This window comes from Mesorhizobium sp. WSM1293 (assembly GCF_000513875.1).
Classification (GTDB): Bacteria; Pseudomonadota; Alphaproteobacteria; order Rhizobiales; family Rhizobiaceae; genus Mesorhizobium; species Mesorhizobium ciceri.
Window position 1 is genome coordinate 219,093 of sequence record NZ_KI911319.1, and the last position, 115,343, is coordinate 334,435.

Genomic DNA, 115,343 nt, shown 5'->3' on the forward strand with positions numbered 1-115,343 from the left:
TGCTCGATCTCGGCGCCCGCGTCATCAAGATCGAGCGTCCGGATGGCGGCGACCTGTCGCGCCGGCTCTATCTCAGCGACACCGAGATCGGCGGCGATTCCACCATCTTCCATGCCATCAACCGGGCCAAGGAAAGTCTTGCCATCGACCTCAAGAACGAGGCCGATCTCGAGGCGTTGCGCGGCCTTCTGGCCAAGGCCGATGTGCTGATCCAGAATTTCCGGCCGGGCGTCATCGAGCGGCTCGGCTTGGACTATGAGGCGGTCCGCAAGATCAATCCGCGGCTGGTCTATGCCTCGATCAGCGGCTATGGCGAAGACGGACCATGGGTCAAGAGACCGGGCCAGGACCTGCTGGCGCAGGCGCGTTCCGGCGTGATGTGGCTGAATGGCGACGAGGACCAGGGGCCGGTACCGTTCGGTCTTGCCATCGGCGACATGCTGGCCGGTGCCGCCTGCGCGCAAGGCATACTGGCCGCACTGGTGCGTCGCGGCATCACCGGCCAGGGCAGCCATATCGAAACCAGCCTGCTGGAGGCACTGGTCGACTTCCAGTTCGAGGTGCTGACCACGCATCTCAATGACGGCCGCCGGCTGCCCAGGCGCTCCAGCTTCCGCAGTGCGCATGCCTATCTCTCAGCGCCTTATGGCGTCTATCCGGCGAAAGACGGCTACCTCGCCATCGCCATGACGCCTATCCCCAAGCTGGCCGACCTCTTGTCGCTTAGCGAATTGGCGCCTTACCGCGACAAGCCGGCATCGTGGTTCACCGCGCGCGACGACATCAAGGCGATCATCGCGCAGAGGATCGCCACCAAGACCATCGACGAGTGGCTGGCCATTCTGGAGCCAGCCGACATCTGGTGCGCCAGGGTGCTGACCTGGCCCGAGATGCTGGCGAGCGAGGGCTTCCAGTCGCTCGACATGCTGCAGAGGGTGACACGCGAGGACGACGTCTCGATCCTCACCACCAGTTCGCCGCTCCGGGTCGATGGCATCAGGGCCAAGGTCGATCGGGCAGCGCCCCGCATCGGCGAGCACAGTGCTGCAATCCGCGAGGAGTTCGGCCTGTGAGCGTGCCCAAACTCAAGGGCATGACCTGGAGCCATCCGCGCGGCTACGATCCGATGGTCGCCTGCTCGTCGCTATGGAACCTGAAGACCGGCATTGCCATCGAATGGGACAAGCGCTCGCTGCAGGATTTCGAATCCTTCCCGGTCGAGGAACTGGCGCGCGCCTACGATTTGATCGTCATCGACCACCCGCATGTCGGCCAGATTACGGCTGAGCGCTGCCTCGAGCCGCTGGATGTCGCCGGCCGCGAGGCAGATCGTGCAGCCCTTGCCTCGGGCAGCGTTGGCCAGTCCTATCCGAGCTACAACTGGCATGGGCGCCAATGGGCCTTCCCGATCGATGCGGCGGCCCAAGTCCAGGCATGGCGGCCGGACGCGATCGCGGCGCCGCCGGCACGCTGGAGCGAGGTGCTCGACCTTGCCCGGCAAGGCCGTGTGCTGCTGCCGTTGCGCCCGCCTCACGTGCTGATGGTGTTCTACACGCTTGCCGGCAATCTCGGGCATCCCTGCACCACCGATCCATCCCACGATCTCATCGATATCGACGCCGGTAGCAAAGTCTTCGAGGCGATGCGCGAGATTGCCGCGCTTGTCGATCCGGCGTGTTTCGAGATGGATCCTATTGCCGTCTCGGAGCGTATGACGGAGGCCGATTCCCGGATCGTCTGCGCGCCGTTGATCTACGGCTATGTCTCCTATGCGATAGCTGGGTTTCGAACGCACCGGCTGGCCTTTGCGGATATCCCCGTCATCGGCTCCAGTGGTCCGATCGGTTCGGCACTTGGCGGCACCGGCATAGCCGTATCAGCCTTTTCCAAGGCCAGGAATGCCGCTATCGATTTCGCCTACTGGATCGCAAGCGGCGATGTCCAGCGGGGTGCCTACGCCGCCGCCGGCGGACAGCCCGGCCATGCAGCGGCCTGGGAGGACCAGGCTGTCAATGAAGCGACCGGCGACTTCTATCGGGATACGCGCGCGACGCTGGAGGGTGCATGGGTGCGGCCGCGCCACGACGGCTACATGACTTTCCAGCAAGCAGCATCCGAACGCATCCTTTCCGGCATGACCTCCCGGCATCAAGCCCGACAGGTCGTTGCCGATCTCAATCGCCTGTTTCGGGAGAGTTCCCCGGTGCAGGTGTCCGGCGCTGCCGGTGGAGGAGCCTGAACCAAACCGAACGGAGGAGAACGAGATGACAGGAATGATCCGCGGCCTGCTGGCCGCAACCGCGCTTGCCTCGCTTGCAACGACCGCCTTTGCGCAGGATGTGCAAGGCGTCATCGGCGGGCTGCCGACCGAACTCAAGGCGCAATATGACGGCGCGCCGCAGAAGGTGCTGCCTTCGGCCTTGGACAATTTCACAGCGCCGCCGAAACCGTGGAAATGGTGCCACTCGGAATCCTACCAGGGCAATCCGTGGCGGGTCACGGTGACCAAGGAATTGAAGCGTCTCGTCGACGGGCTGATCGCCGACGGAACGGTGTCCAGCTTCGAGGTGTCTGATTCCAACAACGACGCCAGCCAGCAGATCAACCAGATCCGCGCCTTCATCGACAAGAAGTGCTCGATCATCACCTCGATCCCGGGCTCGGCGACGGCACTCGATGATGCGATCGACGCTGCCGCCAAAGCCGGCATTCCGTTCATCACCGCTGCCGGTTCGGTGACCAGCCCGAACGCCATCAATGTCGACTCCAACTATGCGCGCTGGGGCTACGACATGATGGCGGCGATCGGCAAGGCGCAGCCGGACGGCGCCAGCATCCTTCTGGTCGAAGGCATCGCCGGACACCCGATCGTGGTGCAGGAGCGCCAGGGCGCGGACAAGGCGCTGACTGAAATCCGAAGCTGAAGATCTCGCGCAATGTCAATGGCAACTGGACAGCCAACGTCACCAAGACCGTGGTGCTGCAGGCGATCGCCACCAACCCGGCGCCGATCGATGCAGTGTGGACGACAGGCAGCGAAAGCCGCGTCGTCGCCGAAGCCTTCGCAGAAGCCGGCCGGCCCGCACCATTGATCACCGGCTCGATCACCGGCGATGCGCTGGGCTACTGGAAGGCCAACCCCGACAAGTACCGCTTCGAAGGCCATGCGGTGCTGCCGCACTGGACCGCGCAGACGCTGTTCCGCGTCGGCGAGCGCATGCTCGACGGGCAGAAGCCGAAGCTGAACACGCTGCTGATCCCGATCCCGCCTGTCCACACCGCCGATCTCGGTGCCTGGTACAAGGACTGCATGACGACGGACGCCGTGTCTATCTTCCCGATCCCGCCGAAAGATCCGATGCCGGAGGAATGGCTCGACGCCTATTTCTCGAACCCGGCGCCAACCAAGGGCTGGGACTATTCGAAGGTGCCCGATGCCTGTGCAAAGTGACGCCTGCTAATCTCTCAACAGGCCGGCTCCTTTCGGGGAGCCGGCCTGCCAGCATCGAAATGCGACATGCTTGAAGTCAAAACCATATCCAAACGCTATGGCGAGACGATCGCGCTCGCGGACGCATCGATCGCGTTTCGGGCGGGAACCATCCACACCATCCTGGGCGAGAACGGTTCGGGCAAGAGCACGATGGTCAAGCTGTTGTCCGGCATCGTCCAGCCGGACAGCGGCGCGATCCTCCTGCACGGCAAGCCGTTCTCGGGCGCCAACCCCTCGGCCTTCCAGGCGCAAGGCTTCGCCACGGTGTTCCAGGAGGTGCTGATCGCGCCGGATCGCAGCGTGACCGACAACATCCTGCTCGGCCTCGACGGGCTGGTCCGGCGCGCTGTGCCCCGCAACGAGCGCCGTGACCGGGCGAAAGCTGCGCTTAAGCGCTTCGCGGTCACCGACGTCCCTCTCGACATGCCAGCCGGCCTGCTGCCGCTCGCCGCGCAGCAATTGGTCGTCCTTGCTCGCGCGATCGTGCGCAACCCAAAGATCCTGATCCTCGACGAGGTCACCGCCGCGCTCGACTTCGCCGATCGCGAATCCGTTTTTTCGTTGATGCGTGCGCTTGCCGGCGAGGGCTGCCTGATCCTGTTCATCACCCACCGCATGGACGAGGTGATGTCGCTTTCGGATCGCATCTCGATCCTGCGGGGCGGCAGCGTGGTGCGCACCGAAGAGCGCGGCGCTTCGACGCCGGCTGAGCTTCTCAAGACAATGGCGCCACGTACCGCCGCGGAGCTTGCGCATGGCTGATCGCACCGCTCTCGAATTTGGTGGTCTTGCCGTTCGCGAACTCGTCATCGCGCCCGGCGCCAGCCCGATCACGCAGGCAATCGCTCCGGGTGAGATCGTCGGGCTTGCCGGCCTCGATGGTCATGGCCAGGAGCTGTTTCTCAAGATGCTTGCTGGCCTGGAACCGCCGCATGGCGGCTCGATCGAACTCGGTGCATCGGATGCGTCCCGCAAGATCACCGGGTTTCGCAAGGCTGTCGCCAGCGGCATCGCCTATTTGCCGCGCGACCGACGCGCCAACGGCATTTTCCCGACGCAGTCGGTGCTCGACAACTTCGCCGTTTCGACTCTGTCGCGCGACACACGGCTCGGCCTGATCAGCCCGGCGGCGCGCAAGGCGCGCTACGACATCTACCGCGAAAAACTGTCAATCGCCGCACCCCGGCCCGATGCGCCGATCACCACTTTGTCGGGCGGCAACCAGCAGAAGGTGCTGCTGGCGCGGGCCTTGGCGCTGGAGCCCGCGATCCTGCTCCTCAACGATCCGACGCGTGGCGTCGACGTGGCGACGCGGCATGTTCTCTACGACGTGTTTCGCGGGCTGGCGGCCGACGGCATGGGGCTCGTCATCCTGTCCAGCGAAATCGAGGAGATTCTTCTCCTGTGCCAGCGCGTGCTGGTGTTCCGTGAGAATGAAGTCGCGGCCGAGATCGCCGGCAACGCGCTCACCACCGACGGCGTGATATCAGCCATGTTCGGACGTGCGGCATGAGCCCTGTTGCGCGCCTCCTGTCCCTTGGACGAAATTTCGGCTTCGCCGTCGTGCTGCTGGTCGTGCTGCTTGCGGTCAATCTCATCCTCAGCCCGGGACGGTTCCAGCCGGGTTCCTGGGGGGCGCTGGTCGGATTGGCGGCGCCCTTGATCGGTGCTGCCATCGCCTCAACGCCTGTCATCCTCGCCGGGCGTGGCGGAATCGACATCTCGGTCGGGCCATTGATGGGCTTTGTCAACGCTTTGACGATCCAGGTGCTGTTCCTCGGCACCGGCATCTCGTCGCCCTTGGTGCTCGTTCCGGCGGCGTTGCTCGTCGGCGCGCTGGTGGGCGCGGCGAACGGCTTCCTGGCGACAATCGTGCGCATTCAGCCGATCGTCGCCACGCTCGGCACCTATCTGATCCTGACCGGCGTGACGCTGACAATCCTGCCGGCGCCGATCGGCCCAGCGCCGGCCTGGCTCAAGGCGCTGTCCGGCCCGCTGTCGATGCTGCCGCTGGCACTGATGTTCATTGCCTGGTGGCTGGTGCGGCGCACACCATACTACGACCAGCTTATGGCGGTCGGCAGCGACGACCGCGCCGCCTACACCGCCGGTGTCGATGTCACGCGCGTGCGCTTCATCGCCTATGTCATGACCGGCATCCTCGGCGGATGCGCCGGGCTGATGCTGACCGCGCTGATCGGCTCCGCCGACCCCAACATAGGGCCGACCTACACGCTGATCGCCATCGCCGCCGTAGCGCTCGGCGGCGTCAGCCTGGCCGGCGGCCGTGGTGGCGTGGCGGGTGCCGCCATCGGCGCCATCGACATCTTCCTGCTGCAGAGCGTGCTGACGACGTTCAACGTCTCGACCTTCGTGCTGCAGATCGCCTACGGCGCGATCCTGGTGCTGGCGGTGATGCTGACAGCGCTGCAGGAACGTCTTGCCATGGGGAGACGCTGACATGGTTTTGCGCCAAAACCTCTTCGCGACAACCAACGCCCGTGTCGTCGGCGCCTTCTGCGTCGCCGCCCTTCTGCACCTTGCCGGCACAATTCTCATTCCCGGCTACTCGGCGCCGTTTGCGATACGGGCCATGCTGGTGCTCGCCTCGCTGCTCGCCGTGGCCTCGATTGGCCAGACGCTGGTCGTCGTCATGGGCGGCATTGACCTTTCGATCCCCTTCGTCATCGGCTTTGCCAATGTTGTGGCGGCGCAGCTTTATGGCGATGGCTGGAACTTTTTTCTCGTCTGCGGCCTGGTCGGCGCGCTGGCGCTCGTCATCGGCGGGCTGAACGGGCTGATCTCGCGCAGCCTCGACATCCAGCCGCTCATCGTCACGCTCGGAATCGGCATGGTCGTGCAAGGGCTGGTGCTGCTGTGGACAGCCGGCTTCCCGTCAGGCTCCGCGCCACAAGCGGTTTCCAGCTTCGTCTCGATCGGCGGATCGGCCGGCCCGCTGCCGGTGCCGTGGCTGGTGCCAAGCCTGGTCGTGCTGGCGGCGCTGGTCGTGCTGGTGCTGGAGCGGACGCCCTATGGCCGCCGGCTCTATGCGTTGGGCAGCAATCCGGGAGCGGCGCCGCTGGCGCTGATCGATCCGGTTCGCATGTGGGTCATCACCTATGCAGCAAGCGCCTTCTTCGCCGCTGTCGCGGGCGTGCTGCTGCTCGGCTTCACCGGCTCGGCCTATGGCGATGTCGGCCAGCCCTATCTGTTCCAGACCATCGCAGCGGTCGTTGTCGGCGGCGCAGCACTGGTCGGCGGTCGGGGCAGCTATCTCGGCACGATCGCCGGCGTGCTGGTGCTGACCGAGATCAACACGCTGCTCATCGGCCTCGGCTTCCAGCCCGCGGCGGTGCAGGCCGCGCTCGGCTTCGTCATCGTGCTGCTGGTTTCGCTCTATGGCCGCGAACGGCACGTCTCGGCAACCATCTGAAAGGACTTGTCAGTCGAGCCGCCACAGCTTGCGGGCATTGCCGGACAACAGCCTGTCGCGCTCGTCAATGCTGCAGCCTGACAGCAATGCATGGCTCGCCGCCACCCAGGTCGACAGGCCGCCGCCTAGCGTGCAGACCGGCCAGTCGCTGCCCCAGACGACGCGGTCCCAGCCGAATGAATTGATGGTGTGCTCGACGTACGGCCGCAACGTCTCGACCGTCCAGCTGCCGGCATCGGCATAGGCGACGACACCGGAAATCTTGGCCATGACATTCGGGCGCCGGGCGATCTCGCTCATATGCTCGCGCCATGGATGTTCCCTGTTGCCCTTGATGTCGGGCACGCCGCAATGGTCGAGGACGAACGTCACATCGGGTGCCAGGTCGGCAAGCACGATAGCCTTGGGAATCTGGTGCGGCAGCACGACGAGATCGAAGGTCAGGCCGGTGCCGCCAAGCCGCTTGATGCTGTCGCGGAACACCGCACCTTCCGAGAGCTCGTCGGGCGCGACATGAAGGACGCGGCGAAAGCCCCTTACGAACGGGTTTGCCCGCTGCCGTTCGAGATAGGCCGCGAAGTCTCCTTCCTCAGGACGGCAGGACGCGATCACCCCGGCCAGCATGCTGCCGGGCTGCCGTGACAGTCCTTCCACACGAGCCGTCTCGGCTTCGATGTCGGCCGGATCGACATCGACCTCCATATGCAGCACGCGCTCGACGCCGACACGCTGCGCCTCCGTCGCGTAGTCTTCATAAGAGAAATCGCGGTTGAGCGCCGGCACGTCGGCGAGCCAGGGATAGCGCAGGGCCGAGCGATCGATGAGGTGAAGATGGGTGTCGATGATCATGGCGAGGCTCCTCCCTCTGGCTTTTCAAATCATCTCACGAGAGAATTCTTCATTCAAATAAGAATTCACACCGATGAGCCGACTGCTGATCCAGCAAGGTGCGACAGCTTTTCACACGTTGCCAGCAACAGTTCGATTGTCCTGGTGATATCGGGTGCGGAAGGCGCGTTGACCACCGTGATGTAGGGAATCGACAGCGCGGCGATCGCCTTGCCGTCGGAACTGCGCACCGGGGCCGACAGGTTGAAGACGCCGGCTGTCTGCATCGAAGCCATCATCTCGTAGCCACGGTCGCGGATCTGGTCGAGACGGGTGAAGAACTCGCTCGATTGCGCCGTCTTGTCGGTGCTGCGGACGTGTTCGGAAATCATCATCTGGCGCTCTTCCGGTGAGCGGAAGGCGAGCAGCACATGTCCCGAGCCGGTATCGAATAGACTGATATGGGAGCCGACCCGGATCGATATGCCCCAGTAGTTCGGTGCTTCCTGCTGACCGATGACGACGGCAGAACCACGATCAAAAACAACGAGTTGGTTGGCCTGCTGCGATGTCTCGGCAAGCTCACGCATCAGCGGCGTCGCATAGGAGACCAGCCGCCGTACCGGCGCGTGCAGCTGTGCCAGGCCGAACAGCTTGAGCGTCAGCGAATAGCGGTCGCCGTCGAGGCGCGTGACGTAGCCACGCCGCACCAGCCGGTCCAGCATGCGATAGAATTCGTTGGGACTGCGGTCGAGTTTCTTGGCGATTTCGGCCTGGGTCAGGCCACCGTCGACGCCCGCCAGCAGTTCAAGGATATCGAGCCCCTTGTCGAGCGCCGGCGCGCGATAGCGCTCGTCTTCGCTGTCGTCCATGGGCTCATCCTCCAGTGAATTTCGCCCTTCATATACGCAGGAACGTGCGCGGCGGAAACAAATTTCGCCTTGACGTGTCTATGAATGTTTTGTTTGTATATGAATGTAGCACTTCTTGTCATCAGACGAGTTGCGGTCGCCGCGAAGGCGGCGCCAAGGGAGGATACCAATGAACAGACTGCTTTCCGGCGTGTGCGCCGGCGCATTGTTGCTCGCGTCAGGTGCAGGCGCTGCTCTTGCCGGCGACCTGCCCGGCAAGTTCGAAGGCGTGACCGTCGACGTGAAGCTGATCGGCGGCCAGCAATATGAAAAGCTCTACGAACGGATCCCGGAATGGGAGAAGGCGACTGGCGCCAAGGTCAACATCCTGACCAAGAAGAACGGCTTCGACATCGACAAGGAGCTCAAGTCGGACATCGCCTCGGGCAGCAACAACTGGTGCGTCGGCTGGAACCATTCCTCCTTCGCGCCGCAATATACCGGCCTCTACACCGACCTCAGCAAGTTGCTGCCGAAGGAAGAGATCGACGCCTTCGTGCCGTCGACGATCAAGGCGGCAACCATCGACGGCAAGCTGGAGATGCTGCCGCGTGCGCAGTTCGACGTTTCGGCGCTCTACTACCAGAAGAGCCTGTACGAGAACGCCGACAACAAGACCAAGTTCAAGGCGAAATACGGCTATGACCTGGTGCCGCCGGACACCTGGAAGGAAGTCACCGACCAGGCCGAGTTCTTCGCCAACCCGCCCAATTTCTACGGCACCCAGTTCGCCGGCAAGGAAGAGGCGATCAACGGCCGCTTCTACGAGATGGTCGTCGCCGAGGGCGGCGAATATCTCGATAAGGACGGCAAGCCGGTCTTCAACTCCGAGGCCGGCATCCGGGCGCTCGACTGGTTCGTCAACCTCTACAAGGCCAAGGCCGTGCCGGCCGGCACCACCAACTATCTCTGGGACGATCTCGGCCAGGGCTTTGCGTCCGGCACTGTCGCCATCAACCTGGATTGGCCGGGCTGGGCCGGCTTCTTCAACGATCCGAAGTCGTCGAAGGTCGCCGGCAATGTCGGCGTCAAAGTCGCGCCGAAGGGTTCGTCCGGCAAGCGCACCGGCTGGTCCGGCTTCCATGGCTTCTCGGTGACCGAGAACTGCCCGAACAAGGAGGCCGCGGCTTCCCTGGTTTGGTGGCTGACCAACGAGGACAGCCAGAAACTCGAGGCCGCCGCCGGCCCGCTGCCGACCCGCACCGCGGTCTGGGACTGGGATTTGAAGCAGGCCGAAAACGATCCTTACAAGAAGGAGGTTCTTACCGCTTTCCAGGAAGAGGCCAAGCACGCCTTCGCCGTGCCGCAGACGCCTGAATGGATCGAGATCTCGAACGCCGTCTATCCCGAGCTGCAGGCGGCGATCCTCGGCGACAAGACCTCGAAGCAGGCACTGGATGAAGCCGCCGCCAAGGCGACACAAATCCTCCAGGACGCCGGCAAGCTCTAGCAACGGCTCCCAGGGCTGCCTCCCCCATCAGCAATGGGGGAGGCGATCGCGTTGCGCGGGATGCCAGCGGTTTACGCTAACCCTTCGCGCCCAGCCAACGCACCGCCGTCCAAATACAAACACTCAAGGATTCTGATGAAGGGCTTCAAGCCATCCGCGCCATTCCTGCTGCTGCTTCCGGCCATGATCGTGCTGGCGGCGGTGGTGGTGGTGCCGCTGCTTCTGTCGCTCTATTCGAGCTTCACCCCGTTCCGCCTGACGCGGCCCGAAACGTTCTACGTCTTCATCGGCATCCGGAACTATCTTTCGATCCTGTCCAACACCGACTTCTGGTGGGCCTTCGGCCGCACGGTTCTGCTGCTGACCATCGCGCTCAATCTCGAAATGCTGCTCGGGCTCGGCCTCGCCATGCTCGTCGAGAAGGCGACGCGCGGCCAGCGCATCCTGCGCACGCTGATGATGTTTCCGATGATGTTCTCGCCGATCCTGGTCGGCTTCCAATTCAAGTTCATGTTCAACGACAATATCGGCCTGGTGAACAATGCGCTGCAGTCGCTCGGCATCACGCGAGACGCCATACCGTGGCTGATCGAGGGCCATCTCGCCTTCATCGCCATCTCGATCGCCGAGATCTGGTCGTCGACGGCGATCTTCGCCATCCTGATCCTCGCCGGTCTGCTCGCCATGCCCAAGGAGCCGATCGAGGCGGCGCGGGTCGACGGCTGCACGCCGTGGCAGACATTCCGCTATGTGACGTGGCCATTCGTCATGCCCTTCGCCTACATCGCCATGACCATCCGTTCGCTCGACGTGGCGCGCGCCTATGACATCGTCAAGATCATGACCGATGGCGGACCGGCGGGCCGCACCGAACTGCTATGGACCTTGGTGGCCCGCACCGCCTACAGCGACGGGCGCATGGGCATGGCCAACGCCATGGCCTATTTTTCGATCCTGCTGTCGATCGCCTTCACCGTCTACTTCTTCAACAAGCTCGCCGCGGCGCGCACGCAGATCGGTGCGGAGTGGTGAAGATGGACGAGAATTCTTCCGCCCGCCTGAAGCGCCGGCTGCTCGGCATCATCTATCGCATCGGCCTGTTCCTGGCGATGCTGACCATCTGCCTGCCGGGCCTGTGGATCGTGCTGTCGTCGCTGCGGCCGACGGTCGAGATCATGGCAAAGCCACCGGTGTGGATCCCACAGGAGATTTCGTTCGACGCCTATGTCGCGATGTTCTCAGGCATCGGCAAGGGCGGCATCCCGGTGATTGAATATTTCCGCAACTCGCTGATCATCTCGGTGACCTCGACGGTGATTGCGGTGGCCATCGGCATGGCAGGCGGCTATGCGTTCGCCCGCTATCGTTTTCGCGGTAAATCGAGCGTCTTCCTCGGCCTGATGCTGACGCGCACCGTGCCGGGCATCGCGCTCTCGCTGCCGCTGTTCTTCCTCTATGTGCGGCTCGGCATCATCGACACCCATTTCGGGCTGATCCTCGCCTATGTCGCGCTCAACGTGCCGTTCACCATCTGGCTGATCGACGGCTTCTTCCGCCAGGTGCCCAAGGACCTCGCGGAAGCAGCGCAGATCGATGGCTGCACCCGCTGGCAGGCGTTCTGGCAGGTCGAGTTTCCGCTCGCCGGACCGGGCATTGCGTCGGCCGCGATCTTCGCCTTCCTGACCTGCTGGAACGAGTTCGCGCTGGCCTCGCAGCTGACCCGCTCGGTGAGCGCCAAGACGCTGCCGGTCGGCCTGCTCGACTACACGGCCGAGTTCACCATCGATTGGCGCGGCATGTGCGCGCTGGCCGTGGTGATGATCATCCCGGCGCTCACCCTCACCTACATAGTCCAGAAACACCTTGTCGGCGGCCTGACCTCCGGCGCGGTGAAAGGCTGATCCCATGGCAACCGTTACCCTCACCAAGCTGACCAAGCGCTACGGCACTATTGGGATCGTGCACGGCATCGATCTCGACATTGCCGACCGCGAGTTCATTGCGCTGGTCGGCCCGTCCGGCTGCGGCAAGTCGACGACGCTGCGCATGATCGCCGGGCTGGAGGAAATCAGCGCCGGCTCGATCGAGATCGGCGGACGCATCGTCAACGATTTGCCGCCACGCTCGCGCAACATCTCGATGGTGTTCCAATCCTATGCGCTCTATCCGCACATGACGGTGCGCGAGAATCTCGGCTTCTCCCTGAAGATCGCCGGCGCCGCCAAAGAAGACATGGACCGCCGCGTCGCCGAGGCCTCGGCCATCCTCGGCCTCGACACGTTGCTCGACCGCCGCCCGTCGCAACTGTCCGGCGGTCAGCGCCAGCGCGTCGCGATGGGCCGCGCCATCGTGCGCGACCCCGATGTGTTTCTGTTCGACGAACCGCTTTCCAATCTCGACGCCAAATTGCGCACGCAGATGCGCACCGAGATCAAGAAGCTGCATGCCAAGGTGCAGTCGACAGTGATCTACGTCACCCACGACCAGGTCGAGGCGATGACGCTTGCCGATCGCATCGTCATCATGCGCGACGGTCATATCGAACAGGTCGGCACGCCCGACGAGGTGTTCCGGCGGCCGGCGACGCGCTTCGTCGCCGGCTTCATCGGCTCACCGCCGATGAATCTGCACGAGGCGACGATCGATGACGGCCAGATGGTTTTCGCCAGCGGCGAGAAGCTGCCGCTGCCCGGCCAGTTCAAGGCCAATGTCGCGACCGGCGACAAGGTCGTGTTCGGGCTGCGGCCGGACGACATCTACCCGACCGGCCATGGCATCAGTTCCGGTGGCGCGGCCGATGTCCACCAGATCGAGCTGCCGATCACGGTCACCGAACCGCTCGGCAACGAGACGCTGGTGTTCGTTGAATTCAACGGCACGGACTGGGTGTCGCGCATGCTGAACCCGAGGCCACTGCGGCCGGGCGAGCGGGTCGCCATGAGCCTCGACATGTCGCAGGCGCATCTGTTTGCCACTGAGACCGGAAAGACATTGCGGAGCTGATCGGCATGGCCAGAATCGAGAAAGTCGACCTTTGCATGGTGGACCTTGTGCCCAAGGTCAAGCGCACCGACGCGATCCAGAGCTTCGTCAGCCAGGAAACGCCGATCGTCACGATCACCGATTCCGACGGTGCGGTCGGCACCGGTTACAGCTACACGATCGGCACCGGCGGTTCGTCGGTGATGCGGCTGCTCTCGGACCATCTGGTGCCGCGCCTGATCGGCCGCGATCCCGACATGATCGAGGCGATCTGGCACGATCTCGAATTCGCCACCCATGCCACGACCATCGGTGCCATCACCGCCATCGCGATCGCCGCCATCGATACAGCACTCTGGGATCTGCGGGCCAAGAAGCAAAACCTGCCTTTGTGGAAACTGGCCGGCGGCGCCAAGGATCGTTGTCCGCTTTACACCACCGAAGGCGGTTGGCTGCACATCGAGACGCAGGCGCTGGTCGACGATGCGCTGGCCGCCAAGGCGAAGGGATTTCGCGGCTCGAAAGTCAAGATCGGCAGGCCGCACGGGTCGGAGGATCTTGCCCGCCTGTCGGCGGTGCGCAAGGCGGTCGGCGACGGCTACGAGATCATGACCGACGCCAATCAGGGGTTTTCGGTCGACGAAGCGATCCGGCGCGCTGCGAGGCTGCGTGAGCTCGACCTCGCCTGGATCGAGGAACCGCTGCCGGCAGACGACATCGACGGGCATGTGCGATTGTCGAACTCGACGCCGACGCCGATCGCCATCGGCGAGTCGCTCTACTCGATCCGCCATTTCCGCGAATACATGCAGAAAGGCGGCTGTTCGATCGTGCAGGTCGATGTCGGCCGCATCGGCGGCATCACGCCATGGCTCAAGATCGCGCACGCGGCAGAGGCCTTCGACATTCCGGTCTGCCCGCATTTCCTGATGGAACTGCATGTCAGCCTGACCTGCGCTGTTCAGAACGGTCGATATGTCGAGTACATTCCGCAGCTCGACCAGTTGACCGGCAAGCGCATGCGCATCGAAGATGGCCAGGCGCTGGCGCCCGACGAACCGGGCATCGGCATCGATTGGGACTGGGACGCGGTCAAGGCCATGAGCATCGCCGAATTCACCACGGCGATCACCAAATAGGGGAACTGATATGCAGCGGATGGGTATGGTTTTGGGGCTGAAGCCGGAAAAGGTCGATGAGTATGTTCGGCTCCATGCCGCCGTCTGGCCCGGCGTGCTGACCATGATCTCGGCCTGCAACATCAAGAACTATTCGATCTACCTGAAGCGGCCGGAGAACCTGCTGTTTTCCTATTTTGAATACCACGGCACCGACTATGCCGCCGACATGGCCAAGATGGCGGCCGACCCGAAGACGCAGGAATGGTGGGCCGTCTGCATGCCCTGCCAGGAGCCGCTGGCGACCCGCAAGGAGGGCGAGTGGTGGGCCGAGATGGATGAGGTCTTCCATCATGACTGAAGGCGGCTTCGACCCTGCCTTGCTCGTTCAATCCTGGCCAAAACCCTCAAGACCCCGGCCGATCGTCACCTTCGGCGCGGGATCGATCGTCGGCGACGCGCATTTCCCAGCCTACCGGAAGGCCGGCTTTCCGGTTGCCGGGCTTTATGATCCTGATCATGTCAGGGCTGAAAAGCTGGCCAGCCAATGGGGCGTGACGGCCTTTGGCTCGGTCGAAGAAGCGACTGCTGTCGAGGGCGCGATCTTCGACCTTGCCACCCCGCCGTCGCATCATGCCGATGTGCTGAAGTCCTTGCCTGACGGCGCGGTGGCGCTGATCCAGAAGCCGATGGGCAGCAATCTTGCCGAGGCGACCGCGATCCTCGAAATCTGCCGCGCCAGGAGGCTGCACGCGGCGGTGAATTTCCAATTGCGCTTCGCGCCAATGATGCTGGCGCTGAAGGATGCCATCGGCAAGGGCTGGCTCGGCGAGATCGTCGACTTCGACGCCTGGCTGGCGCTGGCGACACCATGGGAGCTTTGGGAATTCCTGCTCAAGGCACCGCGCGTCGAGATCGCCATGCATTCGATCCACTATCTCGACCTGATCCGGCAGTTGCTCGGCGACCCCAGAGGCGTGCACGCCAAGACGCTCGGCCATCCCAACCATAAGGTGGCGCAGACACGCACCAGCGCCATTCTCGACTATGGCGACACCGTGCGTTGCGCGCTGTCGATCAACCACGACCACAAATTCGGTCGCCGGCATCAGGCCTGCGAGTTCCGCATCTGCGGCACAGAGGGTGCCGCCTATCTCAAGCTGGGTCTCAACCTCGATTATCCCACAGGCGAACCGGATGTATTGGAGATCTATCCGAAGGGCGGAACGGACTGGATCGCCGTGCCTTTGGCCGGCGAGTGGTTTCCCGATGCCTTCGTCGGCCGCATGGCCAATGTCCAGCGCTTTGCGACCGGAGAAGATGATACGCTGATAAGCCCCGTCGAAGATGCCTGGAGCACTATGGCGCTGGTCGAGGCGGCGTATCAGTCGAGCGCGGCACCGGCGACGCCGATTGCGGAAAGACCCTGATGGAACAGATCCAGTATTTCGAGGATTACGAGATTGGCGCGTCGCGCCTAACAAGCGGCCGCACCATCACCGAGACCGACTTCATCGTCCATGCCGGCCACACCGGCGATTTCTTTCCGCACCACATGGACGCCGAGTACATGAAGACGACGCCATTCGGCCAGCGCATCGCGCATGGCACGCTGGTGTTCTCGGTCGGCATCGGGCTGACCGCGAGCGTCGTTAACCCTGTCGCCTTTTCCTACGGCTACGACCGGCTGCGCTTCATCAAGCCGGTGTTCATCGGCGACACAATCCGCACGCGCACCACCATCGCGGTCAAGGAAGACGATCCCAAGCGGCCGGGTTCAGGACGGGTGATCGAGCGGTGCGAGGTGATCAACCAGCGCGGCGACGTGGTGCTGGCGGCAGACCACATCTACATCGTCGAACGCAGGCCGGCGCAGGGCTGAGACTCGGGAAAGTCCTACGAGCCGGTAGCGCGCTTGGTAATGCGCTCCAGCCCGAGCAAGAGAACCAGCGTCGCCACGACCAGGATCATTGTCAGTGCCGCACCGGCAAAGATGTCGCCGCGATCGGTAAGGCTGAAGATCGAGACCGGCAGCGTCACCCAACCCGGCGGGTAGACCATGACGGTGGCGCCGAGTTCCCCCATCGACAGCGCGAAACTGAGACCGAAGGCGGCGACCAGATAGGGTGCGAGCAAGGGCAGTGTGACGTGCCAAAGCCGGTAGGCCGGGCGAGCGCCGAGGCTCGATGCCACCTGCTCGAAGTCGGGCGACAGCCGCGCCAGTCCAGCCGAGACATTGCCGAAGGTGAAAGCCGAGATCAGCACGAAATGCGCGATCATGACGATCGCGATCGTGCCGTTGAGCAGCAGCGGCGGATGGCTGAAGGCAACCAGCAGGCCAAGGCCGACAGACACCGAAGGGACCGCGCTTGGGATGAAGAACAAAAGGCCGAGCAGCCGCCGCAAGGCATGGCCCTGGAGGCGCAGCGACAGGGCCGCCCAGGTGCCGCTGACCAGCGCCAGCGCGCTGGCCAGGAAGCCGGTGACCAGGCTGGCCTTGACCGCTCTGCCGGCGGCACCGGAAATGACATCGGTGTAGTGCTCCGTCGTCAGGCCGTTGGGCAGCACGCCGTTCCACTGGTCGGCGAGGCTGGACAGGAGGATGACCGCGAGCGGCGCCAGGAACAGCACGCCGAAGATCAGTGCGAAGAGCACCCACAGGACAAGACGACCGGAGCGTGACCAGACCAGCATAGGCTAGGCTCCCAACCGGCCGGCGGCGAAACGGTAGAGGCCAAACAGGCCGAGTGACAGCGCGATGTTGACGACGGCGATGATACAGGCGACCTGATAGGCCGATTCCTGGATCGCCTTGCCGTAGATCAGCAGCGGCAGGGTGATGACGCCCTTGGCGCCGATGAACAGCACGATGCCGAATTCGTTGACAGTCAACAGCAGGCACAGGCTGCCGCCGGCGATGAGTGCCGGGATTGCCGCCGGCAGGATGACCTGGCGAACGATGCGAAACGGCCGCGCGCCGAGCACGCTCGCCGCTTCGATCTGGCCTCGGTCGACCAGCGAAAAGGCGGCGAGCAGCGGCCGCAGGATGAAGGGTGTGTAGACAGTGACCTCGGCCAGGATCACACCCCACGCGGAATAGAGGAAATCGACGGGCGGCAGCGGCAGCGAAAAGGTCTCCATCAGCCCGGCATTAAGCATGCCGGCGGAGCCGTAGAGGAAGGTGAAGGCAAGCGTCACCAGGAATGTCGGCAGCGCGATGAAGGTATCGATCAGCCGGGCGATGAAGCCGCTGCCGGGGACCGGCACGAAGGCCAGAATCAGCGCCAGCACGAGGCCGACGACCAGGCATCCGGCCGTCGCCGCGACCGAGATCGACACCGTGTTGATCAGCGCGTTGAGGAAGAAGCGCGAATGCAGCACGCGGATGACTTCGGCGACATTGGTGACGCCACTGTCGTCGAGGAAGGCCTGGCGGGCAATCAGTGCCAACGGATAGAAGAACAGCAGCGCCAGCAGGGCCGCCGGTGGCACTATCCACAATTTACCCGACGAGAGCTTCATCGCCGGCGCAGGGATGGCGACCGCCTCAGACACCGGCGTCTTCCGGGAGAAGCGAGGTGTCGGCGGGCGCGAAGAACAGCGGCACCTTGGCGCCGGGTTCGGGCAAGGCGATCGGCAGCCTGGTCGCCGAGACACGCACCGGCGTGCCGTCGACGTCGAGCACGAGATGGGTCAGTTCGCCCTGCCAGTGCACTTCCTGGAGCGTGCCCACGATGCGGTTGGTATGGTCGCTGTCGGCGGTCAGGCTGAGATGCTGCGGCCTGATACAGAGCAGGCTCTTGTCGCCGGCCTTCTCGTTGCGGCCGGCGCCGGTCAGCAGCGCGTCACCATGCCTTGCCGTGGCAAATCCCTTCGGCCCGACGACCTCGGCAACCGTTACCGGAAGAAGATTGGCGCGGCCGAGGAACTCGGCCGTAAAACGGTTTGGCGGGCGGCGGTAGAGTTCGGTCGTCGGTCCATGCGAACAGACCCTGCCGTCGCGCATGATGGCGATCTTGTCGGCAAGCGTCAGTGCCTCGGTCTGGTCGTGGGTGACATAGAGGATCGTCAGGCCGGGCAGGCTGCGGTGCAGCCGCGCAATCTCCTCGACCATGTTGCGGCGGATCTGGGCGTCGAGCGCCGAGAGCGGCTCGTCGAGCAGGAGCACGCGCGGCCGCACGGCCAAGGCACGCGCAATCGCCACGCGCTGCTGCTGGCCGCCCGAAAGCTCGCGCGGATAGCGCCGGGCATAGGCCGACATGCCGACAGTGCCGAGCGCATCCTTGATCCGCTCGCCGATCAGCGCCTTGTCGGCGCCCTGTGCTCTGAGGCCGAAGGCAACGTTGTCCTCGACCCGCATATGTGGAAACAGCGCGTAGTTCTGCACCACCATGCCGAGGCCGCGCTCGTAGGGCGGCAGATCGGTCACATCGGTGGCGCCGATGCGGATCCGCCCGCTGGCGGGTCGCACGAAGCCGGCCACGGCGCGCAAGGCCGTCGTCTTGCCGGAGCCGGATGGGCCGATCATCGCCAGGATCTCGCCAGGTGCGATATCCAGGGTCAGCGGATGCAGGACGACATGCGCGCCATAGGCAACGCTGACCTTGTCGAAATGGACATTGGAGCCGGCGCCGCGAACCTTCGCGGCGTCGATGTCCATGACACTGGTACCAGTAAAGGCTGCGGCCGACATGGCGTGGTCCTCCGGGTTTCCCTTGCGGATCAACTTCCGGTCGCTTCGTTCCAGCGCTTGACATAATCGGGCAGCTTGCTCAGCGCGTCGTCCCAGTTCGGCGACCAGATGGTCACGCCTTTCATCGCCTCCTGCGCCTTGGCGAAGTTGGCGTCATCCGGCTTGACGTCCTTGCGAGCCGGCATGCCGAGCGCAACGGAACTGATGCTCGACTGGGCTTCCTTGGAGAGCAGGAAGTCGATCAGTTTCTTGCCGTTGTCTGCGTTGGGTGCGCCGGTGACCAGCCCGATTTCATAGGGCAGCGCGAAGGTGGAGCGCACACCGTCAGGTCCAGCCGGCCAGAACACCTTGATATTGGGATTGTCGGCCATCTGCGACATGTTCATCTGCAGATCGCCATTGGCGACATGCAGCTCACCCTTGTTGACCAGCGCGGTCAGCTTGCCGGTCGAAGCGGAGGGGCCGACATTGTTGTCCTGCAGCTTCTTCATGAACTCGAAGCCGGCATCCTCGCTGCCGAAGGCGTGGATGATCTGCAGCATGACGGCGGTGCCGTCACCGGCCTGGCCGGGGGTAGAATACTGGATCTTGCCCTTGAACTTCGGGTCGAGCAGGTCGTTGTAGGCCTTTGGCGCTTCCGGAAGGACGGCACTGTTGTAGATGAAGTTCATATAGTTGTTGACCAGCGGCCGGTACTTGTCTGTGCCGCCATCGATCTGGTCGGCGGCTTCCGGCTTGTAGTCCTGCAGCAGGCCGTCAGCCGCGGCCCGCTGCACGAAGGGCGGCAAGGTCACCAGCACGTCGGCCTGCGGATTCGACTTTTCCTTGGCGACACGCTCGACGACGCCGCCGGAACCTGCCTCGATATACTGCACGGTGATGCCGGTGGCCTTGGTGAAGGCGGCGAATTCGGTCTCGAACCAGCTGCCATTGCCGTCATGCAGGCCGTCGGCGGAATAGATGGTGACGACGCCGTCGGCGAGTGCCGGTCCGACAAGAGCCGACGACGCCAACAGCGACGCGGCGAAGGCCATAGCTATGGTTGCCTTTTGCGATTTCATGCTCAGTTCCCCTGTGATTGATGGCACATTCTGCGATGCACTGTGACGATCTCGCCTGTAGGCCGGAGCCTTTATGCGGCACCGTTCGATCTCGTCGTTGTGCCGACTTTGGGGACTGACGATCGATAAGTAAAATCTATTTATTTTATGAGAGGCAAATTTTACCTGATAGTTGTCATGGAACTGTCGCAACGCTGGCCTGGCTTCGATTCCGGCCTCGCGGAAGGCCCGCGATTGGCTGCAGAGATGGTGATGGTCAGCCGAATGAAACCCCAGATGTCTGCGCCCGCAGCCGCGGGTCGAACGAACGAACGGTAACCGGCCGGCCTTCGAGAATTTCGAAGCAGCGCGCGAGCGTGTCGTCTTCGAGCCGGCGCATGGCCCCCTGCGTGAAGAAGGTGAGATGCGGAAACAGGATGACGTTGTCGCGGCCGAACAGCGCGCTCATCGGATGGCCCGATTTGGCCAGCGGCTCGACCGAATAGACGTCGAGCCCGGCGCCGCCGATGCGCCCCGAGATGATCGCCTCGACAAGGGCGGCCTCGTCGATCAGCGCGCCGCGCGAGACGTTGACGATGATAGCGGAAGGCTTCAGGCAAGCGAGCTCGGCTTCACCAATCAAGCCGCGCGTCCTGTCGTTCAGCACGCAGTGGAGGGAAACGAAATCGCAGGCGCGCAGCATGACGTGGAGGTCTTCTACCTTCTCGATGCCGGCGGTGCGCATGGTTGCGACATCGACACCGGGATCGAAGCCGAGAACGCGCGCGTGAAATCCTTGGCCTGCCATGCGCGCCATGCTGCGGCCGATCTTGCCGCAGCCGACGAGCCCAAGCGTGGCGCCGGACATGTCGCGCCCCAGCCAGCGTTGCTCGGGCCAGATCCAACCATCACGTGACACCGCCGCGGTGATGGAGGGCAGCCGCTTGGCCAGCGCGATCATCAGCGCGAAGGCGCCTTCGGCGACGGTTTCCTCAGCATAATCCGGCACGTTGACAACGGGAATGCCACGCCGCATCGCGGCGGGGATGTCGATGGCATCGACGCCGACGCCATATTTGACAATGCCGTTCAATCTGGGAGCCGCCTCGATCACCCGTGCGGTGATCGGCGTGTAGCACATCAGCAAAAGATCGGCGTCCGCAACGGCCTGCATGAGATCAGCTTCGGGGATGCCGTCCGGCAGCGTCACCAGTTCGACCCCCCTCGCCCGCAAGCCGGCGTCGATGCCGGGACATTCGAGTTCGCGGTCGGTGCGCACGGCCTTCACGGTCAGGCCGCCAGCACCGTGCGCTCGACGATGTCGAGCGCGCCGTCGAGGTCGGTTTTCGAAATGACCAGCGGCGGCGACAGCGTCAACACGTTGCCTTGGCTGATCTTGAAGCTCAGCCCCTGTTCAAGGCAAGCATAGAAGACGCGCTCGGCGAGATCGCGTGCCGGCTGGCGCGTATCGCGATCCTCGACGAGCTCGACGCCGACCATCAGTCCCCTGCCCCTGACGTCGCCGACATGGGGCGAGCGCGCCATCAGGTGCTGCATGCGCCCTAGCATGTGCCGACCGAGTTCGGCCGCGCGCTCGACCAGCCCTTCCTCCAGGATGATGTCGATCGTCGTCAATGCGGCGCGGGTCGTCACCGGGTTCTTCTCGTGGGTGTAGTGGCCGATCGCGAAGCCACCGGTGACGTCGAGATCGCGGCGCGCGATGATGGCGGCGATCGGCAGGACGCCGCCGCCGAGCGACTTGCCGAGGACGACGATGTCAGGCGTCACATCATCATGCTCGTGCGCGAAGAATTTGCCGGTCTTGCCAAGGCCGGTCGGGATCTCGTCGAAGATCAAGAGCGTGCCGTGCCGGTCGCAGGCCTCGCGCACCCGCTTCCAGAAGCCCGGCGGCGGCGGGTTTGGCGTCGCCCGCATCGGTTCGGCGACGACCGCCGCCACGTCCTGCTCGCGGCCAAGGACGTAGGCAATCATGTTGGCGCAGGCGAGGCCCGATGCTTCCAGGGAATCGTGGCCATAGGGGCAGCGATAGCCGTCCCAAGGCGCGACGTGCTCGGTGCCGGTCATCATCGGGCCTGATATGTGCGAGCGGAAGGTCGCCTCGCCACCAACGCTTGCTGCGCCGAAGCCGGCGCCATGGAACGCATCCCAGAACGACACCGTCTTGAAGCGGCCGGTCGCGGCGCGGGCGATCTTCAGCGCGACCTCGATGGCGTCCGAGCCGCCGGTGGTGAACAGCACTTTGCCGAGATTGCCGGGCGCCAATGCCGCCAGCTTCTCGGCCAGTTCGACGGCGGGCTCACAGGTGAAGCGGCGCGGCGCAAAGCAGAGCTCATCGAGCTGCTTCTTGATGGCGGCCACAAGCCTCGGGTGGCCATAGCCGAGGTGATGGACGCTGTTGCCGTGGAAATCCATGAAGCGGCGACCGGCGGTGTCCTCGATCCAGATGCCTTGCGCCTTGGCGATCGTCGACAAACAGGGGCTGGACAGGCTCTGGTGCATGAAGGCGGCCGCGTCGCGATCGAGCAGGCCGCGGATCCGCGGATCGCCCTGCCCGGCATCCCAGCGACCGCGAGCCGCTGTGGTGTTGGAATCGCCTTCGGTGTGCACAAGTTCAGATATCGCGGCCATCATGGTCTCCGAAATGCGAATGAGGGAGCGGCGAACGCTCCCTCGATTGTTCTATCCGTCTATGCCGTCCGGTCAGGACCAGGGCAGCGAAAATGTCTTCACATTGGTGTAGCTCTTCATCGCTTCGATGACGCCTTCCTTGTAGCCATTGCCCGAATCCTTGATGCCGCCGAAGGGCGACATCTCGATGCGATAGCCCGGCACTTCCCAGATGTTGACGGTGCCGACCTGAAGGCCGGCGATGTATTTCTGCATGCGCGGAAAAGAGTTGGTGCAGACGCCCGACGACAGGCCGAAGGCGGTCGAGTTGGAGAGCGCAATCAACGCCTCGTCATCGTCCGGCGCACGCACGATCGGGATGATCGGCCCGAAGGTTTCTTCCATGACCAGCTCGGATGTATGCGGCACGCGATCGACGACGATTGGCGGCAGCAACGCGCCCTGACGACCCGGATTGTAGAGGATGTCGGCGCCTTGCTCGGCAGCCATGTGGACGCGGGCTTCGAACAGCGCCGCCGCCTTCTCGTGCACGACGGTGCCAAGGTCGGTCGCGCGGTCCATCGGATCGCCGAAGCGGATCTTCTTCGCCCGCTCCAGCACCAGCGGCACGAAGCGGTCGGCGACACTTTCCTGGACGAGGATGCGCTTGACCGCGGTGCAGCGCTGGCCGGAGTTTTTTGTCGCTCCGGCCACTGCCAAGTCCGCCGCCTTTGCCAGATCCTCGTCCGATAGATCGTTGAGAATGATCAGCGGGTCGTTGCCGCCGAGCTCCAGCACCTGGCGCTTGTAGCCGGCGGTGCGGGCGATCATCTTGCCGACCGGCACGCCGCCGGTGAAGGTGATCAGGTCGATGTTGTCGTTGGTGATCATCTCGTTGCCGATATCGGCCGGCCAGCCGGTCACCACCGACAGCATTTCAGGCGGCAAACCGGCTTCATAGAGAATGTCGGCCAAGAGAAGCGCCGTCATCGGCGTCAGTTCGGTCGGCTTGACCACCACGCAATTGTTGGTGGCGATCGCCGGCGCCACCTTGTGCGAGACCATGTTGAGCGGATGATTGAACGGCGTGATCGCCGAGATCGCCTTCAACGGCTCGCGGGTGGTGAAGATCTTGCGCGCCTTGCCGTGCGGGGTGAGGTCGCAGGAGAAGATCTGGCCGTCATCCTGGATGCACATCTGTGCCGACAGCGTGAACACGTCATAGGCGCGGCCGACCTCATAGAGCGAGTCCGTCTTGGAGATGCCGAGCTCGAGCGTGATGAGATCGGAGATTTCTTCGCGGCGCGAGGCCAGCGCTTGCGCCGTGCGAAACAGGATCTGCTGGCGCTCGTAGCGGGTCAGCTTCGATTTGTAGCCGGCGGCGATCTCGAACGCCTGGCGGGCGTGATCGGCGCGGCCGGCCGGAACGGTGCCGATGACGGTGTCGTTCCAGGGGTAGCGCACCTCGACGACGCCGTCGGCATCGACTCGTCTGCCGGCGATGCGCATCGGCTCGTGGCGAACTTTGATGGCGGGGTCGAGCTTGGTCATGGGTTCTGCTCCAGCAGATTCTTGTTGCGCGGAGGATCGACCCCCACTCCGGCCCTTCGGGCCACCTCTCCCCCGATCGACGGGGGAGAGGAAATCAGGCGAGGTCAGTGCCTCAACGTTTCCAGGCTAAGCCGCGGCTAACCCTGGCGCCTTTCCTCTCCCCCGTCGATCGGGGGAGAGGTGCCGAGCGTAGCGAGGCGGAGTGGGGGTCGACATTGGCTCAGCCCGCCAGCGCCGCCGCCATCGTCGCGTAATAGAAGGCATCGAAATTGCGCAGCGTCGGCTCGTTCGGCAATTCCGGCAGCACGCGGTTGACGATGAACGGCACCTCCTGCTCGGTCAGCCCGCCATGCGACCGTAGCGGTTCGTTCAGAGCCGCCAGGTCATGGCGATGTTCCGAAGTGCCGATCGTCTTGTTCTCGGTCGAGATCAGCACGATGTCGCCGATGCGATCGGCCGGCAGTTCGAAGCGCTCGCAGGCGGTCGGGCTGTCGACGACCAGCATGATGCCGTCGATCTTGGCCAGCCTGGCCATGATATCGGCCTGGTCGGCGCCATCAGGCAGATAGGCGGTGGCGAAGGAACCCAGCGCGCCATGATGCACGACATAGGGGTCGGTGATCGGCAGGATGACGCGGGCGGCGTCCTTGCCCAGCCAGTCGTCGAGAATATCCTGGACATAGACCACGTCGGGCGAGCCGTCGGCCTTGTGCTTCGGTTTCATGCCATGGTCGGCGGTGACGACGATGGCAGCACCCAGCGCATCGAGGTCGGTCAGGTACTTGTCGAACATTTCGTAGAAGGCATTGGCCTGCGGCACGCCGGGCGCATATTTGTGCTGCACATAGTCGGTGGTCGTCAGATACATGATGTCGGGGCGGAATTCCTTCAGCAGCTGGACGCCGGCGGCGAAGACGAATTCCGACAGTTCGGCCGAATAGACCTCCGGCACCGGCAGCCCGAAATGCTTCGAGGCATTGTCGATGCCGTGCTCGGCCTTGCTGGTGGTGTCGGATTTTTCAGCCGAGAAGCACAGCGCGCGGCCTTCATCGAAGGCAAGGCCCTTGCCAAGCAAGGCACGCAGCTTGTCCTTGGCGGTGACCACGGCGACCTTGGCGCCGGCATCGTAGAAGGCCTGGAAGATGGTCGACGCGCGCAGGAAGCGCGGGTCGTTCATCATCACTTCCTTGCCGGTCTCGCGCTCATAGAGATAGTTGCCGCAGATGCCATGCACCGACGGCGGCCGGCCGGTGGCGATCGACAGATTGTTGGGGTTGGTGAAGCTCGGAATGACAGAGTGCGCAAAGCGCACCGTGCCCTTCTGCTTGATCCTGACCAGAGCCGGCATCAGCCCGGCCTTTATCGCTTCGTCGAGATAGGCCGGCTCGCAGCCGTCAAGGCAGATGGCGATCGCCGGCACGCGCGGCCAGGCATAGGTGCGGCCGTTGACCGACACGGTGACAGGAGACATCTGGTTCATCTGATATCCTCGAAGTCGGCCGCTTCAGGCGGCGAGTTTGGCGCGTTCGGCAAGTGCCGCGGCGGGTGGGGCGGCGGTGTCGACGCCCATTTCATGAAGCGAGAACGCTGCCGCCTCGACGACGCGGCGCATGACATGTTCGTCCATCTGGCCGATGCAGCCGACGCGGAACGAATCCACGGCGGTCAGCTTGCCCGGATAGATGATGAAGCCCTTGTCCTTCATCAGGTCGTAGAAACGGTCGAACGCGAAACTGGCATGAGCCGGGTTGAAGAAGGTGACGATGATCGGCGACAGCCAGCGATCCCGGAGCAGTGTCTCGAAACCGAGGTCGCGCATGCCGGCCACCATGACGTCGCGGTTCCTCGTATAGCGGGCGCCACGGCCGGCGACGCCGCCTTCGGCCTCATGCTGGCGCAGTGCTTCGAGGAAGGCGGCCACGACATGCGTCGGCGGCGTGTAGCGCCACTGGCCGGTCTTGTTCAGGTGCGCCCACTGAGCGTGGACATCGAGCGACAGCGAATGGCTCCTGCCTTTGGCGGCGTCCAGTTCGCTCTTGCGGGCGATGATGAAGCCAAAACCCGGAACGCCCTCGATGCACTTGTTGGCGGACGAGACCATCGCCTCATAGCGGATTTCGTTGACGTCGAGCGCCACGGCGCCGAACGCACTCATGGAATCGACCAGCAGCTTGCGACCCTTGGCATGGACGGCTTCGGCAATTTCAGCGACCGGGTTGAGGATGCCGGAACTGGTCTCGCAATGGATGGCGATGACATGGGTGATATCAGGGTCGGCCGCGAGGGCCGCTGCCACCTCGTCGCCGCGCGGGGGCAGATAGTCGCCCTTGTCGATCAGCGTATAGGCGCGGCCGAGATACTGCATGGTCTGCGCGGCGCGCAGGCCGTAGGCGCCGTTGGCCAGCACAAGAACCTTGCCGTCCCTGGGCACGAACGACCCCAGCATCGCTTCGACGCAGAAAGAACCGCTGCCTTGCATCGGCACGCAGTCGAACTCATCGTTCCTGTCCCCGGTCAGCGCCAGCAGCCGGCGACGCATATCCGATGTCATGGCGCGGAAGTCGCCGTCCCACGATCCCCAGTCGCGCAACATCGCCTGCTTGACCGAATAGGCCGTGGTGAGCGGCCCCGGGGTCAGAAGATACGGCTCGCCCAGCGCCGGGCTGGCCAGCGGCTCCGCGGCAAATTTCGTCTCGGCGAGCATGTTGTCCTCCGCTCGATCTGCGTTCGATGTGGCCTTATTCTTGGCCTGAATGATCTATTTGTAAAATCGTTATTTTGTATCGATGTATCGATTTTAGTAATGACCTGCCGGGCGGGAATCCGTCCTCAGGCCAGTGCAGGAGCCCTCACTTCCGCAGCCCCTCTCGCCAGCCGGCTTTCCAGCAGATCACCGCTCTGCGTCAGCAAGGGATAAGCGACCGAGGCCATCAGCGAGTTGATCTCCTTCAGCGCCCGCACGGCCTCCAGGTGGATGTCGCTGGTGTCGATGCTCTGCGGCATTCCCGATTGCAGGCGCTTGAGGTGACGGTCGTGGCTCGTGCGTTCCAGTCTGCGCATCCGCTCCTTCTCGACGACGAGTTGCCGCGCCGAATCGAGATCGCTCGACACCAGCACATTGAGTGCAAGCTGCATGTTGGCCATGACACGGTTGTGAAGCCCGGCCAGTTCGCTCCAGCCGTCGCGTGAGAAGCGCAGGTTCTTGTCACGCAGCTCCTGGGTGAGCACGAGCAGGTTCTTGGCGACGATGTCGCCGGCGCGTTCGAGATTGATGGCGAAGTCGGTGAGCTCGATGCCGCGCTGCGCTTCGGCCACGCTCATGCTGCCGCGATTGACTTCGGCAATGTAGAGCTTGATTTCGGTATGGGCGCGGTTGACCTCCTCATCGAGTTTTTGAGCCTGGCGTATCTGGTCGCCGGTGCCGGCGTCGAAGAAATCCATCACTGGGCGCAGCATCACCTCGACGACTTCGCCCATGCGCAGCAGCTCGCGGGTGGCACTGGCTAGCGCAAGACCGGGTGTGCGCATGACGGTGCGGTCGAGCGCGCTGGTGCGGCGCGACATCAGGTCTCCACCCTCTCCGGCCTTTGCCACCGGCCTGTCTGCGATCAACAAGGCGACCAGCCGCTCCATCATGCCGGTGAACGGCAAGCAGCAGATGACCAGCACCAGATTGAAGGCAAGGTGCAGGTTGACCAGCTGGCGGCCTTCGGTTGCGCCGAACAGATGCGCCGGGAAGGTCACGGCCTGAAGCGCGAACAAAGCCGCCAGCGCCGCCGTGCCGCGAAAGATCAGATTGCCGAGCGGGATACGGCGCGCCTCGACGGCTTCGCCGCGCGTCAGCCAAACCGCGATCAGCGCGCCGCCGCAATTGGCGCCGAGGATGAAGAACAGACCGACCTCGACCGGCAAGACGCCTTGCGCGGCAAGCGTGACGAACAGCAGGATCGCCGCGACGCTGGAGTGGATCAGCCATGTGAACAGGGCAGCGGCGGCAAAGGCGGTGAAATAGTCCGCGCGCAGATAGGAGATCACCAGTGGCAGCAAGGTGCTCTGCCGCATCGGTGCGGTCGCCTCGCCGATCATATGCAGCGACAACAGGACGAAGGCGACCCCCATCAGGATTCGCCCGCTATGCCTGATGCCAGCCACTTCGAACTTCAGGGCCATCGCGCCGCCGACCAGGATCAGCGCCGGCACAAGCCAGCTGAGGTCGAACGACAGCACCTGCACGACCAGGGCGGAACCGAGATCGGCGCCCAGCAGGATCGCCAGCCCGGCCGACACCGAAACCATGCCGCTGGCGGCAAACCCGGCCGCCAGGATAGCGACGGCGGTCGAGCTCTGCAGCAGCACGGCAAGCACGGTGCCGACGCCGGCCGATTTGATCCGCTCACCCCGGGCTTGCCTCAGGGCATCACGCAAAGCGGGCCCGCAGGCCCGCTCGACACCCGTGCGCACCATATGCACGGCCCAGAGCAGCAGCATGACCGCACCCGCCAGATGCAGCAGGATGATGGAAAATTGCATGGCGACGCCTCCGGTGCCAACGGCCGGCAGGGATGTCGACCCATGCTCAGGCTGAGGGTCGGCAAAACATAAGTCAAATCGTTCCTTTCGATCTTTTCCTAAGCGGTCCTTATGATAAGATGTGGTGATTTCAGAAGTGTCGGAGGCACGGGAAATGCGCTACGTCCAGTTGCGAGCCTTTCACCAGGTGGCCATCTGCGGTGGCTTTTCTCGCGCCGCCGAGGCGCTCTTCCTGACCCAGCCGGCGATCTCGGACCAGGTGCGCAAGCTCGAGGAAGAGTACGATGTGCTGCTGTTCAACCGGAACAAGAAGCAGGTCACGCTGACCCATTCGGGCCAGAAATTGCTCGAAATAACCCACCGCATGTTCGATACCGAGCAACAGGCGCTCGAACTCCTGACGGAGTCCCGCGCCCTGCGTTCCGGCACGCTGCGCATCGTCGCCGATGCCGCACATCATCTGCTTCATATTCTCGGCAGCTTCCGGGCCCGCTACCCCGGCGTGCAGGTTTCGGTGCGCGCCGGCAACACCGAGACGGTGATCAGCAGCCTCTACAGCTACGATGCCGATATCGGCGTGCTGGGCGAGGTGCCGACGGGGCGCGATTTCGAGGTGCTGAAACTCAACTCGACGCCGATCATCGCGTTTGCATCCGTCGACCACCCGCTGGCCGCGAAAAAGTCGCTCACCCTCAAGCAGCTCGCGCAGGAATCACTGGTCATGCGCGAGCGTGGATCGAAGACGCGTCAGAAACTCGAAGATCTCGCAGCCGCCTCGAAAATCGAATTGAGGCCGGCGATCGAAGCCGAGGGCCGCGAAGCCGTCCGCGAGATCGTCGCCTCGGGCGCCGGCATCGGCTTTGTCTCGGCGGCCGAATTCGGCCAGGATTCGCGGCTGGTGCCGATCACCATCGATGCTCCCGAGACCCTGATGGACGAGGCGTTGATCTGCCTGCGTGAACGCAGCGGCGGCAAACTGGTGCGGGCTTTCCTGGATATGGCGCGCTCGATGTCAGCGGATTAAGCGGCGGCCCTGATCTCCACCGCATCAGCCTTCACCCGCTCCGACTTCGGATCGTAGGGGCTGCGCAGATGTGCTGTCGCGGCATGGCGAACGCCGGCAAGGTCGATCTCGAAACGACCACCGGTGAGAAATGCAGCGTCGACGCCCGCCTCGTTCTCGATCAGGCCGAGCGCCACCGAGCGGCCAAGCGTGTGGCCGTAGGCGGCCGAGCGGACTTCGCCGACCGGCTTGCCGTCGCGCAGGATCAGTTCGCCGCCCCACAACATCGGCTCGGCATCATCGAGCGTGAACAGCACGACGCGTCTTGCCGGTGCTGCCGATGGCTTCGTCTCAACCAGCGCGTCGCGGCCGATAAAGTCACCTGGCTTGTCCATCGCCACGGCGAAGCCAAGCCCGGCCTGCCAGGGGTCGATATCAGGCGTCAACTCCCTGCCCCAGGCGCGAAAACCCTTTTCGATGCGCAAGGCATCGAGTGCGTAATAGCCGGCGTCCAGCAGACCGAATTCACGGCCCGCCTCATGCAACGCCTCATAGACGCCGACGGCGAATTCTGTCGGCACGATCAGTTCCCAGCCCAGTTCGCCGACATAGGTCATACGGTTGGCATAGGCGGTGGCATAGCCGATATCGATCTCGCGGATGGTGGCGAAGGGAAAGCCGGCGTTGGAAAGATCGGCCGAGGAGAGTTTGCCCAGCAGATCGCGTGATCGCGGTCCCATCAACGCCAGCACCGCGTAGGACGAGGTGACGTCGGTCACGATTGCATGCGCGTCGGACGGAATGTTTTTGACGATCCAGTCGGCATCGTGGACAGCTTGTGCGGACCCGGTGACGATGAGGAATTTCTCCGCGCCGAGCCGCATAACGGTGAGATCGCTCTCATAGCCACCGCGTGCATTGAGCACGCCCGTGTAAACAGACGTACCGTCCGGTACGTCGATATTTCCGGCGCAGATCCAGTTGAGCACGGCGCAGGCATCGCGGCCCTGCACGAGGAGCTTGGCGAAAGAGGTCTGGTCGAAGACGGCGACGGCTTCGCGTGTCGCCTTCATCTCGCGCTTGACCGCCTCGTGCCAGTTCTGGCGGCCGAAGGCATAGTCGTTCTCGGTCTTCTCTCCTGGTGCCGCGAACCAGTTGGCCCGCTCCCAGCCCATCTTGGAACCGAAGCAGGCACCTTTGGCGGTGAGCCGGTCGTAGAGCGGCGAGCGGCGGAACGGCCGCGCCGTGTCCAGTTCACGGTTCGGCCACGGCATGGCGTAATGCAAGCCGAGCGTTTCCTTGACACGGTCATGCAGCCAGCGCGGATTGTTGTTGAAGGAGGCGAAACGCCTGATGTCGACCGGCCACAAATCCATGGTCGGCGCGCTGTTGACGATCCATTCCGCCAGCGCCCTGCCCGCGCCGCCGGCGCTGGCGATGCCCATGGAGTTGAAGCCGGCGCCGACATAGAAATTCTTCAGTTCCGGCGCCTCGCCGAGGAGAAAATTGTTGTCCGGCGTGAAGCTTTCGGGACCGTTGTAGAATTTCTTGACCTCGGCCTCGGCCAATTGCGGCACGCGGACCAGCGCGTTTTCCATCAAAATCTCGAACTGATCCCAATCGTCCGGCAACAGCGCGAACTCGAAATTTTCGGGAATGCCATTCATGCCCCACGGCTTGGCGTGCGGCTCAAAGCCACCCATGACCAGGCCGCCGACCTCTTCCTTGAAATAGATGAACCCGTCGGGGTCGCGCATGACCGGCAGGTCCGGATGCACGCCCTCGATCCTGCCGGTAACGATGTACATGTGCTCGGCCGAATGCAGCGGCACCGAGACGCCGCACATCAGCCCGACCTTGCGCGCCCACTGGCCGGCGCAATTGACGACGATCTCGGCGGCAATGTTGCCGCGGTCCGTCTCGACACCGCAGGCGACGCCGTTCTTCATGCTGATGCCGGTGACCTTGACCCGCTCGAAAATTTTCGCGCCGCGATTGCGCGCACCCTTGGCCAGCGATTGCGTGAGATCGGTCGGATTGGCCTTGCCGTCGCCCGGCAGCCAGACGGCGCCGACCAGATCGTCGGTCGCCATGACCGGCCATAGATCGGCCGCCTCCTTCGGCGAAATCACGTCGATCTCGACGCCTTGGGCGCGAGCCGATGCGGCCGTGCGCTTCAGCACCGTCATGCGGTCGGCGGTCCGCGCCACCGATAGCGAGCCGCAATTCTTCCAACCGGTGGCGAGCCCGGTCTCGGCCTCCAGCTCGCCATAGAGCTGCGTGGAGTATTTGATCAGGCTGGTCATGTTGGAATGACTGCGCAACTGGCCGACAAGCCCTGCGGCGTGCCAGGTGGTGCCACCGCTGAGTTGCCCCTGTTCGAGCAGCACGACATCGGTCCAACCGAGCTTCGTCAGATGATAGGCGACCGAGCAGCCAATGATACCGCCGCCGACGATGACGACGCGCGCTTGCGTAGGGAATTCGTTTGCCATGGGACATCCTGCCGTTTTGACACCGGTTGGATCATAGCAGCCGAATTCCAAATATCAACACAAAATACCACAAAATATCACATCAAAGAGGCAATCATCAGCTCAGGCCCTTTGCGCGCAAGCGCTTCAGCGATGTCAGCCTGCGGTTTCGCGTCGACGATCACGCCGGCGGCGCGTTGAAAATTCGGAATCCTGAGCGGCGTCAGCTTTGCGAACTTGCTGCTGTCGAGAACGAAGTAGGTTTTGGCGGCAAGCGCGATCATGCGGCTGCGCTGTTCGGCGCCGGCGCGGGTGAAATCGGTCACCTCGCCGTCGGGCGACAGCGCGCCACCACCGAGGAACGCGATGTCGACGCGAAAGCGCGACATGGCTTCGAGCATGTCGATGCCGGAGGCTGCTTCCTCGCCGGGATCGACTTCGCCACCCAGCACATGCACGCGCATGCCTGAGACGTGGCACAGCAGAAGCGCGATCTTCAGGCTCGCCGTGCAGATGGTGAGATCGCGCAGGTCGGCCATGGCTTGTGCGACGGCCAATGTGGTGGTGCCGGAATCGAGGAACACCACCATGCCGTCCTTTACAAGACCGGCGGCCAGCCTGCCGATCGCGGCCTTGCCTCCGGCATTTTCGTGGCTGCGCAAGCTCATTGCCGGTTCGCTCGGCTCGAAGCGGGCGGCGCCGCCATGGACGATGCCGAGCCGTCCCTTATCCGACAGCAGCTTCAAATCACGGCGGATGGTTTCGCGCGAGACATCGAAGAACCCGGCCAGTTCGGCGACACTGACAGACCCCTGGGCGCCCAGCCGCCGCAGGATCTCTTCGTGGCGACGTGGAGCAAGGGCGCGCGCCGGCAGGCTGCTGTCGGGGGACATGATGATCCTCGGATCGAGTAGCGATGTTGCAATATGTGGCAGTGATCGTGCGCAGAGGCAACTCAAGCCATGTCGTCAGGATTTTCGCGACAGGCCATCTTCCCTGATCGCGCTGACCAGCGTCTCGCTTCCCTCGCGAAGATGCTGCCTCAGAATGCCTATGGCCCTGTCGCCGTCGCGCCACCGGCAGGCGGCCAGCAGATCGCGGTGCTCCGTCTGCGAGCGGCTGCGATAGTCCAGGTTCGACAGCAGGATGCGGACGTAGCGATCGGCGGCATTGTGGTGCGCCTCGATTAAGGCCAGCAATCGATTGTTGCCGCAGGCATCGTAGAGAGCCAGATGAAAGGCACGGTTCAGCGCGCCCCATCGGCCGACATTGCGCTCCGCGTCGATCTGATCGAGAACCTGTTCCGCCTCGTCGAGCCTGTCACCGGCGAGATTGGGAAGCGAAAGCCGCAACGCCTCGCATTCGAGCAATTCGCGCAGTGCATAGATTTCACTGATCTCGGCGCTGTCCATCCGGGCGACCTGCGCGCCTTTTGTCGGATGGATGGAAACAATGCCTTCGGCTTCCAATTGGCGAAGGGCGTCACGAATGGGCATGCGGCTGAAGCCAAACTGCTCGGCCAATTCGTCCTGGCGCAGCGAAGTGCCCGCCTTGATGGTGCCACTGGCAATCGCTTCGCGCAGGACATTGGCGACCTGTTCGGCCACGGTTCGCGGCCCCTGCATCACGCTTTCCGCAAATCCTGGCAATCGATGCTCCCGTTTGACGCGGGGCGCTCAGCCTAACGGAAACCCCTCTGCATGGATATATGTATGCCTGTATATGCACACGTTCGGCATCAATTGCCAGACTTGCCCGAATTCCTGCGCCAAGGCCTGATCTGCGTATTTTACCGGCGCTTCGCTTGCCTGGCGTCAGCCGCCGAAGCGCGGTTCCGCAACGCCCCTAACGCCAAGGCCTGATATGGCGAACAGGCTGCCGCGCAAAACGCCGTCGCCGGGAAAACGCGGCAGCGGCGGCTTGGCCATCGAGGTGACGTAGAGGGTGTCGAGCTTCGGTCCGCCGAACATGACGCTGGTGATCTTCTTGACCGGCATGTCGATGATGCGATCGATGCTGCCATCGGGCGCGTAGCGCACCAGCCTTCCGTCATAGACCAGCGCATTCCAGAGATAGCCCTCGGCATCGACGGTCGAGCCGTCCGCCGCACCGCCTCGGCTGGTGTCGACGCGCACGAAGGTACGCCTGTTGGTGGCGGCACCGGTGGCGATATCGTAGTCGTAGGCCCATATCTCGCCGGTCCAGGTATCGGCGAAATAGAAGGTGCGGTCGTCGGGGCTCCAGCATGGACCGTTGGAGCAGATGATGCCGGAATCGATCCGGGTGACGGAAAAATCCGGATCGAGCCTGTAGAGACCGCCGGACGGCCCCTCTTCCATCGTATCCATGGAGCCGGCGAAGAAACGGCCGCGCCGGTCGACCTTGCCGTCGTTGAGCCGGTTCATCGGCTTGTCCGGCTCGGGATCGTGGATCAGCGTCACCTCGCCGGTGGCGAAATCGAGCAGATGGAAGCCGCGCTGCAGCGAGACGACAGCGCCGCCGCCGTCCTTGCGCAGCGCCATTGAGCCGATCTTCATCGGCACGTCCCATGACCGGATCTCGCGCCCGTCGGCGGTCGCCCGAAACACGCGCCCGTCGAAGCTGTCGATCCAGTAGAGTCGTTCCTGTTCGACGTCCCACAGCGGTCCTTCGCCCAGTGTGGTCTTCACGTCCACCACGACTTCGATCTTCATGCCGTCCTCCTCCGTTTTGCGTCTCGCGGCGATTGCTCGGGCCGCCTCAGAAAGCGACCTTGTCCCCGCCTTTCAATGACAGGATTTCGCGTGCCTCGTCGGGCGTCGCCACCTCCATGCCGAGCCCTTCGATGATCTTGCGGGCCAGCAAGACCTGCTCGGCGTTCGATTTGGCAAGCTTGCCCTTGCCCGCCCACAGACTGTCCTCCAGCCCGACGCGGATGTTGCCGCCAAGGGCCGCCGATTGCGCGGCGATGCGCAGTTGGCTGGCGCCGGCGCCCAGCACCGACCACCGGAACTGGTCGCCAAACAGCCGGTCGGCAGTGCGCTTCATATGGGCGACGTCTTCTGGATGCGTGCCGATGCCGCCGAGCAGCCCGAACACCGACTGCACGAAGAAAGGCGGCTTCACCAGCCCACGGTCGGCGAAGTGGGAAAGGTTGTACAGATGGGCGATGTCGTAGCACTCGAACTCGAAGCGCGTGCCGTTGTCGTAGCAGGTCGCCAGAATGTACTCGATGTCCTTGAATGAGTTGCGGAAGACGAGGTCGCGCGTCGCTTCCAGATGCGGCTTTTCCCAATCGAACTTGAAGGTCTCGTATTTGTCGGCCAGGTGATAGAGCCCGAAATTGATCGAGCCCATGTTGAGCGAGGCTACTTCCGGCTTGAACTGGGCGGCCGGGCGCACGCGCTCCTCGACCTTCATGTAGGGGCTGCCACCGGTGGTGATGTTGATGGCGGCGTTGGTGCCTTGCTTGACGCGCGGCAGGAAGCGGGCGAAGGCCTCCGGCGTCTGGTCGGGCTTGCCGGTTTCCGGATCGCGGGCATGCAGATGCAGGATCGCGGCACCGGCTTCCGCCGCCGCGATCGCCTCCGAAGCGATCTGGTCGGGCGTGATCGGCAGATAGGGCGACATGGTCGGCGTGTGGATGGCGCCCGTCACCGCGCAGGTGATGATGACCTTGCCCCTGGTCCGTGCAGGTCCCGGCTTGCGACTGGTTTGCGTCATTCTCCAAACTCCTGATCCGATTTTCTCTTGTGGGCGGCGAGCGCCATGAGCCGGCGGTCACGCCACACCTGCCGGTCGCCTAGGCTTTGCTGTGGCAGTCGCTTGCGGCGATCAGCCTCGACCGTGTCGATGACCTTGCCGGCCCAGTCGACGCGCCGCTGCGTCTGGGGAAAGATGTTGGAATAGATGCCCTGATAGCGCTCGACATAGTCGCGCACGCCGCCGGGTGCATTGAGATCGATGGTCTCGAACGGCCCCATGAACGACCAGCGCAGCGCCAGCCCGTCGCGGATGCCGATGTCGACATCCTCGACACTGGCGTAGCCATCGGCGACAAGCCGGAAAGCTTCCTCAAGCAATGCGCCTTGCAGGCGATTCATGATGAAGCCGTCAAGCTCGTGCTGCATGACCAGTGGCGCGTGGCCGGCGTCGACGAGGAAGGCGCGGGTTCTCTCGACCGTCTCGGCCGAGGTCCACGGCGCCGGCACGATTTCGGCCGCCGGAATGAGATAGGGCGGGTTGATCGGATGCACGACCAGGCAGCGCTGCCGCCCTTGCAGATGGTCGGTGAATTTCGACGGCAACAGCGCCGAGGTGGAACTGGCGATGACTGTTCGCGGATCGGCAAGCGTGTCGATCAAGGAGAACACCTTGCGCTTCACCTCGAGATTCTCGGGCGTGTTCTCCTGGATATGCACGGCACCTGCCAACGCCTCTTCAAGCTCGGCGACAACGGAGATACGGTCAAGAACCTCACCGGCTTGCTGTCCCCGCAGAAGATCGTTCGCGGCGAGATCGCCGAGCACGCCGGCAATGTAGTCGCGGGCTCCACCTGTGGCAGTGGGCGACTGGTCCCACATCCGCACGTCATGGCCGGCGCGGGCGAAGCTGATCGCCCAGGCCCGCCCGATGAACCCGCTTCCGACGATCGCGACATTGGCCATGGTTTGTTCCTCAAAGTGTTTCGACGTTGCCGTCGACGCCGAGCGACTGGCCGGAAATGTTGATCCCCGCATCGGAGAGCAGGAAGGCGACCATCGACGCGACATCATAGGGGCTGGTCATGCGACGCAGCGAGATGTTCTGGAGATAGCGTCCGGTCATCTCCTTGTGGCTGATACCGACCTGCTTGGCGCGCGCCGAGATAACACCTTCGATGCGGGGGCCCTCGATGATGCCGGGCAGGATGGCGTTGACCCTGATGGCGTGCGGCCCGAGCTCTTTGGCCAAGCTTTGCGTGAAACCGATGACACCGAACTTGGCCGCCGAATAGGGTGTGCGGAAGGCGTAGCCATGGCGGCCGGCGGCCGACGACATCGAGACGATCGAACCGCCGCCCGCCGCCTTGATCAGCGGCACCGCGCGCCGAGCGCACAGGAACTGGCCGGTCAGGCAGATGTCGATGCAGCGCCGCCAGTCCGCCGGATCGATCTCGTCGACACCGCCGGTCGGCCCGGCAATGCCGGCATTGTTGATCAGCGCATCGAGCCCGCCGAGTTTTTTCTCGACCGCCTCGAACAGACGGTCGACGTCCTCGTCGCGCGAGACGTCGGCCTTGACCGCCGCGACCAGGTCGATCTTGCTGGGAGCAGCGGCCAGCGCCTCGTCGGAAACGTCGCAGACGACGATGCGGGCGCCGAGGCGTGACAGCGTGTCGGCTATGGCAAACCCGATGCCGCCTGCGCCCGCCGTCACCAGCACGCGCTGGCCTTTCAGTCCGGTCAAAAATTCGTCTGCCGATGCCGGCGCCCTTGTGCTCATGGTCCTGTCCTTCTCATTGCAGCCGCCGTTCGCGCAGCGCCATGACGGCGCCCAGAACGACCAGTCCGTAAAGAATTGCCCTCGTGGCATAGGGAAGCGTGGTGCCGGCGAGCAGCATCTGCAGTGCCGTCAGCAACAACACGCCGCCGAGCATGCCGAGATAGTGGCCGCGCCCGCCGGTGATCAGCGCGCCGCCGACCACCACCACGGCGATCGACGGCAAGAGATAGTCGTCGCCCATGCCGAGGCTCGCCTGACCCGAAAAGCCGGTCAGCATGACGCCGACAACAGCCGCGCAGACGGCCGAAAGCATGTAGACCAGGATGAGCGTGCGCTCGACGCCGATGCCCGACAAGCGCGCCGCGCGCAGCCCGTTGCCGATGCCGTAGACGCGCCTTCCGAACGGGGTGCGGCCAAGCAGGAGTACCGCCGCGACGACAAAGACGACCATCAGCAGCACGATTGGAGTCAGCAGGCCGGCGAGCTTGGCCGTCATGACCCAGCGCAGCATCGGCGAGGAAAACCCGGCCGGCGTTCCCTGCGAATAGAGCAGCGCACAGCCTTGCAGAATGCCGTTGGTGGCGAGCGTCATGACGATCGGCGAGATGCCGAGATAGACGATGCCGAAACCATTGGCGAAGCCGATGGCGCAGGCCATCACCAGGACGACCGGCAAGGCGTAGACAAGGGCGGCGTCGGAGCCGTTGACCATGCCCGCCAGGATGATGCCGGAGATGCCGATCGTCCACGGCACGGAGAGATCGAGGCCTCCGGTCAGGATGACGGTCCCCTGCCCGAGCGCCAGGACGGCTAGGAAGGAGGATAGCACCAGCAGCGAATTCCAGTATCCCGGATTGAGGATGGCGCGGCCGAGCCAGATCTGGGTGACGAGCACGATGAGCAGCAGGCAGACATAGGCCGGCAGCGCATAGCGCAGCGTTTCCGCATTGCGCAGATGGAAGGCAGGGCGCGGCGATGCCGGACTGCGCTGGGCATGGGCTGGCTCGGCGATCTTGAGACGCCGGTCCACGCGCTCGAGCTGCGAGGGCAATATGCCGGCGCGCCAGGCGGCAAACCGGGCACGCGCGGCGCGCAATTGCACGGCAAGCACCGATGCATGCGAGATCGAGCCGGCAAGTGCCGCCAGCACCAGAATGGTGCCTTCGGCAATGGTCGCATAATAGGCCGATACGTTGAGCACCAGCAGGATGTTCACCACGATCATCAGGATAAAGGCGCCGAAGACAGAGCCCACCGGGCCGCCCTGCCCGCCACCGAGGCGCGTGCCGCCGACGACGACCGCCGCGAACATCGACAAGAGCAGCGGATTGCCGACCAGCGGATCGCCGCTGCCGGTCTGGCCGCTGATGAACACGCCGGCAAGGCCATAGCAGCCGCCGGCGATGACATAGACGGCAAAGCGCACCAGAACGACATTGATGCCGACGGAAGCGGCCGACTCCGGATCGCTGCCAAGCGCGTAGAGTGCTGTGCCGAAGCGGGTTCCCTTCAGCCAGAACCAGGCGAGCAGGACGACACCGATCACCACCAGCGGCATCGGCAGCCAGCCGGCGATCGCGTCGCCGAGATAGAAGGTGCCGAGATCGGGCGACACGAAGCCGCCGGGCTTGTCCATCACCAGCAGCGTGACGCCTTGCAGGATGAACATGGTGGACAGCGTCACCACGATCGGCTGCATGCGCAGCACCGCGATGAAGAAGCCGTTGAAGGCGCCCACCGCCATGCCGACGCCGATGCCGACGGCCGTCCACAGGAGGATGCTTGCGCCTGGCGCCATCGGATCCATGCTCGATGCCAGCACGGCATTGACCAGCGATATCACCGCGCCGGCGGACAGGTCGAAGCCGCCCGACAGGATCACGATCGTCTGGCCGACCGCCGCGAGCGCCGAGGTGGCGCCGCCGCTCGACAGGAACGACACATCGAAATAGGTCAGCGGCCCGGCGCTGATCCAGTCGACGACGAAGAGCAGGATCGCCAGGACGGCCGCGGCGATCAGCGCGCCGCGATTGCGCATCAGCGCACGGCGCAGTCCGAAGCCGCCGGGAACAAGGGATGAGGCTGCTGCGCTGCTCATGCGGCGGCTTCCCCGGCATGGCCGAGCGCCGGGCGCATGATGGCCGGTTCGGTGATGGCGTCGCCTTCGAGTTCGGCGGCGATGCGCCCGTCATAGAGGACCAGCACCCTGTCGCATTGGTGAACGAGTTCGGGGATCTCCGTCGAGTGCAGCAGGATCGAACCGCCCGAAGCCACGTAGTTTCGCATCATCACATAAAGCTCGTGCTTGGTGCCGACGTCGATGCCTCGGGTGGGATCGAACAACAGCAGGATGCGGCTCTGCGCCACCAGCCACTTGGCGATGGCGATCTTCTGCTGGTTGCCGCCGGAAAACGCACCGGCCCGCGTCCACAGCGCGCGGCGGTCGACCTCGACAGTGGCGAATGCCGCCTCGACGGAGCGGGTCTCGGCTTGCGCGTCGACAAGGCCTAGCCGTGTGAAGCGCGATATCACCGGCAGCGTGGCGTTCTGGCTGCCCGACAATTTCAGGAACAGGCCTTCGGATTTGCGGTCTTCCGGCACCAGGCCGATGGCCATGTTGGGGCGCAAGGCATCGGCCGGCGAACCGAGCCAGACCTTGCGGCCGTCGACGAGGATGTGGCCGCGCTCGATCTCGGCCATGCCAAAGCAGGCCAGGAACAGATCCTGCTGGCCCATGCCTTGCAACCCGGCGACGCCGAGGATTTCGCCCTTGCGCAGATCGAAGCCGGCGCCGTCGAGCTTGCGTCCCACCTTGAGGTCGCGCACGCCCAGAACCGACGGACCGAAGGCCTGGGCGCTGTCCGGCTTGGGCGGAAAGGTCTGCTCGATGCTGCGGCCGATGATCTTTTCGATGACGTCGGCATCCGAGACATCGGCGACCGGCGCGGTGACGATGTGGCGGCCGTTTCTCAGGATCGTCAGCGTGTCGCAAAAAGCGCGGACCTCGCGCATGCGGTGGGTGATGAAGACGATGGTTGTACCCGCGGTCTTCAGCCTGGCGATGATGTCGCCCAGCCAGTCGACGTCGCGTCCGGCGAGCGTCGAGGTCGGTTCGTCGAGCAAAAGGATGCGCGGCTTGCGGTAGACGGCGCGCGCGATCTCGATCTTCTGGCGCACCGAAAGCTCGAGCTCGCTCACCTCGGCATCGAGATCGACGGAAAAACCGAGATCTTCGATATGGCGGCGGACGGCCTTGCGGGCGGCACCGCGGCGGATCAGGCCGGAGATGCCGACGGGGGCGTAAGGCAGCAGCATGTTGTCGAGCACGGAGAGATCGCGCACCAGGGTCATCTCCTGGAATGCTGTCTGCATGCCGAGCGCATGTGCTGCGCGCGGTGCGCCGTAAGCGATCTCCTTGCCGAAGACACGAACATGGCCTTGGCTCGGCCGGACCAGCCCGGACAGCAGCTTCACCAGTGTCGACTTACCGGCTCCGTTTTCACCGAGCAGGGCATGGACGCTGCCGGGCGCAATCGCAAACGACACGCCGTCCAGCGCGACGGTCGGGCCGAACGCCTTGCTGATGCCGTCGATCTCGACGGCGGGGAGCTCGGAGTGTTCTGTCATTGTCCTCGATCGCCGGCTTGGCATGGATTGACGACGCACGGACAGTTGTCCGTGCATCGTCACACGGGCCTTGGGAGGCTTAGTTCTCCGGTTGTCCGACGAGGGCAGCATTAAGGCCGACCTCGGGTGTCTGGTCCGAGAAGATCGAGGCAAACCAGCCCGGATTGGAGACCAGCGACGGCTTGAAGGCGTTGCAGCCGGCCTTCATCTCCGCCCATGTGCCTTCGTCGCACAGCTTGATCGTCTCATTGGTAACGACCGGCAGCGGCAGGATGGTGGTCTTCGGCACGTCCTTGCCTTCGATCGCCTCGACGGCAAGCTTCAGCGCCAGCGCACCCGAATAAGGCGGCGAGGCATAGGAAATGCGTTGTGCGCCCGCCGGTGCATAAGGAGGAGCGGCACCTTCGACTTCGGTGCCCTCCGGCAGCATCTGGATGCGGCCGCCATTGGAACCTTCGCCGGCGCAAGGCAGGAGTTCGCTGGTCTTCTTGCCAGCCTCGAGCTGCATCGAGTTGGCGGTGAAGCAGCCGACCTGCATCCACAGTCCGTTGATGTCGTCCCAATTGCGGGTGGCCAGGATTTTCGAAAGTTCGGTGCGGGCGACCGCCTGGCTCCACATGCCGACAGCCTCGCCGACGATCTTGATATCAGGATACTTGGCGAAGACTTCCTTGGCGGCCTTTGTCCGCTGATCGTCAACGGATGTTCCCGGGACGCCCGTGATGGCGATGATGTTGCCCTTGCCGTTGAGCTTCTTGACCAGCCATTCGGCGGTCACCCTGCCCGCTTCCAGCTGGTCTATGTGGACGTTGTAGGCGCAAGGCTCGGTGATCTCGGCGTCGTACGCAAAGACCTTCACACCCTTGTCGCAGGCATTCTTGACGACCTGGTTGAGCGCGGTCGGCGAGATCGGATACACGACGATGGCTTCGGCGCCGCTTTGCACCATTGCGTTGATCTGCTGAATCTGGCGTTGCGCGTTGGGGCCAGCGACCTGGACCTGCAGGTCGACCTTGTCGGCCAGGCTCTTATGAGCGGCCATGGCCTTGACCATGTTGGCCGCCTCCGCCTGCCAATCATTGCCGATGTAGCTCATGCTGAGAAAGATCTTGTGCTTCTCGGCGGCCTGCGCGGCGGACAGGCCGAAGGCGCACGCAGCCATGCCGGCCAGCAGCGCGAGCCGCCGGACTTTCGATCCGATACCCATGTGGAACTCCTCCCAAACAGAACGACCGAATGCCTCCCAAGGGCACAAAACGTAAACCCTTGTCATTCGATGCCAGCGACCGTATCATGATTTGATCAAATATCAATGATGAAATCGTTTATATCAAAACGGGCTATGTCGGCCGCTTGACGTGGCACCACGAACCTTGCATTCCGGCACAAGCAATAGTGTCGCCCATGGGCGGGAAGGTTGACCGGAGATGGCTGGATCGGCGTTCAGGAAGCCTGGTGTCGAGATCATTCCACTGTCCAAGGAAACTCTGCAGGACCGGGTCTACAACCAGGTCACCGAGTTGATCCTCGACGGCAGCATCGTGCCGGGCGAGATGGTCACGGTTCAGAGCCTCGCCGACGCCTTTGGCGTCAGTCCGATGCCGGTCAGGGAAGCGCTGCGGCGCCTGACGGCAGCCAACGCGCTGACAGTAGTATCCGGGCGCTCCATCGGTATTCCGGCGCTCAGCCGCGAGCGGCTCACTGATTTGCGCAATGTACGTTTTGAGATAGAGGCCATCGCCGCCGGCTGGGCCTCACAGAACCGCAGTGATGCGGACCTTGCGATTTTCGCGCGCGATCTGGACTCACTGGAACGCGCGAATGGCGCGAACGACGTAAAGGCCTATCTCAGGGCGAATTATACCTTCCACTTCGCAATCTACCGAGCAGCGGGATCCGAAACCCTGCTCAAGATCATCAAGGATCTATGGCTGCAGATCAGCCCCTATTTCAATATGCTGCATGGATCCTACTCGACCGCGAACACATACCATCAACAGATGTTTGCGGCCCTGCGCGACCGGGACGAGCAGGCAGTTCAGGCGGCGGTTCGCGGCGATATCGATGCGGCTTTCGACATGCTGGTCGATCTTTTGAAGTAGCGCCCGGCCCGACCTCCGACCCTTATCACATGCCTCCTATTTCTGGGGATGGCAGAGCAGCGCTCATGCGCACTCAGCGGGCAAGCGCGGGCTTCTTCTGGTGATCTAGAGGTCATATCCCGAGCGCGCCATCCATTGTTCTCGTGCTGGAGCTTGCCGGCGGCAGCCGATGACGCGGCGAACGCATCGCATGGTCATTATCGGATTGCCAAAATCTGGTAGCGTGATTATACCAGTTGATCAGTTGACGACGGGCGATACCGTCCGCTGAGATCAGGAGTAGTGACCAAATGACAACGATTGCGCTGTTCGGTGCCGGTGGGAAAATGGGCTACCGCCTGTCGACCAATTTTCGCGGGTCGCCCTACACAATACGCCATGTCGAGGTCAGCGATGCCGGCAAGGAGCGCCTGAAGACCGGGCTGGGTTTCGATGCGGTCAGCGCCGACGAAGCGCTCAAGGGCGCCGATGTGGTGATCCTGGCCGTTCCCGACACGCATATCGGCAAGGTGGCGAGCAGCATCGAGAGCAAGCTGGCGCCGGGCACCATGGTGGTGGTGCTCGACGCGGCGGCACCCTTCGCCGGCCACCTGCCGAATCGACCGGACCTCACCTATTTCGTCACCCACCCCTGCCATCCGCCGATCTTCAACGACGAAACAGACATGGCGGCAAAGAAGGACTATTTCGGCGGCGTCAAGGCCAAGCAGCATATGGTCAGCGCCTTGATGCAGGGGCCGGAAGAGGATTACGCCAAGGGCGAGGCGATCGCGAAGATCATCTGGGCGCCGGTCATGCGTTCGCACCGCGTCAGCGTCGAACAGATGGCGCTGCTGGAACCCGGGCTTTCGGAGACGGTGTGCGCCTCGTTGCTGGTGGTCATGAAGGAAGCCGTCGACGAGGTCGTGGCACGCGGCGTCGACCAGCAGGCGGCGCTCGACTTCCTGCTCGGCCATATGAACGTGCTGGGCGCCGTCATTTTCGGCGAGACCAAGGGCGTTTTCTCGGATGCCTGCAACAAGGCGATCGAGTTCGGCAAGCCGGTGCTGATGCGGGACGACTGGAAGCGCGTGTTCGAGCCGGAAGAGATCGCCGCCAGCATTCAGCGTATCACCTGAAGAGGAGAGGCGCTGCCGCAGCGCCGCGACGTCGCCGTACCGTTGCGACGCTCGGCATCGTAGCTCATCAGGTACATATCACCTGAATTCGTGGTTAACTCATCATACCAGTTGGCTTAGCTGTTCATGGCTCGGATCGACAGGGTTTTCGCAGGAGTACGATGCCTGGGCGAGTGGAGGATGGCTGGGGAGCAACGATCCGTGGAGGGGAAGCCGGCAAACGGCTCTTTAGCCCGGAAGCAATCCGCCGCCCGCGCCGCCTGACGAATTCGGATGCCGACAGATGCTTTGGGTAACCAAGGCAATTTTTCAAACGGGAGGACTTCATGAAACTTACACGCAGAATGACGCTTGCGGCTTTCGCCGGCATGCTGGCGCTTGGCACGGCCGTGCCCGCCTACGCGGCGGATCTCATCGCCATCATCACGCCCTCGCACGACAATCCGTTCTTCAAGGCGGAAGCCGTCGGCGCCGAAGCCAAGGCCAAGGAACTCGGCTACGAGGCGCTGGTGCTGGTCCATGACGACGACGCCAACAAGCAGTCCGAGCTGATCGACACCGCGATCGGCCGCGGCGCCAAGGCGATCATCCTCGACAATGCCGGCGCCGACGCCACCGTCGCCGCGGTACAGAAAGCCAAGGACGCAGGCATTCCGTCCTTCCTGATCGACCGCGAGATCAACGCCACCGGCGTCGCCGTCGCGCAGATCGTCTCCAACAACTACCAGGGCGCCCAGCTCGGCGCGCAGGAATTCGTCAAGCTGATGGGCGAGAAGGGCAATTTCGTCGAGCTGGTCGGCAAGGAATCCGACACCAATGCCGGCATTCGTTCCAAGGGCTATCACGACGTCATCGACGACTATCCGGACCTGAAGATGGTCGCCCAGCAGTCGGCCAACTGGAGCCAGACGGAAGCTTATTCCAAGATGGAATCGATCCTGCAGGCCAACCCCGACATCAAGGGCGTGATCTCCGGCAACGATACGATGGCGATGGGCGCCTATGCGGCACTTGCCGCGGCGAACCGCAAGGATGTCATCGTCGTCGGCTTCGACGGATCGAACGATGTTCGCGACTCCATCACCTCGGGCGGCATCAAGGCAACGGTGCTGCAGCCCGCCTTCGCGCAGGCGCAGATGGCGGTCGAGCAGGCCAACGACTTCATCAAGAACAAGAAGTCGCCGGCCAAGGAAAAGCAATTGATGGACTGCGTTCTGGTCAATGGCGACAATGCCGCCAAGCTGGAGACCTTCGCGCTGACGAACTGAGCCAGCGTGATTTGAATAGCGAGGGGCGAACCCAGGATCGCCCCTCGCCGCCATTTTCCGTGGGCCGCCCACGATGCTGAACGACAGGCCGCCATGCTGAACACCAAGCCGAACTGGCCGATCCTTACCGTGATGGTCGGCATCAGCCTGACCGCCTGCAAGATCCTGCCGACGAAATCGGACGACGGCAACAACGCTGCCACCTTCAATCCAGACAAGATGGTCGAAGAGATATGGGCGGCAAAGGTCGTGCCCTATCTCCAGCAGAAAGCCGGACCGTTTGCGCAGGTTCACACACTGGCGACAACCGACCCAGCGGCTGCCGGCGCCAAATACGGCAATCCGAACAAGCAGGCGAATTCGCCTTGGACTTTCGCGGTTCGGCTGGAAGGCAAGATTATCGCGGCCAACACACAGTCGCGTGCGGCAACGGTCGACGTCGATGTCGACGGCGACGGCAAAGCCGATGCACGGGTGCAGATCGGACCGGCGGTGCGCGGTACCGCGCTGCGCGACAGCCTGGACTTCATCCAGTTCAACGACTTCACCAACCAGATCGACTTCGCCCAGTTCGGCAAGGCTTTCAACGCTTATGCCGACAAGACGGTGCTTTCCAAGCTGCCGCGCGAGGCGCTGGAAGGCCGCAGTGCCAAGGTGCTCGGCGCCTATACGCTGGGGAGCGGCCAGGACCTGCCGCTGGTGACGCCGGCGGAGGCAGAGATCGGGCCGAAGCCATGAGCGCGATCGCGGAGCGCGAAATCATTCTGAAGCTCGAGGACGTCTCCAAGGTCTATTCCGGCACCGTTGCGGTCAAGCGCGCCAATTTCGAGGTGCGCAAGGGCGCGGTCAACGTGCTGGTCGGCGAAAACGGCGCCGGCAAGTCGACGCTGATGAAGATCATCGCCGGTGTCGAACGGCCGACCGCCGGCCGCATCCTGCTGGAAGGCGAAGAGGTTTCCTTCTCGTCATCCGGTGACGCGGTGAACCGTGGCATCGGCATGGTGTTCCAGGAGCTGAACCTGTTCGGCAATATGAGCGTCGCCGAGAATATTTTCGCCACCCGGGAAATCACCAACCGCTTCGGCAAAATCGACCACGCGCAACAGGAAAACCGCGCTGCGGAATTTCTGGAACGCCTGCAGGCCGGCATCCGGCCCGACATGCTGGTCGAGGATCTGCGTATCGGCCAGCAGCAACTGGTCGAGATCGCCAAGGCGGTTTCGCTCGACGCGCGCATCCTGATCATGGACGAACCGACCTCGGCGCTGAGTGCTGCGGAAGTCGAGATCCTGTTTAAGGTGATCGCCGACCTCAAGGCGCGCGGCGTGGCGATCGTCTACATTTCGCACCGGCTCGAAGAGCTGATCCGCATCGGCGACTACATCACCGTGCTGCGTGACGGCCGCATCACCGGCCAGGAAGAGATGAAGAACGTCGACACGCAGTGGATCGTTCGCCAGATGATCGGCTCCGACGCCAAGGACTTCGCCAAGGCCGACGGCCATCTTCCGGGCGAAGAGATTTTTCGTGCCGAGGAGATCTGCCTGCCTCGTGCCACCGGCGGACTTGCCGTTGACCATGTCTCGTTGTCGCTGCGTGCCGGCGAGATCCTCGGCATATACGGCTTGATGGGCGCCGGGCGCAGCGAACTGTTCGACTGCATCATGGGCCGCCACGGCCATTCTACCGGCGACATCTTCATTGGCGGTAGAAAGGTCAAGGAGCGCGATACGACGCGGCGCATCCGGCGCGGGCTGGCGCTGATCCCCGAGGATCGCCAGCGCGAAGGGCTTGTCTCGATCCTTTCGGTCGCCAGCAATTTGACGCTGGCCAGCCTGTCGCGCTTTGCCCGCCTGTTCCACATCCGTGGCGCCGACGAAAGGCAGGCGGTGACGCAGGTGGTGCGGGAGTTGGCGATCAGGGTCGCCGACCCGGCGCAAGAGGTGTCGTCGCTGTCGGGCGGCAACCAGCAGAAGGTGGTGATCGGCAAGGCGCTGCTCACCGGGCCCAAGGTGCTGTTGATGGACGAACCCAGCCGAGGCATCGATGTCGGCGCCAAGGCCGACGTCTTCCGCACCATGCGCAAACTGTCGCGCGATGGATTGGGCATTCTCTTCGCCACCTCGGATCTCGATGAGGTGATGGCGCTGTCCGACCGCATTGCGGTGATGAGCAACGGAAAACTGACGGGCATGTTCGATCGCTCCGAGGCGACGGAGGCAGCCCTTGTCTCCGCCTCGGCACTTGGCCACGGGCCGACCCCGCACACGGAGAAAACCGCCCATGACTGACATCCCGGCCAAGGCGGCTGTCCCCTCCGTCTCGAGCGGCTCGCTGCTGCTGACGCTGATGAAGGCGAGAACCTTCATCGCGCTGATCGCCGTCTTGATCTTCTTTTCGATCGCGGCGCCTAATTTCCTGTCGACCGCCAATCTGATCCTGATGTCGAAGCACGTGGCGCTGAATGCGTTCCTGGCGATGGGCATGACCTTCGTCATTATCACCGGTGGCATCGACCTTTCGGTCGGTTCGATCGTCGGCCTGTGCGGTATGGTGGCCGGGTATCTCGTGCTCAACGGCATCGACCTGCAGATCGGCTACACCATCTATTTCAACGTCTTTGAGATCGCGCTGATCACGCTTGCCGTCGGCATATTGATCGGCGCCGTCAACGGCTTGCTGATCACCAGGCTAAACGTCGCGCCGTTCATCGCCACGCTCGGCGTGCTCTATGTCGCGCGCGGCCTGGCGCTGCTGTCGTCGGATGGCCGCACCTTTCCCAACCTCGTCGGCAAGCCGGAGCTTGGCACCACCGGCTTCGGCTTCCTCGGTGCAGGCCGGCTGCTCGGCTTGCCGGTGGCGATCTGGATCCTCATCGTCGTTGCACTGGGAGCCGCCTATCTCGCCAAGTACACGCCACTCGGTCGCCATATCTTCGCCGTCGGCGGCAATGAACGGGCGTCGCGGATTTCGGGCGTCCGGGTCAACATGGTCAAGATGTTCGTCTATATGTTCTCCGGTTTCTGCGCGGCGATCGTCGGCCTGATCATCTCGTCCGAGCTGATGGCCTCGCATCCGGCGACGGGCGAAAGCTTCGAGCTCAACGCCATTGCGGCGGCAGTGCTCGGCGGCACCTCGATGTCGGGCGGCCGCGGCACGATCGGCGGCACCATCGTCGGCGCCTTCGTCATCGGCATTCTTTCGGACGGGTTGGTGATGATGGGCGTGAGTTCGTTCTGGCAGATGGTGATCAAGGGCCTCGTCATCATCGTCGCCGTCGTCGTCGACCAGGCACAGCGCCGGCTTCAGCAACGTGTCACCTTGATGCAGATGGCAAAGGCAGGCTGAGCATGGCGGAACTGCGGGGAGCGCTGATCGGCTGCGGCTTCTTTGCCGTCAACCAGATGCATGCCTGGCGCGACATAGCGGGCGCCTCGATCATCGCCATCTGCGACCGTGACCCGGAACGGTTGCGGATCGTCGGTGACCAGTTCGGCATTGCGAAGCGCTATACCGATGCGGCGGAACTATTTGCCGGCGAAAGCCTGGACTTCGTCGATATCGCCACCACCGCGCCCAGCCATCGTCCGCTTGTCGAAATGGCGGCCGCCCACCGCGTTCCGGTGATCTGCCAAAAGCCGTTCGCGCCGACGCTTGCCGACGCAAAGGCGATGGTCAAGGCATGCGCGGAAGCCGGCGTTCCGCTGATGGTGCATGAGAATTTTCGCTGGCAGTCACCTATCCAGGCGGTGCGGACCGTGCTCGATAGCGGCGAGATCGGCACGCCCTTCTTCGGGCGTATCTCCTTCCGCTCGGCCTATGACGTGTTTTCCGGTCAGCCCTATCTGGCAACGGGAAAGCGCTTCATCATCGAGGACCTCGGTATCCATATCCTCGATATCGCCCGTTTCCTGCTCGGCGACGTCTCGACCATCACGACACGAATCGCCCGCATCAATCCCGCCATTGCGGGCGAGGATGTGGCGACCATGCTGATGGACCACAAGAGCGGCGCAACCTCCGTGGTCGACTGCAGCTACGCGACGAAGCTCGCCACCGAGCCGTTTCCCGAAACGCTGATCGAGATCGATGGCAGCGACGGCACGATCCGGCTGGCGCAGGGATACCGGCTGACCGTCACCGGCAAGAGCGGCACGGCCGTCACCGACGTCTCGCCGCCGCTGCTGGCCTGGGCGTCGCGGCCCTGGCACAACATCCAGGAAAGCGTCGTCGCCATCCAGCAGCACTGGGTAGACTGCCTGGCAAAGGGCGTACAACCGGCGACCTCGGGCGCGGACAATCTCAAGACGTTCGCGCTGGTCGAGGCCGCCTATGCTGGGGCCGCGAGCCGGCAACCGGTGCAACTCGACGCCTCGCTGAAATGACCGCCGATACCTTCCTCCTTTACGGCACGCGCGTGGTCGAGGCCGAGCCGGTCAGGCTCAGCGCAGGCGCGCTCAGCGCCGACTTCGTCAACGGCAATCTGCGCACCATTCGGCATGGCGGCACCGAAGTGCTGCGCGCCATCGCCTACATCGTGCGCGACCGCGACTGGGGTACTTACGAGCCTGAACTGACTGAGCTTGTCGTCGACCAGGGCGCCGACGCTTTCTTGGTCAGCTATACGGCAAGCTGCACCGGGCCGGACGCAAGTCGGCTCGCCTTTCGCGCCACGATCAAAGGCTCCTCTGATGGCTATCTGGCCTTCGACGTCAGCGCACTGCCCGAGAGCGATTTCGAGGCCAATCGCTGCGGTTTTTGCATCCTGCATCCGATCGCCGGTCTCGCCGGCAGCCCGGTGACGGTCGAGCATACCGACGGCAGCGTGGTCGCCACGAAGCTGCCGCTGTTGATCGATCCCTGGCAGCCTTTCAAGCATCTGCGCGCGATCACCCATGTGGTTCAGCCGGGCATCGTCGCCGAATGCCGGATGGAGGGCGACACTTTCGAGATGGAGGACCAGCGCAACTGGTCGGACGCGTCCTACAAGACCTATGTCCGGCCGCTGGCGCTGCCATGGCCCTATGTGCTGCCGGTCGGCCAGACTGTAAGCCAGACGGTCAGCCTGTGCATCACCGGCGAAGGGAAAATGCCGGCAGCCGCTGCAACCACCGAGCCGGTTCGTGTCGAGCTCGGCGAGGCTGGGCAGAAGCTGCCGGATATCGGCGTGATCATCTATCCGGATGAGGTCGAGGCAGCGCTCGCAAACCTTCCGACATTGGCGGAACTCGGCCCACAGCAACTGATCCTCCACTACGATCCGACGCGCGGCCACGGGCTGGCCGCGTTGCAATCCTTTGCAAAACTTGCCGCCGCCTATCCAGCCGGCACCACACTCGAATGCGTTGTTGACGGCGCGGGCGATCTCAATGCCGAGCTGTCAGCCGTCGCGGCCCTGGTGTGTCAGGCCGGGCTAAAACTCTCGGCCATTGCCGTGTCGCCGTCGGTCGATCGGCAGTCGACGCCGCCGGGCAGCGCGTGGCCGGAATGCCCGCCGCTCGACGACGTTTATGCGGCAGCGCGGCGGGCATTCCCCGGTATCCGCCTCGGCGGCGGCATGTTCAGCTATTTCACCGAACTCAACCGCAAGCGCGTGCCGGCAGACCAGCTCGATTTCGTCACCCACTGCACTTGCCCGATCGTGCATGCCGCCGACGATCTCAGCATCATGCAGTCGCTGGAGGCGCTGCCTTTCATCACCCAATCGGCACGGGCGATCTTCGGGGCAAAACCCTACCGGATCGGACCATCGACGATTGCCATGCGCCAGAACCCTTATGGCGGAGCGACCAAACCCAATCCCGGGGGACAGCGCATTGCCATGGCCGACAGCGATCCGCGCCATGCCGGCCAGTTCGCGGCGGCTTGGACGGTCGGCTATGCCACGCGCGTCGCAGCCGCTGGGCTGGAACAGCTCACGCTCTCCAGCTTCACCGGACCGTTCGGCGTACTGGCGTCATCCGGAGAACCCGTCGCGGAAGGATCGCCCCGGCCGCTCTTCAGAGCCATCAAGGGGCTTTGCGAACTGGCCGGCCTTGCGCATGTGGCGGCAAGGACGAGCGATGAGACCAAGGTGCTGGCGCTGGCTGGACGCTCCGCCTCGGGCGACACTGTCGTGTGGCTGGCGAACCTGACGGCGGACGACGTGCAGGTCGACATTTCAGCTTTTGGCCGAGGCCATCTCGTGATGACGCCTTACGAGATCCTCCGGATCGACTGACGTTATTTTTCGGAGTTCATCACGTAGAGCGCGCGCGAGCGTTCTAGATGCTTGATCATCGCCTTCTCGGCGCCGTCTGCATCCTTCAGTTCAATGCGGCCTATGATCTCTTCGTGCTCGGTGAGCGTGAACTTTTCCTTGCCGGTCCAGATCAGCATTTCGGTGTGGTATTCCTTCAGCCAGCCGAGCATCGCCTCGCTGACGGCGACATAGATCGGGTTGCCGGAGATCGCGGCGATCTGTGTATGGAACTTCATGTCGGCGGAGATGAAGGCTTCGGAAGCGCCGCGAAAGCCGCGCTGTTCGGCAACGGTGGCCCGCAGCCGCAGCACATCCTCGGCGGTGGCCTTTTCGGCGGCTTCCCTGACCATACCACGCTCGAAGAAGATGCGCGCGGTCTTCAGGTGCTCCAGCGTGTCTTTCGATGACGACAGGATGATCTTGGCGGCGCCGTCGACCTGCTTGATGATCGACTTGGCGGTGAGTTGCAGCACCTTGGCGCGTTCGCCATGCGAGATCGCAACCAGCCCCATATTGCTCAGCGCCTGCATCGCCTCGCGGATCGCGGGGCGGCCGACCTCGAAGCGCTCCATCAGCTCGCGCTCCGAGGGCATGTCGTCGCCTGGCATCAGCTCGCCGCTGGTGATCAGGCGCTTCAGTCGCAAGAAGACCTCATCGGAAAGCTTGCGCCGGACAATCGGTTCCGAACGGTTCATCGCCGCGAATCACTCCCTTGACCCGGCCCTATCTAACACTGCCGCCACAATTCCCGGAATTGCCGTCTGTCGATCCCGCTGCCGGATATGACTTGCAATACTTATGTACTCATTATACCAGATTTGAACGCCAGTGAACCTTTTTCGAACGCCTCGGCTTGAGACAGCGGACCATGATCACCCTCACCTACCGCATCGAAACGCCTGGAAGCATCGAAGCGCTGGCGGCCAAGATCGCCAGCGATCAGTCGACCGGCACCTTCGTAGCGCTGCCCGGCGAGACCGAGGAACTGAAGGCCCGGGTGGCGGCGCGTGTGCTGGCGATTCGGCCTCTGCCCGATGCCGAGCGGCCGTCGCTTCCCAATGACGGTAAGGGGCCGTTCAGGCGCGCCGATGTCGACATCGCCTTTCCGTTCGATGCCATCGGCACCGACCTTTCGGCGCTGATGACGATTGCCATCGGCGGCACCTATTCGATCAAGGGCCTCACCGGGATTCGTGTCATCGACATGAAGCTGCCGGAGGATTTTTGCGGCGTACATCCTGGCCCACAGTTCGGGGTCGCCGGCAGCCGCCGGCTGACCAATGTGACTGACCGCCCGATCATCGGCACGATCGTCAAGCCGGCGCTAGGATTGCGGCCGCACGAGACGGCGGCAATGGTGGCGGAACTGATCGCCGCCGGCGTCGACTTCATCAAGGATGACGAGAAGCTGATGAGCCCGGCCTATTCGCCCCTGTCGGAACGGGTGAAGGCAATCATGCCGCTGATCCTCGATCACGAGCAGAAGACCGGCAAGAAGGTGATGTATGCCTTCGGCATTTCGCACGCCGATCCCGACGAGATGATGCGCAACCACGATCTGGTGGCGAAGGCCGGCGGCAATTGTGCTGTTATCAACATCAATTCGATCGGCTTTGGCGGCATGGCATTCCTGAGAAAACGCTCCGGCCTGGTGCTGCATGCTCATCGCAACGGCTGGGACATCCTCACCCGTCACCCCGGCCTCGGCATGGACTTCAAGGTCTGGCAGCAATTCTGGCGACTGCTCGGCGTCGACCAGTTCCAGATCAACGGCATCGCCTCGAAATACTGGGAGCCGGATGACTCTTTCGTCGAATCCTTCAAGGCGGTGACGACGCCGATCTTTTCGCCTGGGGACTGCGCATTACCGGTGGCAGGTTCCGGCCAGTGGGGCGGTCAGGCGCCCGAGACATATGCACGGACCGGCCGGACCGTGGATCTTCTCTATCTCTGCGGCGGCGGCATCGTCAGCCATCCGGACGGACCGGGCGCCGGCGTACGTGCCGTGCAGCAAGCCTGGCAAGCGGCGGTCGATGGCATTCCGCTGGCCGACTTCGCCTTGAACCATCCCGAACTGGCGCGGTCGATCGAAAAATTCGGCGACGGCAAGGCAGCCTGAGACGATGCAGGACCTGCTTCTCAGCTATTATGGCGACGACCTGACCGGCTCGACCGATGTCATGGAGGCGCTCGAGCTCGGTGGCGTGCCGACCGTGCTGTTCATGCGCCAGCCGGACGCGGCCCTGCTGTCCCGGTTTGGCCATTGCCGGGCGATAGGGCTGGCCGGCACCAGCCGCAGTGAGACGCCGCAATGGATGGACACGCATCTGCGCGATGCCTTCGCCTGGCTGAAGACGCTTAACGCCGAGATTTGCCACTACAAGGTCTGCTCGACCTTCGATTCCAGCCCGACGATCGGCAGCATCGGCCGAGCCATCGAGGTCGGCCGCTCGGTGTTCGCGCAGGATAGCGTGCCGCTGCTGGTCGGCGCGCCGCAGCTCAAGCGCTATACCGCTTTCGGCCATCTGTTCGCGGCCTATCGCGACCAATATTTCCGCATTGATCGCCACCCGGTGATGAGCCGTCACCCGACGACGCCAATGGATGAGTCCGATCTGCTGATCCATCTGTCGCGGCAGACGGCGCTGAGCTCCGGGCTGGTCGATCTTGCGACGCTGCAGTCGGCATCGCGGTCGGCGGCGTTCGATCGCCTGACCGGAAACGGCACCGCCATCGTGCTTGTCGATGTCGACAGTCTGGAGACGCAGGTTTTGGCCGGCAAGGAACTGTGGCGCGTTCGCAAGCCCGGCGGTTCTTTTGTCGTCGGCTCGTCCGGTGTCGAATATGCGCTGCTGGCCGAATGGACGTCGAATGGCGTCGTCAGCGCTGGGCCAGGCTTCACACCGCCGGGCGCTGCCGAGCGGATAGCCGTCGTGTCGGGCAGTTGCTCGCCGACCACCGAACGACAGATCCGGCATGCCCTGACCGACGGTTTCGACGGCATCGAGGTCGATCCGGTCGAACTGGTTTCGGAGGCCTCGCAGCAGGCGATCACGCGCGCAACGGCAAGCGGCCGTGCCAGTCTGCAAGCCGGGCGCAGCGTCATCCTCTACACCGCGCTTGGCCCCACTGCCGACAGGGGCGCCGAAATCGACCGGGAGGAAGGCGCCCGCCACAGGCTTGGCCGCGGCCTCGGAGAAATCCTTCGCAACCTGACGGTGGAACAGAGCCTGCGTCGCGTGGTCATTGCAGGCGGCGACACGTCGAGCCACGCACTCGGCGAGACGGGCGTCGATGCCCTGACAATTCGCATGCCGCTGCCCGCTTCGCCGGGTTCCCCGCTTTGCGTTGCCCACTCGCGCGTCAAGGCGATCGACGGACTGGAGGTCGCGCTCAAGGGCGGCCAGGTCGGGACCGATCGCTATTTCTCAGCGATCCGCGACGGCCTCGGCGGTTGAAACAGCCAGCGCCTGCGTCCAGGTGTTGGCCGTGGGAACATCTCAGCGCGCGAAATACGCCTTGCCGGGTGGAAATCCCGGTAACACCCGGTATTATCTGCGAAAATGCCGAAGTCGGGAGGATGCCGGGTGCAGACCAAGAAGATCATCAACGATGGCAACCGCGCCGTCGACGAGATGCTGGAAGGCATCCTGGCAGCGCATCCCCGCCATCTCAAAAGCGTGGACGGCAGTCCACGCTCCATCGTCGCCCGCGACGGGCCGCGCCAGGGCAAGGTGGGCCTGGTCATCGGCGGCGGCTCGGGCCACGAGCCGAGCTTTCTCGGCTTCGTCGGCAAGGGCTTGGCTGACGCTGCGGCCATCGGCAATGTCTTTGCCTCGCCGCCTCCAGATCCGATCCTCGAATGCGCCAAGGCGGTCAGCGGCGGCGCCGGCGTGCTGTTCATGTACGGCAATTATGCCGGCGACGTGATGAATTTCGACATGGCGGCCGAGATGGCGGCGATGGACGACATCGAGGTGCGCACGGTGCTGAGCACCGACGACGTTGCCTCGGCACCGCGCGACCAGCGGCACAAGAGGCGCGGCGTCGCCGGCAATTTCTTCATCTTCAAGGCGGCCGGCGCCGCCTGCGACCGGATGTTGTCGTTCGACGAATGCGAGCGCATCGCCGGCAAGGCCAACGACCACACCTTCACCATGGGCGTGGCGCTGTCGCCCTGTTCGCTGCCGCAGACCCGCCGGCCAAATTTCGAGATCGGGCCGGACGAGATGGAGATCGGCATGGGCATCCACGGCGAGCCCGGCATCGCACGCGAAAAGTTGAAAACAGCCGATGAGATCACCGACGAGATGCTGGACAGGATCCTCGACGAGATGGCGCCGGCGCGCGGCGACAAGGTCGCGGTGCTCGTCAATTCGCTGGGCTCAACGCCGCTGATGGAACTCTACATCATGAACCGGCGCGTGAAGCAGAGGCTTGATGAGATCGGTGTGTCCATCCACGCAAGCTGGGTCGGCAATTACTGCACCTCGCTCGAAATGGCCGGGGCCTCGATCACGCTGCATCGGCTGGACGGCGAGTTGCAGACGATGCTGGACCACCCCTGCGACTGCGCCATGTTTCGCGCCGGCTAAACCCACTCTGTGGCAAGGACTAAGACATGACGACAATCGATACTGCCCGCCTTGTCACGATGTTCGCGGCGATCGCAAACTCCATGTCAGCAGACAGGGACAGGCTGTGCGCGCTTGACGGGGTTATCGGTGACGCCGACCACGGCATCGCGATGGAGCTTGGATTTTCCGCTGCGCGCGATGCGGTGGCCGGACTGGACACCGCGGCGACCGATCCGACCACCTTGCTGAACACGGCGGCAAAGTCGTTCCTGAATGCGGTCGGCGCCTCCTCCGGTCCGCTCTATGCGACCGCGCTCATGCGCGCCGCGGCAGCCGTCAAGGGCAAGACGGCGCTCGACGACGCGGATGTGGTCGCCCTGTTCCAGGCCATGGCCAAGGGCATTCAGGATCGCGGCAAGGCAGAGCTTGGCGAAAAGACGATGATCGATGCATGGGCGCCGGCGGGGCAAGCGGCGGGCGAAGCGCTGGCCTCAGGCAAGGATCTGGCCGCCAGTCTCAAGGCCGCCGCCCAGGCGGCAGAGACAGGCGCGGAAGCGACCAAAGCGATGGTGGCCACCAAGGGCCGGGCATCACGCCTCGGCGAACGTTCGCTTGGCCATATGGATCCGGGCGCTGCGTCCGCCGTCACCGTGATCGAGGCGATGCGGACCGCCTTGACCGACTGATCATCAGCGGACTTGCCGCGTCTTTCAGCGCTTGGCGTCGAGCTTGTCGACGGCCTGCACGTTCGCGGCAGATGGGCCATTCGGATCAAACTCGGAGGCAAGCCATGCGTCGGCGATCGATTTCGCCAGTTCGGGACCGATGACGCGGGCGCCCATGGTGATGATCTGGGCGTTGTTGGACTTGGCGGCGCGCTCCGCGGAATAGGTATCGTGGGTCAACGCGGCGCGAATGCCCGGCACCTTGTTGGCAGAGATGCTGACGCCGATGCCGGTGCCACAAAACAGGATGGCCCGGTCGTAGTTGCCGTCGAGAATTTCGTGGCCGACCGAGGCGGCGATATCGGCGTAGAAGCCGGCCTGGCTCAGGTCGACGACCTGCAACTCCGGCTTGGTGGCGAGATGCTTGGCGATGACATCGAGCAGCGGCTTGCCGGCGCTGTCGGCTCCGAGTGCGATCTTCATGATGATGAACTCCTTTGCTTTTGTCTCTGTCTCTTTGATTTGACGCAATTCCGGACGGAAAACCGCTTCACACTTTCCCGGAATTGCTCGCGCGGTTAGCGCGCGATGGCGGCCGACGCCTTTTTCAGAATGTCGATATAGCCTTCCGCTTGCCACGCCGAGCGGCCGATGAACAGGCCATCAATATGCGGCTGGCCGATAAGTTCGGCCGCGTTGCCGGGGTTGACGCTGCCGCCGTAAAGCACAGGCGGGGCAGCCGGCAGCCGGTCAGCGGCTACCTGCTTGATCAGCGCCTGCTGCTTGTCGGCATAGTCGGCGCTTGCAGGAATGCCCTTCTCCCCGATCGCCCAGACAGGCTCGTAGGCAAAGAGGATTTCCGCCTTCGGTTGATCGCCGCTCAGCTCCTGCAGCGCGCCGAGAACCTGTGCCGTCAGCACCGCCTCGGCGCGGCCTGATTCACGCTCGTCCAGCGTCTCGCCGACGCAGATCAGTGGCACGAAACCGTGCCTGACAGCAGCCGCCGTTTTCAGTCCGACAGTCGCATCCGTCTCGCCGAAATGCTCGCGGCGCTCGCTATGGCCGAGTTCGATTACATCCAGCCCGCAGTCTTTCAACATCACTGGCGAAATCTCTCCCGTCCAGGCACCGGCATCGGCCCAATGCATGTTCTGGGCACCTACCTTCACGCGGGTGTTGGCCAGTGCCGCCTTGACCTGGCGCGCGGCGGTGAACGGCGGAATGACGAAAGGCTGTATCGCCTGATCGAAACCAGGCACGAAGGCGGCCAACGCATCGGCGAACAGCAACGCCTCGGCAAGCGTCTTGTTCATCTTCCAGCTCGTGCCGACCCAATATGGGGCCATTGTTTTTCTCCTTCGATACTCTTGCGGCCGAAGCCGGCTTCCGGGCGACGTATTCGCTCAAGTCCGAGGCTTGAGACTGTCGCGGCCACTGTCGACGTAAGGCGCCCAGAAATCCACCGACTCGCGGATCATCTCGATAACCTGATGGTCGACTGGTTCCCTCTCCCTGAAGGAAAGTTCAAGGCAAATTTCGTTGTCAGTTCCGCCACCCTGCCGAACCGCGTCCAGCAACTTCTGCGGCACTATGCGGCCATCCTTGTTGTAGGCGGCCGTGAACGGCCAATGGCCGCCCTTGTTCATGGAAGACTGCTTGATGTGGATGATCGGAGATTGCAATGGAAACGCTTTCGCCCAGGCGTAGGGATCGGTGTCGGCAGGGTTGGGTGAGGTCACGTCGCCATGGTCGATATCGACCATCATCTTCATCGGTATGGGCAGCTTCGCCGCGTCGATGGCGCCTTGCAGCGTGACGCAGCTTTCGATCGTGTGGCCGAACTCGCGGCCGACCGACATCGGCTCCCAGAACAGGTATGTCAGCCCCGCCGCCCTGGCGTGTTCGGCAACCTCGCGCCAGCATTCGAGCGCGATATCGAGAAGTGCTGCCCGCCGTTGCGGATCGTCAAAGTCCTTGTAGGTGAAGATGGCGAACTGCGTGCCCATGCCTGGCGCGCCGAGTTCGGCGGAAATGTCGGCGAAGGTCTTGAACCAGTCGACATAGTAGCGCCGGACGTCGGCGTCCGGGTGGCCGAAATGGTTGAGCCGGCCATAAGGTCCGGTCATGCCGGAGGTGATCCTGACACCGGTCCGCGAAAGCGCGCTGTTGAACAGGCGCAGGAATTTGGCAATCGTGGCCGCCGGCCAGCCCGGATTGACGAATTCATGCGTCAACTGCACGTCGCGAATGCCGATGCCATAAGCAATCGCGTCGATCAAATCGTCTGGATCGGCGAAGCGATTGACCAGAGGATTGGTGTTGAGGGAAAGCGTGAAGGCCATCAGTCCGCCGTCGCCATGATGTTACCGAACCAATCTTCGAATGCTTTCCGCTCGGCCGCATTGATATGCAGGCCATGCTTTGTGCGGCGTTCCAGTATATCGGCTGATGTGCCAGCCCATTCGGTCTCGACCAGGAACTTTGCCTCCCGTTCATACAGATCGGGACCGAAGCGTCGGCCGAGATCAGCCTCGCTTTGCGCGCCGGCGAGCAATTGCCTGGCGCGGGTGCCGTAGCTTCGAGCGTAGTGCTTCACCAACGACGGGCTGAGCCATGAAAATTCGACATGCAGATCGCTCAGAAACTGCTCGAAGTCCGCATTGGGCAGGTCGCCCCCCGGCAAGGGAACTTTGGCCGTCCAGGCTTTCTTCATCGTCGGAAAGAATGGCTGGATCTTTTCCAGCGCGTGTTCCGACAGCTTGCGGAAGGTGGTGATCTTGCCGCCGAACACCGAAAGCAGCGGTGCGTTGCCGTTGGAGGCGTCGAGTTCGAAAATATAGTCGCGCGTCACCGCGCTTGGATTGTCGGCATTGTCGTCATAGAGCGGACGCACACCGGAGAAGCTGTAGACCACGTCCTGTGGCGTCAGCTGCCGCTTGAAATAGCGATTGACCACCTTGATCAGGTAGTCGACTTCGCTGGCCTCGGCGACCACTTCCTCGGGCCTGCCTTCGTAGGGAATGTCGGTCGTGCCGATCAGCGCCAGATCGTTCTCGTACGGGTTGACGAAGATCACCCGCTTGTCGTTGTTCTGGATGAGATAGGCCTGCCGCCCCTCCCAGAATTTGGGCACGACGATATGGCTGCCTTTTACAAGCCGGACATTGCGCGTCGAATTCTGCCCGGCGACGCGGCTGACAATGTCGTTGACCCAGGGACCTGCTGCGTTGATCAGAGCGCGCGCGCGGACTTTCGTGACGGCGCCCGTGCGGCCATCCTGCATGTCGATCGACCACAGTCCGCCTTCACGGCGCGCCGCGACACAGGCGGTGCGCGTGAGCACTCTGGCGCCTCGCTGCCTTGCATCGAGCGCATTGAGCAGCACCAGGCGCGCATCGTCGACCCAGCAGTCGGAATATTCGAAACCGCGCTTGAATTCGTCCTTGATCGGCGCGCCTTCAGGCGAGGTCCTCAGGTTCAGCGTTCTTGTCCCAGGCAGCCGTTTGCGGCCGCCAAGGTGGTCGTAGAGAAACAGCCCGAGCCGGACCAGCCATGCCGGCCTATCCTGCGGGCTGTGCGGTAGAACGAAGCGCATCGGCCAGATGATGTGCGGCGCCGCCTCGAGCAGCACCTCGCGTTCGGTCAGCGCTTCGCGAACCAGCCTGAACTCATAATATTCGAGGTAGCGCAGGCCGCCATGCACCAGCTTGCCGGAGCGCGAGCTGGTGCCTTGCGCGAGATCGTCTTTTTCGCACAGGATGACGGACAGGCCACGACCTGCAGCATCACGCGCTATGCCGGCTCCATTGACGCCGCCGCCGATCACGAAGAGATCGACGACATCTGTTGTATAGCTCAAGATCTTGCTCCTGTGCGGTGCGCCATGCCCTTCCACACCGGCCGAAGCGCCTGGCGCGCCGCAACGAAGGAAGGGAAGAGCGCATCGTATGTTTGCGAAAGCGCCTCGTCATAGGCATCGCAGTCGCCGAGAAGCGGCGTCACCCATTCGGCGGCGCAGTCTTCCATGGAGCCGTAGACGCCGAGCCCGACCGCGGCCATCATCGCGGCACCCGCCGCGCCGGCTTCCTGACGGCTGCTGGTGCGCACCTGCGCCCTTGTCGCCGCCGCGATGATGCGACGTAGAGACGGACTGCGCGCTGCGCCGCCCGACAGGCGGATCTCACTCGGCACGGCGCCCATCGCCTGGTAGCAATCGCGAGCGGCGAAGGCCAACCCCTCGAGCACGCCGCGTGCCAGATCGCCAAAGCCATGCTTGACCGAAAGGCCGATGAAGCCGGCGCGTGCGTCAGGGTCGACGAACGGCCCTCTTTCGCCGGCTAGCGATATGTAAGGCTGGTAGATCAGCGATCCCGGCTCCGATGCTTCCACCCAAGCGTCGAGGGCCTTCAGCAACTCGTCATGAGAAGGTTTGCCGCCAGCCGTGGCGAGCACGTCGCGCGCAAGGCCAAGCACCCAGTCAATGTTGAGCGTCGCCGCCATGTTGGATTGCAATTGTGCAAAGGCGCCCGGAATAGGCATGGCGATCGTGTAGCCGGAGCCATCTGCGTTCAGCACGACATCGTCGGGAGTGGCTGCGAAGCGCGTGTGTATGCCGGTCGAGCCGATGACCGTGCAGCCGACATTGCCCGAGGGATCATAGAGGCCGGCTCCGAGCGCCGTCATGACCATGTCGACGTAGCCCAGCACCACCGGCGTGCCTTCGAGCAGGCCGGTCTCCGCCGCCGCCGATCGCGATAGCGGATGATGGTCGGTGGTGCCTTCGAGCATGGGAGGCAACAGGCGGCGATGCGTCGTCAGATCCAGGATGTCGAGGGCTTCGTCGGAATAGGTGCGCGACCGAAAATCGCCGAAGGTGAAGGTTCCCTCGGAGGGATCGCTGGCGCGCTCGCCCGTCATTTTGAAGTAGAGCCAATCCTTGCAATGCAGTGCGGTGGCCGCCCGCTCCAGCATGTCGGGATGATTCTTTTTCATGAAGGCAAGCTGGGCGCCTTGCTGGCAGGAATTCAGCCCCGTGCCGGTCAGTTCGAACCGCCTGCGATCCCGGGGATCGGCGCGCATCTCGTCCACCAAATGTCCGGCGCGGGCATCGAGCCACAGCCAGGCGCGCGAGACAGGCAAGCCGTCGCTATCGATCAGCCAGGTTCCGTCGCCTTGCCCGGTGATGGCCACCGCCGCGATTCGTTGCGCGAGGTCGGGAATCTTGGCCGCGAGATCGCGAACGGTCCGCGCCATGTCGCGCCAGGTCCGGTCGAGGTCCTGCTCGGCGCCGCCGCCTTCCAGCGTGACGAAGCTATTGGGCACCGACGTCATGGCGAGCTGCCGCCCGGACAGATCGAAAGCGATCGATTTGATCACCGACGTTCCCGCGTCGATGCCGATCAGCAGGTCTTTCATGCCGCAAATTCCGATTGGTTGCGAAGGCAGTTCACGAGGGCAGTCATTTCGTAGAAGAGGCAGGGGGTGTCCGCAAGGACACCCCCTGTGCAGGTATTACTCAGACAGCACGAAGGGTGCGGTGTACTTGTCGACATTGTCCTTGGTGATGAGAAGGCAATCGAACAGCTGCTTCTCGGTCGCCGCACCGGTGGCACCCGTCTTGATAAACGAGTCCGCCTGCTGCACGGCCTTGGCCGAGAAGATGGCGACCGGCTGCAGCACGGTGTACTGCAGTTCACCGGACTTGATCGCCGCAACCGCGTCCGGGGAGCCGTCGAAGCCACCGACCTTGATGCCGGCGAGCTTGCCAGCTTCCTTCAGCGCCGCAACCGCGCCGAGAGCCATTTCGTCATTGCCGCTGATCACGGCGATGATGTCGGGATTGGCTTGCAGCATGCTCTGCATCTTGTCGTGGCCCTGGGTACGATCCCAGTTGGCGACCTGCGAAGCAGCCTTTTCGAGATCCGGGTACTGGCTCAGCACAGTCGCGTAACCGTTCGAGCGCGTGGCGGCATTGTTGTCCGACGGGGCGCCGAGCAGTTCGACATATTTGCCCTTTTCACCGACGGCCTGCACCCACTGCTGGGCACCGAGAGCAGCGCCCTGCGCGTTGTTGGAAACGAGCTGCCCCTTGGCGAGGCCTTCCTGGTTGATCTCGGCATTGACGAGGAACACCGGGATGTTGGCTGCAATCGCCTTCTTCACCGCACCGACAGAGCCGTCGGCGTTGGCCGGATCGAGAATGATCGCCACCGACTTGTTGGTGATGGCGGTGTCGATCAAATTGCTTTCCGTATTGGTATCGCCCTTGTGGGCGCCGACATTGGCCGTATAGCCAAGCTTCTCGGCCTCGGCCTTGGCGACGTTGCCCTCGGTCAGCCAGTAGGGATTGGCCGGATCGTTGACGATGATCGAGATCAGGCCCGCGGCTGACGCGGCGGCCGTGAACCCAACGACCATCGCGGCCGCGAGCAGACTTTTCAGCATGGTTTTCATGTACATTCCTCCAATGATTACGCGTGTTGCTGCCAGTTCACCTGGCAGTCTTCCCTTGGGCAGGATTGGCCGGTTCGGCCTTCCCCCGTTTCTGAGAAGTCGGTTGGCCACCTGTCGCGCTTGGGAGCTTGCTGCGGCGGCGATACTGAACGGCATTGAGGAGCACGGCGAGCACGATGACCGCGCCGGTGAACACTGTCTGCCAGTAGGATGAGATGCCGATGATCACCAGACCGTCGGACAGGAAGCCGATGACGAAGGCCCCGAGCAGGGTTCCGCGGATGTTGCCGCGGCCGCCGGTCAGTGCCGCGCCGCCGATGACGACGGCCGCAATGGCCGTCAGTTCGTAGGTGGTGCCGGCGGTCGGTCCAGCCGACGTCAACTGCGAGGACAGGATCAGGCCGGCAATGGCGGCACAGATGCCTGACAGCACATAGACGGAAATCTGCACTGTCTTGACCGGAACGCCGGAGAGTTCGGCCGCGCGTTCATTACCGCCCGAGGCGTAGAGCCAGCGCCCGAAAGCGGTGCGGTTCAGGACGATGCTGCCAATGAGCGCGATGACCACGAGAACCACGACGCCCGTCGGCACGCCGAACAAGCGGTTGAAGCCAAGCGCATCGAAGCCGGTGTTTCCGAGCTCCGGCTTGCCGCCGAGATTGTTGTAGGTCAGGCCGCTGGTCATCAGCAGCGCCAGGCCGCGCGCCATGTACATGACGCCGAGCGTGGCCACGAACGCCGGAACCTTGAAGCGCGCGATGAGCACGCCGTTGATCAGCCCGACGACGGCGCCCAGCATGCAGGCCAGCACCGCGACCACCCACACCGGCGGATAGAGAACGACGCCCAGCCAGCTCAGCGTCACCCCTTGCATCAGGAAGCCGGCAACGACGCCGGCCAAGCCCAGCGTCGACCCCACCGACAGATCGATGCCGCCATTGAGGATGACAAGCAGCATGCCGATCGCGAGGATTCCGAAGATGGCGACATGCGAGGCCATGGTCAGGAAATTCGCCACCGAGAGGTAGTAGGGCGACAGGATCGAAAAGACGACGATGATGACGATCAGGGCAAAGAAAGCGCGGCCCTCGAGCAGCAGCTTGGCGAGATCGAAGCCTTCGCTCGCGCTTGGACTGGACTGTTTTCTGGCCTGGCTGACATCGGTCATGGTGGGCTCCGAAATTCCTGGTGATCAGGCGACCACGGCTTCGCCCGAGGCGGCCATGATCTGCTCTTTGGTGGCATTGGCGCCGAATTCGGCTGAAATCCTGCCGCGGCGCATGACGACGATGCGGTGGGCAATGCTGAGGCATTCGTTGACCTCAGAGGTCGAGAAGACGACGGCAAGGCCCTGCGCAGCGCGTTCGCTCAGCAAGCGGAAGACTTCGGCCTTGGCGCCGACATCGATGCCGCGGCTCGGCTCGTCGAGAAGGATAACCTTGGGATTGGTCGTCAGCATCTTGCCGATGACGACCTTCTGCTGATTGCCGCCCGACAGCGATCCGATCATGGCGTTGCCGCCAGCGGTCTTGACGGTCACCTTGCGGATCGAGTCTTCGACCAGCTCTCGCTCTCTGGAACGAGACAGAAACAGGCCCCTGGCGAACGCTTCGATGCTGGCGAGCGAAAGATTACGACCGACGGTCATCGTCTGCACCAGCCCGTCGCGTTGCCGGTCCTCGGGGACCAGCACAAGCCCTCTGGAGATACGCTGGGCAATGCTCAGCCCCGAGACGTCCTCGCCTTCCAGCAGCGCCCGCCCGCCCGCCATCGGCACTCGTCCGGCGACGGCCTCCAGCAATTCCGTGCGCCCGGCACCCATCAGCCCGTAGATGCAGACGATCTCGCCTGCTCGCACGTCCAGCGACAGGTGATCGACGACGGAATAACCTGAGCCCGAAGTGTCGACGACGCTGACATCCTCGATCGATAGGGCGACTTCGCCGAATTCATGGCCGGTCGGCGGCGAGCCGAGATCGAAATTCTCGCCGACCATGTTGCGCACGATCCATTCGAGATCGATATCCCGAGCTTCGGCCGTCGCGGTAATCGCGCCATCGCGCAGGACAACGGCATAGTCGGTGATCTGCAGCGCCTCTTCGAGGTGATGCGATATGTAGACGATGGAGACGCCGCGGCTGGTCAGATCGCGGATCACCTTGAACAGAACTTCCACCTCGGTTGCGCTGAGCGCGGAGGTCGGCTCGTCCATGATGAGGATGCGCGAATCGACCGACAGTGCCCGGGCGATCTCGACGATCTGCTGTTGGCCGAGGCGCAGATCCTCGACCAGGGTCATCGGATCGATGTCCTCTTCGAGGTCAGCCATCAGAGCGCGCGCCTGGCGTTGCTCCTCGGCGAAGTCGAGGCCGGTCCTGGTGCGCAGTTCGCGGCCCATGAAGATGTTGTCGCGAACGCTGAGGTTGGGCGCCAGGCTGAGTTCCTGGTGGATGATCGAGATGCCGCGATCGCGCGCGTCCGAGGACGAAGAAAAGCTGACGAGATTGCCGTCGAGCACGATGTCGCCGGATGTCGGCGTGACCACGCCGGAGAGGATCTTCATCAGCGTCGACTTGCCGGCGCCATTCTCTCCGAACAGCGTGGTGACCTTGCCGCGATGGATGTCGAAATTGACGCCCTTGAGCGCATGGACGCCGCCATACGACATGACGATGTTGCGCGCCGAAAGCACGGCGTCGCCAGTCGCGGGTCCGGTGTCGGCAGCCGGTTTCATTTGACGTCCAGCCTCACGGGGGTGACGAGCCAGCTCTTCGGGTTGACCAGCTTGAATGCGCCGACCACCGATATGGTCTTGCCGGTCAAGGTGCTCGTATCGACCTTGGCCAGGACTTCCTTCTTCATCTCATTGTTCAGCGCCGAACCGGCGTCCTGGTACTCAATCTGGTTGGTGAACTGGCCGAATGTGATCTTGCCCGTGGCGTCACGCAGTTCCGTCCCGTTGATTGCCGGTCCCGTCTGCACGCGGATCATCAACGTATCTGGCACGCCGTCGACGGCGACCTTGTAGATGCCAGATTTTCCTTCGCCGACGACGCCGGTGAACTTGACTGAAATGACCGGTCCGACGCCCGCAGGCACACCGTATTCCTTTTCCGCCGTTGCCCTGTCCTTGGCAATCGCCGTCGCCACCGTCACCGCGTCGGCGGCGCGTGCCTCGACATCGGCCTGCACCTTGGGAAATTCCGACTTGCCGTAGTCAGCGGCGGAAAACACGGCGCTGCGAACGTCGCCTGCCGACCCTATCCTGACCACCTTGGTATCGAGCGCCATGGCGCCGAGCAGGACGACAACCGCGGCGCTGGCAAGTGCCCGACGCAGGGCGGGCGAGGCAGGCCTGGTCGATGCGGTGGCGGCTTTCGCGCTCATGACGCAACCGCCAGCAAGGCTGATTCGCGCTTGTCACGCATTTGGCGATCCTCCGTTCATATGGCGCTTCGCGCCATTGGGTTTGTTCTGTTCGACAAGGGCACGAGCGGTGGATTCGTCGGTGATCAGGCCGCTCAGATAGCGGCTTTCGAGCACCGCTTTGATAGCGCGTATTTTCACTTTGCCGCCGGCGACGGCGACGATCCGGCGGCCCTTCAACTGGTCCCGCGGGAGTGCCAGGATTCTTTCCGACAGCGCCGTTTCCACTGGGCGTCCCTGGTCGTCGAAGAAGTGGGCGAGCAGCTCGCCGACGCCGCCATCGCGTTTGACCTCATCGATTTCGGAATGTTCGATCATGCCGGTGGCGACCAGCGAAGCTTCCCGCTCGGCGGTCCCTATGCCGACGAACATCAGGTCGGACCGGCTTGCGAGGTCGAAGACATCGCTGATGCCGCGCTGCCCAAGCAGCACCTCACGGTCCTCCGCGGTGTTGGCGACAAAAGGCACCGGCATCACATAGGCCTGCGCGCCGGTCCGCTCGGCCAGCCGATGCATGACGTCGTGCGGGTTGGCCGCGAACTTGCGCGTCACACCGCCAAGCAGCGAGACGAAACGGATATGGGCGGCGGCGGTGCGCGTCAGATACTCGACGCTTGCGGCAAGGGTACGGCCGTGGCCGACGCCGATCAGCATGTCCTCGCCGCGATCGATCTCCCGCTTCAGAAACTGAGCGCCGGCGATGCCAAGCGCCTTCAGCGGCAGCTCGTCCTGATCGAGATCCGGAACGACCTCGCAGTAATCGAGCCCGTAAGCATTGATCAGCTGCTGCTCGAGGTCGATGCATTCGCCGACGTCGCCGTCGATGATCACCCTGACCAGGCCATCCTGGGTGGCCCGCGTGATGAGCCGATGCGCCTTGAGGCTGGTCAGGCCGAGCCGCTTGGCCACCTGGGCCTGCGTCAGACCCCCGGCATAGTGAAGCCAGGCCGCGCGGGTGGCGAGGCTGGACTCATGATCGCGGTTAGCGGTTCCGCCGGATTTCAAGCCATCTCCTCCCTGAGATGATATTATTATCTTTGTATGCAAAAATTTTCACATCCCTGCATTGCTGTCAATCCCCCGCCGGGTTGGGGCGCATGCACATACGGGGAATTCACAGGTCTCGCCCTTCCCGAAACGCCGGTCTGCCGGCATTCGGCGGGCAACATCGACCTATTAGGAGGTGAGCATGTTACTCGATCATACGATGATGTTAATTTAACGTCAATCTGTGTTATCTCAGGCTTAAGCCGGCAGAATTGCACGGCCGTCGGCTATCCAGGTTTTTTTCTAACTAGCTGTTTTTCAGGGATAATATCTAATATCGGCAAAATCCCAATCTGCCTGTGAGTTGGGCGATTTGCGGATGCGGTGCATCCATAGGCAAACCGACCGGATTGCCTTGTGAAGAGCATCGGTGACGGACTGATCAGCCCAGCCGCATCAGGTTCCGGTCCTCGAGTTCCACAATTGCGGCCTCGACTTCCCTTGCAAGGCGCCCGGCGCTCCAGCCCAGCGCCTGTCCGGCAATCGCCGCGATCGCCTGCAGGTCGCGGCCTGTCAGGGAGCCTGATATCGCCAAGGTGCTGCGGCGCATGACGATATCGGCCAGATGTTCGACGAACTCGTTGCGGACGATGTAGTCGATTTCCGATTTGCTGTAGCTTTCTGAATCCGGCAGCCGACCCTCATCGCCCGACCCATGCGTGGCGATCTGCGTGGCTCTGGTGCCGTATCGCGACAGCAGCGCATCGAGACGCCGTTCCTCAGCGCCCGTCTTCGAGCGAGCCAGAGCCAGCCAACTTGCTCGCGCTGCGGCATTGGTCGGGAAATCCCTGCCGCCGCCGATCGGCATGGCTTGCGTCGTCACCTTGCGGCTGCGCTGCAGGCGGCCGAGCACGGTGTCGGCGACTTCCTCGGCGAAACCGCGAAAGGTCGTCCACTTGCCGCCGACCAGCGAGATGACCGCGAAAGGTCTGTTCCGATCCGGCTCGGTGACCGGCGCGGAGTGGTCACGGCTGATCAGCCCGGGCAGCGATGCATCGGAGGCCGGCAGCGGCCTGATGCCGCTATAGGCATAGACGATCTGGTCGGGCTCGAACGCCATTCCCGGCAGCAGAGTCCGCACGCTGTCGAGCAGGTACTCGACTTCGTCGGGCTCGCAGCGCACCGCGTCGGGATTGTCGGCCTTGATGTCGGTGGAGCCGACCAGCGCCAGGCCGAGATAATCGTAGATGAGGCAGATGCGGCCGTCATCGGCTTCGAAATAGAGCATGCGCCCGGCCAGGCTTTTGACCAGTTCGTCATGCTTGAGCAGGACGTGCGAGCCCTTGGTGCCGCCGATCATCTTCGACGGCGCGCCAAGCAATTCGTTGACATCGTCGATCCACGGACCGGCGGCGTTGACCACCAGCTTCGGCCGCACCGAAAAGGCCGCGCCGTTTTCCGGCTGGAAGGTCAGTACCCCATCGGCGGACTTGACCAGCGCCGTATAGTTCGCGCTGGCCGAGGCCGCGTTTGCCTGCCGCCCATCGAGGATCAGTTCAAGCACGAGCCTTTCGGGGTGGCTTATCTTGGCGTCGTAGTAGGTGCCGGTGGCGACGATCGAAGGATTGAGCGCCGGCATCCCGCTGAGCGCCTGGCGCCGCCCGACCATGCGGTGGCGCGGCATGACCTGGTTTCGCGAGCCGTAGAAATCATAGATCATCAGGCCGATCTTGATCAGGATGGCGCCGCGGCTGCGCGGTGCGCTGGTCGAGCCGAACAGCGTCCGCAATGCCGCCAACATGCCCTTGCTCCAGGAAAAGATCGGGATGACGGTCGGCAGCGGGCTGACATAGTGCGGCGCGTTCTTCAAAAGCAGATTGCGTTCAAGTGTCGACTGTGCGACCAGCCCGAACTCGCCGGTTTCGAGATATTTCAGGCCACCGTGAATGAGCCGCGATGGCGCGGCACTGGTGCCCGAGCCGAAATCCGCCTTGTCGACGATCAGACAGCTGACGCCTTGCGCGCACAGGTCGCGAAACAGCCCTGCCCCGTTAATGCCGGCGCCAAGAATGACGACGTCGACCTCGCCGGTTCCGGCCATGGCGGCCAAACGCCCGGCGGGATTTTCCGTAAATGTTGCTTCGCTTGAGCTCATGACGCTTTCGTCTTGACGATGCGCAGCTTCACGCCGGCCCGTTCGAGAGCTTGCGCCCGCGCATCGCCCAGGCCTTCGGTCGCCAGCACGACATCGAAGCTGATCAGATCGTCGAAGACATGCAGCGCGATCCTGTCGAACTTGGCATGGTCGATCAGAAGGATACGCTTGGCCGATGCGGCCATCATCGCCTGCTTGACCCGCACGACATTGGGATCCTGGATGAAGGCCGTGGTTCCGGTGATGGCCGAAGCCGAGCAGATCAGCACATTGGCGCGCAGCTGCGCCACGGCGTTCTCGCAGACGATACCGATATAGGCGTTGTAGGTGCCGTGGTACTGGCCGCCGAGACAGATGAAGTCGAGTTCGTCGACATTGATCAGCAGTGATGCCGTCGCTACGGAGTTGGTGATGACGGTCAGCGGCTTGACGTCGAGCAGCAGTGCCGCGACGGCGTTTGCCGTCGAGGAATCGTCCAGCATCACCACCTGGCCGGCTTCGACATAATCGAGTGCTGCCCGCGCCAGCGCATCCTTCTCGGCCCGGTTGACCGTCACACGGTAGCGGAAGGCGCTTTCGTAGAGGCCGGAAGGCTGAACCGTCACCGCACCGTGCAGCTTGCGCAGCACGCCCTGCTGCGCCAGCCGGTCGATGTGCCGGTGGATGGTCATGCGCGACACGCCGAAATGCTCGACCAGATCGTCGATGCGCACCTGGCCGAGCTTGATCACATAGTCGGCGATCTCTTCGCGTCGTTCGTCGGCCTTGATCATGCGGTTCCCCCAGTCTCTGACCGGCCCAGCTTCTCGATGTCGGGCCAATGCGGTTCGAGCGCACCGGCTATGCGGCCATAGAGGGAAAAGCGCTCGTTGAACACAGCACTCGAGGCTTGGTCAGGCTCGTATTGGCGCGCCGTCACCCCGACCTGCCTGGCGCCCTGTTGCGGCGTCGCGAAGATGCCAACCGCCGCCCCCGCGCAAAGGGCAGCGCCAAAGGCCGCGGCCTCGTCGGTCGAGGTGACGATGACCGGGGCGTTCAGCACGTCGGCAAACATCTGAACGAAGGCCGGATTGCGCGAACCGCCGCCGGTCAGGCGGATCTCGCTGATGGCAAAGCCGTCGCGCAAGGCTTCCACATGGGTGCGATGATTGAAGGCAATGCCCTCCAGAACCGCCTTGAGTATATCGCCGCGATTATGCCAGCCGTGCAGGCCGACAAAGCTGCCGCTGGCGACATCGCCAAAAGGGGAGCCGAATAGATAGGGGTGAAACAGGATGGTCGAGGGCTTCTTCAGCGCCGCGTCGATCTCTGCTGCCAGAAGCTCGTGGATCGAGCCACCATCGACCGATGCCTTTTCCTGCTCCGAGCGGCAGAACGTGTCGAGAAACCAGTCGTAGTTCGCGGTCGACGCCGGCGAGATCGCCATGTTGTTCCAGCGGCCTGCGTCGATGGCGTTGCGACAGAGCCAACGCGGGTCGACGCGTGGTTGCGAAGAGACGACTTCGTTGATGGAATAGGTTCCGGCGACGATGGCGAGCACGCCCTCCTCATGGCCGCCCATGCCAAGCGCGGAGGCAGTCACGTCATGCAGTCCGCACACGACCGGTGTTCCCTTGGCAAGGCCGGTCATTTCGGCTGCCTCGGCGGTGACATGGCCGACGATCGCGGCGGAGTGCGCCATCGGCGGCAGCGCGTCGAAAAGATCGTCCAGCCCGAAGATGCGCATCGCTTCCGGCGCGTAATCCTGGGTGCTGAAATCCGTGAATGAGGTGCTGGCCTCGGTACGGTCGGTGCCGATCGTGCCGGTCAGGCAAAAGCGCAGCCAGTCCTTGCAGGCCAGTATATGCCCGATACGCCCATAGCGGGCCGGTTCGTGCTCCCTGATCCAGGCGAGCAGCGCCGACGGCGCCGAGACGTGGGGCGCCTGGCCTGTTCGCGCCAGCGCCTCTTCGAAGACCCGGTCCGCCGACCATCGCTCGACAATCTTGCCGGCGCGGCTATCGAGCGACAGGATTCCAGGCCCCAGCGGCCGACGATCCTTGTCGAGCAAATAGAGACCGTCGCCATGCGCGGTTGCCGCCACCGCCCTGATGTCGTCCGCCGGGCGGCCACATAGCGCGATCGCCTCCTTGATTGCGTCGGCGGTCGCTTGCCAGAGGCCGGCCATGTCGCGCTCCACCCAGCGCGCATGGGGCATCGATTGCGGAACCCGCCGACGCGCCACCGACAACTGCGTGCCATCGGCATCGAAGATCACCGCCTTGGTGACCGTGAGACCGTTATCGATTCCGAGCAAACTGGGCATGGGCGCCGCCGTTTTCAGCAACTGGTGAAGGGCGCTGCAAGGCAATCCTGCAGGTTGGGATAGGGACGACGGACATGACGACAATCAACGAGCAACGGTGATACCAAAGCGCCGCATCCGACGCGGGAAACAGACCATAGTAGCCTGTTAAATTAACGTCAACATGTGATATATTTTGTGGAAATGTCTGACGTACGCTGAGACATGCATCCGATGCGGGACGAAGCTCCGGCCTTGCCGGCCCGATCATCCCCTGCTGCGAAATCGCCGCCTCAGGGCGCATGACCTGACCAGCTTTCCCTGGGTGGCTCCCCTGCCCGGCTCTCCGCTGATGTCGGACCTGCAGATGATCCTGATGAGCATCGGCATGTCGGACCTGAACATCCGCTATTCGGGAGGCTCGCTGATGAGCGTGATCAACTTCCTTGCCGAAACCGATGCGTTGGCCGTGCTGCCATTCTCCGTAGTCTTCGCGCAGCGCAAGGAGAGCCGGGTTACGGTGCTGCCCTACGAAATCCCGCAGCCCAGCCGCTCACTCGGTATCCTTCGCCGGGTCAGCGGACCACGCTCACCGGCGGCAGAGCGCTTCGCGGGCCACGTCACGACCGCCTTCGAAAACCTGAAGCACATCATCAAACGGCATGAGAATGCCGTCGTCTGGGGGCGGTAATCCAGCCTGCTATTCGAATGATGCGGTAGCGTCACAGAACGCGCATGTTTCCTCCAGCCGGAGGCGCTTCATCCCCGCGTCGCCGGTTAGGCTCGACGGCCGCCCGCCCCCAAAAGCCGTCGGGCCGCCAGAAATCCCGATATCCTATTGGTCACGCCCTCCTCCACCTCGCCATCACTGCGTAAACGCTTTGGACATCTGATCCGCAAAGGGTTTCAACAGATAAGACCAGACATTGCGTTCGTCGGTGCGGATATGAACCTCGGCGGGCATACCTGGCCTCAGCACCTTCGCTTCGGTCAGGCAGCTTGATTTGCTTTCAACCTTGATACGCGCCGAAAAATAGGAAAGCTGACGTTGCGGGTCTTTAATCAGATCTGCCGAGATGTGTTTCACTGACCCTTGGCAGACCGGAGTGGTTCCCACGTCGAACGCCGGAAAACGGATCGACACCGGCTGCCCAGGCCGGACGTCGTCGACCCGCGACGGAGGGATCAGCGCGTCCACCACAAGATCGTCGGTATCAGGTACGATGGTCATAAGCATCTCGCCAGGCGCGATAACGCCGCCGACGGTATGGACAGCCGATTCCTGTATCGTTCCGGACTGTGGCGCGCGGATCGTTGTCTTGGTCAGTTCATCCTGCGCCACAATCTTCCGTTCGTTGAGTTCGGTCTGCTTGGCTTCCGTCTCGCGGAGTTCGGTCGTCACGTCGGTGCGCCTTTGGTCATCCAGCTGCAGCATCTGCAACCCCGTTTCGCTGATGCGCGCCTGGGCTTCAGCTACTGCTGCAGCGAGGCGCCCCGATTCTCCCCTGGCCCGGGTGGCATCCAACTTGATGTTGCTTACCCTCTCCTTGGAGACGAGTTTTTTGGCGTAGAGGGAATCAACGTCGGCGAAATCCTTGCTCAGCAGGGCAACCGATTCATCCACCGCGCTCTGTTGCGCTTTAAGACCGTCGATCTGACGTTCAAGTTGCTGGGATTGGCTTCTCAACTGCGCCTTCTGTCCAGCCAAAGCCGAAGCGCGCGTTTCAAAGAGAGCGCGTTCGCCGTTGACGAGCGCAGCCAGCTCCGGTTGGTTCATTCGCGCCTTCAGGTCGACCGGCAGCTGCATTTCCGCCAAGCCCGTGCGCTCGGCCTCCAGCCGGGCGAGGCGAACGGTCGCGCGATCGAGATCCTCGCTGATGATTTGCAGGTTCGCGCGTGTCAGCGTGTCATCCAGCCTGACCAGCACGTCGCCGGCTCGTACATGATCTCCGTCCTGCGCGAAGATTCCGCCCACTGTTCCTCCGGTTTGATGCTGGACCTTCTTGACGTTGCTTTCTACCACCACGGTGGCCGGTGCAACCACGGCGCCGGCGATCTTGGTCAATCCCAGCCACAGGCCGCCGCCGAGGACCAGCAGACCTGTAATCACCAAGCCGAATATCAGGTTGGCCCGTATACCGTCCGGCAGATCTGGCGAGCTCACGGCAGGCCCTTTGCTGCCACGAAGGGTCCGGGCATAGGACGAGAAGGTGACGAATGTTTCGAGCAGAGCCTCATGCATGCCCGGCAACCCCCGGTATCGGCGCCAAAGAAGATGGCCGAGGTGAAACAGGCGGTGAAGGTCGGAGCACGTTCGCCAAGACCTCCTCGCGCGAGCCGAAGGCATGAACCGTCCCATTCGACATAACCAGCACCTGATCGATGTTGGCGAGTGCCGAGGGACGATGGGCAACGACAATGACGATGCCCCCGCGCTGACGCACTGCCCGTATGGCGCCGGCCAGGGCAGCGTCCCCATCCACGTCGAGGTTCGAGTTCGGTTCGTCGAGCACGACAAGGAACGGCTCGCCATAAAGTGCTCGGGCGAGACCCACGAGTTGCCTCTGCCCTGCCGACAGGGCTGCTCCCCCCTCCCCGATGCGGGTCTGAAATCCCTGAGGGAGTTGCATGATCATTTTCTCGACGCCGGCGGCTCTTGCCGCCGCAAGGACGCCTTTTGGATCCGTCTTGCCTCGGAACCTCGAAATGTTGTCTGCTACCGTGCCGTCAAACAACTCCACATCCTGCGGCATGTAGCCGATATGGGCGCCGAGATGTTCCGAGTTCCATTGATCGAGAGAGGCGCCGTCCAATCTCACCGAGCCATGGAGCGGCTTCCACACCCCGACCAACGAACGGGCCAGCGTCGTCTTGCCGGAGCCGCTCGGGCCGACGACGGCCATTCCAGCCCCCCTCGACAGGTGGAAACTTACATTTACAACGGTCGGTCTTGTCAGGCCGGGCGGCGCGACTGTCAGTTGCTCGACGGCAAATCGTGCCTGTGGACGAGGCAATTCCATCGGATCGTCCTGACTGCCAAATGCAGCCATGACAGCTGCCAGCTCGCTATAGCTGCGCCGGGTCGATAGAAGACCTCTCCAGTTTGCAATCGCCGCGTCAACTGGGGCCAAGGCCCGGCCGAGCAATATGGAAGATGCGATAATCACCCCAGGAGAAGCTTCACCGCCGATGACCAGGTAGGCACCGAGCCCCAGAACGCCGGATTGCAGACCCATGCGAAGCGCCTTCGAGAAGGAACTGGCGCCACCGACGACATCCGAGAGGCGCTCCTGCTGACCAAGATATGCGCGGCTGACGTCGCTCCAGCGTCGAGCCAGTCGACCAGAAAGCCCCATTGCATGAACAACCTCGGCGTTGCGCCGGGCGGAGTCGGCAAGCGCCCGTTGCGACGACAAGTCTTCGGAGGCGCGCGCGGCCGGACCACGGCTAAAGACTTCCGCAACCGCCGTCAGGAGGACCACGGCGATCGCGCCGACGGTTGCCAACAAGCCGAGCAAAGGATGGAGCAAATAAATGATCACCAGATAAAAAGGGATCCACGGAGCGTCGAAGATGACCGTCGGTCCCGTTCCGGAAAGAAAGCCGCGCAGTCGGTCAAGATCGTGCAAAGGCTGCAGACGGCCCGCATCACGTCCTGCCTTGAGCGGCAAGGACAGGGAGATGGAGAACACCTTTTCCTGCAAATTTCTATAGAGAAGACTGCCGATGCGGACCAGCACGCGAAGCCGCACGAAATCCAGGAGCCCGTAGACCGCATACAAGCCCAGCATGCCGATCGTGAACCCCACCAGGGTGGGAACGCTCTGCGACGGCAGAACGCGATCGTAGATCTGCAACATATAAACCGAACCGGTCAGGGCGAGAATGTTTATCACTGCCGAAAACAGCGCCACGCCAAGCAGCCCAGGCATGCAGGCGAGAATGGCGGAACGCAGCTCGGGAGAACCGGCCCCCGATGTTTTCATGACCAGCGGTCGTTCGCGCGACACTGCCGCGCCGTTACTTCCGTAAATTGTGATGGCTCAAACCTTTCTTGGTGCGCATAGCAGCCGCTATCCGTCGCCCCCTTATTACGCTCTGCTTACATACGTCGACTTTGAGGAAAATGCAGCGGATTCGTGGCGCAGGACCAACGAAACGCGACCCGCAGCGTGCACAGGCTGGGGATAACTCCCCCAAAAAACGGCAATTCACGCTAGTAACGCAGTCCAGAATGGAACACGCAAAAGGGGCTTATGTCCTTGCTTCCACACACTTTCAAAGACGCCACGGTCGTTGACACAAAATACCTGATGCGGAGCAACAACTTAGATCAATCAAACCTTTTGTCGTTCTGTATTCTGTATTTGATCTCACCCCGATACACCAATCACCCGAGCAGACCATCAGTCTCCCAGACTTCCAGAGGCGGCAAATTGACGACCGTCAGGCCGGCACGCCGGATCGTCATTCAAACGGAGGAGGACGGTGATCGAGCCTGACGTATTGTGGTTTAACGCATGCGCAGGGATGGCGACTGGAGGGCTCGTTCACCTCGGGGCGCTGGCCGACGGGTTCGACCGGCCCCATCTGTGACGGCTGCCAACCTGCCCAAGGAGGCGGATCGCGCCTTCGCCATCGTCGTTATCAGAGCGGACGCCGCGTTAGCCGGTGCGTTATCCGCGTAGTGGGGTGTTGCGTGGAAAAGAAGTATCAGAAATTAAGAAGAGCTGTCTGGGAAACGATATATAGGGTCAGCTTGATAACCCCGAATTTCTACGTTCTGAACTACCCCATAGCAGCAGCGGGATTCTTTAACGGGAACAATAGGTTCCCAAGACGGGTTTCCAGTCAATCGGCTACGATAAATGATTTTATATTTGACAGAATGATACGAAATAGATGGGGATACCTTGAGAAGATTTGCGTTGATAAGCATTATGCTAAATACATAGCTAGTGGAATCGCAGGCCTTAAAATCCCAAAGACGATCTCTGTATTCAAGATAGATAGAAATACGACGGCAGATGACATTTTACTTTGGATCCAGCCTTTTCTCGGACGTCATTTCGTGATGAAGCCGACCCATTCCTCTGGAAAAATTATATTCCTCGACAAACCGCTCAATAGGAAAACCATAGAGGGATTCTTAAATTTCTCTAAGAGGTCGTACTTCAATATTGGGCGAGAGACACAATATTATAAAATGGAAAAGAAATTAATTGTCGAAGAGAACATTTCTACTGGTGGTGAATTAAGTGACTACAAATTCTTTTGCGTTCGCGGCAAGGCAATTTATCTTCAGGTCGACGTCGGTAGATTTGTTGATCATAAAAGGGCTGTCTTTTCTCTTCCTGATTTTAAGCAGATTGATGTCATGTATGGTTATGACCTGCCAGAAAACGTAGAAAGGCCGGAAAATCTCGAAAAAATGATCGAGATCGCGGAAATGATATCTAGGGATGTTGAGTTTGTCAGGGTTGATTTGTACAGCATTAACGGTGACATATATTTTGGAGAGATGACTTTTTCTCCATGCGCTGGGTCGGATCATATTTCAAACGAGAGTTGGGCCATCGATTTTTTAAATAGGATCAAGGCAGAAAGTGCTCCTAAAGCAGCGATAGGTGGCCGCTTCACGCCGCAAGCGGCACGATCTTTCGACCGTCAAGTTGGCGGGTGAGCCGCGAGGGCGTCAGCGCAAGCCTCGGTTCATGTGCCGAGGCACCCCCAATTGGCTTTCCCCTAGTTGGGGATAACCCGGTCGGGAAAGGCGGATATTTCCCAATCACGCGGCTCAACAATGAGCCGGATGAGAGGGGCTTATGTCGTTGTTGCGGCACTGTTTTAAAAGACTTCGGTTGACCGAAGCGGAACATCTCCTGCTCTGCAGCAATCCTGTCGGTGATCAAAGATTCTATCCAGCGGGTGTCGTATTTGATTTGGGCCTAATATGCGCCGTCAACTAAGCAGACGTGGGGCATAACCGAATCAACCAAAGGATTTTTGGATGACACTCCACTACGCGTCCGGTGGATCAGCCGCCGAGATCGCAACCGCCGGATTCAATCTGGCTGATGTTCAGTACGTTTCGCAAGTCAATGCCTTGCCGGATGGCATGAAAGGCTTGGTTTATCTCGGTGAGCACGACGGAGTAACTTCGTCTTTCATTGATAAAGTCACTCCCTTCATAGGTAATCCAAATGTGTTCGGGTTTTACCTTAGCGACGAGCCTGATCCGACAGGCAAGTGGGGCAGCTACGCAACCGCTGCAAACCTAAAGGCGGAATCCGACTGGATTCATTCTCATGTTCCCGGCGCCAAGACCTTCATCACGATGATGAACTTGGGCACGGATGGCTCCCCGAGCTACATGAACCCGAACGACCCGGCCCACGCCGCTTACAATCCGGCGAATACGGGCATCGATTTCTACGGTATCGGCTATTACCCCATCAACAACACTTCGGCTCCCGACTACACCCATATCGACAAGATGGTTGCGGCTGCCGGTGAAGCAGGCATCCCGATTGACAAGATCGTCCCGCTTTACCAGGCGTTCGGTGGTGGCAACTGGGAAACCAGCGCTGGCGGCAAGTTTGTCATGCCCACCGCTGCCCAGGAGCAGGCCATGATTGATCGTTGGGCCGCACTGGTTCCGTCGCCGGCCTTTGACTATACCTATAAATGGGGAACGCAGAATGGCGACACCGCGCTTGAAAGCGCCTCGGAACTGAAAGCCTTTTTCCTCCAGCACAATCTCGAGGGCACCCATGCCCCGGTCTCGCCCCCGGTTAGTGATCCTGTCACGCCCCCGGTCAGTGATCCGGTCGGCACACCGACCACACCTCCTACTCACGTCGGCACCCCTGCTCCCACCGCGCCGGCCCCGTCGGGCAGCGATCATGTCTTCCATGGCACGCGCGGCGCAGACGTTTTCCACGCAACCAGGGGCAATGACAAATATCTCGTCAACAATGCTCATGACAAGGTCATGGAAGCGCCAAACGGGGGCTTCGACAAGGTCGCGGCCTCGGTGAGTTACGCTCTTACGGCGGGATCACATGTCGAGCAGCTCTCCACCGCCAATTCGGGTGGCAGGGCGTCCATCAACCTGACCGGCAACGAATTCGGTCAAGCCATCTATGGAAATGGCGGTGCCAACAAGATCAATGGCGGCGGTGGCGCCGACAAGATGACCGGCTATGGCGGCAATGACACCTATTACGTCGACAATGCCCACGACAAGGTGGTGGAGCAGAGAGGAAGCGGCCTCGACAAGGTTCTTGCCTCGGTGAGCTTCGCTCTTTCGGCTGGCTCGCACATCGAGCAACTCGCAACCACCAAGACGTCCGGCAAGGCCGCCATCAATCTGACCGGCAACGAATTCGGACAGACCATTCACGGCAATGCCGGTAACAACAAGATCGACGGTGGCGGCGGGGCCGATACGCTGACCGGGCACGGGGGCAGAGATGCCTTCGTGTTCAGTACCGCCCTTGGTTCTGGAAACGTCGACACGATCACTGATTTCAACAAAGCCCAGGACAAGATCCACCTCGACCATTCCATCTTTGCCGGTCTCGATCAGGGGGGCCTCTCGTCGGACGCTTTCTTTGCCGGCAAAGCGGCGCATGACAGTTCCGATCACATTATCTACAACAGTTCGACCGGAGCTCTTTCTTTCGACAGCGACGGCGTCGGAGGCGCAAACCAGATCCATTTCGCGAGCCTCTCTCCGCATCTGTCGATTACCGCATCGTCTTTCCTGGTCACCTGACGCTCCAGCGACGAATGCCTTAAAAGGTCGGCGAGGTCTTGGGGCCTCGCCGACAGTCGTTTGGGCCGAGCGTCCGAACTTCGCGCCCATCAGCGAGCCGCGGAGTTCAGGTCCGCCACGCCTTACTCCAGCCACTCATCGTGCCCACTTCAGGCAATGCCGTGGGGGCGTCCCGGTGAGACTGCATCGGCAAGGCAGGAGGGACATTAGCGCTCCCCACTGCGAGGGAATCTCGCCTCACTGGTCCTACCCCTTTCCAAACATCATGGTGTCATTCAAACGGACGAGGACAGGAACCCGGCCTCCCCATAGCGTGCACTCGGGCGGGATGCGCTCATAGGTGATGAAACCGGGCCGTGGCAGCATCGAGAGCGTCAGTTACTCGATTGCCCGCCGTGTGCGCTGGGGAGAGGCAGATGAACCCACATCTGGTCTGCGTGGGAGGCGAGGATCACGCCTTGAGAGTTCCCTTCCTCATCGCGCTGCGAGAGAAAGGCTTTCGCGTTACGGCGGTCTCGAGCGGTTCTCCCGTACCGTTTTTAAGGCATGACATTTCGCATCACAGGTTCTCCTTCGACCGGTTTGCATCTGGCGGCGGGGAATGGCGTGCTCTCGGAACGATGCGCCGATTGATGCGGGAGCTTCGGCCCGACATCATCCAGAGTTTCGACACCAAGCCAAATCTGTTGACGCCCCTTTCCATGCGGGGAACAGTTCCGGTTATTCGCACCATCAACGGGCTGGGCTGGACGTTCTCATCTCTGGCGCCTCGCGCTTTGGCCCTGCGTCCGGTCTATTGCGCGCTGCAATGGCTCGCGTCTTCGTGGACGGCGGCGACCGTTTTCCAAAATCGTGATGACCAACTGTTCTTCGAGCGCTTTCGGCTGACCGGTCGCGGAAGCTCGCGACTGATACGCAGTTCCGGAATCGATGTCGATGCGTTCGCAACGGTGCGCCATCTCGGGTCCTCGGCAACGAAGATGCGTAGGGAACTCGGCCTCCAGTCCGCCGAAGTGGTGATCTTTGTCGGCCGCTTGACCCGTCAGAAGGGTGTGGGAACCCTCCTCGAGGCGGTTCCTCGCGTCGTGGCCGAAAGACCAGCAGCACGATTTGTGCTTGTCGGCCCGCGAGAATCCGAAGGCTCATTCGCAATCGACAAGTCCGAGATCGACCGGCACGCATCTCATGTGCTGGCTTTGGGTCCACGACGCGATGTCGCTGATCTCCTCGGCATGGCCGATGTATTCGCCTTTCCCACCCAGTATCGCGAAGGAGTACCGCGTGTGTTGCTGGAAGCGGGGCTTTCGGGACTGCCAATCGTGGCTTCCAGGATGCCAGGCTGCAGAGACGTCGTCGAAGACGGGTGGAATGGCTACCTGGTTGCACCGCATGACGCCGATGCCCTTGCCTCGCGAACAATAGACTTGCTGTCCGACCGCGCTGGGGCAAAGGCAATGGGCGTCCGTTCCGCTGAACTTGTGCGGGAGCGATTTGCCCTGCCGTTGGTGGTCGATCAGTACTGCGACCTGTACGAAAACACACTCCGCGCGGGGCTTCCGCGACCGCTCCCTGCTGTCGCACTTGAGGGCACCCTCGCAGATCACCGGGGCGGAGCACGTCAATGATCCGGGACGCCTTGCTCGCCCTGGGAGTTGCGATGTCCTACGCGACGCAACTGGCCGTTCCGGGATTGCCGCTCGGCTATGGCGAATTGTTCATCGCGATCTGGATCGTTCTGGCGATTGGACGAATATTCGCCGGGGGTCGTCTCCAGGTCACACCCGCTTTTGTCCAACTGGCGAGCTTCTGGCTGATCTTGTCGCTGGCTTTGGGAATCGGCACGATCGTCGGCTACCTGACCACCGTCCTTTACTTGACCGGGCTGGTACATGACCTGATGGCCTACATGCTGCTGGCCGGCTTCACATGCCTGGCGGCCGCGGAGCCCGACGCCGATCGTCACCTTCGCCGCAGTGCCTGGTGGGTGATCGCCATCGCCAATGGAAGCTTCGTAATTCAGCTGGGATTGGCATTTGGGGTAGCCCACCAGCCCGGCGTCGACCCCTGGTTTTGGGACAGATTCCGTGGCTGGTCCGAGAACCCGAACCAACTTGCGCTCTATTGCGCGCTTTTTGGCCCCCTGGCTTTGCACCTTGCCACGACCACCCGCAACCCATGGCGCCGTTTGCTCGCATTCTCCAGCCTGATCCTGACCTTTTATGTCGGCCGGCTGACGAAGAGCGACACCTATCTCTACACCAGTATCCTGAGCTGCCTCGTCTTTCTCGGATTGCGGCTTCGTGCATGGATCGCAACAAGCGGTCGCGCCAGCCTGCCCCGCTTGGCAGCAATTGTGCTGTTGGCGGGTTCCTTGCCTTTAGCGCTGGCGATGACGCCCTACGCGCTCACCGAAGAGGCCAGCGTCGCCCATTTTGCCAAGAGCCTTACCAAGGACCAGGGTGGGGAAGCGACACTCGAAACGTTCGAACTCCGGCTCTATCTGTGGCAGGACGCGGTGGAAACGGGGTTGAAATCCGGGTCGCTGGGATTGGGCCCTGGGCCTCACCTCGAGCGCCCGCCCGTCGCCGACCGTCAATTTCTGCAGCGACCTTTCGAGGCCCATAATACCGTTCTTGACCTTTACCTGCAGGGCGGATTGCTTGCGGTGATGGCATTGGTCTGGATCGTGGGAGCCGCAATGTCGCTTGCCTGGCGAGCGGGATTCGACGCGCTGCTGGTGCTCGGTGCGTCGACGATAATCTTCAGCATGCCTCACCTGATCATCCGCCATCCGATCGTGTGGTTTTCGCTGGCTTTCTGCCTCGTTGCCGGAAATCCGACCGCACTTCGGCAGCAACTTGCCGAGCCCAGGGTGCCCTAAATGTGTGGGATCGCCGGAATTCTATTGGCTTCCGATGCCACAGACATAAAGCCGCTCCAAGCGATCGGGCGGATGACCGCATCGCTGCGTCACCGGGGCCCGGATGGCGAAGGGCTCTGGGCCGATCGCGAGGCTGGAATCGCATTGGGCCACAGGCGATTGGCAATTGTCGACCTGTCAGCCGCCGGGCACCAGCCGATGCATTCTGCCAGCGGCCGGTACGTGATCACCTTCAACGGTGAGATATACAATTTTCGCGATTTGCGTTGCGAACTCGAGGGTGCGGGCCAAACCTTTCAAGGCGCCAGCGACACCGAAGTGATGCTCAGCGCAATCGAGCATTGGGGGCTTGAGACCGCCCTCAAACGCTTTGCCGGAATGTTCGTGTTCGCATTGTGGGATCTGAAGACAAGAAGCCTTTATCTGGCCCGTGACAGGATGGGCAAAAAGCCCCTCTATGTTGCTTCGACCCGAGACGCATTGGTCTTCGCCTCTGAGCTGAAGGCGATCAACACCTTTCCGGGCTTCTCTCCCGACCTTGATCTTGATGCCGCGGCGGCAATGCTTTCAACGGGATGGGTGCCGGACCATCTCTGTATCTGGCGAGGCGTGTTCAAACTGCCGCCTGGTTCCGTCCTTTCCGTCACCGCGGCGAATTATGCCGAAGACCGCAGCGCGGACCGTCTTTCCCAACGCATTCACCGCTGGTGGTCACTGGCTGACGTTGCAGCCGATGGGCGACGGAACCCCGCTACCGGCACCGACGAAGATCTGGTTGACGAACTGGACAACCGGCTTCGGCTGGCCGTGCGGGAACGCATGATCGCCGACGTCCCTCTGGGTGGCTTCCTGTCGGGCGGGATCGACAGCTCAGCCGTGATCGCCCTGATGCAGGCTCAATCCTGCAAGCCGGTTCGCAGTTTCACGATCTCGTTCGCAGAGGGCGGCTTTGATGAAGCTCCATACGCAGCGGCCGTTGCCCGTCATCTGGGCACCGACCACTCCGAACTTCACCTCTCGCCCAGCGCCGCACGTGACGTCATTCCCGAGTTGCCGCAGGTCTGGGATGAACCCTTCGCCGATGAATCGCAGATACCGACCTTGCTCGTTGCCAGGCTCGCTCGTCAGCACGTCACCGTAGCGCTGTCGGGCGACGGCGGTGACGAATGCTTCGCAGGATACGGCCGCCACTTCATGGCGGAGCGGTTGAAACGACACCTGCGCCTGCCCCGACAACTGCGCCGAACCTTGGCGGCAGGGGCAGGTTTTTTCGCACGCGCCGGACGCGACGATGTCATCGGCAAACTGCCACTCTCTGCGAGCGCGAGGCATTTTATCCGGAGCGACCGGATGGAACGTCTCGCCCGGCTGCTCGCGGCATCGAATGAAGACGAATTGTTTCAGCGGCTGGCGCGGCCACAGGCTGAAAACCTGGGACGTCAGCGGCCCACCGAACCAATCCACTGCCACGGCGGTCCGCCGCTTGACGACCTGCTCTCCCGTCTTCTGTGCGATGACATGGCGGGGTACTTGCCTGGCGATATCTTGGTGAAGCTGGACCGTGCCACTATGGCCAACAGCCTTGAGGGCCGGTGTCCTCTGCTTGACCACCGCGTTGTCGAATTCTCCTGGCGGCTGCCATCCAACATGAAAGTTCGTGATGGCGCCGGCAAATGGATCCTTCGTCAATTGCTACGCCGCTATCTCCCGCAGCACCTGATCGAGCGTCCGAAACAGGGCTTCGATGTCCCTATCGCAGCATGGCTGCGGGGTCCGCTGCGCAACTGGGCCAGCGATCTTCTCGCCGACATGCGAGCAGAAAGCAGTGACGTATTGGACGCTGCGAAGATCGACGCCTGCTGGCGCGATCACATTGATGGCCAGAACCGCTCGCGCGAATTGTGGTCCGCATTGATGTTCCAGGCCTGGCGGAGCAAGGCCAACCGGCAAACACAGCAAACCGGCCCAATTCATGAACCCGATCTGGCAGGAGTATAAAATGGTAGGTTCCGCAATCAGCCCGATCCAGCTGCCACGGATCAATCAACCACCAGCACAGGTTCTCGAAAGCAGAGTGCACGTGCGGTCATTGCGCGAATATGTCGAGCCGCCCACCGCGTCGCGCCAACTCTTCGTGATTCTGGCAAGGCGAAAATGGTCTATTGTTGTCTTCGCTGTGTTGGGCGGGCTGCTGGCGGGGTTGCTGGGAAGTCTTCGCCCGGTTCTCTACGAAGCAACTACTCAGCTTATCATCGACGCCCCATCGCGCGGTTCACTGCCCGTCGGCGCCCCGTCTTCGCAGGACCTCGTTGATTCAAGCATAGATGACCACATCACGATGCTATCGTCGCAAGACCATCTGCGCCGCGTCATGGCGGCACTGCGCAAGACAGGTGCGGCTGAAACCGGACAGGACAATTCCGCTAGAGGGAATTCCCGGCTTGAGCCGTCTGCCATCCCTCCCCCGAGGACACGCTCGCTTGCCGGTGGTCTACTGGACCGACTGTGGCCAGGAGCGGACAAAACAATCAGCGATTCACAGGCCGAGGATGCCTCCGAATTGAGAGCCTTGCGGCAAGGAATGCGGGTCGGGCAGGAGCTGCGATCGAGAGTAGTCTCCGTCGCTTTCGCCGATGACAGTCCCGCGCGGGCGGCGCTCGTGGCCAACACATTCGCTCAGGTCTATGTCGACAATCTGATAAGGAGAAGGCAGGCATCCGACCAGCAAGAACTCGATGCGATCACCACCAGCCTGCCCAGGCTGCAAAACGATCTGCAGGCAGCGGCCGACCGCCTTGAGAAATATCGGTTGAGCCACGGAGCCATCGACCAAGGCTCGGCGGACAATGCAGCCAGGGAACGGGCCGACCTCAGCCAGCAATTGTCAATGTCAAACGCAGATCTCGCCGCTGTGGAAACTCGGCTGCGACATGTTCAGGAGCTTCGAGCGCAGGGGGCTTCTTTCGTCTCCGTGGCCGAAGCCATTGGCGGGCCTGAACTTGCCGATCTCGCGGCTCGACAGGCTCGCGCGCCTGCGGACCAAGAACTCAGAAACCTGACCGAAAGCAAGGTCGAACAAGGCATCGACAAGATTGCTGCGGACGCAAACATTTTCCGTGCCCAGATCGCCACTCTTGAGAGCCGGAAGGCCATTTTGGATGCGGTCATGGCCGACACCGCCAGCCGGCTTTCCGGGTTGCGGGTTCTCGAGCCGCAGGTCAGTTTGCTGACCCAGCGATACAACGAACTTCTTGGCCGGCAACAGGATCTGACGCGGCGTATCGGAGTTCCCTCGGCTGGAATTTCCATCCTATCGGCGGCATGGCCGCCGACCATCCCGCAGACCTTGCCCGCCATCTTCCTTGTTCCGCCCGGGATGATTGTGTTCGCTATACTGGGCGCGATTTTCGTCACGATGCGCAATCACTTCGATCGGACTTTCCGCGGTGAGACCGAGGCGGAGGCGGTGCTCAAGGTTCCATGTATGGGGCAGATTCCCGAAGCAGGCAGGGTGCATGCCAAACGACTGCGAACCCTTGTCCTGGGCGAGCGCAGCTCCGCCTATAGCCGCGCCGTGACGTCGTTGCTGATTGCTGCGGCGCCCAATGCGCTGAGGGCTCGTTCGTCGTACACGGCGCTTGTCACCTCCAGCGTCCCGGAGGATGGGGGGACCGAGCTCGCATGGAGTCTGGCGCTGGCCGGCACGCGGATGGGCGGCCGTGTTCTCTTGATCGATCTTGAACGCAAGGGCGTTCAACTCACGCTCGAGTTCCTGCATCAGTTCAGCGAGCGCAAGAGCCGCCATTCCTTCGCTGACTATGTCTGCAATCGCAGCAACCTGGAAAACGCCGTGGCCAGTCTGCATGAAATCGGCATCGACGTGATGACCGCTGCTCCGTCGGACGATCTGCTGGCAGTGTTGTCCTGCGAGGATGGGGGCAAAGTGATGGCGGATCTGCACTTGACCTATCGCATCGTCATCATAAACCTGCCGTCGGCGCTCGGGCGGCCGGAAGCCAAATTTCTGGCTGGATGGGCTGATGCGGTGCTTTTTGCCGTCCGATGGAGGAAAACGCCACGTACCCTCGCTCGCGGGGTGCTGGAACTCCTTCAGGGCAACGGTTCTCTTGCGGTACCCGTCGGCAGCGTCCTCACGCAAGTGAACTTGAAAAAACATGCCGGATATCGGCTCGAGGATAGCGCCGACCTCTTGCGCGAGCAGATAGCATGACCAAGCACAGGCTCGTCCTTGGGCCGCGGACGATCCGGGGGCGGTTCATCCAGGGAGCGGCCCGGACGATTCAGGGTGCAGCCTGTCCGCAGAGCGCGTCATTCAGGTGAATGATGGCAAGGTTCGGTGTGCATCGTAGGCTGCGGCAATCCCCGATATTTGCCTCCCTCGGAAGCGCGAACCGATGGCACTGAGCGACCTTCTGAGACCCAAGATGGTTCCCGCGGCCGACACAGCCATCATCGCTGTTCGGCCGAGCACGATCGGTTCGATCATTCGTGCAGCTGGTGAAGTGTCGGCGATGGCAATTGTCGGCCAACTCACCCTTCTTGCTGCGATTCCGGTCTTGGCGCGGCTCTATTCGCCTGCGGATTTCGGCATCTTTACGATTTATCTGTCGATCGTGAACATACTCGCCGGGGTCGCAGCATTGCGCTTCGAGGCGTCACTCTATGGGGTTAAGGGGAGCGCCCAGGCCTATGTGACGGTCAAGCTTATCCTTTTGGCTGTGTTCGTGACCACCGTCCTGGCCTTTTCGGCCGGACAGATGCTGTCGAACCTTGCTCCCAACCGCCTCGGCTCGCTTGCCTGGCTCATTCCGATCGGAATGGGAGGCGCAGGTCTGGTCGAAGCCATGAACTGCTGGAGCCTGCGTGCCGGGCTTTTGCGCGACTTTGCCCTTGGGCGGCTGATCCTGCCGGCGAGCATGGCTGCACTGCAATTGGTTTTCGGCATTGCCAACCTTGGCGGCGAAGCGATGATCCATGCCCATATTTTGAGCCAGTTCGTCTTTATCGGGTATATCGGTTATCGGGTGACGAGCTGGGAGGATTTGCGCGGCATCGCCCGGGCACCTTGGCGTGCGGTGTTCGAAAAGGCCCGGCGGGAATACAAATTTCCTCTGTTCGATATCCCCGCAACACTCGCGAGCATAGCGATCAACAATCTTCCGGCAGTTCTTGTCGGTGGGCTGTTCGGCACCGCATTTGCCGGATATTTGGGCGTAGCAACGCGCCTGGTTACCGGTCCAGTGACGCTGATCGCTTCACCGCTCAGCAATGTTTTTGTCGCCGAAGCAAACCAGAACAACAATCGTGGACACCTGCTTGGCGTGGCACGCGGGCTTCTCCTGCTGGCTGCCGGCTTTACCGCGGTGCCGATATTGCTGCTTGGACTCGCCGCGCCCTATGTGGTCGTTCCGCTCCTGGGCGAGCCTTGGATGCCCACCGCAGAAATCATGACCGCACTGGCGCTGATGGGCGCGGCACAAGCGTTGTCGACTCCGCTTAGCGACGTTCCCGCTCTGCTACGTCGGCAAGGAACAAGACTGGTCATCGATCTCGCACGAGCAGTTCTCGTGTTTGGCCCGCTGCTCGCCGGCGCCCAGGCGGGCTGGCAGCCAGTCACCGTCATCTATTTCATGGCCGCCGGCGGCGCGTCGGGTTTCGCTCTGAAAATGGCAGCATCGCTGTATTTGTTGACCCACGACCCTCAACCAGCAGGCGCTGCAACGTGCATCCAACATGAATGTCTCGAGGAAAAAACACCATGAATTCGTCGTCGGTTGACAATCTTCAAGCGGCAGTTGCGGTCACCCAGCATGACCGTGCCGATGTCTCATGGTCACGCCCTTTTATCTCTGTCGGGATACCAACCTTTCGCCGGCCCGATACGATCCGCAGGGCGATCGACAGCGTCCTGGGCCAGGATTACTCCGATTGGGAGTTGGTCGTGAGCGACGACGAGGGACCGGAGGGCGAGACCTGGGCTATCGTGACCGACTATGCACGAAGCGAACCTCGCATCCGCATCATCGAGAACAGCCGAGGTCGCGGTCAGGTGGAGAACACCAACAACGCTATGCTGGCTTGCTCTGGACGGTGGATCAAGTTGCTGCACGACGATGACTGGCTTGCGCCAGGTGCACTCAGGACATTCGCCGAAGTTGCCAAACAGCACCCGTCGGTCGCCTTCATGACGTCAGCCGCAAACATAATCGAGGACAAGCGAGTGAGATTTCGCCAAGTCCCCAAGGAGCAGGAAGCGATCTCCCTTTATTCCAGCCAGCAGTGCCTGATGGACCTCTATCTGGTGCGCGCGACACGTTGCCTGGGGATCATTCCATCCACATTGTTGATCAACAGCGACGTCATTCGTGCCGGCTGCTTGATGCGCACGCACAAAGAGATTCCGGCCGGAGTGGATCAACTGTTCTTCGTCGATCTAGCCAGCCATGGGGACATGGTGGCGATAAGCGATCCGCTTACCTTTTATGATGCAACGAGCCATCCAAGCATTACCACGTCAAAGAGTTTCCGCGAGGTCGACGAAGTGACCCTCGCCGTCAAGCAGCTTAACTGGAATCTCATCAAAGACCGCAACCATCTCCCGCCTCCCGAGACATTGCTGCGGGCGCTGCGGGTTGCTCGTATTCCCATGCGGTTCCACCAGCAGTCCTGGTTGACCACATTCCTGGATGGGATACAGATCTTCCGGCCTTCGGTCATGAAGGTGGCGGGCTGGCACGTGCTTAATCACGTGTTTGCAATCCGCCCAAGATTGGGACGGGTGCGCACGCGACGGCGGTAAGGTGAGGCTGGCCGACAAGCACATCAGCGACAGATTGCGCGCACAAGCCTGTTGTGCGCGCGCATGGTAAAGGCGTTTGCCTCACGGCAAAACGCATATGCGCCCAAGAAGAGCTACCAGTTCCGCCTGTCGCCGTGTTTCGGTCTTGGCGAACAGCGACGCCAGCTGCGACCTTATCGTGGTCCGGCTCAAGCGCCGCTTGCGGGCTATTTCCAAAGGGGCATCGCCCTGCGCCAAGCGCAGTGCGAGCTGCGTTTCGGCACTCGTCAGACCAAACATTCTTTGCAGCGTCTGGGGATTTGGCCCGGACCTGTTTTCACGATCCAGCAGCGCCACGATGCTTGTCGCGTCAGGCGTTGCTATGCCCTTCTCGTTCAATATCAGGGGCCTGTCGCCCATGCCTCGGATCACCACCCATGAAAGCGTGCCAGGAGAAAAATTGCCCGGCACGTTTGCGATCAGCCGTCTCAGCGCAGCAAATACCTTGCTGGCCGTATCGGCTGCCTCGCCTTCGCGCTCCAAGGTGTTTTGAGCGGCTGAATTCCACTCCATGACCTTCCTGTCGCTGTTCAGGATCAGGTAGCCACAACCGATGCGATCAAGCATTCTCACAACAGATGCAAGGCTGCTCTGCCGTGGCTCGACAGCAACGCTGTCGAACCGTTGTGGTGCTTGATGCCAAGCGGAAGCATGCTCACCTTGCGTTCTCAAGGCGGAGACAGGCTTTCCCCCGAAACTTCCATATTGGCGACCAAGAATTCCATCATCTTGCCTACCAACCAGTGCCATTTTCTTACCTCCCGCAAAACGGCAACGCCTCCCAGTCAAAAGGAGGTGCCTTAAACATGTCAGTCAGGTCGCTTGGAGAGTAGCGGTCCGATCCGCCCCCGACATCGGACAAAATGCGCGCTACAATCCCGGGGAACAATCCTGCGGTCGGACTAGTCTGTACGCTTTTCGGTCTAATCTCGACGGACTAGTCAGAAGGTTATAGTCTGGCACATGCGTTTGCATTCGCTCAGTTTGCATCCGAACAGCTCAGGCAAGTTGCTGACCCGCCTTGCCTCGATGTCGCTCCTGATAGCGACACTTGCAGTCGAGACAGCGCTGCCGACCTCTGTGGCATACGACATCGGCTTTTTTGAGTTTGTTCCCGCCATTATTGCCATCTCATATCTCGAAGATCGCATGATCGCTCTTGCGGCAACATTTGTGATGGTTGCCGTCGGCTTGTTGACGCGGGATGTCCTGCACCATCCAATGCATGTCGGCCTATGGGTTCAAGCCATTCTGCTGCTGGTTGCAGGGGGGATGATCGCCCTGACTTTCCACCGGCAGAGGCAGGACTACCGCACCCTTTTGCAGGTTGCGGAGGCTAGACTCGCGGCCTTGGAAGCAACCGAAAACAGTTATCGCTGGGCATTCGAACGTGCCGCCATTGGCTTTGCCAACATGAGTGAGAACGGAGAGTTGCAACGGTCCAACAAGCGTCTTTGTGAGATGACAGGGTATGTCGAGGAGGAGCTTTCAAGTCTGCCGCTCAGCGCACTGGTCCACCCCGACGACAACCACACCTTGGCGGAAGCGTTGACTCGCCTGAAAGACACGACTTCGTTCGGCTCGGAGATCCGTCTCCTGAGAAGAGACGGCACGATTTTGTGGACAAGATTGGCCCTGTCTTTGGCCGTGCCAGCCGATGCTCTCCCTCAAAGCATTTTTGTAGTGGTGGACGACATATCGGGAGAGCGAACCGCCCGCGAGGCACTCCGGGCTCAGAAGGAATGGTTGGACCTGGCGCTATCGTCAAGCCGGTTGGGAACATGGCGCATAGATTTCGAGAGCGGGTCCGTGAAGGGCTCAGCCGCGTTCTGGGAAATGATGGGGCTGGCACCCGCGCCGAGCCGTCCATTGCAGGAATTGACTGCGGTCGTTCACCCGGCCGACTTGCCTAATCTGATGGCCCCGGGAGAGCTTGCATCAGGCGCCGACTATGACGCTGAGATCCGCATCAGGCGAACTGGCGGACATATTCGCTGGATTGCTCTTCGGGGACGGGACGAATTGCGCGACGGTCGTGCACAGCGAATAGGAGTCGCCGCGGATCTCACCGATCGGCGCATAACCATTCTGCTGCGGGCTGCGGCGAAGAAGCGAGAGCGGGCCATGCTTGAACAGCGCCATAGGCTCAACAATCTGTTTCCGGTGATCACGGCGCTTGTGAATATGGTTGGTGCCCCCGACAATGATATCGCCAGCTATAAGCAGACACTGATCGAAAAGATCGGCGCACTCCAGGCGACGCATCTGCTTCTTTCACGCGATGGCAGCCTGTCGGCTTCCCTGCGTGACCTCATCGTTCAGGAATTGCAGCCCTATATGGGGACGCATGACATTTCGATCAGTGGACCCGAAATAAAAATGGCTGAGGGTTCGGCTGAGAGCTTCGCAATGATCGTTCACGAGCTTACGACCAATTCCGTGAAGCATGGGGCTCTCGGCACTCCGGCAGGACGGATCGAGGTGGTGTGGCAATTCGTGGCCCAGGAGCCCGGCGCCGACATAGTGTTTGAATGGTCGGAATCGGGAGAGCGCCGGGTCTCCACCTCGGCTCGGCGTGGTTTTGGGTCGTTGATTATCGGAGCCGGCGGTGAGCCTATCGTGGGCCACTCTTCCAAGCTTGAGATGCTGGATCACGGACTGAAATATTCGGTCCGGCTGCCGCCAAAAGCAATCGGCGCTAGTTGATGTCCCTGGCGGCCCATGTCTTCAGCAAAACCGCGGCTTCCGTCCGATTTCGTGCCCCAAGTTCGCGCAGGACGGCAGCCGCATGAATCTTCGTCGTCGCTTCTGCAATTTCAAGAGAGCGGGCAATCTCTTTGTTCGAGTAACCTTCAGCCATCAACCTGAGGACTTCCTTCTGTCTGGACGTAAGCCTGCCCAGATTGTTGACGCTGATGGTCCTGTGGGGCATTTGCGTGGGAGCCTCGGATGGAAGGCGCACCGACTCCTTGGACCTTTGTGAAAGAAGTGCCGGAACGTAAATGCGGCCAGCCAGGATTTCGTTCACCGCCAGGACCACCTCCTCGTCCGTTTGGGACTTTACGATATAGCCATGAAGTCCAATCGAGAGGGCAGTTAGAATCTCGGCGCGTGAATCGGTCCCTGAGACAATTGCAAACCGTGTGTCGGGATGAGCCGGTAAGACGTCGCGAAGGTCGTCCTGACCGGACAGTCCCGGCATGTTCAGGTCGATGATGGCGAGATCAACAGGCGCCTGATCTTCAAGCAAGCTTATGACGGTATCAAAACACGCCGCTTCGAATATTTCCAAGTCTGGAATGCCGGCCATCAAAGCCAGTCGCAGCCCACGACGATACAAGCCGTGATCATCGGCGATGATAATACGATACATGAACCACCCACCTTTTGGCAGCCCGCATGTGTCCCTAGCTGCCGAAACCTCCCTTTGGATGGACTGTACGGTGACCCAACACAGATCAGCCGCCCGCTGATCCCCCGTATGTCGACGCTCGCCGCCGCCCATCGGCACATTTCAACCTTCTAATATAGCTTACAATCGCACACATTTCAGGGCCAGATGTTGAAGTGTTTTTTTCGTACGAACGGTAGCGATGCCCTTCCGAGAAGGTCGTTGCCGGCGCCGGACATGTGAACAGTTCCCAGCTCTGATCGCCCTGCCGCGCCCATGCGCTGCCAACTGGAATATTGAATCAAAAGGCCGGGAAAGTGCCATTCAAATGCACGACGACGCCTTCTCAAGCGCCACTTACCATCGCTGCACTCCGGAGAGGCAAAACCAACACTGGCGTACCTTCCGGCCGGGTGGGTTGGACCCATCACACCGCGACAGTCGTATCAATAGGAGGACGAGATGAAAGCGGTCATTCAGTGCGGTGGAATGGGAACACGCCTTCGGCCTTTCACATCCATATTGCCCAAGCCTCTCATGCCGATCGGTGCTCGACCGGTTCTTGAATTGCTTTTGAAGTGGCTGCGGCGGAACGGCATTCAGGAAGTCTACGTCACGACCGGCTATCTGGGGCACTTGATCCGCACCGTATGCGGGGACGGATCCCAGTGGAATCTAAGGATACGCTACACCCAGGAACTGGAACCTCTCGGCACCATTGGCCCACTCTCCCTGATCAGGGAGGAACTGGACGAGCCGTTCATTGTTCTCAATGGGGACGTACTTACCGATCTCAGTCTCAGCCGGTTTGTGGCATCACATCGCACACACACGGATCCAGTCACCATAGCCACCGCATCCCGCGTCATCAAGATGGACTTCGGCGTCATCGACGAGGTCGACAATACCGTTCAAGTATTTCGTGAAAAACCGACGCTATCCCATCTGGTAAGCATGGGGATATATTGCATGAATCCAGACGTTTTTCGTTTTATACCTGACGGCATCGCCTTCGGATTCGACGATCTCATGCTGCAGATGATGCAAAACGGCACAAATGTGCACGTCTACAAACATGACGGGCTTTGGCTGGATATCGGACGCGTTGAAGATTTTCAAAACGCACAAACCATTGCCTGGGAAGAGCAGTCCGCATCGATCGAGGTCTCGGCAGCGGCCGCTTGAGGGCTGAACGCTCGACCACGCCAACATGAGGAGGTCGTAATGCTCTTGGTCAGCGCTCCTATTCTTGGCTTTCCGGAAAAGGCGGCCTTGGCCAAAGTTGTCGACAGTGGGTGGCTGACGATGGGGGACCAGGTACGAGCCTTTGAAGAGGCCTTCGCGGCCGTGCATGATGCGGTCGATTGCGTTGCCGTCAGCTCTTGCACCGCCGCCCTGCATCTCATTCTCCATGCACTTGGGATCGGTCCCGGAGACGAAGTTCTGGTTCCCTCGCTGACCTTCGTGGCGACCGCGAATGCAGTGCTCTACGTAGGAGCAACACCGGTATTCGTCGACATAGAGTCGGCCGAAGTGCCACTGATGTCCCTAAGCGACGCGGAAGCCAAGTGCACCGGACGCACCAAGGCCGTCATTCTCGTCCACTTTGCCGGCTACCTCGCCGACCGGGAAGAATGGCAGAGATTTGCCCGTGTGCGAGGACTGCATATCGTCGAGGATGCCGCGCATGCTCCCGGCCTTAAGGAGGTGGGGACTTACGGTGCGGCCGCGGCCTTTAGCTTCTACGGCAACAAGAACATGACCACCGCGGAAGGTGGGGCCGTAATCGCCCGGGATGCACAGCTCCGTGAAGCGATCCGCCAGGCTCGCGGACATGGGATGACCAGCGGCACACATCAGCGGCTGAACAGCCGCACGCCGCAATACGATGTGACGATGCTCGGGTTCAATTACCGCATGGATGAATTGCGCGCCGCCATTGGCTTGGTCCAGCTTCAGAACCTGCAGGAATGGAATGAAATCCGGCGCATATTGGTCGTCCTCTATCGACGTCTGATCGCAGACTATTGCTCGGCTGTGACAGTTCCGTTCTGCAAACCGCGGACCTCGGCCTATCACATCATGCCTGTCCTCCTGCCACATGACGTCGACCGGCAAACGGTGATCGACCATCTGCGAACGAAGGGAATACAGACCACAATCCACTATACGCCCGTGCACCAGATGACGCTCTATCGCCAAATGTTCACTGAAACCCATCTGCCGAAGACCGAGGATTTCGCGCAGCGGGAGTTGACGATTCCACTACACCCGCAAATTACGGCAAGTGCGATCGAGTCGGTGGTTGTTGCGTTGGCCACCGCGATTGAAAGCAGCGGGCGCGCGGGAGCCGCGGCATGAACGCACTCGACGTGACGATGCATCGGCCCGCCGTAGCTGGCACCAGCCACGGAATTGCCAGGCGCGCGATGGATATCATCCTCGCCGCAGCAGCGGGAATGGCACTCGCTCCGCTGATGCTACTGATTGCTGTCGCACTCTTTGTCGAGGGTGGTTGGCCCGTGCTTTTCGCACAGACGCGCCTGGGTGCCGGCGCAAAACCGTTTCGCATGTACAAGTTCCGCAAATTCAAGACAACAGCCGATCCTTTCGGCCTTGCGCTGACCATGAACGATGACAGCCGGATGACGCGGTTAGGCCGTTTTCTCGCGGCAACGAAACTTGATGAGTTGCCGCAACTGTGGAACGTTTTTACGGGAGACATGGCAATTGTCGGCCCGCGGCCGGAAAGCCTTGCCTTCGCCGATTGTTTCCGCGGCGGCAATGAAGCCGTCCTGCAGTGGAAGCCCGGCCTGCTCGGCCCGACCCAGGTTCTATTCCGTCACGAAGCCTGTTTTTACCCGCCCTCCCTTGATCCGCTCCTGTTTTATCGAGAGGTCCTGTTCCCGGCCAAGGCAACGATCGACCTCGCCTACTATCCGCGGCGCACGATTGCATCGGACCTCGTCTGGATAATGCGAGGCTTCAGGGCGGTTTTCGGCGTGTCCCTGCCTCCCGCGGCAAGTGGGTAGAGTTGGAAAGTGAGGAGAGTTTGGCATGAATGGATTGTTGTTCGTTCGCCAGTTTGACAGCTCACACGATCAAAGGAGTGCGCAGTCGTGAGCTATCACGGCAGGAAGGTCCTGGTCACGGGTGCGGATGGATTTATCGGATCCCACCTCACGGAAGCGCTGGTGCACGAAGGCGCCGATGTAACGGCACTGGCCCTCTACAACTCGTTCGACAGCCATGGCTGGCTGGACGATTTACCCGACCACGTTCGAGGCCAGCTGCAATGCATTCGCGGGGATGTTCGTGACAGCGCGTTCATCAACCGGATCGTGCGCGGCCAGGCGGCGGTGTTTCACCTGGCTGCGCTGATTGCGATTCCCTACTCCTACGCGGCTGCCCAATCCTATGTGGAAACCAATGTGCTGGGCACCGTGAATGTCCTCGAAGCGGCACGCCACTGGGAGACCGAACGCATTGTGCATACGTCCACGAGCGAGGTTTATGGCACCGCTCTGACCATGCCGATCGACGAATCCCACCCACTGCAGGGACAGTCCCCCTACTCTGCGTCCAAGATCGGCGCAGACATGATGGCGGCGTCCTATGCCAGGTCCTTCGATGTGCCGGTGGTCATCCTGCGACCGTTCAATACATACGGGCCGCGCCAGAGCGAGCGGGCCATCGTGCCGACCATCATAAGGCAGGCTCTGGACGAGAACTGTCCGGCGATCATGGTCGGAGACACCAGCCCTATCCGCGACCTTACCTTTGTGGAGGACACTGCTGCGGCATTTGTGGCGGCAGGGGCGGCCGAGCTTGAATTTGGCCATGCCTACAATGCAGGCAGCCAGCGCGCCGTCAGTGTCTCGGACGTTTTGGAGTTGGTGCTCGAGTTGAGTGGCACCAGGAAACCAGTTCGTCGAGATGAAAGCCGGATGCGGCCGCAAAACTCCGAGGTTCGCGCGTTGCTCGCCGATTCCTCGAACCTTGAAAGTAAAGTCGGATGGCGGGCACATACGAGCTTGCGTGATGGTCTGGAAAAGACCATCGAGTGGTGGCGCTCGCGCCTCAGCGAAGGCCGCGTCCGACGCGAAATGAGCTACATGACATGACCTTTCCGCGGCTCATACCAGCTTTGCTGTTGATGGCCGCGCTGCTGGCGCTGCACACAGCCGGAAACCGGCCGAGCGGTGCGGCAGGCACGGAGCCGGCAATGGATCTGCCCGCTTATCTGAAACCTGCAACTGATCCGGCGACAGGGATCCGCTTTACTCGGATCACTCAGCCCGGAGCGCTTGGCAGCGGAATTGTCTGCGGCAAAATATATTGCAGTCATCGCTACTCGAGCGCGCAAGCCTGGAATGCGGATCAGAGCCTCCTCGTCCTCATGAACGGCTGCAACGGCATGTGTTTCCTCGACGGGAAAACCTACCTCCCTTTGTTTCATCGCAACAAGTCGGGTGAGTGCGAATGGCGCCCTCGAAACGCGGAGATGATGATCTGTGTCGATGGTCAAAAGATATCGACCTGGGCGCCCCGCACCAATCGTGAGGACATAGTGTATGCCGCAACGAAATATCGGGATCTCGAATTCGGCCCGTCCAAGGGAAATCCTAGTCGTGACGGCAACCGCATTGCCGTACGCGCGACCCGCAATGATGGAGCTGCTGTCGTCTTCGCATACGACATCGACCGGCGTCTGAAATACCCGGACATCGATCTCGCCCAGGTTGCCGGAACGACCAGTTCCTGCACCATTTCTCCGCTCGGAGAGAACATCCTGTGTTTCCAAAATCTGGTCGACGGCACCGAACAGCGAGCCATTTTCGCAGTCGACGGCACCCTGCGCCAAACGTGGAAGGATCATCATCGGCCCGGCCATGGCGATTTGACTCTCGATGCGGATGGCAGCGAAATTTACGTCGGAACCAGCAAATCCGCTCCGGACAAATATCAGGTGATCAAGCGTCGGCTGTCCGATGGAAAGGTCACGTCGCTCACGAAGTACGGTGAGGCCGAGCATACGTCGCTGCGTGCTTTGGACAGGCCCGAATGGGCATTTATAAGTTACGGGGGCAATCCCGATGAGGTTCGGAGCCACCCGGACTGGGCGCCATACACGCGCGAAGTGATCGCGCTGCGTGTCGACGGTCGTCAGGAGGTCCGACGCATCGTGCAGACGCGAAACGCTCCGTTCGACTATTGGAGCGAGACACATGCCTCACCCTCCCCTGATGGGTCGCAAGTGATCTGGTCGAGCAATTGGGGGGTGCCTGGTGGGCCGGTCTACGAATTCGTCGCCCATCTCGATTGGCCGCAGCAGCCGGGCCTGAATTAAAGGGAGATTGCCATCGATGGCCTTCGTTAGCCGAATTCTCTTTGCAGCCCTTGCCGGCTGCCTGGCCCTGGATATCGCAGCCGCGGCTGAAGCGCCGGTGGCCTATAAGCTGTCGCCCGGCGATACGGTGGAGATAGGAATAGCCTCCATAGCGGAGCGAACGCAACGCGCGATCGTGCAAATGGATGGCTCGATCGCGCTGCCCGAGTTCGGGATGATCCCGGTTGGCGGGCTGACGCCGGCAGAATTGCAGACGCGCATGGAGGCGGTGCTGCCAACCAAGATAGTCCATCAGCGCCTACCTGATGGACGGGAGCAAATGATCGTCATCAAGCCGAGCGACGTCACGGCCGTGATCGCGGAGTACCGTCCGATCTATGTGACTGGCGATGTGCTGACACCAGGGCAGCAGACTTACCGGCCACTCATGACTGTCCGACAGGCAATTGCCGTCGCCGGCGGTTTTAGTCTCCTGCGGTCTCGGGCAAGCCAAAGCGGACCTGATCCCGTTGATCTGCGACGCGACTACGAGTCGATCTGGGGGGACTACATCAGAGACTACTTTCATGGCGCGCGCATCCGCGCCGAACTTCAGAACCAGGCAGAATTTGACATGCAACCGCCGCAAGGCTCGCCCCTGTCGAATGCATTGATATCGGCGGTCGCGCAGGCGGAAGCGGAGGGCCTCAAGATTTCGCTGAACAATTTTCAGCAGGAGCAAAGCTATCTCGACAAGACCGCCAAGGATGCCGAGGCTCAGGTCGAGGTTCTGCTCAAGCGCGAGCAGACGGAAGCGGCCGCGGTGAAACAGGATGAAGACGATCTTGCGCGGGTCACCAAATCGTTCGAATCGGGCAACCTGACCAACAGCAGGCTCGCCGACGTCAGACGTGCCGTGCTGATGTCGTCGAGCCGGGCGCTCGAGACCTCGGTCGAACTGATGAGAACGCGGCGCCAGCAGGAAGACTCCGTCAGGCAGCAGGAACGCAATGAAAATCAAAGAAGGATCGGCCTTCTGAACGAATTGAGGGACACCGACCTTCGCCTCGCCGAGACCACTGCAAGGCTCCACGCAGCCAGCCAGAAGCTTCAGCCATCAGGGGCGTCCGCGCTTCCACTGCCCGTCGCCGGCGAAACCTTTCAGGCGCGGATCACAATAACCGGCGGGGCCGGCGACGCGTCGAGAGGTCGACCGGTCGACCAGGACACCGAGGTTGCGCCTGGAGACACCATCGAGGTGAGGTTCAGCAGCGAACTGCAGAGCGCGGCGATCCAGTAGTTGCGCGGACGTGAACCGAGCCGGGAACGACGTTGCTGATGGCTCGCCCACGTCATGAAGACCGGGCGCCTGAGAAATCAACATGGGGAAATCAAGAAAGCGGGTTTGCCGTGATTGGTGAAATAGATGTCGCCAGCGCCTACAGCACCGGCCGCACCGACTTCATGGGGCTGAAGTTGGTTGTCGCGCCCGGCGTGCTCGTCCCTCGCCCGGAGACGGAACTGCTCGGCAGCACCGCCCTCAATGTGCTTCGTGAACTTAACAGGCCGGTACCGCGTGTCGTGGACATGTGCTGCGGGGCGGGCAATCTCGCCTGCGCCATTGGATACAAGGTCCCCACCGCGCGCGTCTGGGCGAGCGATCTCACTGACAGCTGCGTCGAAACCACCTGCCGGAACGTTGCCCATCTTGGCCTGGCCGGACGCATTTCGGTGCTACAGGGCGACCTCTTCAATTCCTTCTCGGGTCTGGAGCTCGAAGGTACGATCGATCTGGTTGTCTGCAACCCGCCTTACATCTCGGAGAAGCGGCTCGAAAACGACCGCGCGCATCTGATGGAACTTGAACCCCGTGAGGCGTTCGCTGCCGGGCCTTACGGCCTGAGCATTCATATGCGGGTGATCAAGGAGGCGCAGCATTATCTGCGGCAAGGTGGCATGCTGCTTTTCGAGGTCGGGCTTGGCCAGGACCGGCAGGTCATGAGTTTGGTTGAGCGTTCCAAAGCCTATGAGGGCATTCGCACGGTTGCGAACAAAGCCGGTGAAGCCAGGGTGGTTTGTGCACGGGCCAAAGCGCCAGCGTGAGCCGCGCCATGGGTTTGCGCGCCCGGTTGGGACGACGCCCTCAAGCCGTAGCCCGGCGATCAGTTTTCCTTGCTGACCACGTAACGTGCAATTCCCTGGATGGAATCGAAATTCTCCGGCAGAAGTTCACTGTCCTCGACAGTGATGCCGAATGTCTCCTCGACGAATCCGATAACTTCAAGCACTCCAGTCGAGTCTATGATGCCCTGATCGAGCAACGACGTTTCAACTTCCAGCGCACGCGGGTCGGCTACGTAGAAGTTTGACGCCAGAAAGGCGCGGATTTGATCGCTGTAGGTGTCAATTCTGTTGTTCGTGCTCAGCATTGAATTGGCCTCCGATCCAAATAATTTCCGTAAATTGCTTTATGACAGCGCCATTTTCTTGAGCTTGCCCGTGTCCGTCATCGGCAGACTGGACACAATTTGGATGGACTTCGGAATCATGAAGTTTTCCAATCGCTTCTGACATTCCATCCGCAGCTGCTTTTCGCCCATGATCGTTCCTTGCTCCATGACGACAAAGGCCTTCACTGCTTGCCCCAGCAGGTCGTCGGGTACTCCGACAACCGCGGCTTCCCGTACTCCCGGGATTTCCATCAGCACGTTTTCGACTTCCCTAGGCGCCACCTTTTCTCCCCGCGATTTTATGATCTCATCGCTGCGGCCGACAAAATAGAGGTAGCCTTCCTCGTCCATTCGGCAGTAGTCGCCGGTGTACAGAACCTGCTCGCCGGGCAAAGGACCTGGCTTGAGCTTCTTCGCGGTAGCCTCCGGCTTACCCCAGTAGCCCTTCATGACCGTTGCCCCGCGGATAACCAACTGGCCGACGACATTGGGACCAACCCTTCGGTCATCCTCATCGACAATCCACATTTCGGTGTTCGGGATGGCGATCCCCACGCTCAACGGTTTTCGGGCAAGATCGTCCGGCGGAAGATAGGTGCAGCGTTTGCATTCGGTCAGGCCGTACATCGAATAGATGCGGGCGGCGGCAAACAGTTCCTGGAGCAGGCGAATGTGCTTAAGCGGCAGGGCTGCCGCCGTGTTCGTGACATACCTTATGCTTGCAAAATCATTTGCCTTCAGCGTCCTGAGATCCGACAGCGCGGCAAAGATGGTCGGCACGCCGGGAAAGCCTGTAACTCTCTCCCTTTCGATGATCGCAAGTATCTGTGCGGGGAAGGCAAACGAGCGCTCGAGGACCAACCGCGCCCCGGTACGGAATGCCATTATCATCTGATAGAGGCCGTAGTCGAAGGCCAGGGGCAAGACATTGAGGATCACGTCGTCTTCGCCAAGCTCAAGGTACGAGGCGATAGACGTGCAGGCTGCCATCATGTTCCTGTGTGTCAGCATCACGCCTTTGGGTTCGCCGGTCGAGCCCGACGTGTAGATGATGGCTGCGAGATCGATATCGATGCGGCGGCGGGCCGGCGCTTTGCCGTGGCCGGCAGCCGCCTCATCCCAGCGCACGGCATGCGGCAATCCCCGGAGCTCGGCGTCGTCCACCTGACCGGAGACGATGAGCCGCCGCAGCGACGGACAGTTACGCGCCGGCTCAGCAAAGACCGGCTGCAAATGTTTGTCGGTGATCAATGCTGCCGGAAGGCAATCGTTGAGCAAATACCCCAGCTTGTCGCTCTTAGTGAGCGGATTGACGACGCACACAACGGCGCTCGCCTTGAGAACCGCCCAGAAGCTGACCACGGTCTCGACGGTGTTGTCGGCGAAGATCATAACGCGGTCACCGGGGGCGACCCCGGACGTGACGAGATGACGGGCGACCGCGCTGGAGCGTGTCTCAAGCTCGTCATAGGTGAGCCGGTGCTCGCCGCACACCAGCGCTATCTTGCCGCCGAGCCGCTCGGCCGAATGACTGAGGTAATCGTGCAGCAGAGGTACGGCGCCATGCATCATACCAGCACCTCTTCCCTGTGCAGGTGATCGACATCTATCCTGAGGTCGACCGCATGCGCGCTCGATGGGCGGCTTGCGACAAACTGCTGATGGAGGAGCTGCGTCGACAGCACGCCGACCAATGCCATGTTGTCCGAGTTGGACAGATCCCCATCGCCGGTCTTGGCAGCGCATTTGTCCAGCAGGCGCGCGACCGAGTTCGGATCAAAGACATTCGCCGCGCGCAGGGCAGTCTCGGAGAGTGCTTCGCGGACATAGGCGGGTGCGCCATCGCCCGTGAAGCAAAGTGCGTTGGGCGCCCGGTAGGGTTGCTTCTTGCGGGCCACGACTTCCACGGGCACGATCGATTTCGCCACACGCTTCAGCACGTGCTTCTCATCCAGAATGCGCAGCTTGTAGTCGGGCGGGAGCGAATTCGCCAAGGCCACGAGCCTGTCGTCCAGGAACGGGAAGCGCCCCTCGACAGAATGGGCCATCAGCATCCTGTCACCCTGCGAGGAGAGCAGGTAGCCCGACATCAGTGTCCTGATCTCAAGGTACTGGTCCTGCGCGAGAGGACCCCATCGTGGAAACTCTTCGGGCAGGCGGCCAAGCAGGTCCGCCACCACGTCGTGACGCGCCGCTTCGGCATGCATGCCGGCCGAGAACAGCCGTTTGATGGCGCTGGTGGTGCGCCAGCGGGTGTCATGCGCGAAGCCGGGCGCGCCAAATGCATGGATATCGTGTCCAAAGAACTGGCGCGCCATCGCCTGCTGCTTGACCGGCGACCGGCTCAGATAGGGGTAGAGGCGTTCCAGCAGTCGCGCGCGCCGGGCGGATGCGGGCTGCCGCCCCCAGAAACGGCGGACCTTGCCTTCACGGAACAGGTCGTAGCCGGCAAACATCTCGTCGGCGCCCTCGCCGGTCAGGACGACCTTGATGCCATGTTCGCGCACCAGTCTCGAGAGAAGGAACAACGGCGCCGGCGCGGTCCTGAGAATCGGACGCTCGGCGTGACGGATCACATCTGGGAAAACCTCGGCAATATCACCGCGCGAAACCATCACCTCGTGGTGCTCGCCGCCGCTCGCACTTGCAACCAGCCGCTGGTAACGGGTTTCATCATATTCGGCGTCAGCAAAACGCAACGAGAAGGTCTGGAATGGCGCGCCGGCGAAGCGCCTACCGAGCATGGCGACAAGTGAGCTGTCGAGCCCGCCGGAAAGATAGCAGCCAACCGGCACATCCGCCTTGACCATTCTAAGCGCCGTCGCGGCCTGCAAGGCGCTACGCACTTCGTCCACCGCATCGTCCAGTGAGCCGGTGAAGGTGCCGTGGGCCTGGTCCGCGGTCTCGGGATAACAAGGTTTCCAGAAAGCGTGCTCACGAACGCTGCCATTGTCGTAGATGCGTACATGGCCGGGGGTAAGTTCCTTCACTCCCTGAAATACGCCTTGCGGCGGTACGACCGTCCACAGTGTGAAAGTCTGGTCTATCCCAGCCGGATCGAAGGCCCGCGGTATCGCCGGGTCGGCTGCGAAAATGGCCTTCACTTCGCTGGCGAAGTGAAGGCGGCCAGCATGTTCGCACAAATGCAGCGGGCAGATGCCGAACCGGTCGCGCGACAGGACGAGACGGCCTGTCAGCGAATCCCAGATGGCGAGTGCCCACTGCCCGTTTAGCCTCTCGAACGCGGCCACGCCCCAGGCGCGGTAGGCGTGCACGATGACCTCGGTATCGCTGCGGGTGCGGAAACGATGCCCCAGCGCCATGAGTTGTTCACGCAGCTCGACGTAGTTGAAGATCTCGCCGTTGAACACGATCCAGGTGGTATCGCCGGTGTCCGCGAGGGGCTGCTGTCCGGTCGAGAGATCGATGACCGACAGACGGGTATGCGCCAGCCCCGCCCGCCTGTCGCGGTAAACGCCGCTCTCGTCCGGGCCTCGATGGGAGAGCGCGGCTGCCATTCGTAGAAGCGCGGCTCGTGAAGGAGGCTCCGCAGCCGCGTTCAGCGCCACAATTCCGGCGATGCCGCACATGGGTCAATCCCTGTCCATCGCAGCGGACAGCTGCGGCCGTGCGTGAAGGTAGCGGGCGGCGCGGCGTTTGCTGACGATATCCTTATAGACCTTCTCGACCTGCTCGGCCGTCAGGCCGGCGGCGGCGGCAACCACGCCGGCCGAAATTCCGTGATTCATGCCGTAGAGGCACAAATCCATCAGCTGATAGGGCAAGGCGAAGTAGAACTCCTCCTGGGTTTGCGCCATGGAAAACGTGTCCGTGGTCGGCGGCCTCATTCGGACCTCCTCGTCAATCCCGAGATATTCCGCCAGCTGATAAACCTGGGTCTTGTAGAGATGGACGATCGGCATCACGTCGGCGACGCCGTCGCCCTGCTTGACGAAGAAGCCTTGGTCATATTCGAGCCGGTTTGGCGTGCCTGCCACTGCATAGTTGAGGCGGTCCGCATGATAGTATTCAGTCATCTTGCGAACCCGCTGCTTGTAGTTGGTTGCAGCGACGATCTGCAGGTAAGCCGCCGGCGAAAGACGCACGGTGTCGATCTTTCCGTCCGGATCCTCGACGGTGAGGCGCGTGATATTAAGGCCGCTGCTCTCCAGCACCGATGCCATGACCAGCTTGCATTTCCAGCCTTCGCCATATCCAGGGACGGCAGTTCGGATGGCCTCCATCTGTCGGGCGTAGGCGCCGATGCCCTCGAGCGCCGGCTGGATATCCTCAAGGATTGTGTCGATGCCAAGCTGCCCGGCGACGCTGCGGCCAAGCCTCAACGAGTCGCCGGATGAATCGCGCTCCGGCATGAACAGGCCCAGTACCTTGTCCCTGCCGAATGCGCGTGCGCAGACCGTTGCGACGACCGAACTGTCGATGCCTCCGGAGAGCCCGACAACCACTCCGCGGCGCCGTTGTGTGCCGAGAACCTGTTCGCGCAAGGTCTCGACGATGCGATCGATCTCCAGCCGGGCATCGAGCGCCAGCACATCGCTGCTGAATTCCCCGATCAGGTCGATGACACTGCCTCCCGTTTCTGTGACTCGATTGAAGAGTAGGTCTCAGTCACAGCGTTTTCGATGAGCGGGCGATTGATGGTCAGATGAGGCTCCACGACCATGTCGATGTGAGTGCCGGCGATCGGAATGACGTCCAGATGGACGAATGCCCGATCCCACCCAAGTGCAAGCGGCATTCCGGGCCGCGCGCAACGGAACAAGGTGCCGGTGATCGGCAGTATCGGCCTGGGTTCTGTGAGCCACTGGAAGAAGGCGCGCGCGCGCAGAACTTCCTGCAGTTCCAGTTTGGTTCTGAAGCTCGTCGGGTTGAATTGACCCTCGGCATAGCGGTCGAGGAAGCTGGCAAGCCGGGATTCGCAGTGCATTTTGACCGCGACCTTGGCAAGCGCGCGGCATGCCACTCGACTAGCCGATATACGATTGGTTCGGATCCGGTGAAATGTCCGGGTAATCGTCTCCCAACGCTTGCTGCGTTCGCCAACCAGGCTGGTATCCAGTATGCCCGTGAACGCTACAGCTCGCCCTTGATCAAGCAGACGCGCGGCAACCTCAAAAGCGACCGCTCCTCCGAGCGAGTGACCAAGCAGGCGAACACAGCCGGTCGGCTGCACGCGGTTGATATGATCGATTGCAGCTTCGACCATTGCGGCGACAGTGTTCTGACCTTGCAGGATCATGCCCAGGGCCGGATATCTGATGGGAGACACCCTGGCGACCTTGCTTATTGCCGATGCGAACGAAGCAAGGCTCGGACCATAGCCGACCGACCCGGGGAAAAGGAAAAGCAGCGGAGGCTCGTGTTTCCAAGCGGGCGCGTGCTCGCCGCCTCCTTGAGCAGAAATGACCGCTGCAACCATCTCATCGAAGCTCATTCCAACCGTGAAGGCTTCCAATCCGAGCTCCTGCCCGATCGCGCTTTCGATTTCCATGACGCAGTGCAGCAGCTTCAGCGAATCTCCCCCCGCTTCGTCCCAACAGCCCAGGGCGACCCGCGTCTTGAGGACCTTGGTCCAGGCACGCCGTACGATCTGATGAGCAGGAACTTCATGTCCCGCATGGGGTATTTGCGGTGGGGGCGTGGTTTCCCGAACCGAAAGGTCAATTGCAGCCAGCGTTGTCATATCGATCTTTCCGCTGGGCAGTCGCGGTATCTCGGCGCTTGCATGGAGTCGCAACGGGCAAAGCGCCGGCGGCAATTTTGTCCTGGCAAGTTGGCGCAGCTCGTCGCAAAAACTGGCTCCCGCTCCGCTGTGCGGTACGGCGAATGCAACCAGTTCATTCGCCGGGGTGACGATAACCACGGCATCCTTCACCGACGGCGCGCCACGCAGAACCCGTTCGAGTTCGGCCGGCTCAACGCGCCGCCCATTGACCTTTATCTGGCGCCCTTTGCGGCCTATGATCCGCAGCAGGCCGTCACTCCCGATTTGCACAAGATCGCCCGTCGCAAAGATGCGAAGCGTCTGGTCGTCGGGGTCTACTTCAAACGGAACAACGGCCCCGTTTTCCCAATGTCCAAGCGCGACATACGGGCTTCTGATCAACAGTTCTCCGATCTTGCCGGGCTGAACCGGGTAACCCTCTTCATCGACCACTGCGAAGCTGATTCCCGGAAGCAGCCAGCCGACGGGAGCCGAAGAATCGAATTCCGGCCAATCGTGCGGCAAGAACCACTGCGATCCCGTCGTTTCCGTCGATGAATAGCCGATCTGCACCAGGCAATTTGGCGGGACAGCCTTGCGCACGAGGCGGATGTCGGCCGAAGATACCTTCTCGCCTCCAATTCGGGCAACTCTGAGCGAACCAAAGGCGTCCGCGGGTTCATCCGCCAAGAGAGCGCGAAGCAATGCCGGCACCAGATAGGTGATCGTCACGCCTTCGGATTGCATGCGGCCGCGAACCGCGCGCAGGCCGACGGCTTCAACCTCCACAAGCTGCAACGTGGCACCCGTGAGCAGAGCGGCAAGAATTTCCCGACAGCCGGCGATGGTTGCCGGGCCGGTCAGAGGCAGGAATACATCCTGTGCATTGATGTGGCACGCATCGACATATTGCTGCACTCGGCACAGCAAGTTCCGCTGGCTGTTGACAATCCCCTTGGGGCGGCCCGTGCTGCCGGAGGTATAAAGCACGATTGCCGGTGCATCGACAGAAACCACACGGTGTGCGGCTGGATGGGGCGTTGCCTGCAATGATTGCGCCATATCGATCCAGGCAACGTGCTGGGGCAGATCAAGGCCGTGGAGGCCTTTGTCGCCAATTATGGCGGAGAGCCTCGCGTCGGCGACGATTTCGTTGATGCGCGAGTCCGGATCTCGCACGTTAAGCGGCACTGACGGCCGACCGGATGCCATGCTGGCCAGCATCGCAACGGTGTACCAGACCGAGTTGGCCTGAAGTATTCCAACCGCATTTCCGTCGGGAACGACGGCTTCAATCCAGCCGGCCAATGCCTCGACCGCCCGTAAAAGCTCGCAATAGGTCAGTCGATTGGTGCCGTCGCTGGCGGCTAATTTTTCGGAATAACGCCCGGCGATCTCCCTCAGGTGATCAAAGACAGGAACGTCGGCGAAGTCAGTTCCCATCCGTTGATGCAGACGTAGAACAGGCCCGCCATGGTCAAGAGCATGATCGGGAGCTTTTAGCCATCGGCAAGGGACCACCGCTTGGTAGTCAGCCTGCACCGTTTGAATCGCCCTCGAAGATTCTAAATGCGCCAGAGACATAAGGGCCCCACGCTAGGATTGTTGCCGCTTATCGCTCCGCGGCATGATCTTTTCATCAATCATTCGGATGATGCGTGAGACGGTCTTAATCGCTTGAATTATTCGAAGATGAAGGGGCCAGCCTGCGCCCGCCCGGGCTGCGGGACTACCTTACCTTACAGAGGTGTCGGGCTGCGCGCTGCTATCCGCTTTGCCAGTGCTTGAAACGAAGCAGTATGCGAACACTTCCCCTCCAAGCTCATCCGTTACACGAACCCAATTGTTTTCCCAAGTCCGCAGGGTAACCTGGCGTCCCGTTGACATAGTCGCCGCCGTGAACGGGCTGGACGCATTGACGTTACTCGCCGTGACCACGTCATCCCCCTCCATTTGTTCCACCAGGTATGTTTGCATCACTGCTCCTGACTGTAGGGCAAGGCCGGTTCAATCGCGTGTAGCTGGACAACTCCAACCGCAGGGAACGGATTTCGTTCCATGCTACAGGCAACCCTACCGCCGGAAGTCAGCCTTCAGATCGCCTGCCCTCCTGGCAGGACCGTGGCCTAGCCGCTGAACGACTGGTCAGGATTGAGCTATGCTTTGGGGGAGATGGACCTCGCCCTGCGAATCCGCATACTTCTGGAAAAGTGCAATCTTGTCGGGATACGTAATCCGGATTTCGCTGTGACAGCCCTCGCAGCGATATTTGGATGCAACCTGGAACCAGCGCCCGGGTTTCAGCAAAGCCAATCCGCAGCGCGGACATTTGAACGTCATTTCGAGAGGGCATAGATTCTGACACAGCGGCATTTCGCAAAGTCCATAAGGGATACCTAATGTCAGGCAACGACAGCCGGCCGAAATCGTTCCTGGACGCCGTTCTTTTCGTCAGGCCGATGACCAGCCCCGGACGCCGGGAGATTATTGGATTGTCCGCGATACCAGATTTACTGACGCGGGCCTGAACTCAAGCGCACCCCGATTTCCGGTGGCGTAGCGCCGTTGCAGGCGTTGACTGATGTCAGCAGCTTGCAATCCGAATGAGCAAGCCCGGAGCGAGGTGGCCTCGGGGGGACGACGGGGCCGCACGGTCGACGACACGGCCTATCCGGATGCTGAAACAACGCCGCGCGCCAACCCTGTCGAACAGCACCAGTGGAACAGGCAGGACGAAAAGCGGCGCAACAGGCGGCAATACTTAAGTCTCTCGCCTATATCGTAGCTCGGGAGCCGCGATCCCGACCGAATTGATGGATATGGAAGCGCTGTTGAAGGGAACCGACGCATCCCTTGGCGAATGCGTCGGTTCCAGAAGTTTATGCGTGGCGGATTTCCGTTCCCAGCACCTTCAGACATTCGCGGATGAACGCAGCAAGCGCCGTCCAACCTTTGGCCGAAACCATTGTCCCGTCCACATAGGCCTCGGTCGGCGACAGGTCGATATAGGTGCCACCCGCCAGTGTCACCTCCGGCTCGCAGGCGCCGAGTGCCGCGACCTTCTTGCCGCGCACCACGCCGTCGACAGCGATCAGGATCTGCACGCCGTGGCAGATGGTGAAGATTGGCTTCTTGGCCTCGTGGAAATGGCGCACGATCGCCTGCACGCGCTTGTCGGTGCGGATGTATTCCGGGCCGCGGCCGCCCGCGCAGTAGACGGCATGATACTGATCGAGCTGCCTCTCGGCTTCCGAGAAAGTCTTGTTGATCAGCGCATAATGGCCGAGCTTTTCGGTGTAGGTCTGGTCGCCCTCGAAGTCGTGTAGCGAGGTCTTGATCAGATCTCCGGCGTTCTTGTCCGGGCATACCACGTGGATGGTGTGACCGACGGCTTCCATCGCTTGCTGATAGACAAAGATTTCGTATTCTTCGGTGAACTCACCGGTCAGCATCAGTATCTTTTTGCCTGGCATGGCTCTTCCTCTCAGTGTTTTGAGCTAGGCAAGACGCAGACTGCGCCTGCCTTTCTGTGAAATCGGATAGGGTCAGAATGGCGAATCCGGAAAGTAATATTCCTTGGCGTTGGCCTGGGTGATCAACGGCGCGTCGAGCTTGACGGTGCCACGGACGGGTGCCTGGCCGATCAGGTTGGCGACTGTCATGTAGATCGCGGTCTTGATCATCGACGGCGGGTATGGCGTCTCGACCGGCGTCATGGCGTCGCCGTCGATCACTTTCTTGACGATGTCCTTCATGCCGTTGCCACCGAGCGCAAGCTTGATGTCGGTCCGCGCCGACTGCTTGACCGCCTCGAGCACGCCAAGCAGCATGTCGTCGTCGTTGGCCCACACCGCATCGATATGCGGGTACTTGGCCAGATAGTCCTGCATCAGCTTGAAGGCTTCGTCGCTGTTCCAATGCGCGTACTGGATGTCGAGGACTTTCAGATCAGTGCCTTTGATCGTGTCCTGGAAGCCCTTGATGCGCTCGTCGTCGATGACGGTCGGAATGCCGCGCAACACAACGACGTCGCCCTTGCCGCCAAGCTTGTCGATCATGAACTTGGCGGTGTTGGTGCCAACCGCGATATTGTCGCCGGCGAGGTAGAGATCCTGGACGGAGGCGTCAGTCAGACCGCGATCTACGACGGTGATGAACGTGCCCATGTCCTTGATAGCCTTGACCGGCTGGGTCAGCTCTTCCGAGCTGTAAGGCAGGATCACCAGAGCATCCAGCTTGCGGCTGGCCGACAGGTCCTCAAGCGCGCTGACCTGCTCCGCCGCGGACGGCGACGTCTTCACGACCACTTCGACGTTCGGGAACGCGGCGTTGATTTCCTTGGCCGCCGCTTGTGCGTGGTAGACGATGCCCGCTGTCCAACCGTGGTCAGCGGCCGGTATCGAAACCGCGATGACCTTCTTGTCTTGCGCCATGGCCTGGCCGGCCAGCAGCAGCGCGCCAAGTGTCGCTGCCGCAATCCATTTTCTACTGAACATTGTCTTCTCCCTTGGACCTACAAGAACGTTAATCCGCGTGGTCCGGACGCGGCGCTATTTCGAATTCGAAAACCGCTGGATGAGCATGGCGATGATGATGATGACGCCCTGAACAGCGGCAACGAGGTATTCGGAGACGAAGTCCGAGAGCACCATGAGATTGGCGATGAGTTCCAGGATGACGGCGCCGGCGACTGTCCCCCACACATGGCCCTTGCCGCCGCGCAATGCGGTGCCGCCAATCACCACGGCGGTGATGACCTGCAGTTCCCAAAGCTGTCCGGTTGTCGGCGTTGCGGCGCCCAGGCGCGGCACGTAGCAGATCGCGGCAATCGCCACACAGACACCCTGGACGATATAGGCCACGGTCCGTGTCCTGATCACCGAGATGCCGGAATAACGGGCGACATCCTCATTGGCGCCGACCGCCGCACATTTGCGCCCATATTTCATCTTGTAAAGGATGAAGGATGCGACCGCGGCGACTGCGATGGATATGAGGATTGGAACCGGGATCCCGCCGACCGTGCCGAAATAGACAGGCCGGTAGGCCTCGCGCAACGACCTGTCGATCGGTATCGTGCCGCCATCGGTCAGATAGGTTATCAGCGCCCGGAAAATCCCCATCGTGCCCAGCGTGGCGATAAACGGTTCGATCCTGCCGACCGTGACGATGAGCCCGTTGGCAAGCCCGCACACCAGGCCGACCAGGATCGCAACCGCCATACCGGCGGGAATAGCCCAGATGCCGGCATGCGGCGCCACCGCGTTCATGAACATGATGGTGATGCCGGTGATGAAGGCGGCCATCGAGCCGACGGAAAGATCGAGCCCCCCCGACGAGATCACAAATGTCGCGCCGACCGCGATAATAGCAATGAAGGCGCTGCGGGTGATGACGTTGGCGAGGTTGGTGGCGGACAGGAAATCGGGGTTGATGAGGTAACCGACCACCAGCAGAGCTGCCAGCGCAAGAAAAGGCCCGATATCGGTCCAACTGATGTTGAGATCGAGGGGGCGACGCCTGGATGCGGATTCGCTCATGACAGCCATTTTGTGCCTCCCTTGGCTTTTGGCCCTTGCTTGGGGCCACTGGTCGCCAGTACCGCCACATTGCTTTCGGTCATTTCGGCGCCACTGACCTCGCCGGTGATGCGGCCTTCGCGCATCACCAGGATGCGGTCGCAGATGCCGATCAATTCCTGCATCTCCGAAGAGATGACGATGCAGGCCTTGCCCTTGGCCACAAGCTCCTGGATGAAGGCATAGATCTGCGCCTTGTTGGCGATGTCGATGCCACGCGTGGGCTCGTCGATAATGACCACCGAAGGATCGGTCAGCAGCACCTTCGCCAGCAGCAGCTTCTGCTGATTGCCCCCGGAAAGCTGGGCCGCTTTGGCGCCGAGGCTCTTCAGCCTGATGTCATATGTCTCCACGGCCTGTTCCAGGGCTTGCGCTTCGCGGCGCCGACCCATCGAGAGGCCGGGATGAAACACATCGAGCGCCGACAGCGTCAGGTTAGGCGCCAGGTGCTCTTGCAGCAGCAGTCCCTTGCCCTTGCGATCCTCGGTCAGGTAACCGACGCCGGCGTCGATCGCCGCGCGCGGCGATTGGAAATGGACCGACTTGCCCTCAAGTTCGATCTTGGCAACTGCCGGGCGCAAGCCGATAATGCCCTCGAAGAGTTCGGTTCGGCCTGCGCCGACCATACCGGCGAACCCCAGGATCTCGCCCTTGTGGACCGTGAACGACACGTCCTCCACATAGCCGGGAACGGAGGCGTTCCTCACGCTGAGCATCGGTACATCCGAAGGCGCTGCGGTTCTCTCAGGATAGAGCGCTGCCAGTTCGCGCCCGACCATCAGCCGCGCCATGTCCATCTGGCTCAGCGTCTTGCCGGGATAGGTGCCGACCATCTTGCCGTCGCGCAGAACGGTCACTTTGTCTGCGACCCGCTGCACCTCATCCAACCGGTGGCTGATATAGAGCACGGCGGTGCCGTGAGCCTTCAGTTGCAGGACGATCTCCAGCAGGCGCTCGACCTCGCCACCGGTCAGAACGGCGGTCGGCTCGTCGAAGATAACCACCTTGTGGTCGTCAAGCAGGGCGCGAGCGATCTGCACCATCTGCCGGTCTGCCAGCGAAACGTCGCGCACCAGTGCCCTTGGCGAGACCGCGCAGCCGATCTGCGCCAGTTTCTCGGTTGCCAGCCGGCGCATGGTGCGGTCATCCACGACATGGCCACGCGAAAGCTCTCGCCCGAGAAACAGATTGTCGGTGACCGTGAGCCCCTCGGCGAGCAGGATCTCCTGATGAACCAAAGCGATACCGGCATCCTGTGCTTGGGCAGGCTTGGCAAATTTCACCGCGTGTCCGTTCATCGACAACGTGCCGTGGCTTGGCTCGACATAGCCGGACAGCAGCCGCATCAACGTCGACTTGCCGGCACCGTTCTCGCCAATGATGGCGTGGATCTCTCCCGGCAGGACGTCCAGGGTGACGTCCGACAGCACCGTCACTGGGCCGTATTGCTTGGACAATTCCTGGGCGCGCAGCACCGGTTCAAGCGAACCAGGCGCTTCGCTGGACAACGTGCTCCCGCCCTCCCCGGCGATATTCGCGGCAATGGACATCCGTTCCGACCTCAATCGAATGCCGGGAGCAGGCGATCGCGCGAGTGCTCTATATGGATGCGCATCGCCTTTTCGGCGGCATCGGGATCGGCCGAGCCGAACGCGGCAAGGATCGCCTCGTGTTCGTCAAGCGCCTCCTCGGTCACGCGCGCATGGAACATCAGGCGGAAGATGTGGAAGTGCGTGTGCTGGTGGCTCAACGTCTCGCGGATGAGTTCGTTTTGAGAAAACTCCATGATCTTGTCGTGGAAGATCGCATCCTGCCTGGCGAAATTCGAATAGCGCACGCGATCATCCTTGCCTTCGCGGCGTGACATCACGCCGGCAGCTTCGAGCAACAGATCGAGCTTGGCGTCGTCCATCGTTGCGGCGGCCTTTGCGGCGCCATGCGGCTCGAGCAGCAGACGCATCTCGTATAATTCGTCGAAACGGCGCCGGGTGATCTGGGGCGCGGCACGATAACCGATCAGATGCGTCTTGAGCACCAGGCCTTCGCCTTCGAGCCGTCCGAGGGCTTCCCGGATCGGCGTGTGCGAGACGTTGAATTCCTTGACCAAGCTGTCGACTGTGATGCGCGAGCCGGGGGGGATCTTCAGCGCCATCAACTGCGCGAAGATGGCTTCATAGACATCTTCGACGAGACTGTTGGCGCGCTGGATGCGACCAGCTCCAATGCTGGCGTCGCTTGGGTCGGGTAAGTTTGCGGTCTGCATATTTTGCCTCTTGACAGTGAGGACTGCTAACACGATGGTTCCACGGATGCAATCCTATATCCTATACGATTTTAAAGCGGATATGCTCTAAGTGCGAGAGACACACTCTTGGACCATCCGATCCCAAGCCCAGTTCAATGCCTCTCCAGTCAGCCGCCGACAAAGGACCGATCATGACCCTCTTCGCCGCCCTGCGGTTGCCGCGTGAAATCCTGTTCGGGAAGGGGCAACGCCATGTGCTGCCGACGGTCGCCGCCCGGTTCGGCCGACGCGCGCTGGTCTGCACCGACGAGCGTTTCGCGGGCACAACGGTATTCGCTGACATCATCAAGTCCCTTCAGTCAGCCTCGATCGAGGTCCTGGTGCATGATCGTGTTCTGCCCGACGTGCCACGCGATACGGTCGGCGTCTGCGTCGAGGAAGCGAAGGGGTTCGGGCCGGATATGGTGATCGGCATCGGCGGCGGCAGCTGTCTCGATTTCGCCAAATGCGCCACCCTGCTGCTCAGCCATGGCGGCAAGCTCCAGGACTATTACGGGGAGTTCAAGGTGCCGGGTCAGACACTGCCGCTGATCGCCGTACCCAC

The 115,343-nt window shown here is 62.0% G+C and carries 97 protein-coding genes (2 of these 97 cut by a window edge); 47 read left to right on the forward strand and 50 right to left on the reverse strand.

What is annotated here, in order from left to right; genetic code table 11:
- From M729_RS0131335 to M729_RS0131365, 8 genes are all read left to right on the forward strand, one after another.
- A protein-coding gene (locus tag M729_RS0131335; RefSeq protein WP_027163921.1) for a CaiB/BaiF CoA-transferase family protein crosses the window boundary here: on the forward strand, positions 1-1,073 show its 3' portion. The gene continues 88 nt to the left of window position 1, outside the view; only the last 1,073 of its 1,161 coding nucleotides appear in the window; its start codon lies beyond the left edge, outside the window; the stop codon is at positions 1,071-1,073.
- Positions 1,070-2,239, forward strand: a complete 1,170-nt coding sequence (locus M729_RS0131340) for an extracellular solute-binding protein (protein ID WP_027163922.1) — start codon at positions 1,070-1,072, stop codon at positions 2,237-2,239. Before M729_RS0131335 ends, M729_RS0131340 begins: the two co-directional genes overlap by 4 nt.
- Before the next feature lie 25 nt (positions 2,240-2,264).
- Positions 2,265-2,924 (forward strand): substrate-binding domain-containing protein, encoded by a 660-nt coding sequence (locus M729_RS1000000139590; protein ID WP_245267672.1) that lies wholly within the window; start codon positions 2,265-2,267, stop codon positions 2,922-2,924.
- 53 nt (positions 2,925-2,977) lie between these two features.
- On the forward strand, positions 2,978-3,451 hold the full coding sequence (locus M729_RS1000000139595) for a hypothetical protein (RefSeq protein ID WP_245267673.1): 474 nt from the start codon (positions 2,978-2,980) through the stop codon (positions 3,449-3,451).
- A 66-nt stretch (positions 3,452-3,517) separates the two neighbouring features.
- Positions 3,518-4,255, forward strand: coding sequence for an ATP-binding cassette domain-containing protein (locus M729_RS0131350; RefSeq protein ID WP_013533018.1), 738 nt, complete (start codon positions 3,518-3,520; stop codon positions 4,253-4,255).
- Positions 4,248-5,006, forward strand: a complete 759-nt coding sequence (locus M729_RS0131355; protein WP_013533019.1) for an ATP-binding cassette domain-containing protein — start codon at positions 4,248-4,250, stop codon at positions 5,004-5,006. The genes M729_RS0131350 and M729_RS0131355 overlap by 8 nt, the downstream gene beginning before the upstream one ends.
- On the forward strand, positions 5,003-5,953 hold the full coding sequence (locus tag M729_RS0131360) for an ABC transporter permease (RefSeq protein ID WP_027163923.1): 951 nt from the start codon (positions 5,003-5,005) through the stop codon (positions 5,951-5,953). Before M729_RS0131355 ends, M729_RS0131360 begins: the two co-directional genes overlap by 4 nt.
- A 1-nt stretch (position 5,954) precedes the next feature.
- A complete protein-coding gene (locus tag M729_RS0131365) occupies positions 5,955-6,926 on the forward strand; it encodes an ABC transporter permease (RefSeq protein ID WP_027163924.1) in 972 nt (323 codons plus the stop codon).
- 9 nt (positions 6,927-6,935) lie between these two features.
- Here the strand turns inward: M729_RS0131365 and M729_RS0131370 are convergent, their stop codons facing one another.
- Entirely contained in the window at positions 6,936-7,775 is an 840-nt protein-coding gene (locus tag M729_RS0131370) for an amidohydrolase (protein WP_027163925.1), read from the reverse strand.
- Between the two features lie 65 nt (positions 7,776-7,840).
- A complete protein-coding gene (locus M729_RS0131375; protein WP_013533023.1) occupies positions 7,841-8,626 on the reverse strand; it encodes an IclR family transcriptional regulator in 786 nt (261 codons plus the stop codon).
- 169 nt (positions 8,627-8,795) lie between these two features.
- Here M729_RS0131375 and M729_RS0131380 point away from each other — a divergent pair, with 169 nt between their 5' ends.
- The 8 genes from M729_RS0131380 to M729_RS0131415 all read left to right on the forward strand — a co-directional run bounded on the left by M729_RS0131380 (position 8,796) and on the right by M729_RS0131415 (position 16,097).
- Entirely contained in the window at positions 8,796-10,115 is a 1,320-nt protein-coding gene (locus tag M729_RS0131380; protein WP_013533024.1) for a sugar ABC transporter substrate-binding protein, read from the forward strand.
- Between the two features lie 135 nt (positions 10,116-10,250).
- The gene (locus M729_RS0131385; RefSeq protein WP_013533025.1) at positions 10,251-11,147 is read left to right on the forward strand and encodes a sugar ABC transporter permease; all 897 of its coding nucleotides are present in this window, start codon (positions 10,251-10,253) and stop codon (positions 11,145-11,147) included.
- A gap of 2 nt (positions 11,148-11,149) precedes the next feature.
- A complete protein-coding gene (locus M729_RS0131390; protein WP_013533026.1) occupies positions 11,150-12,016 on the forward strand; it encodes a carbohydrate ABC transporter permease in 867 nt (288 codons plus the stop codon).
- Between the two features lie 4 nt (positions 12,017-12,020).
- Entirely contained in the window at positions 12,021-13,118 is a 1,098-nt protein-coding gene (gene ugpC, locus M729_RS0131395) for a sn-glycerol-3-phosphate ABC transporter ATP-binding protein UgpC (protein ID WP_013533027.1), read from the forward strand.
- A 5-nt stretch (positions 13,119-13,123) separates the two neighbouring features.
- The gene (locus M729_RS0131400) at positions 13,124-14,236 is read left to right on the forward strand and encodes a mandelate racemase/muconate lactonizing enzyme family protein (protein WP_013533028.1); all 1,113 of its coding nucleotides are present in this window, start codon (positions 13,124-13,126) and stop codon (positions 14,234-14,236) included.
- 10 nt (positions 14,237-14,246) lie between these two features.
- Positions 14,247-14,576 carry an L-rhamnose mutarotase gene (locus M729_RS0131405; RefSeq protein WP_013533029.1) on the forward strand — a complete coding sequence of 110 codons (330 nt, stop codon included), beginning with the start codon at positions 14,247-14,249 and terminating at the stop codon, positions 14,574-14,576.
- Positions 14,569-15,645 (forward strand): Gfo/Idh/MocA family oxidoreductase, encoded by a 1,077-nt coding sequence (locus M729_RS0131410; protein WP_013533030.1) that lies wholly within the window; start codon positions 14,569-14,571, stop codon positions 15,643-15,645. The genes M729_RS0131405 and M729_RS0131410 overlap by 8 nt, the downstream gene beginning before the upstream one ends.
- Positions 15,642-16,097 (forward strand): MaoC/PaaZ C-terminal domain-containing protein, encoded by a 456-nt coding sequence (locus M729_RS0131415; protein WP_027163926.1) that lies wholly within the window; start codon positions 15,642-15,644, stop codon positions 16,095-16,097. Before M729_RS0131410 ends, M729_RS0131415 begins: the two co-directional genes overlap by 4 nt.
- Positions 16,098-16,111: 14 nt before the next feature.
- On the opposite strand, the gene M729_RS0131420 is transcribed toward M729_RS0131415, so the two are convergent.
- The 10 genes from M729_RS0131420 to M729_RS0131465 form a co-directional block, all read right to left on the reverse strand.
- A complete protein-coding gene (locus M729_RS0131420; RefSeq protein ID WP_013533032.1) occupies positions 16,112-16,909 on the reverse strand; it encodes an ABC transporter permease subunit in 798 nt (265 codons plus the stop codon).
- Positions 16,910-16,912: 3 nt separating this feature from the next.
- Entirely contained in the window at positions 16,913-17,770 is an 858-nt protein-coding gene (locus M729_RS0131425) for a 2-aminoethylphosphonate ABC transporter permease subunit (RefSeq protein WP_027163927.1), read from the reverse strand.
- A complete protein-coding gene (locus M729_RS0131430; protein WP_084652776.1) occupies positions 17,763-18,908 on the reverse strand; it encodes an ATP-binding cassette domain-containing protein in 1,146 nt (381 codons plus the stop codon). The genes M729_RS0131425 and M729_RS0131430 overlap by 8 nt, the downstream gene beginning before the upstream one ends.
- A 29-nt stretch (positions 18,909-18,937) precedes the next feature.
- Positions 18,938-19,969 carry a 2-aminoethylphosphonate ABC transporter substrate-binding protein gene (locus tag M729_RS0131435; protein WP_013533035.1) on the reverse strand — a complete coding sequence of 344 codons (1,032 nt, stop codon included), beginning with the start codon at positions 19,967-19,969 and terminating at the stop codon, positions 18,938-18,940.
- A gap of 256 nt (positions 19,970-20,225) precedes the next feature.
- A complete protein-coding gene (locus M729_RS0131440; protein WP_013533036.1) occupies positions 20,226-21,236 on the reverse strand; it encodes a C-terminal binding protein in 1,011 nt (336 codons plus the stop codon).
- A 2-nt stretch (positions 21,237-21,238) separates the two neighbouring features.
- Positions 21,239-22,597, reverse strand: coding sequence for an aspartate aminotransferase family protein (locus M729_RS0131445; RefSeq protein WP_027163929.1), 1,359 nt, complete (start codon positions 22,595-22,597; stop codon positions 21,239-21,241).
- A 72-nt stretch (positions 22,598-22,669) separates the two neighbouring features.
- Positions 22,670-24,127: a phosphonoacetaldehyde dehydrogenase gene (phnY, locus tag M729_RS0131450; protein ID WP_027163930.1), complete on the reverse strand. Its 1,458-nt coding sequence runs from the start codon at positions 24,125-24,127 to the stop codon at positions 22,670-22,672.
- Between the two features lie 220 nt (positions 24,128-24,347).
- Positions 24,348-25,607, reverse strand: a complete 1,260-nt coding sequence (gene phnA / locus M729_RS0131455) for a phosphonoacetate hydrolase (protein ID WP_027163931.1) — start codon at positions 25,605-25,607, stop codon at positions 24,348-24,350.
- Positions 25,608-25,631: 24 nt separating this feature from the next.
- Positions 25,632-26,831: a 2-aminoethylphosphonate--pyruvate transaminase gene (locus M729_RS0131460; RefSeq protein ID WP_027163932.1), complete on the reverse strand. Its 1,200-nt coding sequence runs from the start codon at positions 26,829-26,831 to the stop codon at positions 25,632-25,634.
- Positions 26,832-26,956: 125 nt separating this feature from the next.
- Complete coding sequence (locus M729_RS0131465; protein WP_027163933.1) at positions 26,957-28,657, reverse strand: Na/Pi cotransporter family protein; 1,701 nt, start codon at positions 28,655-28,657, stop codon at positions 26,957-26,959.
- 154 nt (positions 28,658-28,811) lie between these two features.
- Here M729_RS0131465 and M729_RS0131470 point away from each other — a divergent pair, with 154 nt between their 5' ends.
- Positions 28,812-29,681, forward strand: coding sequence for a LysR substrate-binding domain-containing protein (locus M729_RS0131470; protein WP_013533042.1), 870 nt, complete (start codon positions 28,812-28,814; stop codon positions 29,679-29,681).
- On the opposite strand, the gene M729_RS0131475 is transcribed toward M729_RS0131470, so the two are convergent.
- The 10 genes from M729_RS0131475 to M729_RS0131520 form a co-directional block, all read right to left on the reverse strand.
- Positions 29,678-32,155 (reverse strand): FAD-dependent oxidoreductase, encoded by a 2,478-nt coding sequence (locus tag M729_RS0131475; RefSeq protein ID WP_027163934.1) that lies wholly within the window; start codon positions 32,153-32,155, stop codon positions 29,678-29,680. The two genes, M729_RS0131470 and M729_RS0131475, sit on opposite strands and share 4 nt — an antisense overlap.
- A gap of 77 nt (positions 32,156-32,232) precedes the next feature.
- A complete protein-coding gene (locus tag M729_RS0131480; protein WP_024502478.1) occupies positions 32,233-33,027 on the reverse strand; it encodes a DeoR/GlpR family DNA-binding transcription regulator in 795 nt (264 codons plus the stop codon).
- Between the two features lie 75 nt (positions 33,028-33,102).
- Positions 33,103-33,759, reverse strand: a complete 657-nt coding sequence (locus M729_RS0131485; protein ID WP_032809708.1) for a GntR family transcriptional regulator — start codon at positions 33,757-33,759, stop codon at positions 33,103-33,105.
- Between the two features lie 189 nt (positions 33,760-33,948).
- Positions 33,949-34,827 (reverse strand): SMP-30/gluconolactonase/LRE family protein, encoded by an 879-nt coding sequence (locus M729_RS0131490; RefSeq protein WP_013533046.1) that lies wholly within the window; start codon positions 34,825-34,827, stop codon positions 33,949-33,951.
- 46 nt (positions 34,828-34,873) lie between these two features.
- Entirely contained in the window at positions 34,874-35,836 is a 963-nt protein-coding gene (locus M729_RS0131495; protein WP_013533047.1) for a 3-keto-5-aminohexanoate cleavage protein, read from the reverse strand.
- Positions 35,833-36,780, reverse strand: a complete 948-nt coding sequence (locus M729_RS0131500; protein WP_027163936.1) for a 3-hydroxyacyl-CoA dehydrogenase — start codon at positions 36,778-36,780, stop codon at positions 35,833-35,835. Before M729_RS0131500 ends, M729_RS0131495 begins: the two co-directional genes overlap by 4 nt.
- Before the next feature lie 10 nt (positions 36,781-36,790).
- Entirely contained in the window at positions 36,791-37,597 is an 807-nt protein-coding gene (locus M729_RS0131505) for an SDR family oxidoreductase (RefSeq protein ID WP_027163937.1), read from the reverse strand.
- Positions 37,598-37,610: 13 nt separating this feature from the next.
- Positions 37,611-39,695, reverse strand: coding sequence for an ABC transporter permease (locus tag M729_RS0131510; protein ID WP_027163938.1), 2,085 nt, complete (start codon positions 39,693-39,695; stop codon positions 37,611-37,613).
- A complete protein-coding gene (locus tag M729_RS0131515; protein ID WP_027163939.1) occupies positions 39,692-41,224 on the reverse strand; it encodes a sugar ABC transporter ATP-binding protein in 1,533 nt (510 codons plus the stop codon). The genes M729_RS0131510 and M729_RS0131515 overlap by 4 nt, the downstream gene beginning before the upstream one ends.
- A gap of 79 nt (positions 41,225-41,303) precedes the next feature.
- On the reverse strand, positions 41,304-42,431 hold the full coding sequence (locus M729_RS0131520) for a sugar ABC transporter substrate-binding protein (protein WP_013533052.1): 1,128 nt from the start codon (positions 42,429-42,431) through the stop codon (positions 41,304-41,306).
- 220 nt (positions 42,432-42,651) lie between these two features.
- Here M729_RS0131520 and M729_RS0131525 point away from each other — a divergent pair, with 220 nt between their 5' ends.
- The 8 genes from M729_RS0131525 to M729_RS0131560 all read left to right on the forward strand — a co-directional run bounded on the left by M729_RS0131525 (position 42,652) and on the right by M729_RS0131560 (position 51,932).
- Entirely contained in the window at positions 42,652-43,326 is a 675-nt protein-coding gene (locus M729_RS0131525) for a GntR family transcriptional regulator (protein WP_027163940.1), read from the forward strand.
- A 290-nt stretch (positions 43,327-43,616) separates the two neighbouring features.
- A complete protein-coding gene (locus M729_RS0131530; protein ID WP_024502460.1) occupies positions 43,617-44,444 on the forward strand; it encodes a phosphogluconate dehydrogenase C-terminal domain-containing protein in 828 nt (275 codons plus the stop codon).
- Between the two features lie 326 nt (positions 44,445-44,770).
- The gene (locus M729_RS0131535; RefSeq protein WP_024502459.1) at positions 44,771-45,712 is read left to right on the forward strand and encodes a D-ribose ABC transporter substrate-binding protein; all 942 of its coding nucleotides are present in this window, start codon (positions 44,771-44,773) and stop codon (positions 45,710-45,712) included.
- A gap of 93 nt (positions 45,713-45,805) precedes the next feature.
- Positions 45,806-46,450: a DUF2291 family protein gene (locus tag M729_RS0131540; protein WP_027163941.1), complete on the forward strand. Its 645-nt coding sequence runs from the start codon at positions 45,806-45,808 to the stop codon at positions 46,448-46,450.
- Positions 46,447-48,003 carry a sugar ABC transporter ATP-binding protein gene (locus M729_RS0131545; RefSeq protein WP_027163942.1) on the forward strand — a complete coding sequence of 519 codons (1,557 nt, stop codon included), beginning with the start codon at positions 46,447-46,449 and terminating at the stop codon, positions 48,001-48,003. Before M729_RS0131540 ends, M729_RS0131545 begins: the two co-directional genes overlap by 4 nt.
- Positions 47,996-49,060: an ABC transporter permease gene (locus tag M729_RS0131550; protein WP_032809713.1), complete on the forward strand. Its 1,065-nt coding sequence runs from the start codon at positions 47,996-47,998 to the stop codon at positions 49,058-49,060. The genes M729_RS0131545 and M729_RS0131550 overlap by 8 nt, the downstream gene beginning before the upstream one ends.
- Before the next feature lie 2 nt (positions 49,061-49,062).
- Entirely contained in the window at positions 49,063-50,097 is a 1,035-nt protein-coding gene (locus M729_RS0131555; RefSeq protein WP_013533060.1) for a Gfo/Idh/MocA family oxidoreductase, read from the forward strand.
- Positions 50,094-51,932, forward strand: coding sequence for a hypothetical protein (locus M729_RS0131560; protein WP_027163944.1), 1,839 nt, complete (start codon positions 50,094-50,096; stop codon positions 51,930-51,932). Before M729_RS0131555 ends, M729_RS0131560 begins: the two co-directional genes overlap by 4 nt.
- Before the next feature lie 2 nt (positions 51,933-51,934).
- Here the strand turns inward: M729_RS0131560 and M729_RS0131565 are convergent, their stop codons facing one another.
- The gene (locus tag M729_RS0131565) at positions 51,935-52,648 is read right to left on the reverse strand and encodes a transcriptional regulator NanR (RefSeq protein ID WP_013533062.1); all 714 of its coding nucleotides are present in this window, start codon (positions 52,646-52,648) and stop codon (positions 51,935-51,937) included.
- 173 nt (positions 52,649-52,821) lie between these two features.
- On the opposite strand from M729_RS0131565, the gene oiaX reads away from it, so the two are divergent.
- From oiaX to dhaL, 4 genes are all read left to right on the forward strand, one after another.
- Positions 52,822-54,072 carry a 3-oxo-isoapionate-4-phosphate decarboxylase OiaX gene (gene oiaX / locus M729_RS0131570; RefSeq protein WP_027163945.1) on the forward strand — a complete coding sequence of 417 codons (1,251 nt, stop codon included), beginning with the start codon at positions 52,822-52,824 and terminating at the stop codon, positions 54,070-54,072.
- Positions 54,073-54,076: 4 nt separating this feature from the next.
- Positions 54,077-55,411 carry a four-carbon acid sugar kinase family protein gene (locus M729_RS0131575; RefSeq protein ID WP_027163946.1) on the forward strand — a complete coding sequence of 445 codons (1,335 nt, stop codon included), beginning with the start codon at positions 54,077-54,079 and terminating at the stop codon, positions 55,409-55,411.
- Positions 55,412-55,540: 129 nt separating this feature from the next.
- A complete protein-coding gene (locus tag M729_RS0131580) occupies positions 55,541-56,548 on the forward strand; it encodes a dihydroxyacetone kinase subunit DhaK (protein WP_027163947.1) in 1,008 nt (335 codons plus the stop codon).
- Positions 56,549-56,574: 26 nt separating this feature from the next.
- Positions 56,575-57,216 carry a dihydroxyacetone kinase subunit DhaL gene (gene dhaL / locus M729_RS0131585; protein WP_027163948.1) on the forward strand — a complete coding sequence of 214 codons (642 nt, stop codon included), beginning with the start codon at positions 56,575-56,577 and terminating at the stop codon, positions 57,214-57,216.
- 24 nt (positions 57,217-57,240) lie between these two features.
- Here the strand turns inward: dhaL and M729_RS0131590 are convergent, their stop codons facing one another.
- From M729_RS0131590 to M729_RS0131650, 13 genes are all read right to left on the reverse strand, one after another.
- Positions 57,241-57,678 (reverse strand): RpiB/LacA/LacB family sugar-phosphate isomerase, encoded by a 438-nt coding sequence (locus M729_RS0131590; protein WP_024502451.1) that lies wholly within the window; start codon positions 57,676-57,678, stop codon positions 57,241-57,243.
- Between the two features lie 95 nt (positions 57,679-57,773).
- Complete coding sequence (locus M729_RS0131595; RefSeq protein ID WP_013533068.1) at positions 57,774-58,541, reverse strand: triose-phosphate isomerase; 768 nt, start codon at positions 58,539-58,541, stop codon at positions 57,774-57,776.
- Positions 58,542-58,598: 57 nt separating this feature from the next.
- The gene (locus M729_RS0131600; protein WP_013533069.1) at positions 58,599-59,537 is read right to left on the reverse strand and encodes a TIM barrel protein; all 939 of its coding nucleotides are present in this window, start codon (positions 59,535-59,537) and stop codon (positions 58,599-58,601) included.
- Positions 59,537-61,054, reverse strand: coding sequence for a glycerol-3-phosphate dehydrogenase (locus tag M729_RS0131605; RefSeq protein WP_027163949.1), 1,518 nt, complete (start codon positions 61,052-61,054; stop codon positions 59,537-59,539). The genes M729_RS0131600 and M729_RS0131605 overlap by 1 nt, the downstream gene beginning before the upstream one ends.
- On the reverse strand, positions 61,051-62,610 hold the full coding sequence (locus M729_RS0131610) for an FGGY-family carbohydrate kinase (RefSeq protein ID WP_027163950.1): 1,560 nt from the start codon (positions 62,608-62,610) through the stop codon (positions 61,051-61,053). Before M729_RS0131610 ends, M729_RS0131605 begins: the two co-directional genes overlap by 4 nt.
- 96 nt (positions 62,611-62,706) lie before the next feature.
- On the reverse strand, positions 62,707-63,654 hold the full coding sequence (locus M729_RS0131615) for a D-ribose ABC transporter substrate-binding protein (RefSeq protein WP_023756738.1): 948 nt from the start codon (positions 63,652-63,654) through the stop codon (positions 62,707-62,709).
- Between the two features lie 31 nt (positions 63,655-63,685).
- Complete coding sequence (locus tag M729_RS0131620) at positions 63,686-64,816, reverse strand: ABC transporter permease (RefSeq protein ID WP_013533073.1); 1,131 nt, start codon at positions 64,814-64,816, stop codon at positions 63,686-63,688.
- Between the two features lie 24 nt (positions 64,817-64,840).
- The gene (locus tag M729_RS0131625) at positions 64,841-66,382 is read right to left on the reverse strand and encodes a sugar ABC transporter ATP-binding protein (RefSeq protein WP_013533074.1); all 1,542 of its coding nucleotides are present in this window, start codon (positions 66,380-66,382) and stop codon (positions 64,841-64,843) included.
- Complete coding sequence (locus M729_RS0131630) at positions 66,379-67,035, reverse strand: DUF2291 domain-containing protein (RefSeq protein WP_013533075.1); 657 nt, start codon at positions 67,033-67,035, stop codon at positions 66,379-66,381. The genes M729_RS0131625 and M729_RS0131630 overlap by 4 nt, the downstream gene beginning before the upstream one ends.
- 33 nt (positions 67,036-67,068) lie before the next feature.
- A complete protein-coding gene (locus tag M729_RS0131635) occupies positions 67,069-68,079 on the reverse strand; it encodes a sugar-binding transcriptional regulator (RefSeq protein WP_027163951.1) in 1,011 nt (336 codons plus the stop codon).
- Between the two features lie 424 nt (positions 68,080-68,503).
- On the reverse strand, positions 68,504-70,162 hold the full coding sequence (locus M729_RS0131640; RefSeq protein ID WP_198032158.1) for a glycerol-3-phosphate dehydrogenase/oxidase: 1,659 nt from the start codon (positions 70,160-70,162) through the stop codon (positions 68,504-68,506).
- Positions 70,163-70,212: 50 nt separating this feature from the next.
- Positions 70,213-70,989: a DeoR/GlpR family DNA-binding transcription regulator gene (locus M729_RS0131645; protein ID WP_027163953.1), complete on the reverse strand. Its 777-nt coding sequence runs from the start codon at positions 70,987-70,989 to the stop codon at positions 70,213-70,215.
- Positions 70,986-72,521: an FGGY-family carbohydrate kinase gene (locus M729_RS0131650; RefSeq protein ID WP_027163954.1), complete on the reverse strand. Its 1,536-nt coding sequence runs from the start codon at positions 72,519-72,521 to the stop codon at positions 70,986-70,988. Before M729_RS0131650 ends, M729_RS0131645 begins: the two co-directional genes overlap by 4 nt.
- 175 nt (positions 72,522-72,696) lie before the next feature.
- On the opposite strand from M729_RS0131650, the gene M729_RS01000000136295 reads away from it, so the two are divergent.
- Positions 72,697-73,191, forward strand: a complete 495-nt coding sequence (locus M729_RS01000000136295) for a LysR substrate-binding domain-containing protein (RefSeq protein WP_245267674.1) — start codon at positions 72,697-72,699, stop codon at positions 73,189-73,191.
- Between the two features lie 174 nt (positions 73,192-73,365).
- Here M729_RS01000000136295 and M729_RS0131660 read toward each other — a convergent pair whose 3' ends face one another.
- Together M729_RS0131660 and M729_RS0131665 are read right to left on the reverse strand one after the other, a co-directional pair.
- Positions 73,366-74,742 (reverse strand): HlyD family type I secretion periplasmic adaptor subunit, encoded by a 1,377-nt coding sequence (locus M729_RS0131660; protein WP_084652777.1) that lies wholly within the window; start codon positions 74,740-74,742, stop codon positions 73,366-73,368.
- Positions 74,735-76,486 (reverse strand): type I secretion system permease/ATPase, encoded by a 1,752-nt coding sequence (locus M729_RS0131665; protein ID WP_032809719.1) that lies wholly within the window; start codon positions 76,484-76,486, stop codon positions 74,735-74,737. Before M729_RS0131665 ends, M729_RS0131660 begins: the two co-directional genes overlap by 8 nt.
- Before the next feature lie 713 nt (positions 76,487-77,199).
- Between M729_RS0131665 and M729_RS0131670 the strand changes: the two genes are divergently transcribed.
- From M729_RS0131670 to M729_RS0131705, 8 genes are all read left to right on the forward strand, one after another.
- Positions 77,200-78,183, forward strand: coding sequence for an ATP-grasp fold amidoligase family protein (locus M729_RS0131670; protein WP_198032155.1), 984 nt, complete (start codon positions 77,200-77,202; stop codon positions 78,181-78,183).
- A 327-nt stretch (positions 78,184-78,510) separates the two neighbouring features.
- Complete coding sequence (locus M729_RS0131675; RefSeq protein WP_027163958.1) at positions 78,511-80,280, forward strand: calcium-binding protein; 1,770 nt, start codon at positions 78,511-78,513, stop codon at positions 80,278-80,280.
- Positions 80,281-80,696: 416 nt separating this feature from the next.
- Positions 80,697-81,905 carry a glycosyltransferase family 4 protein gene (locus M729_RS0131680; protein ID WP_027163959.1) on the forward strand — a complete coding sequence of 403 codons (1,209 nt, stop codon included), beginning with the start codon at positions 80,697-80,699 and terminating at the stop codon, positions 81,903-81,905.
- Positions 81,902-83,161 (forward strand): O-antigen ligase family protein, encoded by a 1,260-nt coding sequence (locus tag M729_RS0131685; protein WP_027163960.1) that lies wholly within the window; start codon positions 81,902-81,904, stop codon positions 83,159-83,161. Before M729_RS0131680 ends, M729_RS0131685 begins: the two co-directional genes overlap by 4 nt.
- A complete protein-coding gene (gene asnB / locus M729_RS0131690; protein WP_027163961.1) occupies positions 83,162-85,159 on the forward strand; it encodes an asparagine synthase (glutamine-hydrolyzing) in 1,998 nt (665 codons plus the stop codon).
- Position 85,160: 1 nt separating this feature from the next.
- Positions 85,161-87,392, forward strand: coding sequence for an exopolysaccharide transport family protein (locus M729_RS0131695; RefSeq protein WP_027163962.1), 2,232 nt, complete (start codon positions 85,161-85,163; stop codon positions 87,390-87,392).
- Positions 87,393-87,576: 184 nt separating this feature from the next.
- The gene (locus tag M729_RS0131700) at positions 87,577-88,944 is read left to right on the forward strand and encodes a lipopolysaccharide biosynthesis protein (protein WP_013533110.1); all 1,368 of its coding nucleotides are present in this window, start codon (positions 87,577-87,579) and stop codon (positions 88,942-88,944) included.
- Positions 88,941-89,981 (forward strand): glycosyltransferase family 2 protein, encoded by a 1,041-nt coding sequence (locus M729_RS0131705; RefSeq protein ID WP_024502430.1) that lies wholly within the window; start codon positions 88,941-88,943, stop codon positions 89,979-89,981. The genes M729_RS0131700 and M729_RS0131705 overlap by 4 nt, the downstream gene beginning before the upstream one ends.
- Positions 89,982-90,062: 81 nt before the next feature.
- On the opposite strand, the gene M729_RS01000000136300 is transcribed toward M729_RS0131705, so the two are convergent.
- A complete protein-coding gene (locus M729_RS01000000136300) occupies positions 90,063-90,770 on the reverse strand; it encodes a helix-turn-helix transcriptional regulator (RefSeq protein WP_013533112.1) in 708 nt (235 codons plus the stop codon).
- Between the two features lie 213 nt (positions 90,771-90,983).
- Between M729_RS01000000136300 and M729_RS0131715 the strand changes: the two genes are divergently transcribed.
- Positions 90,984-92,726, forward strand: a complete 1,743-nt coding sequence (locus M729_RS0131715) for a PAS domain-containing protein (RefSeq protein ID WP_027163964.1) — start codon at positions 90,984-90,986, stop codon at positions 92,724-92,726.
- Here the strand turns inward: M729_RS0131715 and M729_RS0131720 are convergent.
- Positions 92,719-93,393 (reverse strand): response regulator transcription factor, encoded by a 675-nt coding sequence (locus M729_RS0131720; RefSeq protein ID WP_013533114.1) that lies wholly within the window; start codon positions 93,391-93,393, stop codon positions 92,719-92,721. The genes M729_RS0131715 and M729_RS0131720 overlap by 8 nt on opposite strands.
- Before the next feature lie 480 nt (positions 93,394-93,873).
- Between M729_RS0131720 and M729_RS0131725 the strand changes: the two genes are divergently transcribed.
- The 7 genes from M729_RS0131725 (at position 93,874) to M729_RS0131755 (ending at position 100,843) form a co-directional block, all read left to right on the forward strand.
- Positions 93,874-94,596: a sugar phosphate nucleotidyltransferase gene (locus M729_RS0131725; RefSeq protein WP_013533115.1), complete on the forward strand. Its 723-nt coding sequence runs from the start codon at positions 93,874-93,876 to the stop codon at positions 94,594-94,596.
- A 39-nt stretch (positions 94,597-94,635) separates the two neighbouring features.
- Complete coding sequence (locus M729_RS0131730) at positions 94,636-95,772, forward strand: DegT/DnrJ/EryC1/StrS aminotransferase family protein (RefSeq protein WP_027163965.1); 1,137 nt, start codon at positions 94,636-94,638, stop codon at positions 95,770-95,772.
- Complete coding sequence (locus tag M729_RS0131735) at positions 95,769-96,443, forward strand: sugar transferase (protein ID WP_027163966.1); 675 nt, start codon at positions 95,769-95,771, stop codon at positions 96,441-96,443. The genes M729_RS0131730 and M729_RS0131735 overlap by 4 nt, the downstream gene beginning before the upstream one ends.
- 87 nt (positions 96,444-96,530) lie before the next feature.
- Positions 96,531-97,535 carry an SDR family NAD(P)-dependent oxidoreductase gene (locus M729_RS0131740; RefSeq protein WP_024502427.1) on the forward strand — a complete coding sequence of 335 codons (1,005 nt, stop codon included), beginning with the start codon at positions 96,531-96,533 and terminating at the stop codon, positions 97,533-97,535.
- A complete protein-coding gene (locus M729_RS0131745) occupies positions 97,532-98,761 on the forward strand; it encodes a hypothetical protein (RefSeq protein WP_027163967.1) in 1,230 nt (409 codons plus the stop codon). The genes M729_RS0131740 and M729_RS0131745 overlap by 4 nt, the downstream gene beginning before the upstream one ends.
- 16 nt (positions 98,762-98,777) lie before the next feature.
- Positions 98,778-100,040 (forward strand): polysaccharide biosynthesis/export family protein, encoded by a 1,263-nt coding sequence (locus M729_RS0131750; protein ID WP_013533120.1) that lies wholly within the window; start codon positions 98,778-98,780, stop codon positions 100,038-100,040.
- A 110-nt stretch (positions 100,041-100,150) separates the two neighbouring features.
- On the forward strand, positions 100,151-100,843 hold the full coding sequence (locus M729_RS0131755; RefSeq protein WP_027163968.1) for a class I SAM-dependent methyltransferase: 693 nt from the start codon (positions 100,151-100,153) through the stop codon (positions 100,841-100,843).
- A gap of 59 nt (positions 100,844-100,902) precedes the next feature.
- On the opposite strand, the gene M729_RS0131760 is transcribed toward M729_RS0131755, so the two are convergent.
- The 10 genes from M729_RS0131760 to M729_RS0131810 form a co-directional block, all read right to left on the reverse strand.
- Positions 100,903-101,169: an acyl carrier protein gene (locus M729_RS0131760; protein ID WP_013533122.1), complete on the reverse strand. Its 267-nt coding sequence runs from the start codon at positions 101,167-101,169 to the stop codon at positions 100,903-100,905.
- A 39-nt stretch (positions 101,170-101,208) separates the two neighbouring features.
- Positions 101,209-102,762 carry an AMP-binding protein gene (locus tag M729_RS0131765; protein ID WP_027163969.1) on the reverse strand — a complete coding sequence of 518 codons (1,554 nt, stop codon included), beginning with the start codon at positions 102,760-102,762 and terminating at the stop codon, positions 101,209-101,211.
- Positions 102,759-104,780, reverse strand: coding sequence for an asparagine synthase (glutamine-hydrolyzing) (asnB, locus tag M729_RS0131770; RefSeq protein ID WP_027163970.1), 2,022 nt, complete (start codon positions 104,778-104,780; stop codon positions 102,759-102,761). Before asnB (M729_RS0131770) ends, M729_RS0131765 begins: the two co-directional genes overlap by 4 nt.
- A 3-nt stretch (positions 104,781-104,783) precedes the next feature.
- A complete protein-coding gene (gene nadE / locus M729_RS0131775; RefSeq protein ID WP_032809723.1) occupies positions 104,784-105,767 on the reverse strand; it encodes an NAD(+) synthase in 984 nt (327 codons plus the stop codon).
- Positions 105,764-108,358 carry an AMP-binding protein gene (locus M729_RS0131780; RefSeq protein WP_084652779.1) on the reverse strand — a complete coding sequence of 865 codons (2,595 nt, stop codon included), beginning with the start codon at positions 108,356-108,358 and terminating at the stop codon, positions 105,764-105,766. The genes nadE and M729_RS0131780 overlap by 4 nt, the downstream gene beginning before the upstream one ends.
- Before the next feature lie 1,436 nt (positions 108,359-109,794).
- On the reverse strand, positions 109,795-110,388 hold the full coding sequence (locus M729_RS0131790; RefSeq protein WP_013533129.1) for a DJ-1/PfpI family protein: 594 nt from the start codon (positions 110,386-110,388) through the stop codon (positions 109,795-109,797).
- A gap of 72 nt (positions 110,389-110,460) precedes the next feature.
- Positions 110,461-111,411, reverse strand: a complete 951-nt coding sequence (locus tag M729_RS0131795) for a substrate-binding domain-containing protein (RefSeq protein WP_027163974.1) — start codon at positions 111,409-111,411, stop codon at positions 110,461-110,463.
- Positions 111,412-111,465: 54 nt separating this feature from the next.
- A complete protein-coding gene (locus tag M729_RS0131800) occupies positions 111,466-112,455 on the reverse strand; it encodes an ABC transporter permease (protein WP_027163975.1) in 990 nt (329 codons plus the stop codon).
- Positions 112,452-114,044 (reverse strand): sugar ABC transporter ATP-binding protein, encoded by a 1,593-nt coding sequence (locus M729_RS0131805; protein WP_013533132.1) that lies wholly within the window; start codon positions 114,042-114,044, stop codon positions 112,452-112,454. Before M729_RS0131805 ends, M729_RS0131800 begins: the two co-directional genes overlap by 4 nt.
- 11 nt (positions 114,045-114,055) lie before the next feature.
- Positions 114,056-114,757 carry a GntR family transcriptional regulator gene (locus M729_RS0131810; protein WP_013533133.1) on the reverse strand — a complete coding sequence of 234 codons (702 nt, stop codon included), beginning with the start codon at positions 114,755-114,757 and terminating at the stop codon, positions 114,056-114,058.
- Positions 114,758-114,930: 173 nt separating this feature from the next.
- Here M729_RS0131810 and M729_RS0131815 point away from each other — a divergent pair, with 173 nt between their 5' ends.
- On the forward strand, positions 114,931-115,343 hold the 5' portion of the coding sequence (locus M729_RS0131815; RefSeq protein ID WP_013533134.1) for an iron-containing alcohol dehydrogenase. 814 nt of this gene lie beyond the right edge of the window; the window shows 413 of its 1,227 coding nt (coding positions 1-413); its start codon is at positions 114,931-114,933; its stop codon lies off the right edge, out of view.

Coding starts and splice junctions, on each gene's coding strand:
- M729_RS1000000139590 (WP_245267672.1), top strand. CDS start 2,265: ATGACAGGAATGATCCGCGGCCTGCTGGCCGCAACCGCGCTTGCCTCG.
- M729_RS0131350 (WP_013533018.1), top strand. CDS start 3,518: ATGCTTGAAGTCAAAACCATATCCAAACGCTATGGCGAGACGATCGCG.
- M729_RS0131355 (WP_013533019.1), top strand. CDS start 4,248: ATGGCTGATCGCACCGCTCTCGAATTTGGTGGTCTTGCCGTTCGCGAA.
- M729_RS0131360 (WP_027163923.1), top strand. CDS start 5,003: ATGAGCCCTGTTGCGCGCCTCCTGTCCCTTGGACGAAATTTCGGCTTC.
- M729_RS0131365 (WP_027163924.1), top strand. CDS start 5,955: ATGGTTTTGCGCCAAAACCTCTTCGCGACAACCAACGCCCGTGTCGTC.
- M729_RS0131370 (WP_027163925.1), bottom strand. CDS start 7,775: ATGATCATCGACACCCATCTTCACCTCATCGATCGCTCGGCCCTGCGC.
- M729_RS0131375 (WP_013533023.1), bottom strand. CDS start 8,626: ATGGACGACAGCGAAGACGAGCGCTATCGCGCGCCGGCGCTCGACAAG.
- M729_RS0131380 (WP_013533024.1), top strand. CDS start 8,796: ATGAACAGACTGCTTTCCGGCGTGTGCGCCGGCGCATTGTTGCTCGCG.
- M729_RS0131385 (WP_013533025.1), top strand. CDS start 10,251: ATGAAGGGCTTCAAGCCATCCGCGCCATTCCTGCTGCTGCTTCCGGCC.
- M729_RS0131390 (WP_013533026.1), top strand. CDS start 11,150: ATGGACGAGAATTCTTCCGCCCGCCTGAAGCGCCGGCTGCTCGGCATC.
- ugpC (WP_013533027.1), top strand. CDS start 12,021: ATGGCAACCGTTACCCTCACCAAGCTGACCAAGCGCTACGGCACTATT.
- M729_RS0131400 (WP_013533028.1), top strand. CDS start 13,124: ATGGCCAGAATCGAGAAAGTCGACCTTTGCATGGTGGACCTTGTGCCC.
- M729_RS0131405 (WP_013533029.1), top strand. CDS start 14,247: ATGCAGCGGATGGGTATGGTTTTGGGGCTGAAGCCGGAAAAGGTCGAT.
- M729_RS0131410 (WP_013533030.1), top strand. CDS start 14,569: ATGACTGAAGGCGGCTTCGACCCTGCCTTGCTCGTTCAATCCTGGCCA.
- M729_RS0131420 (WP_013533032.1), bottom strand. CDS start 16,909: ATGCTGGTCTGGTCACGCTCCGGTCGTCTTGTCCTGTGGGTGCTCTTC.
- M729_RS0131430 (WP_084652776.1), bottom strand. CDS start 18,908: ATGTCGGCCGCAGCCTTTACTGGTACCAGTGTCATGGACATCGACGCC.
- M729_RS0131435 (WP_013533035.1), bottom strand. CDS start 19,969: ATGAAATCGCAAAAGGCAACCATAGCTATGGCCTTCGCCGCGTCGCTG.
- M729_RS0131445 (WP_027163929.1), bottom strand. CDS start 22,597: ATGGCCGCGATATCTGAACTTGTGCACACCGAAGGCGATTCCAACACC.
- phnY (WP_027163930.1), bottom strand. CDS start 24,127: ATGACCAAGCTCGACCCCGCCATCAAAGTTCGCCACGAGCCGATGCGC.
- phnA (WP_027163931.1), bottom strand. CDS start 25,607: ATGAACCAGATGTCTCCTGTCACCGTGTCGGTCAACGGCCGCACCTAT.
- M729_RS0131460 (WP_027163932.1), bottom strand. CDS start 26,831: ATGCTCGCCGAGACGAAATTTGCCGCGGAGCCGCTGGCCAGCCCGGCG.
- M729_RS0131465 (WP_027163933.1), bottom strand. CDS start 28,657: ATGCAATTTTCCATCATCCTGCTGCATCTGGCGGGTGCGGTCATGCTG.
- M729_RS0131470 (WP_013533042.1), top strand. CDS start 28,812: ATGCGCTACGTCCAGTTGCGAGCCTTTCACCAGGTGGCCATCTGCGGT.
- M729_RS0131475 (WP_027163934.1), bottom strand. CDS start 32,155: ATGGCAAACGAATTCCCTACGCAAGCGCGCGTCGTCATCGTCGGCGGC.
- M729_RS0131480 (WP_024502478.1), bottom strand. CDS start 33,027: ATGTCCCCCGACAGCAGCCTGCCGGCGCGCGCCCTTGCTCCACGTCGC.
- M729_RS0131485 (WP_032809708.1), bottom strand. CDS start 33,759: ATGCAGGGGCCGCGAACCGTGGCCGAACAGGTCGCCAATGTCCTGCGC.
- M729_RS0131490 (WP_013533046.1), bottom strand. CDS start 34,827: ATGAAGATCGAAGTCGTGGTGGACGTGAAGACCACACTGGGCGAAGGA.
- M729_RS0131495 (WP_013533047.1), bottom strand. CDS start 35,836: ATGACGCAAACCAGTCGCAAGCCGGGACCTGCACGGACCAGGGGCAAG.
- M729_RS0131500 (WP_027163936.1), bottom strand. CDS start 36,780: ATGGCCAATGTCGCGATCGTCGGAAGCGGGTTCATCGGGCGGGCCTGG.
- M729_RS0131505 (WP_027163937.1), bottom strand. CDS start 37,597: ATGAGCACAAGGGCGCCGGCATCGGCAGACGAATTTTTGACCGGACTG.
- M729_RS0131510 (WP_027163938.1), bottom strand. CDS start 39,695: ATGAGCAGCGCAGCAGCCTCATCCCTTGTTCCCGGCGGCTTCGGACTG.
- M729_RS0131515 (WP_027163939.1), bottom strand. CDS start 41,224: ATGACAGAACACTCCGAGCTCCCCGCCGTCGAGATCGACGGCATCAGC.
- M729_RS0131520 (WP_013533052.1), bottom strand. CDS start 42,431: ATGGGTATCGGATCGAAAGTCCGGCGGCTCGCGCTGCTGGCCGGCATG.
- M729_RS0131525 (WP_027163940.1), top strand. CDS start 42,652: ATGGCTGGATCGGCGTTCAGGAAGCCTGGTGTCGAGATCATTCCACTG.
- M729_RS0131530 (WP_024502460.1), top strand. CDS start 43,617: ATGACAACGATTGCGCTGTTCGGTGCCGGTGGGAAAATGGGCTACCGC.
- M729_RS0131535 (WP_024502459.1), top strand. CDS start 44,771: ATGAAACTTACACGCAGAATGACGCTTGCGGCTTTCGCCGGCATGCTG.
- M729_RS0131540 (WP_027163941.1), top strand. CDS start 45,806: ATGCTGAACACCAAGCCGAACTGGCCGATCCTTACCGTGATGGTCGGC.
- M729_RS0131545 (WP_027163942.1), top strand. CDS start 46,447: ATGAGCGCGATCGCGGAGCGCGAAATCATTCTGAAGCTCGAGGACGTC.
- M729_RS0131550 (WP_032809713.1), top strand. CDS start 47,996: ATGACTGACATCCCGGCCAAGGCGGCTGTCCCCTCCGTCTCGAGCGGC.
- M729_RS0131555 (WP_013533060.1), top strand. CDS start 49,063: ATGGCGGAACTGCGGGGAGCGCTGATCGGCTGCGGCTTCTTTGCCGTC.
- M729_RS0131560 (WP_027163944.1), top strand. CDS start 50,094: ATGACCGCCGATACCTTCCTCCTTTACGGCACGCGCGTGGTCGAGGCC.
- M729_RS0131565 (WP_013533062.1), bottom strand. CDS start 52,648: ATGAACCGTTCGGAACCGATTGTCCGGCGCAAGCTTTCCGATGAGGTC.
- oiaX (WP_027163945.1), top strand. CDS start 52,822: ATGATCACCCTCACCTACCGCATCGAAACGCCTGGAAGCATCGAAGCG.
- M729_RS0131575 (WP_027163946.1), top strand. CDS start 54,077: ATGCAGGACCTGCTTCTCAGCTATTATGGCGACGACCTGACCGGCTCG.
- dhaL (WP_027163948.1), top strand. CDS start 56,575: ATGACGACAATCGATACTGCCCGCCTTGTCACGATGTTCGCGGCGATC.
- M729_RS0131590 (WP_024502451.1), bottom strand. CDS start 57,678: ATGAAGATCGCACTCGGAGCCGACAGCGCCGGCAAGCCGCTGCTCGAT.
- M729_RS0131595 (WP_013533068.1), bottom strand. CDS start 58,541: ATGGCCCCATATTGGGTCGGCACGAGCTGGAAGATGAACAAGACGCTT.
- M729_RS0131600 (WP_013533069.1), bottom strand. CDS start 59,537: ATGGCCTTCACGCTTTCCCTCAACACCAATCCTCTGGTCAATCGCTTC.
- M729_RS0131610 (WP_027163950.1), bottom strand. CDS start 62,610: ATGAAAGACCTGCTGATCGGCATCGACGCGGGAACGTCGGTGATCAAA.
- M729_RS0131615 (WP_023756738.1), bottom strand. CDS start 63,654: ATGTACATGAAAACCATGCTGAAAAGTCTGCTCGCGGCCGCGATGGTC.
- M729_RS0131620 (WP_013533073.1), bottom strand. CDS start 64,816: ATGACCGATGTCAGCCAGGCCAGAAAACAGTCCAGTCCAAGCGCGAGC.
- M729_RS0131625 (WP_013533074.1), bottom strand. CDS start 66,382: ATGAAACCGGCTGCCGACACCGGACCCGCGACTGGCGACGCCGTGCTT.
- M729_RS0131630 (WP_013533075.1), bottom strand. CDS start 67,035: ATGAGCGCGAAAGCCGCCACCGCATCGACCAGGCCTGCCTCGCCCGCC.
- M729_RS0131640 (WP_198032158.1), bottom strand. CDS start 70,162: ATGGCCGGAACCGGCGAGGTCGACGTCGTCATTCTTGGCGCCGGCATT.
- M729_RS0131645 (WP_027163953.1), bottom strand. CDS start 70,989: ATGATCAAGGCCGACGAACGACGCGAAGAGATCGCCGACTATGTGATC.
- M729_RS0131650 (WP_027163954.1), bottom strand. CDS start 72,521: ATGCCCAGTTTGCTCGGAATCGATAACGGTCTCACGGTCACCAAGGCG.
- M729_RS0131660 (WP_084652777.1), bottom strand. CDS start 74,742: ATGCATGAGGCTCTGCTCGAAACATTCGTCACCTTCTCGTCCTATGCC.
- M729_RS0131665 (WP_032809719.1), bottom strand. CDS start 76,486: ATGAAAACATCGGGGGCCGGTTCTCCCGAGCTGCGTTCCGCCATTCTC.
- M729_RS0131675 (WP_027163958.1), top strand. CDS start 78,511: ATGACACTCCACTACGCGTCCGGTGGATCAGCCGCCGAGATCGCAACC.
- M729_RS0131680 (WP_027163959.1), top strand. CDS start 80,697: ATGAACCCACATCTGGTCTGCGTGGGAGGCGAGGATCACGCCTTGAGA.
- M729_RS0131685 (WP_027163960.1), top strand. CDS start 81,902: ATGATCCGGGACGCCTTGCTCGCCCTGGGAGTTGCGATGTCCTACGCG.
- asnB (WP_027163961.1), top strand. CDS start 83,162: ATGTGTGGGATCGCCGGAATTCTATTGGCTTCCGATGCCACAGACATA.
- M729_RS0131695 (WP_027163962.1), top strand. CDS start 85,161: ATGGTAGGTTCCGCAATCAGCCCGATCCAGCTGCCACGGATCAATCAA.
- M729_RS0131700 (WP_013533110.1), top strand. CDS start 87,577: ATGGCACTGAGCGACCTTCTGAGACCCAAGATGGTTCCCGCGGCCGAC.
- M729_RS0131705 (WP_024502430.1), top strand. CDS start 88,941: ATGAATTCGTCGTCGGTTGACAATCTTCAAGCGGCAGTTGCGGTCACC.
- M729_RS01000000136300 (WP_013533112.1), bottom strand. CDS start 90,770: ATGGCACTGGTTGGTAGGCAAGATGATGGAATTCTTGGTCGCCAATAT.
- M729_RS0131715 (WP_027163964.1), top strand. CDS start 90,984: ATGCGTTTGCATTCGCTCAGTTTGCATCCGAACAGCTCAGGCAAGTTG.
- M729_RS0131720 (WP_013533114.1), bottom strand. CDS start 93,393: ATGTATCGTATTATCATCGCCGATGATCACGGCTTGTATCGTCGTGGG.
- M729_RS0131725 (WP_013533115.1), top strand. CDS start 93,874: ATGAAAGCGGTCATTCAGTGCGGTGGAATGGGAACACGCCTTCGGCCT.
- M729_RS0131730 (WP_027163965.1), top strand. CDS start 94,636: ATGCTCTTGGTCAGCGCTCCTATTCTTGGCTTTCCGGAAAAGGCGGCC.
- M729_RS0131735 (WP_027163966.1), top strand. CDS start 95,769: ATGAACGCACTCGACGTGACGATGCATCGGCCCGCCGTAGCTGGCACC.
- M729_RS0131745 (WP_027163967.1), top strand. CDS start 97,532: ATGACCTTTCCGCGGCTCATACCAGCTTTGCTGTTGATGGCCGCGCTG.
- M729_RS0131750 (WP_013533120.1), top strand. CDS start 98,778: ATGGCCTTCGTTAGCCGAATTCTCTTTGCAGCCCTTGCCGGCTGCCTG.
- M729_RS0131760 (WP_013533122.1), bottom strand. CDS start 101,169: ATGCTGAGCACGAACAACAGAATTGACACCTACAGCGATCAAATCCGC.
- M729_RS0131765 (WP_027163969.1), bottom strand. CDS start 102,762: ATGATGCATGGCGCCGTACCTCTGCTGCACGATTACCTCAGTCATTCG.
- asnB (WP_027163970.1), bottom strand. CDS start 104,780: ATGTGCGGCATCGCCGGAATTGTGGCGCTGAACGCGGCTGCGGAGCCT.
- M729_RS0131780 (WP_084652779.1), bottom strand. CDS start 108,358: ATGGGAACTGACTTCGCCGACGTTCCTGTCTTTGATCACCTGAGGGAG.
- M729_RS0131790 (WP_013533129.1), bottom strand. CDS start 110,388: ATGCCAGGCAAAAAGATACTGATGCTGACCGGTGAGTTCACCGAAGAA.
- M729_RS0131795 (WP_027163974.1), bottom strand. CDS start 111,411: ATGTTCAGTAGAAAATGGATTGCGGCAGCGACACTTGGCGCGCTGCTG.
- M729_RS0131800 (WP_027163975.1), bottom strand. CDS start 112,455: ATGAGCGAATCCGCATCCAGGCGTCGCCCCCTCGATCTCAACATCAGT.
- M729_RS0131805 (WP_013533132.1), bottom strand. CDS start 114,044: ATGTCCATTGCCGCGAATATCGCCGGGGAGGGCGGGAGCACGTTGTCC.
- M729_RS0131810 (WP_013533133.1), bottom strand. CDS start 114,757: ATGCAGACCGCAAACTTACCCGACCCAAGCGACGCCAGCATTGGAGCT.